Source organism: Streptomyces sp. KL116D (assembly GCF_030766975.1).
Classification (GTDB): domain Bacteria; phylum Actinomycetota; class Actinomycetes; order Streptomycetales; family Streptomycetaceae; genus Streptomyces; species Streptomyces longispororuber_A.
In genome coordinates this window covers 1-115,343 of the sequence record NZ_JASERH010000142.1, presented here as the reverse complement: position 1 = coordinate 115,343, position 115,343 = coordinate 1, and the positions used below count along the sequence as shown (strand labels likewise).

Genomic DNA, 115,343 nt, shown 5'->3' with positions numbered 1-115,343 from the left:
GGCGGCGCCGCCGCGCCCGAGAAGAAGGTGAGCGTCTCGACCGGCGGCGGCACCGTCACCGTCGACACCGGCGTCATCGTCGCCAAGCTCGGCACGAACGGATCGAGCCTGGTCAAGACCGTCCGCCGCGGCTCCACCGAGATCGCCAAGAACGGCCGGCTCGTGCTGCTGCGCCAGGGCGAGATCGAGGACGGCGACCAGGGGACCGCGAAGTACGAGCGGTTCGAGAGCGTCGTCGAGGAGACGAAGGTCGAGCAGGACGGACCCGTGCGCGCCGTCGTCCGCATCGACGGCAAGCACCGCAAGGGGAACCGCAGCTGGCTCCCCTTCTCCATCCGGTTCTACTTCTACGCGGGCGCCGAGTCGTTCCGCATGGTGCACACCATCACCTACGACGGCACCCAGGAACCCGGCAAGGCGTCGGGCGACTTCATCCGCGGGCTCGGCGTGCGCTTCACCGTGCCGATGCGGGACGCCGCGTACGACCGGCACATCCGGATCGGCGGCGAGGACACCGGCATGATCCGGGAGGCCGTCAAGGGCATCACCGGGCTGCGCCGCGACCCCGGGGCGGCGGTGCAGGCCGCCCAGTTCGCGGGGGAGAAGCTGCCCGATCCGGCCACCTGGGACCAGCGCGTCACGACCCGCCTCCAGTACATCCCCGAGTGGGGCGACTACACGCTCTCCCAGCTGTCCGCCGACGGCTTCACGCTCCGCAAGCGGACCAAGGAGGGACACGGCTGGATCGGCGCGGGCGGCGGCCGGCGCGCGAGCGGCTTCGGCTACGTCGGCGGACCGAGCGGCGGACTCTCCTTCGGGCTCCGCGACTTCTGGGAGAAGCACCCCAGCGGCCTGGACATCCGCGACGCGCACACCGACGAGGCCGAGGTCACCCTGTGGCTCTGGTCCCCGGAGGCGCAGCCCATGGACCTGCGCTTCTACCACGACGGCATGGGCCAGGACACGTTCGCCGAACAGCTCGAAGGCCTCAACATCACGTACGAGGACTACGAGCCCGAGTTCGGCACCCCGTACGGGATCGCCCGCACCAGCGAGCTGATGTTCTGGGCGAACGACGCGACGCCGAAGCCGGAGACGCTCGCGCGGCAGGTCGAGGCCGTCCGCGTACTGCCGCAGCTGACCGCGCCGCCCAAGCAGCTCATCAAGGCCGGCGTCTTCGGCCCCGGCCTCTACTCCGAGCCGGACCGCTCCACGCCCGCCAAGGCCAAGATCGAGGACCACCTCGACTTCCTCTTCACCTATTACAAGGACCAGGTGGAGATGCGCCGGTGGTACGGCTTCTGGGACTACGGCGACGTCATGCACTCCTACGACCCGGTGCGCCACCAGTGGCGCTACGACGTCGGCGGCTACGCCTGGGACAACTCCGAGCTCTCGCCCGACCTGTGGCTGTGGTTCGCGTACCTGCGCTCGGGCCGCGCCGACGTCTTCCGGTTCGCCGAGGCCATGACCCGGCACACCGGCGAGGTCGACGTCTACCACCTCGGCAAGTGGGCCGGACTCGGCACCCGGCACGGCGTCCAGCACTACGCCGACTCCGCGAAGCAGCAGCGCATCGCCAACACCACGTACCGCCGCTACTACTACTTCCTCACCGGCGACGAACGCGTCGGCGACCTCATGCACGCCAACGTCGACTCCGACGAGACGTTCCTCGTGCTCGACCCGCTGCGCAAGGTCCGCACGGACACCGACTACGTGCCCGACCGCAACGCCCTGTCCATCGGCTTCGGCACCGACTGGAGCGGACTCGTCTCGGCCTGGCTCACCGAGTGGGAGCGGCGCGGCCCGAAGTGGGAGAAGGCCAGGGACAGGGTCCTGTCCACGATGGAGACCATCGCCGCGCAGCCCAACGGGTTCGTGCAGGGCAGCGGCCTCTACGACCTCGACACCGGCAAGTTCGCCATCGCCGACGAACCGGTCGTCGGCGTCTCGCACCTGTCGGCGGTCTTCGGCCTCAACGAACTGTGCGCCGAACTCATCGACCTCGTCGACATGCCGAAGTTCGAGGAGGCGTACTACGACTACTGCCGCTACTTCAACGCGACCAAGACGGAACAGGCGGCCCGCTACGGCTCCAACTTCGGCTCCCTGCTCCTCTTCCAGGGCCACTCGCGACTCGACGCGTACGCCGCGGTGCGGACCGGTGACGCGAAGCTCGCCGCGCGGGCCTGGGAGAAGTTCTACAGGAGCGACGGCTACACCGAGTCCTCGCCGTGGAAGACGGAGAAGGTCGGCGGCCCGGTCACCCTGGTCGCCGGCACCGAGGCGAACTGGGTCTACACGAACGACACCGCCCTGTACGGGCTCGCGGCCATCGAGAACCTGGCGTTGGTCGGCGACAAGATGCCCTGACCCGGTCAGACTCGGGTCATGAGGATGCGCGCCTGGAGCCACTACCGCTTCCGCAGCGTCTGGGACCTGCCCGCACCGCCGGCCGCCGTCTACGCGGCCCTGGAGCGGGCCGAGGAGTACCCGGCCTGGTGGCCCCAGGTGCGCTCGGTGACGCCGCTGGACGAGTTCAGCGGCGTCGCCGTGTTCCGGTCCTTCCTCCCGTACGCGCTCACGGTCACGGCGCGCGAGAAGCGCCGCGACCCGGCCGCCGGGGTCCTGGAGATCCTGATGACCGGGGACCTCGACGGGTGGGCGCGGTGGACGGTGGGCGTGCTCCCCGGCGGCGGCACGCACGCCGTCTACGACCAGGAGGTCGAGGTCCGCAAACCGCTGATGCGGCTGCTCGCGCTGCCCGGCAGGCCCGTCTTCGTCGCCAACCACGCGTGGATGATGCGCGGCGGCCGACGGGGCCTGGCGGCCTTCCTCCAACCGGTTTGAACACACCCCGTCGCGACCTGTATTGTTCAACCCGTTCCCGGGCGATTAGCTCAGTGGGAGAGCGCTTCGTTCACACCGAAGAGGTCACTGGTTCGAACCCAGTATCGCCCACCCGGAAACAACCGGTCCGCCGTCACGGCGGGCCGGTTTTTCGTTAGGCGGCCGCCGGGAGTTCCGGGCGCAGCGGCCAGGCCGGGTCCACGTGCTCCGGGGTGCCGGAGCGGGCGAACCAGGCCTGCAGACCACGGGCCTGGGCCGCGTGCCAGACCGCCTGGAGCGTGTGCAGTTCGGCCGCCGAGAGCCGGTCGAGCCGGGTCGCGAAACGGCGGCCCACCGCGCGGACCACGTCGAGCGCCGCCTGCGCGTCGGCCGCTGCGTCGTGCGCCTCCGCCAGCTCCACCTCGTAGTGCGCGCAGAGGTCCGTCAGCGTGCGACGGCCCTTGCGATAGCGGTCCAGGTGCTTGTCCAGGACCCGCGGGTCGAGGACGCACAGCGAGTAACTCTCCAGGTAGCGCGTGAGTGACGACGCCCGATGGCGCTTCAACTCGCGGTCCAGGAGCGTCAGGTCGAAGGGGGCGTTCATCACCACCAGCGGCCGGCCCGCCGCGGCCTGCTCCGCCAGCTCGCGGCCTATCTCCTCCATCACCGGCGCCGGCCACCGGCCGTTGCGCTGCAGATGGTCGTCCGTCAGACCGTGCACCTCGGTCGCACCGGCCGGCACCGGCACCCCGGGGTTCACCAGCCAGCGCGTCACCCGGGGCCGGGAACCCGCCGCGTCCTGCACGACGATCGCGGCCGAAACAATCCGGTCCGACTCCACGTCCACGCCCGTCGTCTCTGTGTCGAAGGCGGCCAGGGGGCCTTCGTACCAGCACGTCATGTCAATGCAACTCCTCGTTCACGCACGGCAGATGACGTCCCGTCGACCCGTTGTCCCCTGCCCGAAACGGTGATACCCGGGCTGTTTGCGTCGTACGCCGAACGGTGACAACACAGGTACGAGTCATGGCAGTTCAGCGGGGTGCCGTTGACCCGTGCTCGACCAATCTCTTGATCTCCGCGGGGATCGCGGCGGGGATCCACTTTTCCGAAAGGCCAGTTGGACCATGGCGCTCGCGCAGCCCGAACAGGGTGGGCTGCTGCCCGGGAGGATCGCACCGCCGCGCGGCACACTCGCCACCACCGCCTGTATGGAGACGCTCCAGGTGGGCTATCTGCACGCCGTGGCGGCGGCCGCCGGCTGCTCGCTCTCGCAGCCCTTCCCCGACAACGGAATCGACTGGCACGTCAGCCACAGCGCCCCCGGGCACACGGTCGACGACGAGGTCACCATCAAGGTGCAGCTGAAGGCGACCTACCAGATTCCGCCGAATCCACGGGGCCCGTCCTTCTCCTTCACGCTCGACAACCCCCATCTGGAGAAGCTCGCCAGGACCCCGGTGTCCGTGCACAAGATCCTCGTCGTGATGCTCGTGCCGCGCTCCCAGGACGACTGGCTGCGCGCCAGCCACGACCGGCTCGACCTGCGGCACTGCTGTTACTGGACCAATCTCGCCGGCCACCCGGTCACCGGCCGGCGCCGGACCACCGTGCGCATCCCGACGTCGCGGATCTTCGACGACCGCGCACTCTGCGAGATCATGACCCGCGTCGGGACGGGTGGGCGGCCCTGACCGGTGACCCGGTCGACTCGGCTGGCCCGGAAGGGAGTTCCGTGATGCAGCACCGCCCGATCGAAGACCCCGTGCGAGCCCTCGGTGCGGGCCGCGCCCATCCCGTCGAGCTCGCGGGCCCCGAGCCGGCCGAGGTCGATCCCGCCGTGCTGAGCGCGCTGCTCGACCGGCACGGCTGGCAGCGCCGCGGCGGCGCCGCCGGACGGTACGCGCGCTGGACGCTGCCGGGCGGCGGGGCCCGGACGAGTCTGCTCGTACCGGAGTCCCGGGCCTTCCCGGACAGCGAGGACCTGCTCGGCGAGGCGCTGGTCGCCCTCGAACGCAGCGGCATGGCGTCCGCCCGGGAGGTGCTCGTCTCCCTGGCCGTGCCGAGCGACGAGGTGCGCTGGTGGCGCGACGTCCCGCCCGGCCCGGCCGGCACCGCCACCTGGGTCGCCGAGGAGCAACTCCGGTCCGCGGCCCGGCGGATGCTGCTCGCCGCGGCCCTCGCGGCCCGCAGCCGCGCCGGGTACTACGGGGCCCGGCACCGGCGCCCCGCCGCCGCGGCCCTGGAACCCGTCCTCGTCCAGGCGGCACCCGGCGGCAGCAGGCTCACCGCGTTCGTCCCCGTCGCCGCGGGACGCTCGCTCGCCGTCCGCCTCCACCAGGCGCTCTACGCCGTCCGCGAGGCCATCGACTACCGGCGGGCCACCGGCGGCATGGACGCCTTCGACGGGGCGGTCGAGGCGGGCGTCAGCCACGAACTGACCGAGGCGCTGGTCGCGTTGGTGCGCGGCACGGAGGGCGCCCGGGTCGGCGTCGCCTGGGCACCCGCCGCCGGAGTGCCCGAGGAGTGCACGGACGGGGACGCCCCCGTCGAGTTCTCACCCGGCGACCTGGACGTGCTGCGCGAGGCGGGCGCCCGCTATCTGCACGCCGAGCCGGCCGTCTCCGTCCGGATCACCGGCACCGTCGTGCGGATGCGCAGGACCGGACCGCGCGGCGAGGGCACGGTGCGGCTGCACGTCATCGCGGGGGCCGAGGTGCCGCACGTACGGCTGACGCTGGACGAGGAGGCGTACCGGATCGCGGGCCACGCGCACCTCGTGGGCCTGCCGATCCGGGTGCACGGGCGGCTGGAGAGCCGGGGCGGCTTCCGGCGGCTCACCGGCGCCACCGGCGTCGTGCCCGTCCAGGTGGAGGAGGCCGAGCGGGACCGGCTGATGAAGTCGCTCCAGGAGAACCTGGACTTCTTCGAGGAGGCCTGCGCGGGCGACGACCAGGGCGTCTAGGGCCTGTCGTCGGAGCGGTGTGCGTACAGGTCCCTGAGCAGGGCGATCTCCGCTCCGTGGTGCAGCATCTCGCGGTTGATGTGCAGAACCAGCGTCGCCATCGGTTCCTTCGCGTACGGGCCCTCCGCGGGGCCGCACGGGCGGGCGAGGCCGTCCTCGTCCAGGCCGCGCACCCCGGCGATCCACCGGGCGTACGCGGCGTCCAGCCGGTCGAGGGCCTCGGCGGCCGTGCCCGGATACGCGTAGGACATGTAGTCCACCGGCTCCGCCCCGAAGTGCGACGCGTTCCTGGCGCCCAGGACGCCCACCAGGACGTGGCCAAGACGCCAGGCGATCGTCGTGACCGGCGCGGGCACCGGCTCCGGGTGGGCGAAGTCGATGGTGAGCCCGCCCGCGCCCGCCTGCACGGGGGCGGTGCCGGTGCCGCGCGGCCGGACGTTCCAGGAGCCCGGGACCGGCTCCCAGAAGTACTCGTCGTCGGTGAGACCGGCCAGGCGCCGGCGCAGCTGGTGGTGCCAGTGCCAGTCGAGCTGGTCGGCCAGCAGCGTGTTCCACTCGAGTGCCATGGACCCACGCTAGGCCGGGCGCGGGGCGGGCGCCCGGTAACCGTTTCGCGAGCGGTCCCTGTGACTCGGTACGATCGGCTTGCGCGCGTCACAGGTAATGGCGCGGCGTTCCATCTTCAGGTAGGAGAGACCGGTGTCTGACGTCCGTGTGATCATCCAACGCGATTCCGAGCGGGAAGAACGCGTGGTGACGACGGGCACTACGGCCGCCGAGCTCTTCGCCGGTGAGCGCAGCATCGTCGCCGCCCGCGTGGCCGGAGAGCTGAAGGACCTCGCGTACGAGGTCGCCGACGGCGAGACCGTCGAGCCCGTCGAGATCTCCTCCAAGGACGGTCTCGACATCCTGCGGCACTCCACCGCCCACGTCATGGCGCAGGCGGTCCAGGAGCTCTTCCCGGAGGCCAAGCTCGGCATCGGCCCGCCCATCAAGGACGGCTTCTACTACGACTTCGACGTCAAGGAGCCGTTCACCCCCGAGGACATCAAGCGCATCGAGAAGAAGATGCAGGAGATCCAGAAGCGGGGGCAGCGCTTCTCGCGCCGCGTCACCACCGACGACGACGCGCGCGTCGAGCTGGCCGACGAGCCGTACAAGCTGGAGCTCATCGGCCTCAAGGGCAATGCGGCCCAGGCCGCCGACGGCGCCGACGCCGAGGTGGGCAGCGGCGAGCTGACCATCTACGACAACCTCGACGCCAAGACCGGCGAGCTGTGCTGGAAGGACCTCTGCCGGGGCCCGCACCTGCCGACCACCCGCGTCATCCCCGCGTTCAAGCTGATGCGCTCGGCCGCCGCGTACTGGCGCGGCAGCGAGAAGAACCCGCAGCTCCAGCGGATCTACGGCACCGCCTGGCCGTCGAAGGACGAACTGAAGGCGTACCTGGACTTCCTCGTCGAGGCCGAGAAGCGCGACCACCGCAAGCTGGGCGCCGAGCTCGACCTGTTCTCCTTCCCGGAGGAGCTGGGCCCGGGCCTCGCCGTGTTCCACCCCAAGGGCGGCGTGGTCCGCAAGGTCATGGAGGACTACTCGCGGCGCCGCCACGAGGTCTCCGGCTACGAGTTCGTCAACACCCCGCACATCTCGAAGGAGCACCTCTTCGAGACCTCGGGGCACCTGCCGCACTACGCGGAGGGCATGTTCCCGCCCATCCAGTTCGACGAGCAGAACTACCGCCTCAAGGCGATGAACTGCCCGATGCACAACCTGATCTTCAAGTCGCGCGGCCGTTCCTACCGTGAACTCCCGCTGCGCCTCTTCGAATTCGGCACCGTGTACCGCTACGAGAAGTCGGGCGTCGTGCACGGCCTGACCCGCTCGCGCGGCTTCACGCAGGACGACTCGCACATCTACTGCACCAAGGAGCAGATGCCGCAGGAGCTCGACACGCTCCTGACCTTCGTGCTCGACCTGCTGCGCGACTACGGCCTGACCGAGTTCGAGCTGGAGCTGTCCACCCGCGACGACTCCGACAAGTTCATCGGCACCGACGAGGACTGGGCCGAGGCCACCGAGGCGCTGCGCCAGGCCGCCGAGAAGCAGAACCTGCCGCTCGTGCCCGACCCGGGCGGCGCCGCGTACTACGGCCCGAAGATCTCCGTGCAGGCCAAGGACGCGATCGGCCGCTCCTGGCAGATGTCGACCCTCCAGGTCGACTTCAACCAGCCCAAGCGGTTCGGCCTGGAGTACACGGCGGCGGACGGCTCGCGCCAGCAGCCCGTCATGCTGCACCGCGCCCTGTTCGGCTCGATCGAGCGGTTCTTCGGCGTGCTCCTGGAGCACTACGCGGGCGCCTTCCCGGCGTGGCTGGCCCCCGTCCAGGCCGTCGGCATCCCGATCGGCGACGGGCACATCCCGTACCTGGAGGAGTTCGCCGAGAAGGCGCGCGCCCAGGGCCTGCGGGTCGAGGTCGACGCGTCCTCCGACCGCATGCAGAAGAAGATCCGCAACCAGCAGAAGGCCAAGGTGCCCTTCATGGTCATCGCGGGCGACGAGGACATGAACGCCGGTTCGGTGTCCTTCCGCTACCGCGACGGCTCGCAGGAGAACGGCATCCCGGTCGACGAGGCCATCGCGAAGATCGTGAAGGTCGTCGAGGAGCGCGCGCAGGTCTGACGCTCAGTCCCTGCCGTCCGAGGCCCCCGGGGAACTCCCCGGGGGCCTCGGCGCGTCCTGGTCGTCCTCCCGCGCGAACACCTGCAGCAGCCACGACGAGAACGTTCCGGTGACCGCGCCGAGCAGCGCCAGGCCGCAGGCCATCACGCCCACCGCCACGAGCCGGCCGAGCGGGGTCACCGGCGCCAGGTCGCCGTAGCCCACCGTCGACAGCGTCGTGCAGGTGAACCACACCGCGTCGCCGTAGGTGAGGATGTCCGCGCCCGGCGCGGTGCGCTCCTGCTGGTACAGCGCGAGCGACCCCGCGAAGCCGAGCAGCGTCACCGAGACGCCCGCATACGTGATCACCCGCGCGTGCAGCGCGAGCCGCGGCCGGTCGTGGTGGCGCTGCACCGTCTCGTAGGCCTGCACGATCCGCACCGGACGCAGCAGCGGCAGCAGCAGGACCACCGTGTCCAGCCAGTGGGTGCGCAGGAAACGGTGCAGGCGCTGCCCGCTCAGCCGCAGGCGCACCACGTAGTCCACGAGGAACACCAGCCACGTCACGAGCGTCACCGCCAGACACACGTCGCGGACCGGCCCCGGCAGCCCGTGCCCGAGGACCCTGATCGCGTACGAGGAGAGGTAGAGCAGGGAGGCCGCCGCGAGGACGACGCCGTTGTGCCGCTCCCAGCGGGCGAGGGGACTGTCGGTCATCCGGACAGCATCGCGCGCCGGGGACCGGGGCGGCACCCGCCGACACGCCCCGCCGAGGTGACGCCATATGCTGCACTTCATGACGAGTCAGCCGGAGCAGCAGATCGGTCCCGTGGGAGAGCCGGACGGATTCGGGCGTCTGTGGACCCCGCACCGCATCGCCTACATCCAGGGCGAGGGCAAACCGACCGGCCCCGGAGCCGACGACGGCTGTCCCTTCTGTGCCGCTCCGGCCAAGTCCGACGAGGACGCGCTGATCGTGGCGCGCGGCGAGCACGTCTTCGCGATCCTGAACCTGTACCCGTACAACGGCGGGCACATGATGGTGCTGCCCTACCGGCACGTCGCCGACTACACCGACCTCGACGAGGCCGAGACCGTCGAGGTCGCGGACTTCACCAAGCGCGCGATGACCGCGCTGCGCTCCGCGTCGGGCGCCCACGGCTTCAACATCGGGATGAACCAGGGAGCGGTGGCCGGCGCCGGCATCGCGGCCCATCTGCACCAGCACATCGTCCCGCGCTGGGGCGGCGACACGAACTTCATGCCGGTCACCGGCCACACGAAGGTGCTGCCGCAGCTGCTCGGCGACACCCGCACGGTGCTGGCGAAGGCGTGGCCGAGCGCCTGAGCGGGCTCAGGCGATCCAGTGGGTCCGCCGGTCGCCGACCGGCGGACCCGATGCGTCGGCGACCGCGCGGGCCATCCGGTGGACCGCCTCGGTGAGGGTCCGCGGCGGCAGCGTGTACGGGATGCGCAGCCGGTTCTCGAACAGGCCGGGGTCCGCGCCGAAGTAGCCGCCGCCCTCGATGCGGACCCCGTGGGCGAGCGCACGCTCGGCCAGTGACGTCGCGACCGGGGCGCCCAGGTCCACCCAGAGGGAGAGGCCGCCGGGCGGCGTCCGCCAGGTCCAGTGCGGCAGGTGCTGCCGCAGCGCCGCGGTGAGCGCGTCGCGTCCGGCGCGCAGTTCGGTCAGCCGGTCCCGCAGGAGGGCGTCGGTACCGGCCAGCAGATCCAGCGCCAGCAACTGGTCCACCACCGAGCCGCCCATGTCGGTGGCCACCCGCTGCGCCGCGAGCTCCGTGACGAGCCGGGCCGGGGCCCGCAGCCAGCCGACGCGCAGCCCCGCCCAGTGCGTCTTGCTCATCGAACCGACCGTGATCACCTGCCCGGACTCGCCGTGCGCGGCGAACGGCGGCGGGGCGGGCCCGTCCAGGGCGAGGTCGGCGAGGGTCTCGTCGATGACCAGCCAGGTGCCGGAGCGGCTCGCCGTGCGCAGCAGCCGGGACCGGTCCGCCGCGGGCAGCACACGGCCCGTCGGGTTCTGGAAGTCCGGGATGAGATAGCCGAGCCGGGGCACGGAACGGCGCAGCGTCGACTCGACGATCCCGATGTCCCAGCCCGGCCCGTCGTCCGTCACGGGCACGGACACCGTGCGCAGCCGGGCGCGGCGCATCGCCTCCAGCGCGTTCGGGTACGACGGGTTCTCGACCATGATCCGGTCGCCGGGGCGGGCGAGCAGCGCGAGGACCAGGCTCAGCGCGTGCTGGGCGCCGGCCGTCACCAGGATCTGCTCGGGCGTCGTGGCGAGGCCCCGCGCGGTGCACCGCTCGGCGACGGCGGCCCTCAACTCCGGGAGCCCGTACGGGTGGTAGCCGGTGGAGTGCGCGTGCCCGGCCACGTCCTCGGTGATCCGGACGAGGGCGTCGGTGAGCGTCCGCCCGGGCAGCACGGGCGCGGCCCTGGCCAGGTCGATCGCGGTGTCCGCCGGGCCGAGCAGCCGGCTGACGCCCTTGGCGGGGCGGCCCTCGGGCAGGGACGTCCAGGTGCCCGAGCCCTGGCGGCTGTGCGCGTAGCCGTTCGCGCGCAGCAGGTCGTAGAGCGCGGTCACCGTCGTCCTGCTGGTGCCGAGCGCGCCGGCCAGCTCCCGCTCGGCGGGCAGCCGTACGTGCAGCGCGAGCCGTCCGTCGAGGATCAACTCGCCGATGGCGCGCGCCAGATGCCGGTACGCGGGCCGGGCCCGCGCCGGGTCGGGCAGCATCGCGGCGAGCTGCCGGCCGCCCACGCTGCGCGGGGTCCTGTCGTGCCGGCCCGCGGCGGCCTCGACCACACCATTCTCCCGGGATTGGCTCTGCTTTCCAGGCCGGTCAATCTACAGAGTGGCGGCATTGGCCCTGAAGGCGCCCTTCCGAGGCGCCCTCCCAGGGCGTCGCCCGTCCCCGTGGAGAACCCGGAGAACCCCGGATGTCCCTCTCGTACGTCACCCTGCGCGAGCGTCCCGCCCGACGCCTGCCCCAACTCCTCGTCGGCCTCTTCCTGTACGGGGCCAGTCTCGCCCTGATGGTCCGCGCCGGTCTCGGCCTCAGCCCCTGGAACGTCCTGAACGAGGGGCTCGCCCGCCACACCTCGCTCAGCTTCGGCACGCTGACGACGCTGGTCGGGGCGGCCGTCCTGCTGCTGTGGATCCCGCTGCGCCAGCGGCCGACGCTCGGCACCCTCGCCAACATCCTCGTGGTGGGCTGGTCCTCCGACCTCGGACTGTGGCTGCTGCCGACCGGGCTCAGCTGGCCGGTGCGGGCCACGCTGCTCGGCGCGGGCGTCCTCCTCAACGGCCTCTCGATCGCCGTCTACGTCGGCGCCCGCTGCGGCCCGGGACCCCGCGACGGCCTGATGACCGGACTCACCGCCGCGACGGGCCGCTCGCTGCGCGCGGTCCGCACCGCGATCGAACTCGCCGTCCTCGCCGTCGGCTGGCTGCTCGGCGGGGGAGTGGGCGTCGGCACGGTGCTGTACGCCCTGACGGTGGGGTCGGTGACCCAGCTCTGCCTGCCGTGGTTCGGCTACCGCAGCGCATCCGATCCGCAGACCGCGCCTACGCGTCGTACACGTCCGCCTTCCTCGGCGTGGGGTCCTGGACCAGTCCGCTGAGCACGCCCGAGCGGTTGCCGAACTTCTCGGTGTCCACGCCGTGGTCCTTGAGGACCTTGATGGCCGCCGCGTGGACCACGCGCAGCACCGGCGTCGCCGTCCGCAGGGCGTCGTCCGCCATGAAGCGGTGCCGCCACGGCTGGTCGGCCCAGGCATGACGCAGTCCGAAGGGCTCGGGGAGCACCAGCTTGCCGCCCTTGGCGTCGAGGTACGACCGGCCCATGCCGAACATGGTCAGGGGCGCCCGCAACGCCAGCCGGACCGCCTCGTCCGCATTGACCAGCGGCAGCGTCTTCGTGGTGGTCTCCCACGTCGCGAGGGGCTTGGAGACCTCCTTCGTGCGCGGCTCGGGCTTCGAGGTGAACAGCGAGTTCACCGGGCCCAGCGCATGCCCCGTCACCTCGATGCGCAGGGTCTCGTGCAGCACGGTCACCGTGATCAGCATGGTGATCACCAACTGGCCGTCCCAGAGGGTGAACTGGACGCCCAGATAGTGGCGGTCGCCGCTGCCGAACTGCTGCTCGTTGCAGATCCGCTCCACCTCGTGCGGCCTGATCCGGTACGCGTCGACGTCCTCGCCCGTCGGCCGCGCGACCGCCTTGGCGTTCTCCCCGATCGGCGTCACTATCCAGTGGTCCACCATCGGCTTGGGGAACCCGCCGGTGTGCAGGGGGCCGCGCTCCAGCATCCGCAACTGGTCCTGGATCGCCCGTATCACGGTCCAGCTGCGGAACGGGTGGATGTCCTTGCCCTCCTCGGCCGACACGAGGTCCTCGGCGAGCTGCCAGCTGCCCCACCGCGTGCCCAGGCCGAGGATGCCCTTGGGGCCCGCGTAGAACACCGAGTTCGACTGCTGCTCGGAGCTCAGCCTGGCCAGGTTCTGCCGCAGCTGCTCGGCCGCGGTCTCGCCGGGGCTGCCGGGGACCGCCTCGGGGATCTTCGCGCCGACCCCGCCGCCCGACAGCAGGGCCGACCAGCGGTCCCGCAGGTCGGCGGCCGTGCGCAGGCAGATCTGCCGCGCCCAGAAACCGCCGATCAGCGGAGCCACGAAGGCGGCCCGCAGGTACCAGGCCCAGCCGCCGGCGAGCGGCATCTTGATCAGGCCGACGGCGATGACCACCGCGACGACGCAGGTGATCGCCGTCGCCAGCGCGGCCGTCCTGCGGGCTTCGCGCTCCACCTTCCGTGCCGCGCTCTGCTCCGCGGCCGGCTTGTTCTTCGCGAGCGCCTCGGCCGCCACCTTCTCCGCGAGGGCCACCCTGTTGTTGTTCCTGCGGCGGACCTCGAACGCGGCCACCCAGAAGATGAACCCGGGCAGGAAGAGCACGCCGAACACCAGGGTGATGACCGAGAGCAGGCTGTCGCGCTGCCGGCGGATCCGGGTGGCCGCCAGGCAGTGCTCCACCACGACCTGCGGCTCGGTGCCGAAGGACTGGATCAGCGGCTTGCGCCCGGCGTCCAGCATGCGGTGCTGCACCGCCTGGGAGAACGCCTCACCCAGATTCGGCGCGAGGAGCGCCCACTTCGGCTCCTTGACCTCGGACTTGTGCCATTCGTTGTTGGCGTCCTGGATCTTGATCGCGGGGTCGTCCCGGTACGCGGCCGAGGCGATGGCGAACGTCGCCGCGGTCTGCCCCGCGGAACCCTGGAGCGGAACCTGGGCCCCGGGCCTGAAATCGAATCCGTCGTCCGCCACTGCCGCCCCCATCGCCGCGCGAAGTCGCTGCTGCGGCTCTTCCCGACTTCCCTGCCCCGCACACCTGTTGATCAGCGACACGTCCTGATCGCATTGATCGTCGACCAGCGTAACGGCCGCCACCGACATCCGTCCGGGCAAGCCGGATGTCGGTGGCCCCGGAACCCCGGGAACGCGTCAACTAGGCCGAATCCTGGGCCTGTTCGCGGATCCGCTCGCTGAGCTGGGCCGGCATCGGCTCGTGCCGCGCGTACCTGCGGCCGAACCGGGCCGTGCCGTGCGAGAGCGAGCGCAGGTCCACCGCGTACCGGCCGATCTCGATCTCCGGCACCTCGGCCCGCACCAGCGTCCGCCCGCCCGGCGCCTGCTCGGTGCCGACGACCCGGCCGCGCCGCCCCGACAGATCGCTCATCACGGCGCCCACGTAGTCGTCGCCGACGAGGATCTGCACCTCGGCGACCGGCTCCAGGAGGTGGATCCGCGCGTCGGCCGCGGCCTCCCGCAGCGCCAGCGCGCCCGCCGTCTGGAACGCGGCGTCCGAGGAGTCCACCGAGTGCGCCTTGCCGTCGAGCAGCGTCACCCGCACGTCGATGAGCGGATAGCCCGCCGCGACCCCCTTCGCCGCCTGCGCCCGCACGCCCTTCTCCACGGACGGGATGAACTGCCGGGGCACCGCGCCGCCGACGACCTTGTCCACGAACTCGATGCCCGAGCCGCCGGGCAGCGGCTCCACCTCGATCTCGCAGATCGCGTACTGCCCGTGTCCGCCGGACTGCTTCACGTGGCGGCCGCGCCCCGCCGACCTGTTCGCGAACGTCTCCCGGAGGGAGACCTTGTGCGTGACGACGTCGACCTGCACCCCGTAACGGCTGCGCAGCCGTTCGAGCGCCACGTCCGCGTGGGCCTCGCCCAGACACCACAGGACCAGCTGGTGCGTGTCCTGGTTCTGTTCGAGCCGCATGGTCGGGTCCTCCGCGACCAGGCGGGACAGGCCCTGCGACAGCTTGTCCTCGTCGGCCTTGCTGTGCGCCTGGATGGCCAGCGGCAGCAGCGGGTCCGGCATGTCCCACGGCGCCATGAGGAGCGGATCCTCCTTGGCCGAGAGCGTGTCGCCGGTCTCCGCCCGGTTCAGCTTCGCCACGCACGCCAGATCACCGGCGATGCAGTGCGTGAGGGTGCGCTGCTGCTTGCCGAACGGCGCCGACAGCGCGCCGATCCGCTCGTCCGACTCGTGCAGGGCGCGGTCCTCGTGCACGTGGTCCGCGAGCCCGTGCCCGGACACGTGCACCGTCTCGTCCGGGCGCAGGGTGCCGGAGAAGACCCGGACCAGGGAGACCCGGCCCACGTACGGGTCGGACGCCGTCTTCACGACCTCCGCCACCAGCGGCCCGGCGGGATCGCAGGCGCCGACCGCCCGCTCCCGCCCGTCGGGCGTGCGCACCGTCGGCGCCTCCCGCTCCAGCGGGGTCGGGAAGCCGCCCGTGACAAGCTCCAGGAGCTCCACGGTGCCGATGCCCTGGCGGGCGCCCTCCGCGGCGGGGGCCGCGGCGAGCACCGGATGGAAGACGCCGCGCGCGACGGCCCGCTCCAGGTCGTCGACGAGCGTCTTGAAGTCGATGTCCTCGCCGCCCAGATAGCGGTCCATGAGGGTCTCGTCCTCGCTCTCGGCGATGATCCCCTCGATCAGCCGGTTCCGTGCCTCCTCGATCAGGGGCCGCTGCTCGGTGCCCGGCTCGGACTCCTTGCGTTCGCCCGACGCGTAGTCGAACAGGCGCTGCGAGAGCAGCCCGATCAGCCCGGTCACGGGCGCGTGCCCGTCGGGCGCCTGCGCGCCGTGCAGCGGCAGGTACAGCGGGAGCACGGCGTCGGGGTCGTCGCCGCCGAAGACCTCCGCGCAGCTGCGCGTCATCTCCTCGAAGTCGGCCCGCGCCGCCTCCAGGTGCGTGATCACGATGGCGCGCGGCATGCCGACCGCCGCGCACTCCTCCCAGACCATGCGGGTCGCGCCGGTCAGGGTCTCCGGTCCGTCCGCCGCCGAGACGACGAAGAGGGCCGCGTCCGCGGCACGCAGACCGGCCCTCAACTCCCCGACGAAATCCGCGTAGCCGGGGGTGTCCAGAAGATTGATCTTGAACCCGCCCCATTCCACGGGGACGAGCGAGAGCTGGACCGAGCGTTGCTGGCGATGCTCGATCTCGTCGTAGTCGGAGACGCTCGTGCCGTCCTCGACCCGACCCGCCCTGTTCACCGCCCCCGCGGTCAGTGCGAGGGCCTCCACCAGAGTCGTCTTGCCCGATCCGCTGTGGCCGACCAGCACCACATTCCGTACGGACGCGGGATGGTCGGCCGCTGCTGCCCTGCCGGCGGCCCCGGGGTGTCCGTTGGCCTTGTCGCCCATGCCTTGCCTCCCGGTTGTTCCACGGTGAGGTGGTCCTTGAGGCGCGGACACGCGAACCCGCGTGCGGAGGCGGCTTCGGCGACGCCCGCGGTGCCTTCGAGCTTTCCACTCGGGTCACTGTGCGTCCATACGTCGTACGCGATCGCACGCGCGCGTGGTGGCCCGGCGGCCGATCCCGTGCGCGCGTGGCTACGATGGGCCAGCCGGTGGCCAGAGGGGCCGCCAGGCACCGACCCTCGGGAAGGCCATGCTGAACAAGTACGCGCGTGCATTCTTCACGCGTGTCCTCACACCGTTCGCCGCGTTTCTCATCCGTCGCGGGGTCAGCCCCGACACGGTCACGCTCCTCGGCACCGCCGGAGTCGTGGCGGGAGCGCTGGTCTTCTTCCCGCGCGGAGAGTTCTTCTGGGGCACCGTCGTCATCACGCTGTTCGTCTTCTCGGACCTCGTGGACGGCAACATGGCGCGCCAGCTCGGCCGCTCCAGCCGCTGGGGCGCGTTCCTGGACTCCACGCTCGACCGGGTCGCCGACAGCGCGATCTTCGGCGGCCTGGCGCTCTGGTACGCGGGCGGCGGCGACGACAACGTGCTGTGCGCCGTGTCGATCTTCTGCCTCGCCAGCGGCCAGGTCGTGTCGTACACGAAGGCACGTGGAGAATCGATCGGCCTGCCCGTCGCGGTGAACGGCCTGGTGGAGCGCGCCGAACGGCTGGTGATCACGCTCGTCGCCGCCGGCTTCGCCGGTCTGCACAAGTTCGGCGTGCCCGGCATCCAGTACCTGCTGCCGGTCGCGCTGTGGATCGTCGCCGTCGGCAGCCTCGTCACGCTGATCCAGCGCGTGGTGACGGTGCGCCGGGAGTCCGCGGAGGCGGAGGCCGCCGTGGCCCGGGAGGAGGCCGCCTCGTGAGCGGAGCGCAGGACCGGGTGACGGACGCGCTCTACGGGCTCGGCTGGGCCACCGTCAAGAAGCTCCCCGAACCGGTCGCGACCCGCCTGGGACGCGCCATCGCGGACGCCGCCTGGAAGAAGCGCGGCAAGGGCGTCCTGCGCCTGGAGTCGAACCTCGCGCGCGTGGTGCCCGACGCCACGCCCGAGCGCCTCAAGGAGCTGTCCCGGGCGGGCATGCGCTCGTACCTGCGCTACTGGATGGAGTCCTTCCGGCTCCCCGCCTGGAGCAAGGAGCGCATCAGGGAGGGCTTCACGCCCAAGGACCTGCACCACCTGACCGACGCCCTGGACTCCGGCAGGGGCGTCGTCCTCGCCCTGCCGCACATGGGCAACTACGACCTCGCGGGCGCCTGGGTCACCACCAAACTGGAGACCCCGTTCACGACCGTCGCGGAGCGGCTCAAGCCCGAGACCCTGTACGACCGCTTCGTCGCCTACCGCGAGGGCCTCGGCATGGAGGTGCTGCCGCACACGGGCGGCTCCGCCTTCGGGACGCTGGCCAGACGGCTGCGGGCCGGGGGCCTGGTGTGCCTGGTGGCGGACCGGGACCTGTCCTCGTCGGGCGTCGAGGTGAAGTTCTTCGGCGAGACGACCCGGATGCCCGCGGGACCCTCGATGCTCGCCCAGCAGACCGGCGCGCTGCTGCTGCCGGTCACCCTCTGGTACGACTCGTCCTCGATCATGCGGGGCCGCGTGCACCCGCCCGTCGACGTACCGGAGACAGGTACCCGGGCCGAAAAGACGTCTGTGATGACGCAGGCGCTGGCCGATGCCTTCGCCACGGGAATCGCCGACCATCCGGAGGACTGGCACATGCTGCAGCGCTTGTGGCTCTCCGACCTGGAGAACTTTGAGGAGCGGCCGGCGTGAGGATCGGAATCGTCTGCCCGTACTCCTGGGACGTGCCGGGCGGCGTCCAGTTCCACATCCGCGATCTGGCGGAGCACCTCGTCGCCCTGGGGCACGAGGTCTCCGTCCTCGCCCCTGCGGACGACGAGACCCCCCTGCCGCCGTACGTCGTGTCGGCGGGCCGGGCCGTTCCCGTTCCCTACAACGGCTCGGTGGCACGGCTCAACTTCGGGTTCCTGAGCGCCGCCCGGGTGCGCCGCTGGCTGCACGACGGCACCTTCGACGTGATCCACATCCACGAGCCGGCCTCGCCGTCGCTCGGTCTGCTGGCGTGCTGGGCGGCGCAGGGCCCGATCGTCGCCACGTTCCACACGTCGAACCCGCGCTCCCGGGCCATGATCGCCGCGTACCCGATCCTGCAGCCCGCCCTGGAGAAGATCAGCGCGCGCATCGCGGTGAGCGAGTACGCCCGCCGCACGCTGGTCGAGCACCTCGGCGGCGACGCGGTCGTCATCCCGAACGGCGTCGACGTGGACTTCTTCGCCCGCGCCGAGCCCAAGCCCGAGTGGCAGGGCGACACCCTCGGCTTCATCGGGCGCATCGACGAGCCCCGCAAGGGCCTGCCGGTCCTCATGAAGGCGCTGCCGAAGATCCTCGCCGAGCGGCCGCAGACCCGGCTCCTGGTCGCGGGCCGCGGCGACGAGGAGGAGGCCGTCGAGTCGCTGCCGAAGGAGATGCGCGAGCGCGTCGAGTTCCTCGGCATGGTCAGCGACGAGGACAAGGCGCGCCTGCTGGCCAGCGTCGACGTGTACGTCGCGCCGAACACGGGCGGCGAGAGCTTCGGCATCATCCTGGTCGAGGCGATGTCGGCGGGCGCCCCGGTGCTCGCCTCCGACCTCGACGCGTTCGCCCAGGTCCTGGACCAGGGCGCGGCGGGCGAACTCTTCACGAACGAGGACGCGGACACCCTGGCCGTCGCCGCGCTGCGGCTGCTCGGCGACCCCGAGCGCCGCGCGGAACTGCGCGAGCGCGGCAGCAAGCACGTCCGCCGCTTCGACTGGTCGACGGTGGGCGCGGACATCCTCTCCGTCTACGAGACGGTGACGCAGGGCGCGGCCGCGGTCGCGGCGGACGAGCGGACGGGGCTCAGGGCCCGGTTCGGGCTGGCCAGGGACTGATCCGGCGGGGCGGGCGCGGCCGGTGGGCGGCGCCGGAAAGTGACCGGCCCGCCCGACGGTAACGTTGCGGCCCGTGACCGTCACCCTGATCTGGATCGCCGTAGCCCTCTTCGCGATCGGCCTCTACCTGAGCTGGACCGCGGGCCGTCTCGACCGCCTGCACGCCCGTATCGACGCGGCCCGCGCCGCCCTCGACGCCCAGCTCCTGCGGCGCGCCTCCGTGGCGCAGGAACTGGCCACGTCGGGCGTCCTCGACCCGGCCGCGTCGATCGTCCTGTACGAGGCCGCGCACGCCGCGCGCCAGGCCGAGGAGGAGCAGCGCGAGGTCGCCGAGAGCGAGCTCAGCCAGGCGCTCAGGGCGATCTTCAGCGAGCCCGACCAGGTGGAGGCCGTCCGGGAGGCCCCCGGCGGCGAGGAGGCCGCGGAGGAACTCGCCCAGGCCGTCCGCCGCGTCCCCATGGCCCGCCGCTTCCACAACGACGCCGTCCGCGCGGCCCGCGCCCTGCGCCGGCACCGCAAGGTCCGCTGGTTCCGGCTCGCCGGTCACGCGCCGTTCCCGCTGGCCTTCGAGATGGACGACGAGCCGCCGACGGCGCTGGCCGACCGGGCCACCGCGTAGCGCACGGACCGAACCGCGTAGCGCGCGGGCCAAAAGGAGCCACCGGCTGTCCATTGGCCCTTGTAGTGGCCTGGTCCACAGGAGTTTCCTCGGTGCTGCAAGAAGCCTTCTTCATCGAGTGAGGTCACCCGTGTCCACCAGCACCCCGCAGTCCACCGCGTCCGCCGAGGCTCCCGCCACCGGTACCGCCCGCGTCAAGCGCGGCATGGCCGAGCAGCTCAAGGGCGGCGTCATCATGGACGTCGTCAACGCCGAGCAGGCGAAGATCGCCGAGGACGCCGGAGCCGTCGCCGTCATGGCCCTGGAGCGGGTGCCCGCCGACATCCGCAAGGACGGCGGCGTGGCCCGGATGTCGGACCCGAACATGATCGAAGAGATCATCGAGGCCGTCTCCATCCCGGTCATGGCCAAGTCCCGCATCGGCCACTTCGTCGAGGCCCAGGTGCTCCAGTCCCTCGGCGTCGACTACATCGACGAGTCCGAGGTCCTCACCCCGGCCGACGAGGTCAACCACAGCGACAAGTTCGCGTTCACGACCCCGTTCGTCTGCGGCGCCACCAACCTGGGCGAGGCCCTGCGCCGCATCGCCGAGGGCGCCGCGATGATCCGCTCCAAGGGCGAGGCCGGCACCGGCAACGTCGTGGAGGCGGTCCGCCACCTGCGCCAGATCAAGAACGAGATCGCCAAGCTGCGCGGCTTCGACAACAACGAGCTGTACGCCGCCGCCAAGGAGCTGCGCGCCCCGTACGAGCTGGTCAAGGAGGTCTCCGAGCTGGGCAAGCTGCCGGTGGTCCTCTTCTCCGCGGGCGGCGTCGCCACCCCGGCCGACGCCGCGCTGATGCGCCAGCTCGGCGCCGAGGGCGTCTTCGTCGGCTCCGGCATCTTCAAGTCCGGCGACCCGGCCAAGCGCGCCGCCGCCATCGTGAAGGCCACCACCTTCTACGACGACCCCAAGATCATCGCGGACGCGTCCCGCAACCTCGGCGAGGCCATGGTCGGCATCAACTGCGACACCCTGCCCGAGACCGAGCGCTACGCGAACCGGGGCTGGTAGTCCCCATGACCACCCCCGTCATCGGAGTCCTGGCACTCCAGGGCGACGTACGGGAGCACCTCATCGCCCTGGCCACGGCCGACGCCGTGGCCAGGCCGGTGCGGCGCCCCGAAGAACTGGCCGAGGTCGACGGCCTGGTCGTCCCCGGCGGCGAGTCGACCACCATCTCCAAACTCGCCCACCTCTTCGGCCTGATGGAGCCTCTCCGCGCGCGCGTGCGCGACGGCATGCCCGTCTACGGGACGTGCGCCGGCCTGATCCTGCTCGCCGACAAGATCCTCGACCCGCGCTCGGGCCAGGAGACCATCGGCGGCATCGACATGATCGTGCGCCGCAACGCCTTCGGACGGCAGAACGAATCCTTCGAAGCGGCGGTCGACGTGCGGGGCGTCGAGGGCGATCCTGTAGAGGGCGTCTTCATCCGCGCCCCCTGGGTGGAGTCCGTGGGCGCGTCCGTGGAGGTGCTCGCCGAGCACGAGGGGCACATCGTCGCCGTACGTCAGGGCCACGTCCTCGCGACGTCCTTCCACCCCGAGCTCACCGGCGACCACCGGCTCCACGGGCTGTTCGTGGACATGGTGCGGGCGAAGGACGCGCCGGGTTCCTTGTAGGATCTCTGGCGTTCGTTAAAGAGGTTGTTTACGCGAAGGAGACAGGCAGATGTCCGGCCACTCTAAATGGGCTACGACGAAGCACAAGAAGGCCGTGATCGACGCCAAGCGCGGCAAGCTCTTCGCGAAGATGATCAAGAACATCGAGGTCGCGGCCCGCACGGGCGGCGCCGACGTGTCCGGCAACCCGACCCTCTTCGACGCCATCCAGAAGGCCAAGAAGAGCTCGGTCCCGAACAAGAACATCGACTCCGCCGTCAAGCGCGGTGCCGGTCTCGAGGCCGGTGGCGCCGACTACGAGACGATCATGTACGAGGGCTACGGTCCGAACGGTGTCGCGGTGCTCATCGAGTGCCTCACCGACAACCGCAACCGCGCCGCCTCCGACGTGCGCGTCGCCATGACCCGCAACGGCGGCAACATGGCGGACCCGGGCTCCGTCTCGTACCTGTTCAACCGCAAGGGCGTCGTCGTGCTCCCCAAGGGCGAGCTCTCCGAGGACGACGTCCTGGAGACGGTCCTCGAAGCGGGCGCCGAGGAGGTCAACGACCTCGGTGAGTCCTTCGAGATCATCTCCGAGGCCACCGACATGGTCGCGGTCCGCACCGCGCTCCAGGAGGCCGGCATCGACTACGACTCGGCCGAGTCCAACTTCGTCCCGACCATGCAGGTCGAGCTGGACGAGGAGGGCGCGCGCAAGATCTTCAAGCTGATCGACGCCCTCGAGGACAGCGACGACGTGCAGAACGTCTTCGCGAACTTCGACGTCTCCGACGAGGTCATGGAGAAGGTCGACGCCTGACCCGGCATCAGCGGCGGGCCGACGGGACACACCCCGTCGGCCCGCCGCTTTGTCAGTGGCACCCGATAGCCTGCACAAACAGGCGATCGATATGGGGGTCAGGCGTGCGCGTTCTCGGGGTGGACCCGGGTCTCACCCGGTGCGGTGTCGGCGTGGTGGAGGGAGTCGCGGGGCGGCCTCTGACCATGCGCGGCGTCGGGGTCGTACGGACCCCGCCGGACGCGGAGTTGGGCCTGCGCCTCGTCGCCATCGAGCAGGGCATCGAGCAGTGGCTCGACGAGCACGAGCCCGAAGTCCTCGCCGTGGAGCGGGTGTTCAGCCAGCACAATGTGCGTACGGTGATGGGCACCGCCCAGGCGAGCGCCGTCGCCATGCTGTGCGCGTCGCGCCGCGGCATCCCCGTCGCGCTGCACACGCCCAGCGAGGTCAAGGCCGCCGTCACCGGCAGCGGCCGCGCCGACAAGGCACAGGTGGGCGCCATGGTGACCCGGCTGCTGCGGCTCGACGCGCCGCCCAAGCCGGCCGACGCCGCCGACGCGCTCGCCCTCGCCATCTGCCACATCTGGCGAGCCCCCGCGAAGAACAGACTCCAGCAAGCCGTGGCGCTGCACACAGCCAAAGCAGCGACCGCGTCGAACGCACTGAAAGGCCGTACCGCATGATCGCCTTCGTCAGCGGCTCCGTCGCCGCCCTCGCCCCCGACGCCGCGGTGGTCGAGGTCGGCGGCATCGGCATGGCCGTCCAGTGCACACCGAACACGCTGTCCACGCTCCGCCTCGGCCAGCAGGCCAAGCTCGCCACCTCCCTCGTCGTCCGGGAGGACTCGCTCACCCTGTACGGCTTCGCCGACGACGACGAGCGGCAGACCTTCGAGCTGCTGCAGACCGCGAGCGGCGTCGGACCGCGCCTCGCCCAGGCCATGCTCGCCGTGCACAGCCCCGACGGACTGCGCAGGGCCGTCGCCACCGCCGACGAGAAGGCGCTCACCGCCGTCCCCGGCATCGGCAAGAAGGGCGCCCAGAAGCTGCTCCTGGAGCTCAAGGACCGGCTCGGCGAGCCGCTCGGCACGGGCGGCCCCGCCATCGGCACCCCCGTCACCACCGGCTGGCGCGAGCAGCTGCACGCCGCGCTCATCGGACTCGGCTACGCGACCCGCGAGGCCGACGAGGCGGTCGGCGCGGTCGCCCCGCAGGCCGAGGCCATGGAGGGCACCCCGCAGGTCGGCCAGCTCCTCAAGGCGGCGCTGCAGACCCTGAACCGCACGCGCTAGCCGATCCGCCCGCCCCCTGATCCCGTAGATCCCCGTAACGCGAGGCACACCACATGAACTGGGACGAGACCACCGACGACGCGGCCGACCCGCAGGCCGACCGGCTCGTCGGTGCGTCCGCCGACCGGGAGGACCAGGCCGTCGAGGCGGCGCTGCGCCCCAAGGACCTGGGCGAGTTCATCGGCCAGGAGAAGGTCAGGGAGCAGCTCGACCTGGTGCTGCGCGCCGCCCGCGCGCGCGGCGCCACCGCCGACCACGTCCTGCTCTCCGGCGCCCCCGGCCTCGGCAAGACGACGCTCTCCATGATCATCGCGGCGGAGATGGGCGCCCCCATCCGCATCACCTCCGGGCCCGCCATCCAGCACGCCGGCGACCTGGCCGCGATCCTCTCCTCCCTCCAGGAGGGCGAGGTCCTCTTCCTCGACGAGATCCACCGGATGTCCCGGCCCGCCGAGGAGATGCTCTACATGGCGATGGAGGACTTCCGCGTCGACGTCATCGTCGGCAAGGGCCCCGGCGCCACCGCCATCCCGCTCGAACTGCCGCCGTTCACCCTCGTCGGCGCGACCACGCGCGCGGGCCTGCTGCCGCCGCCGCTGCGCGACCGCTTCGGCTTCACCGCGCACATGGAGTTCTACGAGCCGGTCGAGCTGGAGCGGGTGATCCACCGCTCGGCGAGCCTGCTCGACGTGGAGATCGACACCGCCGGAGCCGCCGAGATCTCCGGCCGCTCCCGCGGCACCCCGCGCATCGCGAACCGCCTGCTGCGCCGCGTGCGTGACTACGCCCAGGTCAAGGCCGACGGCCACATCACCCGGGACATCGCCGCGGCCGCGCTCGGCGTGTACGAGGTGGACGGCCGCGGCCTGGACCGCCTGGACCGGGCGGTCCTCGAGGCCCTGCTCAAGCTGTTCGGCGGCGGCCCCGTCGGTCTGTCCACCCTCGCGGTGGCGGTGGGGGAGGAGCGCGAGACGGTGGAGGAGGTGGCCGAGCCCTTCCTCGTCAGGGAGGGACTGCTGGCGCGTACTCCCCGTGGTCGCGTCGCCACTCCGGCCGCCTGGGCCCACCTCGGACTCACGCCGCCCCAGGGGAGAACGGGCGCAAGCGGACAACAGGACCTGTTCGGGGCGTGACGGCGAGGGGACTCGCGGGCCGTGGAACCCCGGTGCCATGCTGAGCGTTGTTCCCAGATGGCGGACTCGCTTAGACTCCGCCGACGTCGTCCATAGCTTTTCCCGGACGACGGTCGACCCCCGAACCCAACAAGGCCGCTCTTTTGTGCGGTCGTATGAAGGAAGTTCCCACCCGTGAGTCTCGTGACCCTCCTCCCGTTCATCGTGCTCATCGGGGCCATGTTCCTGATGACCCGGTCTGCCAAGAAGAAGCAGCAGCAGGCCGCCACGATGCGTAATGAAATGCAGCCCGGTTCCGGCGTCCGGACGATCGGGGGCATGTACGCCACGGTCAAGGAGGTCCACGACGACGCCGTCCTCCTCGACGCGGGCCCCGGCGTCCACCTGATGTTCGCGAAGAACGCGATCGGCGCCGTGCTCTCCGACGACGAGTACAACCGCATCGTCCACGGCGAGGAGTCCGGCGACGACGAGCTGACGGACGGCGCCATCGTGCCGGACGACGCGTCCTCCCTCACCGAGACCGACGAGACCGCCGCCGACGACTCGCGCATCGACCTCGGCAAGAAGGACGAGGCCGATGAGGCCGCCGCGGCCGCCGAGGCCCCCAAGGCCGATGACGCGGAGCCGAAGAAGACCGACGGCGAGTCCGACGCGAAGTAGTCACGACCACCGCCGCGGGGCGTGCCGCTTGCGCCCCGCGGTCCTGGTTCGTGCGTGACCCGCGCGGATTCTCGACCATTTCATGGCCGCCCGAGCACGAACCCCGATGCCGGGCGGATGGAGAGGGAGTACGAGAAGGTGGCCACACCTAAAAAGAGCCGAGGGGCAGGTGCCCAGAGCAAGCCGGGCCGTGCTCTGAGCCTCATCGTGATCATCATGGTGGCGCTCGTCGGTGGGATGTTCATCTCCGGGACGTTCACGCCCCGACTCGGCATCGATCTCGCGGGAGGCACCAGCATCACGCTGGAGGCCAAGAACGAGCCGGGCAAGCCCAACGCGATCAACAAGACCAACATGGACACGGCGGCGGACATCATCAACCGCCGTGTCAACGGCATGGGTGTCTCCGAGGCCGAGGTCCAGACGCAGGGCAACAACAACATCATCGTCAACATCCCCCGGGGTACGAACGAGAAGCAGGCCCGCGAGCAGGTCGGTACGACCGCGCAGCTCTACTTCCGCCCCGTCCTGACGGTGGCCGCCGGCGCTCCGACCGGGGACTCCACCGCGAGCCCGTCGCCGAGCGCCTCCTCCAGCGGCAAGGCCACGGACAAGGCGACCGACGGCTCCAGCGAGAAGGCGACCGACAAGTCGTCCGCGACCCCGTCCGCCACCGCCACCTCCCAGGGCCGCGCCGTCACCGACGCCCTGAAGGCCGACTCCACGCCGAGCGCCTCCGCCTCGGCGAGCGACAAGGCCGACGACAAGGCGTCCCCCTCGGCGAGCGCCTCGGCCGACCCGGCGACGACCGCGCTGCAGAAGAAGTTCACCGAACTCGACTGCACCGACAAGGCTGCCCGCACGAACGTCAACGAGGGCGCCAAGCCGACCGACACCATCGTCGCCTGCGGCAAGAACTCGGCCGACCAGTGGGAGAAGTACATCCTCGGCCCGTCCGAGGTGAACGGCAAGGACGTCAAGAAGTCCCAGGCGGTCATCAACCAGCAGTCCGGCCAGTGGGTCGTCAACATGGAGTTCACGGGCTCCGGCTCGAAGAAGTTCGCGTCGACGACCAGCAAGCTCAAGGACCAGCAGTCCCCGATGAACCAGTTCGCCATCGTGCTCGACGGCGACGTGGTCTCCGCCCCCAGCGTCAGCTCCACCCTGAGCTCGAACGCCGAGATCTCCGGCAGCTTCACCCAGCAGTCCGCCCAGGACCTGGCCAACGTGCTGTCGTACGGCGCCCTGCCGCTGACCTTCCACGAGCAGAGCGTCACCTCGGTGACCGCCGCGCTCGGCGGTGAGCAGCTGCACGCCGGTCTGATCGCCGGCGCCATCGGCCTCGCGCTGGTCGTCATCTACCTGGTGGTCTACTACCGGGGCCTGTCGCTCGTCGCCCTCGCCTCGCTGCTCGCCTCCGGCATCCTCACGTACACGCTGATGACGCTCCTCGGCCCGGCCATCGGCTTCGCGCTGAACCTGCCGGCGGTCTGTGGTGCGATCGTGGCCATCGGCATCACAGCGGACTCGTTCATCGTGTTCTTCGAGCGGATCCGGGACGAGATCCGCGAGGGCCGCTCGGTGCGGCCCGCCGTGGAGCGCGCCTGGCCGCGCGCCCGGCGCACCATCCTGGTCTCCGACTTCGTGTCGTTCCTCGCGGCCGCGGTGCTCTACATCGTGACCGTCGGCAAGGTGCAGGGCTTCGCGTTCACGCTCGGCCTGACCACCCTGCTCGACGTGGTCGTCGTCTTCCTCTTCACGAAGCCGCTGATGACGATCCTGGCCCGCCGGAAGTTCTTCGCGAGCGGCCACAAGTGGTCCGGCCTCGACCCGAAGCGCCTCGGCGTGCAGCCCCCGCTGCGCCGCTCCCGCCGTGCCACCGCCGCCGGCTCCGTCGACCCGAAGGAGGCGTGAGATGTCGAAGCTCGGCAGTCTCGGCGCCAAGCTGTATCGCGGTGAGGTCGGCTACGACTTCATCGGCAAGCGCAAGATCTGGTACGGCGTCTCGATCCTGATCACCATCACGGCCATCGTCGGCCTCGTGGTGCGCGGCCTGAACATGGGCATCGAGTTCGAGGGCGGCGCCGTCTTCACGACGCCCAAGACCACCGTCTCGGCCGCGAAGGCGGAGGAGTACGCGGAGAAGGCGTCGGGCCACGACGCGATCGTGCAGGAGCTCGGCACGGGCGGCCTGCGCATCCAGATCGCGGGCATCGACACCGGCAAGTCGGACCAGATCAAGGAGGAGCTGTCCAAGGACCTGGACATCTCCGCCGACAAGATCAACGCCGACCTGGTGGGCCCCAGCTGGGGTGAGACGATCGCCAACAAGGCATGGCAGGGCCTGGCCATCTTCATGGTCCTCGTCGTGATCTACCTGGCGATCGCCTTCGAGTGGCGCATGGCCATCGCGGCTCTCATCGCGCTCGTCCACGACATCACCATCACCGTCGGGATCTACGCCCTGGTGGGCTTCGAGGTCACGCCGGGCACGGTGATCGGTCTGCTCACGATCCTCGGTTACTCGCTCTACGACACGGTCGTCGTCTTCGACTCGCTCAAGGAGCAGACGAAGGGCATCGAGAAGCAGACCCGCTGGACCTACAGCGACATCGCCAACCGCTCGATCAACAGCACCCTGGTCCGCTCGATCAACACCACGGTCGTGGCGCTCCTGCCGGTCGCCGGCCTGCTGTTCATCGGCGGCGGCTTCCTCGGCGCCGGCATGCTGAACGACATCTCCCTGTCGCTCTTCGTCGGTCTCGCCGCCGGTGCGTACTCCTCGATCTTCATCGCCACTCCGCTGGTCGCCGACCTCAAGGAGCGCGAGCCGAAGATGAAGGCCCTCAAGAAGCGGGTGCTCGCCAAGCGGGCCGCCGCCGCGGCCCAGGCCGACGGCCCCGCCACCGAGGGCTTCCAGGCCGAGGTGCCGCAGCAGGACGAACCGGAGGACGCCGCCCCGGCGGGCGCGGGTCCGCGCAACCAGCCGGCCCGCAACCGCGGCCGCGGCCGCCCCTCGGGCAAGCGCCGCTGATCCGGCAGACCCCGTACACGGGCGCCAGGAGCCGTCGAGGCCCTGGCGCCCGCGTCGTTTCCCGGCAGGGGCGACTGCTAGGGTTTCGTCGGTGCGAGACCCCACGTCCCGCCCCCCCACATCTCGATACACACACTCGCTGAGGTGCAGAAATGACCGACATCAAGGAGCTGCTCCTCAGCCGCATCCGTGACGTGCAGGACTACCCGGAGCCCGGCGTCCTCTTCAAGGACATCACCCCGCTCCTGGCGGACCCGGCGGCCTTCACCGCCCTCACCGACACCCTCGCCGAGCTCTGTGTCCGGCACGGCGCCACCAAGGTCGTCGGCCTGGAGGCGCGCGGCTTCATCCTGGGCGCCCCGGTCGCGATCCGCGCGGGCCTCGGGTTCATCCCTGTGCGCAAGGCCGGCAAGCTCCCCGGAGCGACGCTCTCGCAGTCGTACGACCTGGAGTACGGGTCCGCCGAGATCGAGGTGCACGCCGAGGACCTGTGCGCCGACGACCGCGTCATGGTCATCGACGACGTGCTGGCCACCGGCGGCACCGCCGAGGCCGCGCTGCACCTGATCCGTCGCGCGGGCGCCGAGGTCGCGGGCGTCGCGGTCCTCATGGAACTGGGTTTCCTGCCCGGCCGTGCCCGGCTGGAACCCGCCCTTCACGGCGCCCCGCTCGACGCGCTGCTGGTCGTGTAAAACCCCAGTTCACAGCAGTCACGGCGGGCCCGGAGGAATCCGGCGCCCGCCTCTGGTGTTTCTCGGGTACGAAGCGGTCCCACCGGCCGAATACGTTCGGTGGCCGCCGGATCGATACCATGGGCTCTCCGGGACCTGAACGGGGGACCCGTGCACGAGGAGCGCCGTTGCCAGACGAGGCCAAGCCACTCACCGCCGCCAAGCCCGACCAGCAGGCCGACCGGGCCTCGGCTCCTTCCGGCACGCCCGCGAAGAGCGCCGAGCCGGCCAAGCCCGCGCAGAACGGCAAGGGCTCCACCAGCACGCCCGGCGCCGAGGCGGCCGAGCAGCCACGGCCCAAGCCCGCCGCCGAGCAGCCGCGCCCCACGCCGCCACCGGCGACCGCCCCCGCCCGGCCCGCCCCGAACCAGCCGGCCGCCCGCTCCGGCTCCTCCAACCGCGTCCGCGCCCGCCTGGCCCGCCTCGGCGTGCAGCGCTCGAACCCGTACAACCCGGTCCTGGAGCCCCTGCTGCGGATAGTGCGCAGCAACGATCCCAAGATCGAGACGTCCACGCTCCGCCAGATCGAGCGCGCCTACCAGGTCGCCGAGCGCTGGCACCGCGGCCAGAAGCGCAAGAGCGGCGACCCGTACATCACGCACCCGCTGGCCGTGACGACGATCCTCGCCGAGCTGGGCATGGATCCGGCCACGCTCATGGCGGGTCTGCTGCACGACACCGTCGAGGACACCGAGTACGGCCTGGACACCCTCAAGCGGGACTTCGGCGACCAGGTCGCCCTGCTCGTCGACGGTGTCACCAAGCTGGACAAGGTCAAGTTCGGCGAGGCCGCGCAGGCCGAGACCGTGCGCAAGATGGTCGTCGCGATGGCCAAGGACCCGCGTGTCCTGGTCATCAAGCTCGCCGACCGTCTGCACAACATGCGCACGATGCGGTACCTGAAGCGCGAGAAGCAGGAGAAGAAGGCGCGCGAGACCCTGGAGATCTACGCGCCGCTCGCCCACCGCCTGGGCATGAACACCATCAAGTGGGAGCTGGAGGACCTCGCGTTCGCGATCCTCTACCCCAAGATGTACGACGAGATCGTGCGGCTCGTGGCCGAGCGCGCCCCCAAGCGCGACGAGTACCTGGCCATAGTGACCGACGAGGTGCAGTCCGACCTGCGCGCGGCCCGCATCAAGGCCACCGTCACCGGCCGCCCGAAGCACTACTACAGCGTCTACCAGAAGATGATCGTCCGCGGCCGTGACTTCGCGGAGATCTACGACCTGGTGGGCATCCGCGTCCTCGTCGACACGGTCCGCGACTGCTACGCGGCACTGGGCACCGTCCACGCCCGCTGGAACCCGGTTCCGGGGCGGTTCAAGGACTACATTGCGATGCCCAAGTTCAACATGTACCAGTCGCTGCACACGACGGTGATCGGCCCCAACGGCAAGCCCGTCGAGCTGCAGATCCGCACGTTCGACATGCACCGCCGCGCCGAGTACGGCATCGCCGCGCACTGGAAGTACAAGCAGGAGGCCGTCGCCGGCGCCTCCAAGGTGCGCTCCGACCAGCCGCGGGCCACCGGCAAGGACGACCACCTCAACGACATGGCGTGGCTGCGCCAGCTGCTCGACTGGCAGAAGGAGACCGAGGACCCGGGCGAGTTCCTGGAGTCCCTGCGCTTCGACCTGTCGCGCAACGAGGTCTTCGTGTTCACCCCGAAGGGCGACGTCATAGCGCTCCCGGCGGGGGCGACACCGGTGGACTTCTCGTACGCCGTGCACACGGAGGTCGGCCACCGGACCATAGGAGCACGCGTCAACGGACGCCTCGTGCCCCTGGAATCGACCCTGGACAACGGCGACCTGGTGGAGGTCTTCACCTCCAAGGCCGACGGCGCGGGCCCGTCCCGCGACTGGCTCGGCTTCGTCAAGTCGCCGCGCGCCCGGAACAAGATCCGCGCGTGGTTCTCCAAGGAGCGCCGCGACGAGGCGATCGAGCAGGGCAAGGACGCCATCGCGCGCGCGATGCGCAAGCAGAACCTGCCGATCCAGCGGATCCTCACCGGGGACTCGCTCGTCACGCTCGCGCACGAGATGCGCTACCCGGACATCTCGTCCCTGTACGCCGCCATCGGCGAGGGCCACGTCACGGCGCAGTCCGTCGTGCAGAAGCTCGTCCAGGCGATGGGCGGCGAGGAAGCGGCCAACGAGGACATCGCCGAGAGCGCACCGCCGTCGCGCGGCCGCTCCAAGCGCCGGTCGAACGCGGACCCGGGCGTGGTGGTCAAGGGCGTCGACGACGTCTGGGTGAAGCTGGCGCGCTGCTGCACGCCGGTGCCCGGCGACCCCATCATCGGCTTCGTGACGCGCGGCAGCGGAGTGTCCGTGCACCGCAGCGACTGCGTGAACGTCGACTCGCTGTCCCGCGAGCCCGAGCGGATCCTGGAGGTCGAATGGGCGCCCACCCAGTCGTCCGTCTTCCTGGTCGCCATCCAGGTCGAGGCGCTGGACCGCTCCCGCCTGCTGTCAGACGTGACCCGCGTCCTGTCGGACCAGCACGTGAACATCCTGTCCGCGGCCGTCCAGACGTCGCGCGACCGGGTGGCCACCTCCCGCTTCACGTTCGAGATGGGCGACCCGAAGCACCTCGGCCATGTGCTCAAGGCCGTCAGGGGTGTTGAGGGTGTGTACGACGTGTATCGCGTGACGTCGGCGCGCAGGCCGTGAACTAGCCTGTCCCGAGGGACGGTTCACGGGGAGTCGACATGACGCGGGGCGAACGGGTCGGCGGGCGCTACCGGTTGGTGGCGCTCCTCGGCCGCGGTGGCATGGGCGAGGTCCACGAGGCCGAGGACCTGGAGCTCGGGCGCCGCGTCGCGGTGAAACTGCTGAACGCCGTCGGGGGGATGGAACCCGACGGCGAGGCGATGGAGCGCTTCCGGCGCGAGGCCCGCGCCATGGCGCGGATCGAGCACCCCGGCGTCGTCACGCTGTACGACTCCGGGCTGCACAAGGGCACCGCCTACCTGGTGATGCAGGTCCTCGACGGACGCAACCTCGCCCACCTCGTGGCCGGCAGCGGCGCGTTACCCGTCGCCGCGGCGTCCTGGATCGCCCACGGCATGGCCAGGGCCCTCGCCGTCGCGCACCAGTCGGGCGTGCTGCACCGCGACATCAAGCCCTCGAACGTCATCCTCACCCGCGACGGCCGCGTCGTCCTGCACGACTTCGGTCTGGCCCGGCTGGCGGGGGAGCGCGCCATCACGGCCGCCGGCGTGGTGCTCGGCTCCCCGCAGTTCATGGCGCCGGAGGCGATCAAGGGCGGCCTCGCGAAGGCGTCGGCCGATCTGTACGGCCTCGGCGCCTGCCTGTACTTCATGCTCACGGGTGAGAGCCCGCTCGGCTCCGTGGTGGACGTCGGAGCCGTCGTCGAGCGGGCCCTGGGGCCCGGTGTGCCCCGCCTGTCGGGACGGGCGGACGGACCGCCCGGCGAACTGGCCGCGCTGGTCGACCGGTTGTGCGCGCAGGACCCCGCGGAGCGGCCCCAGGAGGCGGCCGAGGTGGCGGAGGCGCTGGAGGCGTTCGCCGCCGGGGGGCAGGAGTACGTGACCGACCGGCTCACCGCCCTCCAGCGCGACCACGCCGTCCGGGCCGCGCAGGGCGTACGGCTGACCAAGGGACCCGAGTACGCCTGGGACGAGGTCGCCGTGCCAGGACCGCGCGGCGAGGACCCCGCACCGGTCAAGCGGCGCCCCGCGCACGCACGCGGCGGCGAGACCCCGACGCTCAGCGACCACACCCGGCGCATGGTGCTCGGCAGCATGTCCCGGGAGACCGCCCTGTCCCGGCAGCGCGAGGCCGTCAACCTCGTCCAGCGCGGTGAACTGGAGGCGGCCGCACGGATGTTGGCGGCCGTCGTGCCGGTGTGCGTCGCCCGCCTCGGACCCGACCATCCGACCACATTGACGAGCCAGTACTGGCAAGCTGTCTGTCTGGCCAGGCTGGACGCGGGGCGCGAGGCCCTCGAACTGCTGGCCCGGGTGAACAGGTACGTCGACCGGCGCAGAGGAGCGGCAAGTGACTGACGTCTTCGTGCAGGTGACCCCGGACGGCCGGGACGCGGACAGCGAGGACGCGCTGCGGTCCCTGCGGCGCTGGCTGCACGAGGACGAGACGCTCACCGGAGCGGTCCGCGCCGAGGTCGCCGCCACCGAGCCGCCGGTCGCCGGGCACATGGGGGCGTCCGGCTTCGACATCCTCCAACTCGCCCTCGGCAGCGGCCTGTCCACGGCCGCGCTCGCCGTCTCCGTGCTCCAGTGGCAGCTCGCCCGGCACCGCCCGCCCGCGCTCGTCCTAAGCAAGGGCGCGCTCAAGGTGGAGGTCACCCCGGAGGGAGCCAGGGACGCGGAGACGCTGCGCCGGGTCGTGGAACTGCTCGACCGGCAGCCGGCGCCGACCGGGCCCGGAGGCAGAGCGGCGGACGGGGAGAGCGATGGCGGCGCTGCCTGACCCGGGCCAGTCGCGCGCCGTCCTCATCGGCACCGCCTCGTACCGGCACCTGGACCAGCTGCCCGCGGTCGGCACGAACCTGGTGGACCTCGCCGCCGAACTCGGCGACGCGACCGTCTGGGGCCTGCCGGACCGGCACTGCACCGTCGTCGCCGACCCGCTGAGCGCGCCCGCGATGCTCGACCCCGTGCACCAAGCGGGCAACGAGGCCACCGACACCCTGATCGTCTACTACTCGGGGCACGGCATGCGGGACGCCGAGTCGAGCGACCTGTACCTGGCCCTGGGCGACTCCCGCGACAACCGCGGCTACACCGCCGTCGCCTACCAGCACCTGCGCGCGAGCCTGCGCGCCGCCCGGGCCCGCCGCAAGATCGTCATCCTCGACTGCTGCTTCAGCGGCCGGGCCGCCCGGGCCCTCGGCGGCGACGAGGTGCTCGCCGCGCAGGCCGCGGTCGACGGCGCGTACGTCCTGACGTCGTCACCGCGCGACCGTGTGGCCCTCGCCCCGGACGGCGAGCGGCACACCGCGTTCACCGGCGAACTGCTCGGCATCCTGCGCGACGGCATCCCCGGCGGACCCGAGCTCATCGACCTGGAGACCCTCTACCGCGCCCTCGACGAGCGGCTGCGCGCCAAGAACCGGCCGCTGCCGCAGCGCTCCCAGGAGAACGGCGTCGGCCGGCTCGCGGTGGCCCGCAACCGCGCCAGGGCCGCCCCCAGCGCCCTCGCCGGACCGGTCCTCGCCGCCGACGTGCAGGCCGCCATGGTCGCCACCGGACTCAACCTCGCCCGGCTGCTGCGCGCCGAGGGCACCATCAAGGACGCCCTGCCCGTGCTGCGCCTCGCCCTGGAGGAGCAGAGCACCGAAGGTCCCGGCGAACTCCTCGCCGTACAGCTGGAGTTGTCCGAACTCCTCGCCGAGACCGGACAGAACAAGGAAGCCATCGAGGTGCTGGAGTCCGCCTTCCAGCGGGTCCACAAGGTGTACGGGCCCGAGGCGGTCCTCGTCTGCCGTCGGCTCGCCGAGCTGCTGCAGGAGTCCGGCAACCACATCGAGGCCTGCGAGGTCCTCAAGCACGCCCTGGACATCGCCGAACGCGACGCGACGCCCGCCGTCTGACCGGACCGGGGCACCGACGCACGACGGGTGCGACTCAGCCGCCGAACTCCTCCAGGCCCTTCAGCGCCGAGTCGAGCAGCGCCTGCCGGCCGTCGAGCTCCTTCTGGAGCTTGTCCGCCTTCGCGTTGTTGCCCTGCGCACGGGCCTGCTCGATCTGGCCCCTGAGCTTGTCGACCGCGGCCTGCAGCTGACCGGTCAGACCCGCGGCACGCGCGCGTGCCTCCGGGTTCGTCCGGCGCCACTCGGCCTCCTCGGACTCCTGGATGGCACGCTCCACCGCGTGCATCCGGCCCTCGACCTTCGGACGGGCGTCGCGCGGGACGTGGCCGATGGCCTCCCACCGCTCGTTGATCGAACGGAACGCGGCGCGCGCCGACTTCAGGTCACCGACCGGCAGGAGCTTCTCCGCCTCGGCGGCCAGCTCCTCCTTGAGCTTGAGGTTCTCGCCCTGCTCGGCGTCACGCTCCGCGAAGACCGAGCTGCGCGCCGCGAAGAACACGTCCTGGGCGCCGCGGAAGCGGTTCCACAGATCGTCCTCGTGCTCGCGCTGCGCCCGGCCCGCCGCCTTCCAGTCCGCCATCAGCTCGCGGTACCGGGCCGCCGTGGCACCCCAGTCCTGCGAGTTCGACAGCGCCTCGGCCTCGGAGACCAGCTTCTCCTTGGCCTTGCGGGCCTCCTCGCGCTGCGCGTCGAGCGACGCGAAGTGGGCCTTGCGGCGCTTCGAGAACGCCGAGCGGGCGTGCGAGAAGCGGTGCCACAGCTCGTCGTCCGACTTGCGGTCCAGACGCGGCAGGCCCTTCCAGGTGTCGACCAGGGCGCGCAGCCGCTCGCCGGCCGCCCGCCACTGCTCGGACTGGGCCAGCTCCTCGGCCTCGGTGACCAGCGCCTCCTTGGCGTGCCGCGCCTCGTCGGACTGCTTGGCCTTCTGGACCTTGCGCTCCTCGCGACGCGACTCGACGGACTCGACGAGCTTGTCGAGCCGCGCGCCGAGGGCGGCCAGGTCACCGATCGCGTGCGCGTCCGTGACCTGCTCCCGCAGGTGCTCGATCGCGGTCGTCGCGTCCTTGGCCGACAGGTCGGTCGTCTGCACCCGGCGCTCGAGGAGCCCGATCTCGACAACCAGACCGTCGTACTTGCGCTTGAAGTAGGCAAGGGCCTCGTCAGGGGATCCTGCCTGCCACGAACCGACCACTCGCTCGCTGCCGTCGGCCGAACGCACGTACACGGTCCCCGTCTCGTCGACGCGGCCCCACGGGTCGCTGCTCACAGCGCCTCCTCCACATGATGCCTGCGGCGGACTCGTGGGTCCCCGGGCATCGTCCACAGTTTCGTCACGGCCAACATAGGCGACCGGCGGGGATGCTGTCCGCATCCCGCGCGACCGAAATTTGGCAGCTGGCAGGTCAGTTCTTGGTCACCGTCGCGGTGGTGACGGTGACGCCCTTCTTGGGGGCGCCGTCGCTCGGGCTCTGGCCGCCCGCGGCGACACCGGACTTCGCGACGTCCTTGACGGCCTTGAGCCCGGCGTCGTCCATCGTGCCGAACGGCGTGTAGGACGGCGGCAGCTTGCTGTCCTTGTAGACCAGGAAGAACTGGCTGCCGCCGGTGTGCGGCTGTCCCGTGTTCGCCATCGCCACCGTGCCCGCAGGGTACGTGACCGCGCCGTCCTTGCCGGCCTTGCCGAGCCCCTTCAGGTTCTCGTCCGGGATCGTGTAGCCGGGGCCGCCCGCGCCGGTGCCCTCCGGGTCGCCGCACTGGAGGACGAAGATGCCCTCGGTGGTGAGCCGGTGGCACTTCGTCTTGTCGAAGAAGCCCTTGTCGGCGAGGTACTTGAACGAGTTGACGGTGTGCGGCGTCTTGGCCGCGTCCATGGCGATGCCCACGTCACCGCGGTTCGTCTTGAGCGTGAAGGTGTACTTCGCCTTCTTGTCCACGGCCATCTTCGGCTCGGACTTCTCGGTCGACGAAGGACTCGGGCTCGCCTCCGAGCCGGCCGTGTCCTTCTTGTCGTCGCTCTTGAAAGCGCCTGCGGCGTACGCGGCGCCCGAACCGAGGACGGCCACCGCGAGTACGGAGGCGATCACGATGTTGCGGGTACGCGCCTTGCGTCGGGCGGACTCGCGCCGCTGCTGCTGGCGCAGGAACTTCTCCCGGGCGAGCTGACGCTGCCGCTGATCCTTGCTGACCACCGGGTGTTCTCCTCGTACGTCTCGTGACCTTGTCGGGGCCTCCTGATTGTGCCCCGTACCGTATATGGGTTCGCTGTGGAATCGGCAGCGCCGGTAGGCTCTGATCTGCCGCATTCCGTTGTGACGACGACATACGAAGGACGATCGTGCTGATTGCCGGGTTCCCCGCCGGGGCCTGGGGCACCAACTGTTACCTGGTTGCCCCCGCCGCGGGTGAGGAGTGCGTGATCATCGACCCGGGCCACCAGGCCGCCCAGGGAGTCGAGGACGCGCTCAAGAAGCACCGGCTCAAGCCGGCCGCGGTCATCCTCACGCACGGGCACATCGACCACGTCGCCTCGGTCGTCCCGGTGTGCGGGGCGCACGACGTGCCGGCGTGGATCCACCCCTCCGACCGCTACATGATGAGCGACCCGGAGAAGGCGCTCGGCCGCTCCATCGGCATGCCGCTGATGGGCGAGCTGACCGTGGGGGAGCCCGACGACGTGCGGGAGCTGTCCGACGGCGCACGGCTGAAGCTGGCCGGGCTCGACTTCTCCGTCGCCCATGCGCCCGGCCATACCAAGGGGTCGGTGGCCTTCCAGATGCCCGAGACCGCGGAGGTCCCCTCCGTGTTCTTCGCGGGCGATCTGCTCTTCGCCGGCTCCATCGGACGCACCGACCTTCCCGGTGGCTCCATGGACGACATGCTCGAATCGCTGGCCCGCGTGTGCCTGCCGCTCGACGACTCGACCGTGGTGCTCTCCGGACACGGCTCCCAGACGACCATCGGCCAGGAGCGCGCCACCAATCCGTACCTGCGGCAGGTGGCCGCCGGCCAGGGACCCTCGACCGAGGCTCCCCGACGAGGAATGTGACGAGAAACTTCCCGTGAGTACCTTCCAGGCCCCCAAGGGCACCTACGACCTGCTGCCGCCGGACTCCGCGAAGTACCTCGCGGTGCGCGACGCGATCTCCACACCGCTGCGCAACTCCGGGTACGGCTACATCGAGACGCCCGGCTTCGAGAACGTCGAGCTGTTCGCCCGCGGTGTCGGCGAGTCCACCGACATCGTCACCAAGGAGATGTACGCCTTCGAGACGAAGGGCGGCGACAGGCTCGCTCTGCGCCCCGAGGGCACGGCGTCCGTGCTGCGCGCCGCACTGGAGGCCAACCTCCACAAGGCGGGCAACCTCCCGGTCAAGCTCTGGTACTCGGGCTCGTACTACCGCTACGAGCGCCCGCAGAAGGGCCGCTACCGCCACTTCTCCCAGGTCGGCGCCGAGGCGATCGGTGCCGAGGACCCGGCCCTGGACGCCGAGCTGATCATCCTGGCCGACCAGGCGTACCGCTCGCTCGGCCTGCGAGACTTCCGCATCCTGCTGAACTCGCTGGGCGACAAGGAGTGCCGTCCCGTCTACCGAGCCGCCCTCCAGGACTTCCTGCGCGGTCTCGACCTCGACGAGGAGACGCTGCGCCGCGCGGACATCAACCCGCTGCGCGTCCTCGACGACAAGCGGCCCGACGTCCAGAAGCAGCTCGTCGGCGCGCCCTCGCTGCGCGACTACCTGTGCGACGCGTGCAAGGCGTACCACGAGCAGGTGCGCGAGCTGCTCGTGGCCGAGGGCGTCGCCTTCGAGGACGACGAGAAGCTCGTCCGCGGCCTCGACTACTACACGCGCACGACGTTCGAGTTCGTCCACGACGGTCTCGGCTCGCAGTCCGCGGTGGGCGGCGGCGGCCGCTACGACGGGCTGTCCGAGATGATCGGCGGCCCCTCGCTGCCGTCCGTCGGCTGGGCGCTCGGCGTGGACCGCACGGTCCTGGCCCTGGAGGCGGAGGGCGTGGAGCTCCGACTCCCGTCCACCACCAGCGTGTTCGCGGTGCCGCTCGGGGACGAGGCGCGGCGCGTGCTGTTCTCCAAGGTGACCGAGCTGCGCCGGGCCGGGATCTCCGCGGACTTCTCGTTCGGCGGCAAGGGCCTCAAGGGCGCGATGAAGAACGCCAACCGCAGCGGGGCGCGCTTCACGCTCGTCGCGGGCGAGCGGGACCTCGCCGAGGGCGTCGTACAGCTCAAGGACATGGAGTCCGGCGAGCAGGAAGCCGTCGCGGTGGACGAGGTCGTCGCCACGCTGAAGGCCAAGCTGTCCTAGGCCACGGGACCCGGTGAGGGGCCGCATCGGCCGGCCCCTCACCGGGTCCGCGCACATCGAGCGTTCCGGGGCCCGCGCCCGTACATCCTTATGTGCATCGAACGGTGGACAGGCGCCCGTGTACGGCAGAATGGCCGTGCCCGCAGGCCACACCATTCACTCACTCACAGACGGATCGGCGTGATGAGCAGGACGACCACAGCAAGCGACAGCGTCTCCCACACGGCCGACGACGGGGACGCCCCGCGCTCCGTAGGAGGCAGCCGCGCCTTCGCGCTGCTCCTGGTGATCACCGGAGCGGCCGGGGTGCTCGCCTCCTGGGTCATCACGCTCGACAAGTTCAAGCTGCTCGAGGACCCGAACTTCACGCCGGGCTGCTCCATCAACCCGGTCATCTCCTGCGGCAGCATCATGAAGAGCGACCAGGCCGCGGTCTTCGGCTTCCCGAACCCGATGCTCGGCCTCGTCACCTACGGCATCGTGATCTGCGTCGGCATGAGCCTGCTGACGGGGGCCCGCTTCCCGCGCTGGTACTGGCTGACGTTCAACGCGGGCACGCTGTTCGGCGTCGGATTCGTCACCTGGCTGCAGTTCCAGTCCCTGTACCGGATCAACGCGCTGTGCCTGTGGTGCTGCCTGGCCTGGGTCGCCACGATCCTCATGTTCTGGTACGTCACGTCGTCGAACGTCCGCAGCGGCTTCCTGCCGGCGCCGCGCTGGCTCAAGACGTTCTTCGAGGACTTCACCTGGGCGCTGCCGGTCGTGCACGTCGGCATCATCGCCGTGCTGATCTTCACGCGCTGGGGCTCCCAGCTCTGGGCCTGACCGGCGGGCGCGGCGTTGGCACTGCCGTGACTTAGGGTTTTGACCGTGGAACCCGACCTCTTCACCGCCGCAGCCGAAGACCGCCAGGAGAAGGACCCCTCAGCGAGCCCCCTGGCCGTCCGGATGCGCCCCCGCACCCTCGACGAAGTCGTCGGCCAGCAGCACCTGCTCAAGCCGGGTTCGCCGCTGCGCCGCCTGGTCGGGGAGGGTGACGGGGGACCGGCGGGCGCCTCGTCCGTGATCCTGTGGGGACCGCCGGGCATCGGCAAGACGACCCTCGCGTACGTCGTCTCCAAGGCGACGAACAAGCGGTTCGTGGAGCTGTCCGCGATCACCGCGGGCGTCAAGGAGGTCCGGGCCGTCATCGAGGGCGCCCGGCGCGCGCTCGGCGGCCACGGCAAGGACACCGTCCTCTTCCTCGACGAGATCCACCGCTTCAGCAAGGCCCAGCAGGACTCGCTGCTGCCCGCCGTGGAGAACCGCTGGGTGACGCTGATCGCGGCGACCACGGAGAACCCGTACTTCTCGGTGATCTCCCCGCTCCTGTCCCGCTCCCTGCTCCTCACCCTGGAGCCGCTGACCGACGACGACCTGCGCGGACTGCTCCAGCGGGCCCTGACGGAGGAGCGCGGGCTCGGCGGCGCGGTGACGCTGGCCGAGGACGCGGAGGAGCACCTGCTGCGCGTGGCCGGTGGTGACGCCCGGCGCGCGCTCACCGCCCTGGAGGCCGCGGCCGGCGCCGCCCTGGCCAAGGACGAGAAGGCCATCACCCTCGAAAGCGTCGAGGAGACGGTCAACCGCGCGGCGGTGAAGTACGACCGGGACGGCGACCAGCACTACGACGTCGCCAGCGCCCTCATCAAGTCCATCCGCGGCTCCGACGTGGACGCGGCGCTGCACTATCTGGCCCGGATGATCGAGGCGGGCGAGGACCCGCGCTTCATCGCCCGGCGCCTGATGATCTCGGCCAGCGAGGACATCGGCCTCGCCGACCCCACGGCCCTGCCCACGGCGGTCGCCGCCGCCCAGGCCGTCGCCATGATCGGCTTCCCGGAGGCGGCCCTCACGCTGAGCCACGCCACGATCGCCCTGGCCCTGGCCCCGAAGTCGAACGCGGCGACGACGGCGATCGGCGCCGCCATGGAGGACGTGCGCAAGGGCCTGGCCGGCCCGGTGCCGCCGCACCTGCGCGACGGGCACTACAAGGGAGCGGCCAAGCTCGGGCACGCGCAGGGGTACGTGTACCCGCACGACGTGCCGGGCGGGATCGCCGCCCAGCAGTACGCGCCCGACGCCATCGCCGGCCGCGCGTACTACCAGCCCACGCGGTACGGGGCGGAGGCCCGGTACGCGGACGTGGTGGAGCGGGTCCGGGAGAGGCTGCGCGGCGAATCGGGCGGCTGAGCGGGAGCCCTCCGGGCGGGCGGGGCCGGGTGCGGGTGGTGGCCGGCCGGCCGCGCGGTTCCCCGCGCCCCTTCCGGGCGATCCGCTTAAGGTCGGCCGTATGCGCAGGTCAGTTCGGTGCGGGGCCATGGGGGCCTTGCTCGTCGTGTGTGCCGCCACCGCCTGTACGCCGCCGCAGCTGGACCGGGCCGAGCACCGGACGAGCCCCACGGCCACTCCCCGGACCCTGGCGAGCAAGGGCTTCCCGCCCGACGCCGCCCAGGCCCGCACCCAGCTCGCCGGACTCACCGTCGCCTGGGGCAAGAACTGGGAGACGTACGAACGGAGCGAGTTCGGCGACGGCTGGAGCGACGACGTCGACGCCCCGGGCGGGCGCAACGGCTGCGACACCCGCGACGACGTCCTGCGCCGCGATCTGAAGGACCTGCGCGAGGGCGACAGGAACCCGTGCGTCGTCCTCTCCGGCACCCTGCACGACCCGTACACCGGCAAGGACCTGCCGTACTCCTACCGTCGCGCCTCCCAGATCCAGACCGACCACGTCGTCGCGCTCGGCGCGGCCTGGCGGGCCGGGGCCTGGGCCTGGACGCCGAAGGAGCGGCTCACGTACGCCAACGACCTGGACGTGCTCCTCGCCACCGACAAGACGGCGAACTACGAGAAGAGCAGCAAGACCCCCGACAAGTGGAAACCGCCGGACCACGGATACTGGTGCGCGTACGGGCGCCGCTGGACCGGGATCAAGCACAAGTACCGGCTCACGGTCACCGCCCCCGAGAAACTGGCCCTGCAGGACCTGCTGGCGACCTGCCCCGCCGAGATCCGGTAGACTCCCTCGAAGTGCTGTGTCCCGTGCCCGGTGTTCCGAAAGGAAGACCGAGCGTCACCAGAGCGGAACATTCAGCCGGATCCCCCGAACCGCAAGGCACAGGGGGTCCAGGAGCGTCGCGCACCTTCGAAGGTGTCGCGGGCAGCCCACCACCCCGGGTACGGCGGTCGGTGGGCCACTCGCGTGCTGCACGTATGTGCCCAGATCTGGGAGCGGCTGCCTGCCCGTCCGTACGGACGACGTGGGTTTCCCGGACTGCGGATGCGACCTCCCAAACCCTGGTGAAGCCGTATTCGCATCAGAAACATGAGGTGTTTGGTTCATGGCGAACCAGTCCCGCCCCAAGGTCAAGAAGTCGCGTGCCCTCGGCATCGCGCTGACCCCGAAGGCCGTCAAGTACTTCGAGGCCCGCCCCTACCCGCCGGGCGAGCACGGCCGCGGCCGCAAGCAGAACTCGGACTACAAGGTCCGTCTGCTCGAGAAGCAGCGTCTGCGCGCGCAGTACGACATCAGCGAGAAGCAGATGGCTCGTGCCTACGACCGCGCCAAGAAGGCCGAAGGCAAGACCGGCGAGGCCCTGGTCATCGAGCTGGAGCGTCGTCTCGACGCGCTGCTGCTGCGTTCGGGCATCGCCCGCACGATCTACCAGTCGCGCCAGATGGTCGTCCACGGCCACATCGAGGTCAACGGCCAGAAGGTCGACAAGCCCTCGTTCCGCGTCCGTCCCGACGACGTCGTGATGGTCCGCGAGCGCAGCCGCGAGAAGCCGCTGTTCCAGGTCGCGCGTGAGGGTGGCTTCGCCCCCGAGGGCGAGACCCCGCGTTACCTCCAGGTGAACCTGAAGGCCCTGGCCTTCCGCCTGGACCGGGACCCGAACCGCAAGGAGATCCCCGTGATCTGCGACGAGCAGCTCGTCGTCGAGTACTACGCCCGCTGACCGACCAGCGGACGTAGTCTCACCTGCGTTTCAGCCCGTCGTCTCCCCGCCCTTGCGGGTGGGGGAGGCGGCGGGTTCTCGCATGTCACGGCCCGGATCCGCGGGCCTGGCCGGGCGCGGCACCAACGGCGTCGTGCGCTTGCGGGAACTCCCGCCGAGCGCCCGGGCCACCGCCTCGTCGTGCCCCAACCGCTCGCCCGCACGCGCCAGTTCACCGAAGCGGGCATCGCCCAGATCCGACCTGGCCCGTGACTCGCACAGCTCGTGCGGCCCGTTGTAGTGGCTGGAGCCGAACAGCGGCAGACCGACCGACGGCCAGATCCGGGTCGCCGCGCCCTGCAGCACCGCCGCCTCCGGCGCGTCCCCCTCCACCGCCGTGACCAGGGCCAGCAGCTCCACCGCGAGCACCGTGCCGAGCAGGTCGTGGAACTCGTGACCGATGGCCAGGCACTCCTCCAGAAGCGCCCGCGCCCGCACCAGATCGCCCTGGTGCCACTCCGCGTAGGCCAGCACGTAGAGGGCGTACGCCCGCGTCCAGCGCTCCCCGTGGTCCTCGCACACCTGCCGGACGTCCTCGCACAGCGCCACGGCCTCCGTCAGATCGCCCTGGAACGCCACCGCCATCGCCAGCTCGACCTGCCCCATCAGGACGTTGCTGTTCAGCTCGCCGATCTCCCGGTAGCTCGACAGCGCCGCCCGCAGCAGCTGCTCCGCCCGCGCCAGGTCGTCCGTGACCAGGGCCAGACAACCCGTGCGGTGCACCGCGTACGCGCGGGCCGTCGCGCTGCCCGTGCGCTCCGCCTCGTCGTGGCACTCGTGCAGCGCCGCCAGGGCGGGCACCGTGTCGCCCTGCAGGATCGCCACGTAGCCGAGCACCCACAGCGCCTTCAGCCGGGACTCGCCGTACTCGGTGTGACCGGTGTGCTCCGTGTGTTCAGTGTGTTGAGTGGGCTCGGCGTGCTCGGCCGGGTGCGCCGGATCGCTGTCCAGCTCGACCGCCCGCTCCAGCCAGTGCCGTCCCTCGGTGAGCCGGCCGCAGCCCGCCCAGTAGAACCACAGCGTGCCCGCCAGATACTGGCCCAGGTGCGTCTCGCCGGGCTCGGTGAGGCAGAACTCCAGGGCCGCCCGCAGATTCGGCAGCTCCGCCTCGATCCGGGCCGCCACCTCGGACTGCCGCGGCGAGAACCAGTCCAGCTCGCACCAGGTCGCCAGGCCCATGTACCAGTCGCGGTGCCTGCGCCGCATCCGCGCGCCGTCCCCGATGCCGTCCAGCCACTCGGCGCCGTACGCCCGGACTGTGTCCAGCATCCGGTAGCGCACCCCGGTCGCCGACTCCTCGCGGGTCACCACCGACTGGGCCAGCAGTTCGTGCAGCACGTCAAGGACCGCGTCCGCGTGCACCCCGTCACCGCTGCAGATGTACTCGGCCGCCTCCAGGTCGAACGGACCGGAGAACACCGAGAGCCGCGCCCACAGCAGCCGCTCCTGCGCCGTGCACAGCTCGTGGCTCCAGCCGATCGCCGTCCGCAGGGTCTGGTGCCGCGGCAGGGCGTCCCGGCCACCGCCCGTCAGCAGCCGGAACCGGTCGTCGAGGCGCTCCGTCAGCTGCGCGGGCGACAGGGCCCGCAGCCGCCCCGCCGCCAGCTCCACCGCCAGCGGCAGACAGTCCAGGCGCCGGCACACCTCCAGCACGTCGACGAGGTGGCCGTGCAGGCTGAACCCGGGCAGCAGCGCCGACGCGCGGTCCGCGAAGAGCTCCGCCGCGTCCGCCGCCGCCAGCGGCGAGAGCGGGAACAGCCGCTCGCCGTCCAGCGCCAGCGGCCGGCGCCCCACCGCGATCACCCGCAGACCCGGCGCCGCGCGCAGCAGGTCCCGGACCAGCGAGGCGCAGGCGTCGACGAGGTGCTCGAACCCGTCTACCACGAGCACGAGTTGGCGCTCCGCGAGATGCTCGACCAGCACCTGGCGGGGCGGCCGGGTCGTGTGATCGGTCAGGCCCAGCGACTCGGCCAGCGCGTACTCGACGAGCTCCGCCCGGCGGACCGCGGCGAGCTCCACCCGCCACACCCCGTCCCGGCGCACCGCCTTGGGGGCGCGGGCCGCGGCGTGCGCGGCGAACCGGGACTTGCCGACGCCGCCGACGCCGGTCACCGTGACCAGCCGCGCGGTCACCAGATCCCGGTGCAGCGCCGCCAGTTCGGCGGCCCGGCCGACGAAGCGGTTCAGCTCGTGAGGGAGGTTCCCCGGGCGCGGGGGAGCGGTCGGGAGGTCGTCGGGGCGCGGAGAGCGTCGCATGGGATACGGAGCGTACTCATCCGTACGCAGTCCGTACAATCGCTCCGGTCGAACCGCTCCCGCGCACGGTCGGAATGCGGTAAGAAGCGCGGGGCCGGGCGCGATAGGCTCGGGGGACGACTTTTCGATGTTTCAGCGGTGACTCGTACCACGCAGCAAACACGCAGCGAACGCGCAACAAACAGGGAGCGGTGCCAAGTGTCCGGTGGAGAGGTGGCCGGGATCCTGGTGGCTGTCTTCTGGGCGATTCTGGTCTCCTTCCTCGCGGTGGCACTCGTGAGGCTGGCCCAGACGCTCAGGGCGACCACCAAGCTGGTCGCGGACGTGACCGAGCAGGCCGTCCCGTTGCTGGCCGACGCCTCCGCCGCGGTGCGCTCGGCGCAGACCCAGATCGACCGGGTCGACGCCATCGCCTCCGACGTGCAGGAAGTCACGTCGAACGCGTCGGCGCTCTCCTCCACCGTGGCCTCCACCTTCGGCGGCCCGCTGGTCAAGGTGGCCGCGTTCGGCTACGGGGTGCGCCGGGCCATCGGCGGCCGCGGCAAGGACGTGCCCGCCAAGCAGACCCGTCGTACCGTGATCGTGGGCCGCACGGTCCCGGAATCGCGCCGCGCCAAGCGGGCCAACCGGAATAAGAGGGACTGACCGAGCGATGTTCCGCCGTACGTTCTGGTTCACCGCGGGCGCCGCCGCCGGCGTGTGGGCCACCACCAAGGTCAACCGCAAGCTCAAGCAGCTGACTCCGGAGAGCCTCGCCGCGCAGGCCGCCAACAAGGCGGTCGAAGCGGGCCACCGACTCAAGGACTTCGCCCTCGACGTCCGCGACAACATGGCCGAGCGCGAGGCCCAACTCGGCGACGCGCTGGGTCTCAACGAACCGGTGGACGCCGAACTGCCCGCGCAGCGCCGCTTCGCGGTCATCGAGAACGCCTTCGAAGCCAAGCAACCCAAGTACCTCGAGAACACGCAGTACTCGATCGACAACCGGAATGAGGACCACTGATGGAGTCGGCTGAAATCCGCCGCCGCTGGCTGAGCTTCTTCGAGGAGCGTGGCCACAAGGTCGTGCCCTCGGCGTCGCTCATCGCGGACGACCCGACTCTGCTGCTCGTCCCCGCCGGCATGGTCCCCTTCAAGCCCTACTTCCTGGGCGAGGTCAAGCCGCCCGCGCCGCGCGCCACCTCCGTGCAGAAGTGCGTGCGCACGCCGGACATCGAAGAGGTCGGCAAGACCACCCGCCACGGCACGTTCTTCCAGATGTGCGGCAACTTCTCCTTCGGCGACTACTTCAAGGAAGGCGCCATCAAGTACGCCTGGGAGCTGCTCACCAGCCCCCAGGACAAGGGCGGTTACGGCCTGGAGCCGGAGAAGCTCTGGATCACCGTCTACCTCGACGACGACGAGGCCGAGCGCATCTGGCACGAGGTCGTCGGCGTGCCGAAGGAGCGCATCCAGCGCCTGGGCAAGAAGGACAACTTCTGGTCCATGGGCGTCCCGGGACCGTGCGGCCCGTGCTCCGAGATCAACTACGACCGTGGTCCCGAGTTCGGCGAAGAGGGCGGCCCGGCGGTCAACGACGAGCGCTACGTGGAGATCTGGAACCTGGTCTTCATGCAGTACGAGCGGGGCGCCGGCACCGGCAAGGACGACTTCGAGATCCTCGGCGACCTGCCCTCGCAGAACATCGACACGGGCCTCGGCCTCGAGCGCCTCGCGATGATCCTGCAGGGCGTGCAGAACATGTACGAGACGGACACCCTCCGTGTCGTCATCGACAAGGCCACCGAGCTGACCGGTGTCGCCTACGGCGCCAAGCACGAGTCGGACGTCTCGCTGCGCGTCGTCGCCGACCACATGCGCACCTCCACGATGCTCATCGGCGACGGCGTCACGCCGGGCAACGAGGGCCGTGGCTACGTGCTGCGCCGCATCATGCGCCGCGCCATCCGCAACATGCGCATCCTCGGCGCCACCGGCCCGGTCGTGCAGGACCTGCTGGACGTCGTCATCAACACGATGGGCGAGCAGTACCCGGAGCTGATCACCGACCGCAAGCGCATCGAGCAGGTCGCGCTCGCCGAGGAGGCCGCGTTCCTCAAGGCCCTCAAGGGCGGCACGAACATCCTGGACACCGCCGTCACCGAGACCAAGGCCGCCGGCAAGACGGTCCTGGCCGGCGACAAGGCGTTCCTGCTCCACGACACGTGGGGCTTCCCGATCGACCTCACCCTCGAGATGGCCGCCGAGCAGGGCCTGTCCGTGGACGAGGACGGCTTCCGCCGCCTGATGAAGGAGCAGCGGGAGCGCGCCAAGGCGGACGCCCAGGCCAAGAAGACCGGCCACGCCAACGTCGGCGCCTACCGCGAGATCGCGGACGCCGCCGGTGCGACCGACTTCATCGGCTACTCGTCGACCGAGGGCGAGTCGACCGTCGTCGGCCTGCTGGTGAACGGCGTCTCGTCGCCGGCCGCCACCGAGGGCGACGAGGTCGAGGTCGTCCTCGACCGCACCCCCTTCTACGCGGAGGGCGGCGGCCAGATCGGCGACACCGGCCGCATCAAGCTGGACAACGGCGCGATCGTCGAGGTCCGCGACTGCCAGAAGCCCGTCCCCGGCGTGTACGTCCACAAGGGCGTCGTGCAGGTCGGCGAGGTGACCGTCGGCGCCCCGGCGCAGGCGATCATCGACGTGACGCGCCGCCGGGCCATCGCCCGCGCGCACTCCGCCACGCACCTCACGCACCAGGCGCTGCGCGACGCGCTCGGCCCGACCGCCGCGCAGGCCGGTTCGGAGAACCAGCCGGGCCGCTTCCGCTTCGACTTCGGTTCGCCGTCCGCCGTGCCCACGGCCGTGATGACGGACGTCGAGCAGAAGATCAACGAGGTCCTGGCGCGCGAGCTCGACGTGCAGGCAGAGGTCATGTCGATCGACGACGCCAAGAAGCAGGGCGCCATCGCCGAGTTCGGCGAGAAGTACGGCGAGCGCGTCCGCGTCGTCACGATCGGCGACTTCTCCAAGGAGCTGTGCGGCGGCACGCACGTGCACAACACCGCGCAGCTCGGCCTGGTGAAGCTGCTCGGCGAATCGTCGATCGGCTCCGGCGTGCGCCGCATCGAGGCCCTCGTCGGAGTCGACGCGTACAACTTCCTCGCCAAGGAGCACACCGTCGTCGCCCAGCTCCAGGAGTTGGTCAAGGGCCGTGCCGACGAGCTGCCGGAGAAGATCTCGGCGATGCTCGGCAAGCTCAAGGACGCCGAGAAGGAGATCGAGAAGTTCCGCGCGGAGAAGGTCCTCCAGGCCGCCGCCGGTCTCGCCGCCGGCGCCAAGGACGTCCGCGGTGTCGCCCTGGTCACCGGCCAGGTCCCGGACGGCACCTCCGCCGACGACCTGCGCAAGCTCGTCCTCGACGTCCGCGGCCGCATCCAGGGCGGCCGCCCCGCCGTGGTCGCGCTGTTCACGACGGTCAACGGCAAGCCGCTCACGGTCATCGCCACGAACGACGTCGCCCGCGACCGCGGCCTCAAGGCCGGCGACCTGGTCCGCACGGCCGCCAAGACCCTCGGCGGCGGTGGCGGCGGCAAGCCCGACGTCGCGCAGGGCGGCGGCCAGAACCCGGCCGCCATCGGCGACGCCGTCGAGGCCGTCGAGCGCCTGGTCTCGGAGACGGCCAACTGATGCGCAGAGGCCGCCGGCTGGCGATCGACGTGGGGGACGCCCGGATCGGGGTCGCGTCCTGCGACCCCGACGGGATCCTCGCCACCCCGGTGGAGACGGTCCCGGGACGCGACGTCCCGGCCGCCCACCGGCGGTTGAAGCAGCTCGTCGAGGAGTACGAGCCGATCGAAGTGGTCGTCGGACTCCCTCGCTCCCTCAAGGGGGGCGAGGGCCCGGCGGCCGTCAAGGTCCGCGGCTTCGCCCAGGAACTGGCACGCGGCATCGCACCCGTTCCGGTGAGGCTCCTCGACGAGAGGATGACCACAGTGACGGCCAGTCAGGGCCTGCGCGCGTCGGGCGTGAAGTCCAAAAAGGGCCGGTCTGTCATCGATCAGGCGGCGGCCGTCATCATCCTCCAGCAGGCCCTGGAGTCCGAACGGGCGTCAGGCGAAGCTCCCGGCGAGGGCGTCGAAGTGGTCATCTGATCGCGATACGGTAACGTTCCGCGCGATCGGTGGCGTTCGAACAGCTGCCGCACAGCATCAAGAGGCGGAACGGTTGCCCTGCCTGATCGACAGTGGCTCCTCCCCGCCTCGCGGCTTGTAGGGGACCGATGACTGAGTATGGCCGGGGCCAAGGCTCCGAACCGTGGCATCCCGCGGACCCGCTGTACGGGGACCAGGGGTGGGGGCAGCAGGCCGAGCACGGCCAGCCTGCCTACGGCGGCCAGGGGCAGTACGACCCGCAGCAGCAGCCGCAGCAGAACTACGGCGGTGACTGGGGCACAGGACAGCAGCCCGGGTACGGGCAGGATCCCGGGTACGGGCACCAGTCGTACGGCGGACAGCAGGGGCAGGGCCAGGGCGGCTGGGACAACACCGGTGCGCACGGCCAGGTCCCGTACGGCTCCGACCCCATGGACCCGTACAACACCGGGCAGAACGCCGCGTACCACCCCGAACAGCCGGACTACTACAACACCCCCGGCGCCTACCCGCCGCCCGAGCCGCCGGGCCGCCGTCGTGCGCCCGAGCCGGAGCAGACGGAGTGGGACGCGGGCCCCGACCAGGGCGAGCACGCGTTCTTCAGCGGCGGCGGTGACGACGAGGACGACTACGAGGACGAGGGCCGCGGTGGCCGGCGCGGACGCGGCGGCAAGAAGCCGAAGAAGCGGCGCAGCGGCTGCGCGTGCCTCGTCCTGACCGTGGTCTTCGCGGCCGGCGTGGGCGGTGTCGGCTACTTCGGCTACCAGTTCTACCAGGACCGGTTCGGCTCGGCGCCGGACTATGCGGGGGAGGGCAACGGCGAGCAGGTGACCGTGGTCATCCCGAAGGGCGCCGGCGGCTACGCCATCGGGCAGGTGCTCAAGGAGGCCGGTGTCGTCCAGAGCGTCGACGCCTTCGTCGCCGCGCAGTCGGCGGACTCCCGCGGCAAGAGCATCCAGGACGGCGCGTACGTCCTGCAGAAGCAGATGTCGGCGGCCAGTGCGGTCGATCTCCTGCTGAGCCCGAAGAGCCAGGCCAACCTCACGATCCCCGAGGGCACGCGCAACGCCGCGGTCTACGAAATGATCGACGAGAAGCTCAAGGTCTCCAAGGGCACGACGGCGGGCGTCGCGAAGAAGGAGTACAAGAGCCTCGGGCTGCCCGACTGGGCGCTGAACCACCGCAACGTGAAGGACCCGCTCGAGGGCTTCCTCTACCCGTCCCGGTACGCGGCCGCCAAGGGCATGAAGCCCGAGGACGTCCTGAAGGACATGGTGTCGCGGGCCAACGACAAGTACGAGGACCTCGACCTGGAGGCCAAGGCCAAGAGCCTCGACCTCGACGGTCCGTGGCAGCTGCTGACCGTCGCCAGCCTCGCGCAGGCCGAGGGCACCAGCCACGACGACTTCCGGAAGATGGCCGAGGTCGTCTACAACCGCCTCAAGCCGGGCAACCCGCAGACCTACGGCAGGCTCGAGTTCGACTCCACGTACAACTACGTGAAGGGGCAGAGCAAGATCGACCTGTCCCTGGCGGAGCTGCGCAAGTACGACAACCCGTACAACACGTACCACGACACGGGTCTGCCGCCCGGTCCCATCGACAACCCGGGCGAGGAGGCCCTCAAGGGCGCGCTCTCCCCGACGAGCGACGGCTGGTACTACTTCATCTCCATGGACGGCAAGACCAGTAAGTTCACCAAGACCAACGCCGAGCACCAGAAGCTGGTCGACGAGTGGAACGCGTCGAGGAACAACGACTGATGGCAGTACAGCGCAGGGCGGCGGTTCTCGGTTCGCCCATCGCCCACTCCCTGTCGCCGCAGCTGCACAACGCCGCGTACGCGGCGCTGGGCATGGACGGCGACTGGTCGTACGACCGGTTCGACGTCGACGAGGCGGCGCTGCCCGGGTTCCTCGCGGGGCTCGGGCCGGAGTGGGCCGGGCTGTCGCTGACGATGCCGCTGAAGCGGGCGGTGATCCCGCTGCTCGACGAGATCACGGACACCGCCGCGTCCGTCGAGGCCGTGAACACCGTGGTGTTCCACGCCGACGGACGGAAGACCGGCGACAACACCGACATCCCCGGACTCGTGGCCGCCCTGCACGAACAGGGCGTCGAGAAGGTCGACTCGGCCGCCATCCTCGGCGCCGGCGCCACCGCGTCCTCCGCGCTCGCCGCCCTCTCCCGGATCTGCTCGGGCGAGGTCGTCGCGTACGTGCGCAGCGAGCGGCGCGCCGAGGAGATGCGGGGCTGGGGCGACCGGCTCGGGGTGCGGGTCCGCACCGCGGACTGGGCGGACGCGGCCGGCGCGTTCGAGGCGCCGCTGGTGATCTCCACGACGCCCAAGGGCGGCACGGACCACCTGGTCGGCGAGGTGCCCGCGCGCGTGGGCACGCTGTTCGACGTCGTCTACGACCCGTGGCCGACGCGCCTCGCCGCGGCCTGGCAGGACCGGGGCGCCCCGGTGCTCAGCGGGCTCGACCTGCTCGTGCACCAGGCCGTGTCCCAGTTCGAGCAGTTCACCGGGGACACCCGGCCGGTGCTCGCCGCGATGCGGGCGGCGGGACTGAAGGCGCTGGGCTGACCCGCGCACCTCCGCACGACGGGGCCGCACGGATCTCCTCCGTGCGGCCCCACGTGCGTGTTCCCCGTCTCACCGGCCGTCCGCAAGGCGGACACTGCACCGGCCCGTCAGCGCGGCATGGGAGGATCAGGGGATACACGGTGGGCCGGGTCCGCGCACCCGTAGCCGCCCGCCGAGCCGTACCGAGCGCGAGCATGAGGAGCACCGTTGAGCAGGTTGCGCTGGCTGACCGCGGGGGAGTCGCACGGACCCGCACTTGTCGCGACGCTGGAGGGACTTCCCGCCGGCGTTCCGATCACCACGGAGATGGTGGCGGACCACCTGGCACGACGGCGCCTCGGCTATGGCCGCGGGGCGCGGATGAAGTTCGAGCGGGACGAGGTCACCTTCCTGGGCGGCGTCCGGCACGGGCTCAGCCTCGGTTCCCCGGTCGCGGTCATGGTGGGCAACACCGAGTGGCCGAAGTGGGAGCAGGTCATGGCGGCCGACCCGGTCGACCCCGAGATCCTCAAGGACCTGGCGCGGAACGCTCCGCTGACCCGGCCGCGGCCCGGCCACGCCGACCTCGCGGGCATGCAGAAGTACGGCTTCGACGAGGCCCGGCCGATCCTGGAGCGCGCCTCGGCCCGTGAGACGGCCGCGCGCGTGGCCCTCGGTGCGATCGCCCGGTCGTACCTGAAGGAGACGGCCGGGATCGAGATCGTCTCGCACGTCGTCGAGCTCTGCTCCGTGAAGGCGCCGCAGGGCGTGTACCCGACGCCGGCCGACGTCGACAAGCTGGACGCCGACCCGCTGCGCTGCCTGGACGCGGACGCGTCGAAGGCGATGGTGGCCGAGGTCGACCAGGCCCACAAGGACGGCGACACCCTCGGTGGCGTCGTCGAGGTCCTCGCCTACGGCGTGCCGGTGGGCCTCGGCTCGCACGTGCACTGGGACCGCAAGCTGGACGCCCGCCTGGCCGGAGCCCTCATGGGCATCCAGGCCATCAAGGGCGTCGAGATCGGCGACGGCTTCGAGCTGGCCCGGGTGCCGGGCTCGAAGGCCCACGACGAGATCGTGAACACCCCCGAGGGCATCCGCCGCGTCTCCGGTCACGCGGGCGGCACCGAGGGCGGCCTGTCCACCGGTGAGCTGCTGCGCGTGCGCGCCGCGATGAAGCCGATCGCGACCGTGCCGCGCGCCCTGAAGACCGTCGACGTCACGACCGGTGAGGCCACGCAGGCCCACCACCAGCGCTCCGACGTCTCCGCGGTGCCCGCCGCCGGGATCGTCGCCGAGGCCATGGTCGCCCTGGTGCTCGCGGACGCGGTCGCCGAGAAGTTCGGCGGCGACAGCGTGCCGGAGACCCGGCGCAACGTGACGTCGTACCTCGACAACCTCCAGATCCGGTGAGCGGCCCGAAGGTCGTCCTCGTCGGACCGATGGGGGTCGGCAAGTCGACGGTGGGCGAGCTGCTCGCCGAGCAGCTCGGCTGCGGCTACCGGGACACCGACGACGACATCGTGCGGGCGCAGGGCCGGGCCATCGCGGACATCTTCGTCGACGAGGGCGAGGAGGCGTTCCGGGCGCTGGAGAAGGCGGCCGTGGCCGACGCGCTCGCCGGGCACGAAGGCGTCCTCGCCCTCGGCGGCGGCGCGATCCTCGACGCCGGCACCCGCGAGCGGCTCGCCGGGCACACCGTCGTCTACCTCTCGATGGACGTCGAGGAGGCGGTCAAGCGGACCGGTCTGAACACGGCCAGGCCGCTGCTCGCCGTCAACCCCCGCAAGCAGTGGCGGGAGTTGATGGAGGCGCGCCGGCATCTGTACACCGAGGTCGCCCGGGTGGTCGTGGCCACCGACGGCCGTAGTCCCGACGAGGTCGCCCAAGCCGTCCTCGACGCACTGGAGTTGAAGCAGGCATGACGGATCAGATCACGCGCATTCAGGTCGGCGGCACGGCCGGTACCGACCCGTACGAGGTGCTCGTGGGTCGTCAACTCCTCGGTGAACTGGGCTCGTTGATCGGAGACCGGGCGAAGCGGGTCGCCGTCGTGCACCCCGAGGCGCTGGCCGAGACCGGGGACGCGCTCCGCGCCGACCTGGCCGACCAGGGCTACGAGGCGATCGCGATCCAGATCCCGAACGCCGAGGAGGCCAAGACCGCCGAGGTCGCCGCGTACTGCTGGAAGGCCCTCGGACAGTCCAACTTCACGCGCTCCGACGTCATCGTCGGCGTCGGCGGCGGCGCCAGCACGGACCTCGCCGGGTTCGTGGCCGCGACCTGGCTGCGCGGCGTGCGCTGGATCGCCGTGCCGACCACCGTGCTCGCCATGGTGGACGCGGCGGTCGGCGGCAAGACCGGGATCAACACCGCCGAGGGCAAGAACCTCGTCGGTTCCTTCCACCCGCCGGCCGGTGTGCTCTGCGACCTGGCGGCGCTCGACTCGCTGCCGGTCAACGACTACGTGTCGGGCCTCGCCGAGATCATCAAGGCCGGGTTCATCGCCGACGAGCGGATCCTGGAGCTCATCGAGGAGGACCCGCGCGCGGCCCGGAGTCCCGAGGGCCCGCACACCGCGGAGCTCATCGAGCGCTCCATCAAGGTCAAGGCCGAGGTGGTCTCCGGCGACCTCAAGGAGGCCGGACTGCGCGAGATCCTCAACTACGGGCACACCCTCGCGCACGCCATCGAGAAGAACGAGCGCTACAAGTGGCGGCACGGCGCCGCCGTCTCCGTCGGCATGCACTTCGCCGCCGAGCTCGGCCGCCTCGCGGGGCGCCTCGACGACGCGACCGCCGACCGGCACCGCACCGTCCTGGAGTCCGTCGGCCTCCCGCTGAGCTACCGCTACGACCAGTGGCCCAAGCTCCTGGAGACCATGAAGGTCGACAAGAAGTCCCGCGGCGACCTGCTGCGCTTCATCGTCCTCGACGGACTCGGCAAGCCCACCGTCCTGGAGGGCCCGGACCCGGCCGTGCTGCTCGCCGCCTACGGTGAAGTGGCCGAATAGCACCGGTCGTTCAGCTACGGGCACTTTGTGACCGCCCCGGCCGTTCACACAACGGCGGCCGGGGACGGTACCGTTCGGTAGCGCCCTGTTCGCCGGGCCCCCTTGACGGTTGTACGAGACGGAGTGGCACCGGATGCAGCACGCAGTGGGGTCTCCGCTGCCACCGCCCCATCGGCCCGGGCACGGATCCGCGCCGCAGTGGACGGCGCCCGCGGCGCACCAGGCGCAGCAGCCTCCGGGCGTGCCCGGATTCACCGGCGCCCCGCACCATCCGCCGGTTCCGCCGCACCCCCAGCCCGTACCGCCGGTGCGCGACACCACCGGCCACGTCCAGCTCCCGCCCGGCGGCCCCGTCGCCGTGCCGAGCCCGCCGCCCGCGCAGGCCCCGGTCGATCCGGCCGCGACCACGCTCGCGGTGCTGCTCATCGGACCGGCGGGCGCGGGCAAGACGAGCGTCGCCAAGCACTGGGCGGAGCGCCGCCGCGTCCCGACGGCCCACATCAGCCTGGACGACGTGCGCGAGTGGGTCCGCTCCGGCTTCGCCGACCCGCAGACCGGATGGAACGACAACAGCGAGGCGCAGTACCGGCTGGCCCGCCGCACCTGCGGCTTCGCCGCCCGGAACTTCCTGGCGAACGGGATCTCCTGCATCCTCGACGACGCCGTCTTCCCGGACCGGCCGGTCGTCGGGCTCGGCGGCTGGAAGCGGCACGTGGGCCCCGGCCTGCTGCCCGTCGTGCTGCTGCCTGGCCTCGAGATCGTCCTCGAGCGCAACGCACAGCGCAGCGGGAACCGCCGGCTGACCGACGAGGAAGTCGCCCGGATCCACGGCCGCATGGCGGGCTGGTACGGCTCGGGTCTGCCGATCATCGACAACTCGCAGCTGGACGTGCCCGGCACGGCGCAGGTCCTGGACGAGGTCCTCGCCCGGGCCATCGCCAGCCCGCCCCAGTGGTGACGCCGCCCCCGGGCCCGTAAGGCCCGACGCCCGTCCGGACGCGCTGAACCGGCCGCCCGCCGCCCGCGCTCGTACGCTCGGCCTCATGGCAGAGGTGTACGCGGCCCGACGGGACCGGCTGAGAGAGCGCGCGACGGCGGGCGGCAGCGCGGCTGCCCTCGTGTCGCGGCCCGCCAACATCCGCTATCTCGCGGGGGCGGCGCCGCACGGCGCGGTGCTCCTGCTGGGCGGGGAGACCGGCGGCAGCGGCGACGTCCTGCTCTGTGCGCGGCCGCCGAGCGGCCAGACCGGGGAGGGCCGGGCCGACGAGGAGCTGCGGGTGCAGATCCTGGCCGCGCCCGCCGGCGACCCGGCCGTCGCGGCCGCCGACGTGGCCGCCGCCCACGGCGCCGACTCCCTCGCGGTCGAGGAGCACCATCTGACCGTGGCCCGGCACCGCGCGCTCGGCTCGGTCGCCCCGCGGCTCCGGCTGACCGATCTGAACCGGGCCGTCGAGCAGCTCAGGTTCGTCAAGGACGAGGAGGAGATCTCCTGTCTGCGGATCGCGGCCGAGATCGCCGACCAGGCGCTCGGCGAGCTCCTGGAGTCGATCCTCGTCGGCCGCACCGAACGGCACCTGGCCCTGGAGCTGGAACGTCGACTTGTCGACCACGGCGCCGACGGCCCTGCCTTCCCCACCTCCGTGGGCACCGGCCCGAACTCGGGGCGCGGCGGCCACCGGCCCAGCGACCGCCGGGTCGAGGAAGGAGATTTCCTCTCCGTCTGCCTGGGCGCGACGTACCGCGGCTACCGCTGCGAGATCGGCCGCACCTTCGTCATCGGGACCTCTCCCGCGGACTGGCAGATCGAGCTCTACGACCTCGTCTTCGCCGCTCAGCGGGCCGGACGGGAGAGCCTGGTGCCCGGCGCCGAGTGCCGCGAAGTGGACCGGGCCGCCCGTCACGTCCTGGACGCGGCGGGGTATGGTGACGGGCTCGCACAGCTGACCGGACACGGAGTGGGACTCGAAATCGACGAGGACCCGCAGTTGGCCCCCGCCGCCATGGGTAAACTGGACGCTTGTGTGCCGGTCACCGTCGAACCGGGGGTCCACCTCCCGGGCCGGGGCGGCGTCCGGATCGATGACACGCTCGTCGTTCGCCCCGAGGCGGACGGCGGACCCGAGCTACTCACCATCACGACCAAGGAGCTGCTCGCGCTGTAGCCGTCGGCTACGCGCTGTGCCCCGGGGTCGTCCACGTCAGTCCAGGAGATTCCGCAACCGTGGCTTCCACGAACGACCTCAAGAACGGCCTGGTGCTCAAGCTCGACGGGGGCCAGCTCTGGTCCGTCGTCGAGTTCCAGCACGTCAAGCCCGGCAAGGGCCCGGCCTTCGTGCGCACCAAGCTGAAGAACGTGCTCTCCGGCAAGGTCGTCGACAAGACGTTCAACGCCGGCGTCAAGGTCGAGACGGCCACGATCGACAAGCGCGACATGCAGTTCTCTTACATGGACGGCGACTACTTCGTCTTCATGGACATGGAGACCTACGACCAGCTGCACGTCGACCGCAAGGCCGTCGGCGACGCCGCCAACTTCCTCATCGAGGGCTTCACCGCCACCGTGGCGCAGCACGAGGGCGAGGTGCTCTTCGTCGAGCTGCCGGCCGCCGTCGAGCTCGTCGTCAAGGAGACCGAGCCGGGCGTCCAGGGTGACCGCTCGACCGGTGGCACCAAGCCCGCCACGCTGGAGACCGACCACCAGATCCAGGTCCCGCTCTTCATCACCACCGGTGAGAAGATCAAGGTCGACACCCGTGACAGCAGCTACCTCGGCCGGGTGAACAGCTAACCGTGGCCGCCCGTAACACGGCCCGCAAGCGAGCCTTCCAGATCCTCTTCGAGGCGGACCAGCGCGGCGCAGACGTCGTGACGGTCCTCGCGGACTGGGTCAAGAACTCGCACAGCGACCCGCAGCAGCCGCCCGTCAGCGAGTACACGATGGAGCTGGTCGAGGGGTACGCCCCCAAGGCCCGCCGCATCGACGAGCTGATCGCGCAGTACGCCGTCGACTGGACCCTCGACCGGATGCCCGTCGTCGACCGCAACATCCTGCGGCTCGGCGCCTACGAGCTGATCTGGGTCGACGGAACTCCGGACGCCGTCGTCCTCGACGAGGCCGTCTCGCTGGCCAAGGAGTTCTCCACGGACGACTCCCCGGCGTTCATCAACGGTCTTCTGGCCCGCTTCAAGGACCTGAAGCCGTCGCTCCGCCGCGACGAGGCGTAACGCAGGGCGCGCACAGCACCTCCGCAGGCCCGAAGCAGAACTTGAACAATGTTCTGCTTCGGGCCTGGTGCGTTCCCGGGGATCATCACTAAGTTCTGGCCATGTCCCCAACAGGTCTTCCGGTCAAGGTGCGCGTCGGCTACGGCCTCGGCTCCTTCGCCACCGGCACCTTCGGCACCGTCCCCGGCCTGCTCCTGCTCTACTACCTCACCGACGTGCTCGGGGTCGGCGCGGGCCTCGCCGGCCTCCTCGTCTTCCTGCCCAAGGCGTGGGACGTACTGCTCAACCCCTGGATAGGCAGCCTCTCCGACCGCAGCACGGGCGGACGGTGGGGGCCCCGGCGCTCCTGGATGCTGCTCGGCGGCGTCACCATGCCGGTCTGCTTCGCGGCCATGTTCGCCGCGCCCGCGGGCCTCGACGGCGGGGCCGCCGCCGGCTACGTCGCCGTCCTCTTCCTGCTCACCGCGTCCGCGTACGCCTGCTTCCAGGTGCCCTACGTCGCGCTGCCCGCGGAACTCACCGCCGATCCGGACGAGCGGGCCCGCGTCATGTCCTGGCGGGTGGCGTTCCTCGCCGTCGCCATCCTGCTGTCCGGGGCCGTCGCGCCGCTGCTCGCGGGCGCCTCCGGCGAGGACCGGGGGAGCGCCGGCGGCTACCGGCTGATGGGCGTGGTGATCGGCGCCCTGCTCGCCGCCGGGATGCTCGCCGCCGTCGCCGCGACGGCGGGGACCCGCAGCGTCGTCCGGACGACGAGCGAGCCGAGCCTGCGCGCCCAGCTGCGCGCCGCCCGCGGCAACGCGCCCTTCGCCTGGCTGCTCGGCGCCTTCGTCGTGCAGGCCGCCGCGACCGGCCTGATGCTCGCGGGCACCCAGTACTTCGCGACGTACATCCTCGACCGCCCGAGCGCCACGACCCTGCTCTTCGTGTGCCTGATCGTCCCGTCGCTGCTCGCCATGCCGCTCTGGCTCGCGGTCGGACGGCGCACGGGCAAGCGGAACGCGGCGGTCGGGGCTTCCCTGTGCTTCCTGCTGGGGGCGCTGGGCGCGGCCGCCGGGCGCGAGCTGCCGGCCGTGCTGGTCTACGGTGCCGTGGCCCTGGCCGGCATCGGGTACGCGGGCATGCAGATGCTGCCGATGGCGATGCTCGGCGACGCCGTCGCGGCCGACGCCTACACCAGCGGACGGCGCAGGGCAGGCGTCTTCACCGGCCTGTGGACCGCGGGCGAGACGCTCGGACTCGCCCTGGGGCCCGGCCTGTTCGGTCTCGTGCTCGCGCTCGGTGACTTCGTCTCTTCCGACGCGGACCACCGGGTCGCTCAGCCAGACTCGGCACTGACCGCGATCGTGGTCGGCTTCGGCGCGCTGCCCGCCCTGCTGTTGCTGATCAGCCTGCCGCTGCTGGCCCGCTACCGCCTCACCGAGGCCGAACTGACCCGGTTGCGCGACGAGTCCATCGCCCGCACCGCTCCGCGAGACGAGGAGTCCGTATGACGACCGACGACCCGATCCTGGCGCGGCTCGCCGCGCTGCGCGCCGGTGACCTGCCCGTGCACGGCGGCCGCACCATGGCCTACGTGTACGACTCGGGTCTCGAGGGCCTCGACGAGCTGGCGAACGCCGCGCAGGCCGCCTTCGGCGGGGTCAACGGGCTCGACATGACGGCGTTCCCGAGCGTCGTCGAGCTGGAGAACGACCTGGTGCGCCGGGCGACCGCGCTGCTGGGCGGAACCGCGGGCACCTTCACCAGCGGCGGCACCGAGAGCTGCCTCCTCGCCGTGCTGACGGCGCGTCAGCACGCCCGGCGGACCCGCGGGGTGACCGCGCCCGAACTGGTGCTGCCGCAGACCGCCCACGCCGCCTTCCACAAGGCCGCCGAGCTCTTCGGCCTCACCGTGGTGAATGTCCCCGTCGACCCGGAGACCTTCAAGGTGCGCCCGGCCGACATGGCCGCCGCGCTCACCGACCGCACCGCCCTGGTCGTCGTCTCCGCCCCCTCGTACGCCCACGGCGTCATCGACCCGGTCGCCGAGGTGGCGGCGGAGGCGGCGCGGCGCGGGATCCTCTGCCACGTCGACGCGTGCATCGGCGGCTGGTACCTGGGACACCTGCGCAGGGCGGACGCCCAGGACGCGCCGCGCATCCCGGAGTTCGATCTCGCCGTCCCGGGCGTGACGTCCCTCTCCGTGGACCTCCACAAATACGCGTACACCCCGAAGGGGGCCTCACTGCTGCTCTTCCGGGACGCGGACCTGCGCCGCCACGGCTGGTTCGCGCACGCCTCCTGGCCCGGTTACCCCGTCGTCAACTCCACGCTCCAGGGCACCAAACCGGCCGGACCGCTCGCGGCGGCGTGGGCGGTGACCGAGCGCGTCGGGACCGAGGGTTACACCGCGTTGTCGACGCGCGTCCACCGGACGACCCGGGCCCTCGCCCACGGCATCGACCGGATCGAGGGGCTCCGGCTGCTCGCGCGGCCCGAGGCGTCCCTGCTGGCCGTCGCGTCCGACGACCCCGAGCTCGACGTGTTCGTGGTCGCCGACGAGATCCGGGAGAGCGGCTGGTACCTGCAGCCGCAGCCCGCCTTCGGCCCGTCGCCGGCCAATCTGCACCTCACGGTGACCGCGGCCGTGGCGGGCGAGGAGTCCGTTCGGCAGCTGCTGGCCGAACTGGAGAAGGCGGTGGGGCGGGCGCGGGCGGCCGGACCCGTGGTCGTCGACCCGGAGGTGGTGGGGGCCGCGGCCTCGCTCGACCCGGACGGGCTGAGCCCCGAGGAGATCGAGGTGGCCCTCACCCTCGCCGGCGTGGGGGAGGGCGGCCGGCTGCCGGATCGGATGGCGCCGGTGCTCGCCGTGCTGCAGGTGCTGCCGCCGAAGCTGAGCGAGCGGCTGCTGCCCGAGGTCATCGGCCGGCTCTACCGGTCCCGCTGAACGCCCGAGGGGCGGAGCCGTGACGGCTCCGCCCCTCGGATGTGACGTTTCTGCTGTACCAGCCCTGATCAGGCCTCGTCGTGCGCCACCGCACGCCGCGCGTCCGCGTCGAGAACGCCCCAGCTGATCAGCTGCTCGGTCAGGACCGAGGGCGACTGGTCGTAGATGACGGCGAGCGTGCGCAGGTCGTCCTGGCGGATCGACAGCACCTTGCCGTTGTAGTCACCGCGCTGCGACTGGATCGTGGCGGCATAGCGCTGCAGCGGGCCCGCCTTCTCCGGCGGCACGTGGGCCAGGCGCTCCAGGTCCAGGACCAGCTTCGGCGGGGGCTCGGCGGCGCCGCCCGGGGTCGTCCCCGGCAGCAGCTCCTGCACCGGCACGCCGTAGAAGTCCGCCAGCTCGGCAAGGCGCTGCACGGTCACGGCACGGTCACCGCGCTCGTACGACCCGACCACGACCGCCTTCCAGCGTCCCTGGGACTTCTCCTCGACACCGTGGAGGGAAAGGCCCTGCTGGGTACGGATCGCACGGAGCTTGGCCCCGAGCTGTTTGGCGTATTCGCTGGACATATAGCTCCCCGGACACTGCATCAATGTGCGGCTCCGCCGCGTGGCTGGTAACTCACTGTGAGGTTACGCAGCGTTACTTGGCCGCGTCAAGCCGAATGGTCCGTACCGACCTTCTCGTGAATCCGGCGTTCTCGCACCTCCAGGGTGGTGATCAGCGATGTTGTGGGGCTGGTAGTCTGGTTGGCGCAATTCCGACGTCCTTTAAGGTCCGTCCCGTGAGGCGGAGAAGGAGGTCCGTTTCATATGGACACGCAGCAGTCCGATGCCAGGCCCGTACTCGAGGGCCCGGACATCGAGCGGGTACTGACCCGCATCGCCCACGAGATCGTCGAGCGCGCCAAGGGCGCCGAGGACGTGGTCCTCCTGGGCATTCCCACGCGGGGCGTCTTCCTCGCCCGCCGCCTGGCCGAGAAGCTCGAGGACGTCACGGGACGCAAGATCCCCTGCGGTTCCCTCGACATCACGATGTACCGCGACGACCTGCGGATGCACCCGCCGCGCGCGCTCGCCCGCACCGAGATCCCCGGCGACGGCATCGACGGCCGCCTGGTCGTCCTCGTCGACGACGTGCTCTTCTCCGGTCGCACCATCCGTGCCGCGCTGGACGCCCTGAACGACATCGGGCGCCCGCGCGCCGTGCAGCTCGCGGTCCTCGTCGACCGCGGCCACCGCGAACTTCCCATCCGTGCCGACTACGTCGGCAAGAACCTCCCCACGTCGCTGCGGGAGACGGTCAAGGTCCAGCTCGCCGAGGAGGACGGCCGCGACGCCGTGCTGCTCGGTGCCAAGCCGGACGCCACGGCGGCCGAGCAGTAGCACCCCTCCAGCCGTACGCGTACGTCCGTACGGCCGCGTAGGTGTGCCCTCGCGCGCCCGTATGTCCTGAATCTCCTGAACTTTTCTACGGAGCTCCCCAGATGATGCGACACCTCATCTCGGCCGCCGACCTCACCCGCGACGACGCCGTGCTCATCCTCGACACCGCCGAGGAGATGGCCCGCGTCGCGGACCGGCCCATCAAGAAGCTGCCCGCCCTGCGCGGCCGGACCATCTGCAACCTCTTCTTCGAGGACTCGACCCGGACCCGGATCTCCTTCGAGGCCGCCGAGAAGCGCCTCTCCGCCGACGTCATCAACTTCGCCGCCAAGGGCTCCAGCGTCTCCAAGGGCGAGTCCCTGAAGGACACCGCGCAGACCCTGGAGGCGATGGGCGTCGACGCCGTCGTCATCCGGCACAGCGCGTCCGGCGCGCCGTACCGGCTCGCCACGTCCGGCTGGATCGACGCCCCGGTGATCAACGCGGGCGACGGCACCCACCAGCACCCCACCCAGGCGCTGCTCGACGCGTTCACGATGCGCCGCCGCCTCGTCGGCCGGGACGCCGGGATCGGCCAGGGCCTCGACGGCAAGCGCGTCACGCTCGTCGGCGACATCCTGCACAGCCGCGTCGCCCGGTCGAACGTGGACCTGCTGCACACCCTCGGCGCCGAGGTCACCCTCGTCGCGCCGCCCACCCTGCTGCCGGTCGGCGTCGAGAGCTGGCCGTGCGACGTCTCGTACGACCTGGACTCCACGCTCCCCAAGACCGAGGCCGTGATGATGCTGCGCGTCCAGCGCGAGCGCATGAGCGCCGCGTTCTTCCCGACCGAGCGCGAGTACTCCCGCCGCTACGGCCTCGACGGCGAGCGCATGGCGAAGATGCCCGAGCACGCCATCGTGATGCACCCCGGCCCGATGGTCCGCGGCATGGAGATCACCGCCGAGGTCGCCGACTCCGACCGCTGCACCGTCATCGAGCAGGTCGCCAACGGCGTCCACACGCGGATGGCCGTCCTCTACCTGCTTCTGGGCGGCAACGAGCCCGCCGTCACGCACACCCGTACCGAGGGGAACTAAGAACATGAGCAAGATCCTGATCCGTGGTGCGAAGGTGCTCGGCGGCGAGGCGCAGGACGTCCTGATCGACGGCGCCGTGATCGCCGAGGTCGGGGCCGGACTCTCCGCCGACGGCGTCGACGAGGTCGTCGAGGCCGACGGCAAGGTGCTCCTGCCGGGCCTCGTGGACCTGCACACCCACCTGCGCGAGCCGGGCCGCGAGGACTCCGAGACCGTCCTGACCGGCACGCAGGCCGCCGCCTCCGGTGGCTACACCGCCGTGTTCGCCATGGCCAACACGTTCCCCGTCGCCGACACCGCGGGCGTCGTCGAGCAGGTCTACCGGCTCGGCCAGGAGCACGGCTACTGCGACGTGCAGCCCATCGGTGCCGTCACCGTCGGCCTGGAGGGCAGCAAGCTCGCCGAGCTCGGCGCCATGCACGAGTCCGCCGCCGGCGTCACCGTCTTCTCCGACGACGGCAAGTGCGTCCACGACGCCGTGATCATGCGCCGCGCCCTGGAGTACGTGAAGGCCTTCGGCGGCGTCGTCGCCCAGCACGCGCAGGAGCCCCGCCTCACCGAGGGCGCCCAGATGAACGAGGGCACCGTCTCGGCCGAGCTGGGTCTGGGCGGCTGGCCGGCCGTCGCCGAGGAGTCGATCATCGCCCGCGACGTGCTCCTCGCCGAGCACGTCGGCTCCCGCGTGCACATCTGCCACCTGTCCACGGCGGGCTCGGTGGAGATCGTGCGCTGGGCCAAGTCCCGCGGCATCGACGTGACCGCCGAGGTCACCCCGCACCACCTGCTCCTCACCGACGAGCTGGTCCGCTCGTACAACCCGGTCTACAAGGTGAACCCGCCGCTGCGCACCGAGAAGGACGTCATGGCGCTGCGCGAGGCGCTCGCCGACGGCACCATCGACATCGTCGCCACCGACCACGCGCCGCACCCGCACGAGGACAAGGACTGCGAGTGGGCCGCCGCCGCCATGGGCATGGTCGGCCTGGAGACCGCGCTCTCGGTGGTGCAGCAGACGATGGTCGAGACCGGACTGCTCGACTGGGCCGGCGTCGCCGACCGGATGTCCGTCAAGCCCGCGGAGATCGGACAGGCCACGGGCCACGGACGTCCCGTCTCGGCAGGTGAGCCCGCGAACCTCGTCCTGGTCGACGCCGACTACCGTGGAGACGTTGACCCCGCGGGCTTCGCCTCCCGCAGCCGCAACACCCCGTACGAGGGCCGTGAGCTGCCGGGGCGCGTCACCCACACCTGGCTGCGGGGCAAGGCCACCCTCGCCGACGGGAAGCTCGCGTGACTCCACTGCTCCACCTCGCTGCCGAACAGAAGTCGGCGGACGTGACCGACTGGCCCGACCGGATCGGCTGGATCGTCGGTCTGCTGCTCTTCATCGCGCTCGTGTACTGGCTGATGCGCCAGGGCTGGAAGTGGCGCGGCACGCTGCAGGGCGACCTGCCGCCGCTGCCCAGCGCGCCGAGCGAGCCGGGCCCGGCGAAACTTGAGCTGAGCGGCCGGTACCACGGCTCCACCACCGCGGGGCAGTGGCTCGACCGCATCGTGGCGCACGGCCTCGGCACCCGCAGCCGAGTCGAGCTGACCCTGACCGATGCCGGTCTGGACGTCGTACGCCCCGGGGCGACGGACTTCTTCGTCCCCGTGGACGCGCTGCGCGAGGCCCGGCTCGACAAGGGCATCGCCGGCAAGGTCCTCACGGAGGGCGGTCTGCTGATCGTCACCTGGGCGCACGGCGACAAGCTGATCGACTCCGGGTTCCGGTCCGACCACGCCGCCGAGCAGGCCGAGTGGGTCACCGCACTGAACGACATGATCAACACGACCATCACGACGGAAGGCACCGCACGATGACCACCTCCACCAGGGGAGCCAGCAAGGTTCCCGCCGTTCTCGTCCTGGAGGACGGCCGGGTGTTCCGCGGCCGCGCCTACGGGGCCGTGGGGGAGACCTTCGGCGAGGCCGTGTTCTCCACCGGCATGACCGGCTACCAGGAGACCCTCACCGACCCGTCGTACGACCGCCAGATCGTGGTCGCCACCGCCCCGCAGATCGGCAACACGGGCTGGAACGACGAGGACGACGAGTCGAGCCGCATCTGGGTCTCGGGCTACGTGGTCCGCGACCCCGCCCGCATCCCCTCGAACTGGCGCGCCGCCCGCTCGCTCGACGACGAGCTGGTCGCCCAGAACATCGTGGGCATCTCCGGGATCGACACCCGCGCCCTCACCCGCCACCTGCGCGAGCGCGGCTCCATGCGCTCCGGCATCTTCTCCGGCGAGACCCTCCCGGCCGACGCCGACCTGGTCTCCCGGGTCCAGGCGCAGCCGGCCATGAAGGGCCTGAGCCTGTACGAGGAGGTCGCCACCAAGGAGACCTACGTCGTCCCGGCGGTCGGCACCAAGCGGTTCACCGTCGCCGCGATCGACCTCGGCATCAAGGGCATGACCCCGCACCGGATGGCCGAGCGCGGCATCGAGGTGCACGTGCTCCCGGCGACCGCCACCGAGGACGACGTCTACGCCGTGAACCCCGACGGCGTGTTCTTCTCCAACGGCCCGGGCGACCCGGCCACCGCCGAGGGGCCGGTCGCGCTGATGACCGCGGTCCTCGCCCGCAAGACGCCGCTGTTCGGCATCTGCTTCGGCAACCAGATCCTCGGCCGCGCCCTCGGCTTCGGCACGTACAAGCTGAAGTACGGCCACCGCGGCATCAACCAGCCGGTGCAGGACCGCACCACCGGCAAGGTCGAGGTCACCGCGCACAACCACGGCTTCGCCGTGGACGCGCCGCTCGACAAGGTCAGTGAGACGCCCTTCGGCCGCGCCGAGGTCTCCCACGTCTGCCTGAACGACCAGGTCGTCGAAGGCCTCCAGCTGCTCGACCAGCCGGCCTTCTCCGTCCAGTACCACCCCGAAGCGGCCGCCGGCCCGCACGACGCCGCGTACCTCTTCGACCGCTTCGTTTCCCTGATGGAGGGCCAGCGTGCCTAAGCGCACCGATATCCAGTCCGTCCTGGTCATCGGCTCCGGCCCGATCGTCATCGGCCAGGCCGCCGAGTTCGACTACTCCGGCACCCAGGCGTGCCGCATCCTGCGCGCCGAGGGCCTGCGGGTCATCCTCGTGAACTCCAACCCGGCGACGATCATGACCGACCCGGAGATCGCCGACGCCACGTACGTCGAGCCGATCACCCCCGAGTTCGTCGAGAAGATCATCGCCAAGGAGCGCCCCGACGCGCTGCTGCCGACCCTCGGTGGTCAGACGGCCCTCAACACGGCCATCTCCATGCACGAGCAGGGCGTCCTCGAGAAGTACGGCGTCGAGCTCATCGGCGCCAACGTCGAGGCGATCAACAAGGGCGAGGACCGCGACCTCTTCAAGGGCGTCGTGGAGGAGGTTCGCAAGAAGATCGGGCACGGCGAGTCCGCCCGCTCGGTCATCTGCCACTCCATGGACGACGTCCTCAAGGGCGTCGACACCCTCGGCGGTTACCCCGTCGTCGTCCGTCCCTCCTTCACCATGGGCGGCGCGGGTTCCGGCTTCGCGCACGACGAGGAGGAGCTGCGCCGCATCGCCGGCCAGGGCCTCACGCTCTCCCCGACCACCGAGGTGCTCCTGGAGGAGTCCATCCTCGGCTGGAAGGAGTACGAGCTGGAGCTGATGCGCGACAAGAACGACAACGTCGTGGTCGTCTGCTCCATCGAGAACTTCGACCCGATGGGCGTGCACACCGGTGACTCGATCACCGTCGCCCCGTCGATGACGCTCACCGACCGCGAGTACCAGCGGCTGCGCGACATCGGCATCGCGATCATCCGCGAGGTCGGCGTCGACACCGGCGGCTGCAACATCCAGTTCGCGGTGAACCCGGACGACGGCCGCATCATCGTCATCGAGATGAACCCGCGCGTCTCGCGCTCCTCCGCTCTGGCATCGAAGGCGACCGGCTTCCCGATCGCGAAGATCGCCGCCAAGCTGGCCGTCGGCTACACGCTGGACGAGATCCCGAACGACATCACCGAGAAGACGCCGGCGTCCTTCGAGCCGACGCTCGACTACGTGGTCGTGAAGGCCCCGCGCTTCGCGTTCGAGAAGTTCCCGCAGGCCGACTCCACCCTCACCACGACCATGAAGTCGGTCGGCGAGGCCATGGCGATCGGCCGCAACTTCACCGAGGCGTTCCAGAAGGCGCTGCGCTCGCTGGAGAAGAAGGGCTCGCAGTTCTCCTTCGTCGGTGCGACCGGCGACAAGAAGGAGCTGCTCGAAGCCGCCGTGCGCCCCACCGACGGACGCATCAACACCGTCATGGACGCGATCCGCGCCGGCGCCACCCCGGAAGAGGTCTTCGACTACACGAAGATCGACCCGTGGTTCGTCGACCAGCTGTTCCTGATCAAGGAGACGGCCGACGAGCTGGCGGAGGCCCCCGAGCTGACCCGCGACCTCATCGCGGAGGCCAAGCGCCACGGCTTCTCCGACCACCAGATCGCCGAGATCCGCGGTCTGCGCGAGGACGTCGTCCGCGAGGTCCGGCACGCGCTCGGCGTCCGCCCGGTCTACAAGACGGTCGACACCTGCGCCGCCGAGTTCGCCGCCAAGACGCCGTACTTCTACTCCTCGTACGACGAGGAGACCGAGGTCGCCGAGCGCACCAAGCCCGCGGTGATCATCCTGGGCTCGGGCCCGAACCGCATCGGCCAGGGCATCGAGTTCGACTACTCCTGCGTCCACGCCTCCTTCGCGCTCAGCGAAGCGGGCTACGAGACCGTGATGGTCAACTGCAACCCGGAGACCGTCTCCACGGACTACGACACCTCCGACCGCCTGTACTTCGAGCCGCTGACGCTGGAAGACGTACTGGAGATCGTGCACGCCGAGACGCTGGCCGGGCCCGTCGCGGGCGTTGTCGTCCAGCTCGGCGGCCAGACCCCGCTGGGCCTGTCGCAGGCGCTCAAGGACAACGGCGTGCCGGTCGTCGGCACCTCCCCGGAGGCGATCCACGCCGCCGAGGACCGCGGCGCCTTCGGCCGCGTGCTCGCCGAGGCCGGCCTGCCCGCGCCCAAGCACGGCACCGCGACGACCTTCGCCGAGGCCAAGGCCATCGCCGACGAGATCGGCTACCCGGTCCTGGTCCGCCCGTCGTACGTGCTCGGCGGCCGCGGCATGGAGATCGTCTACGACGAGACCCGGCTGTCCTCGTACATCGCGGAGTCGACCGAGATCAGCCCGTCCCGGCCGGTCCTGGTGGACCGCTTCCTGGACGACGCCATCGAGATCGACGTGGACGCGCTCTACGACGGCCAGGAGCTCTACCTCGGCGGCGTCATGGAGCACATCGAGGAGGCCGGCATCCACTCCGGCGACTCGGCGTGCGCCCTGCCCCCGATCACGCTCGGCGGCTTCGACATCAAGCGCCTGCGCGCCTCGACCGAGGCCATCGCCAAGGGCGTCGGCGTGCGCGGCCTGATCAACATCCAGTTCGCGATGGCGGGTGACATCCTCTACGTCCTGGAGGCCAACCCGCGCGCCTCGCGCACCGTCCCCTTCACCTCGAAGGCGACCGCGGTGCCGCTCGCGAAGGCCGCCGCCCGCATCTCGCTGGGCGCCACCGTCGCCGAGCTGCGCGCCGAGGGCCTGCTGCCGAAGACCGGTGACGGCGGCACGCTGCCGCTGGACGCGCCGATCTCCGTCAAGGAGGCCGTCATGCCGTGGTCGCGCTTCCGCGACATCCACGGCCGCGGCGTCGACACGGTCCTCGGCCCGGAGATGCGCTCCACCGGCGAGGTCATGGGCATCGACTCCGTCTTCGGCACGGCGTACGCCAAGTCGCAGGCCGGCGCCTACGGGCCGCTGCCCACCAAGGGCCGCGCCTTCATCTCGGTCGCCAACCGCGACAAGCGCTCGATGATCTTCCCGGCGCGCGAGCTGGTCGCCCACGGCTTCGAGCTGCTCGCCACGTCCGGCACGGCCGAGGTGCTCAAGCGCAACGGCATCAACGCCACGATCGTGCGCAAGCAGTCCGAGGGCGAGGGCCCGAACGGCGAGAAGACGATCGTCCAGCTCATCCACGACGGTGACGTCGACCTGATCGTCAACACCCCGTACGGCACCGGCGGCCGCCTCGACGGCTACGAGATCCGTACGGCGGCCGTGGCCCGCTCCGTGCCGTGCCTGACCACGGTCCAGGCGCTCGCCGCAGCCGTCCAGGGCATCGACGCGCTCAACCACGGAGACGTGGGCGTGCGTTCACTGCAGGAACACGCGGAACACCTGACCGCGGCCCGCGACTAGCAGCCCAAGAGGGGGACACCGAACGGTGTCCCCCTCTTCATGAGCCCACCGCCTCGCGCGCACCACTAGGACGTCAGTCATGTACAAGCTGTTCTTCAACCTCGTCTTCAAGCGCATGGACCCCGAGAAGGCCCACTACCTGGCCTTCCGCTGGATCCGCCTCGCGGCCCGCACGCCCGTCCTGCGCACCTTCGTGGCGGCCGCTCTCGCGCCGCGCTACAAGGAGCTGCGCACGGAAGCCCTCGGCCTCCGTATGCACGGCCCCTTCGGCCTCGCCGCCGGCTTCGACAAGAACGCCATCGCGATCGACGGCATGGCGATGCTCGGCTTCGACCACATCGAGATCGGCACGGTGACGGGCGAGGCCCAGCCGGGCAACCCCAAGAAGCGCCTCTTCCGGCTCGTCCCGGACCGCGCGCTCATCAACCGCATGGGCTTCAACAACGAGGGCTCCCTGGCCGTCGCCGCGCGACTGGCCTCCCGCAACCCGGTGATCAGGACCACCGTCGGCGTGAACATCGGCAAGACCAAGGTCGTCCCCGAGGCCGAGGCCGTCGGCGACTACGTGAAGTCCACCGAGCGCCTCGCCGCCTTCGCCGACTACCTCGTGGTGAACGTGTCGTCGCCGAACACGCCCGGTCTGCGCAACCTCCAGGCCACGGAGGCGCTGCGCCCGCTGCTGACCGCCGTGCGCGAGGCCGCCGACCGCACCGTGCGCTCCCGCCGCGTCCCCCTGCTGGTGAAGATCGCGCCCGATCTGGCCGACGAGGACGTCGACGCGGTCGCCGACCTGGCCGTCGAGCTCGGCCTCGACGGCATCATCGCCACGAACACGACGATCTCCCGCGAGGGCCTGAAGACCCGTGGTGACGTCGTGAGCGAGACGGGAGGCCTCTCCGGCGCTCCCCTCAAGGAACGCTCCCTGGAGGTCCTCAGGCGCCTCTACGCGCGCGTGGGGGACAAGATCACCCTCGTGGGCGTCGGCGGCATCGAGAACGCCGAGGACGCCTGGCAGCGCATCCTCGCCGGCGCCACCCTCATCCAGGGCTACTCGGCCTTCATCTACGAGGGCCCGTTCTACGCCCGCGCGATCCACAAGGGCCTCGCGGCCCGCCTGAACAACTCGCCGTACGCCACGCTCGCCGACGCGATCGGCGCCGATGTGAAGAAGGTCGCCGCATGACTGTCCTCGAACCCTTCGGTGCGCGCCTGCGTCGTGTCATGGACGAGCGCGGTCCGCTGTGCGTCGGCATCGACCCGCACGCCGCCCTGCTGTCCTCGTGGGGCCTGAACGACGACATCGCGGGCCTGGAGTCCTTCACGCGCACGTCCGTCGAGGCGCTGGCCGACACGGTCGCCGTGGTCAAGCCGCAGATGGCGTTCTTCGAGCGGTTCGGCTCGCGCGGCGTCGCCGTCCTGGAGAAGGCCGTGGCCGACCTGCGCGCGGCGGGCACCCTCGTCGTCATGGACGCCAAGCGCGGCGACATCGGCTCGACCATGGCCGCGTACGCGGAGACCTACCTGCACAAGGACTCCCCGCTGTTCGTGGACGCCCTGACGGTGTCCCCGTACCTCGGCTACGGCTCGCTGAAGCCGGCCGTCGACCTCGCCCGCGAGTCCGGCGCCGGCCTCTTCGTGCTCGCCCTCACCTCCAACCCGGAGGGCGGCGAGGTCCAGCACGCCGTGCGCGCCGACGGCCGCAACGTCGGGGCGACGATGCTCGCGCACCTCGCCGGGGAGAACGCGGGGGAGACGCCCATGGGCTCCTTCGGCGCGGTCGTCGGCGCCACGCTGGGCGATCTCTCCTCGTACGACCTCGACATCAACGGGCCGCTCCTCGCGCCCGGCATCGGCGCGCAGGGTGCCACCGCCGCCGATCTCCCGACGGTGTTCGGCGCGGCCGCGCGCAACGTGGTGCCGAACGTCAGCCGGGGGGTCCTGAAGGCCGGTCCGTCCGTGACCGCGCTGCGGGACGCGGCGGTCCGGTTCGCGGACGAGGTGCGAGAGGCGGTCGCGGGCGTCGCCTGACGCTCCTCGGAGGTCTGCCGGAGCACCCGCGGAAGGCCGTTCGACGCCTTCCGCGTGGTGGCACTCCGTGCCGACCTTGGGCTTCGCGTACGAATCCTGACCGATTTCACCGCCGTTTTGCCCTAAATGTCGGACTCGATGGAGGCTGACCAGGACTTTTCCGCTGTTCTCGCTGACTCGGACGGCCTTGGCCGCTAGTCTCCGACGAGAGCGAACGGGCAAGCGCATTGCACGTTGCTCCCCAGGTGTGGGGCGACTAGGTTCCTCACCGGTCCGTATCCGACAGTTCGACATCCGAGGTGACGTAGGCGTGGCTCTTCCGCCCCTTACCCCTGAACAGCGCGCAGCCGCGCTCGAAAAGGCCGCCGCGGCTCGCCGGGAGCGGGCCGAGGTCAAGAATCGACTCAAGCACTCCGGCGCCTCCCTTCACGAGGTCATCAAGCAGGGCCAGGAGAACGACGTCATCGGAAAGATGAAGGTCTCCGCCCTCCTCGAGTCCCTGCCGGGCGTGGGCAAGGTCCGCGCCAAGCAGATCATGGAGCGCCTCGGGATCTCCGAATCCCGCCGGGTGCGCGGTCTCGGTTCCAATCAGATCGCCTCCCTGGAGCGCGAGTTCGGCAGCACCGGCGCCTGAGTGACGGTCACCGGCCCCAGGGCTGGTCCCGGCACTCCGGAACAACTGGAATAATCGCTGCATGAGTGAACGTCCGCGGCTGACCGTGCTCTCCGGCCCCTCTGGAGTCGGCAAGAGCACGGTCGTCGCTCATATGCGCAAGGAACACCCCGAGGTCTGGCTCTCGGTGTCGGCGACGACCCGCAAGCCGCGCCCGGGCGAGAAGCACGGAGTCCAGTACTTCTTCGTCACCGACGAGGAGATGGACAAGCTGATCGCCAACGGCGAGCTCCTGGAGTGGGCCGAGTTCGCGGGCAACCGCTACGGCACGCCCCGGCGCGCCGTGCTCGACCGCCTCGAAGCGGGCGAGCCGGTCCTCCTCGAGATCGATCTCCAGGGCGCCCGCCTGGTCCGCGAGTCGATGCCCGAGGCGCAGCTGGTCTTCCTCGCACCGCCGAGCTGGGACGAGCTGGTCCGCCGGCTCACCGGGCGCGGCACCGAGGCGCCGGAGGTCATCGAGCGCAGGCTCGAGGCCGCGAAGGTGGAGCTGGCCGCCGAGGCGGAGTTCGACACGACCCTTGTCAATACCTCCGTCGAGGGCGTAGCGCGTGAGCTGCTAGCCTTGATGAAAGTTCTTTGATCTTTACCCCAGTCGGGACCCCTCCGGTTCCGGCCCCCATCGGAAGGCAGAGAGTGTCCTCTTCCATTACCGCGCCCGAGGGCATCATCAACCCGCCGATTGATGAGCTCCTCGAAGCAACCGACTCGAAGTACAGCCTGGTCATCTACGCCGCCAAGCGCGCGCGTCAGATCAACGCGTACTACTCGCAGCTCGGTGAGGGCCTGCTCGAGTACGTCGGCCCGCTGGTGGACACGCACGTCCACGAGAAGCCGCTCTCGATCGCCCTTCGCGAGATCAACGCGGGTCTGCTGACGTCCGAGGCCATCGAGGGCCCGGCGCAGTAACGCACGTCGTCTCGACAGTTTTCACGTCATCCCAGGCCCGGCAGCGCGACTGCCGGGCCTGTGGTGTGTCATGGAGTCGTACGTTTCCTCGTACGCAGCGGATTCAGGGGAGAGCCGGTGTCCAAGCCGAAGGTCGTTCTGGGAGTCAGTGGTGGGATCGCCGCCTACAAGGCGTGCGAACTGCTGCGTCGGCTGACGGAGTCCGGCCACGACGTGCGCGTCGTGCCCACCGAATCGGCACTGCACTTCGTCGGCGCCGCGACCTGGTCCGCGCTCTCCGGCAACCCGGTCTCCACCGAGGTCTGGGACTCCGTCCACGAGGTCCCGCACGTCCGGATCGGCCAGCACGCCGACCTCGTGGTCGTCGCCCCGGCCACCGCCGACATGCTCGCCAAGGCGGCCCACGGCCTGGCCGACGACCTCCTGACGAACACCCTGCTCACCGCCCGCTGTCCGGTCGTCTTCGCCCCCGCCATGCACACGGAGATGTGGGAGCACCCGGCCACCCAGGAGAACGTCGCCACGCTGCGCCGTCGCGGCGCCCTCGTCATCGAGCCGGCCGTCGGCCGGCTGACCGGCGTGGACACCGGCAAGGGCCGCTTCCCCGACCCGGCCGAGATCTTCGAGTACGTACGCCGCGTCCTGGCCCGCGGCGCCGCACCGCAGGACCTCGCCGGGCAGCACGTCGTCATCAGCGCCGGCGGCACCCGCGAGCCCCTCGACCCGGTCCGCTTCCTCGGCAACCGCTCCTCCGGCAAGCAGGGCTACGCGCTGGCCCGCACGGCCGCGGCCCGCGGCGCCCGCGTGACGTTGCTCTCGGCGAACGCGGCGCTCCCCGACCCGGCGGGCGTCGACGTCGTCCACGTGGGCACCGCCGTGCAGCTGCGCGAGGCCGTCCTCAAGGCGGCCGCCGACGCCGACGCGGTCGTGATGGCCGCGGCCGTGGCGGACTTCCGCCCGGAGACCTACGCCACCGGCAAGATCAAGAAGAAGGACGGCGAGGACCCGGCGCCGATCGCGCTGGTCCGCAACCCGGACATCCTCGCCGAGGTCTCCGGCGACCGGCCCCGTCCTGGCCAGCTGGTCGTCGGCTTCGCCGCCGAGACCGACGACGTCCTCGCCAACGGCCGCGCCAAGCTCGCCCGCAAGGGCTGCGACCTGCTCGTCGTCAACGAGGTCGGGGAGCGCAAGACCTTCGGCTCCGAGGAGAACGAAGCCGTGATCCTGGGCGCCGACGGCACCGAGACCCCCGTCCCGTACGGCCCGAAGGAAGCGCTCGCCGACCAGATCTGGGACGAGGTCGTGCGCCGCCTGCCGGCCCGGTAAAAATTTCGCGAACGTGGATCGAACCCCAGAGGGAACGGAAATCCACGTTCGCCCCTTCGGGTGCCTCGAACCCCCGGAAACGCGGGAATTTCGGGCGTCCCGCACCCTTCCGAAGACCGATCGTCGTATCGGAGAATGCGGTGTCGCAGGTCACAGCGCTCCCAAGTGGCGAGACGCGTGGTCCGGCGGCCGAGCACGACCGATAAACTGTTCTCGGACGATGCCAGGCGCAGCCCCCGGCCCGTCCTTCAATGATCAGCCAGCAGCCGCTGCAACCACAGGGAGCGTTGTGTCCCGTCGCCTGTTCACCTCGGAGTCCGTGACCGAGGGTCACCCCGACAAGATCGCTGACCAGATCAGCGACACCATTCTCGACGCACTGCTGCGTGAGGACCCCACGTCCCGCGTGGCCGTCGAGACGCTGATCACCACGGGCCTCGTGCACGTGGCCGGCGAGGTCACCACCAAGGCGTACGCGCCGATCGCGCAGCTCGTGCGCGAGAAGATCCTCGAGATCGGCTACGACTCGTCGAAGAAGGGCTTCGACGGCGCGTCCTGCGGCGTCTCGGTCTCCATCGGCTCGCAGTCCCCGGACATCGCGCAGGGCGTCGACACGGCGTACGAGAAGCGCGTCGAGGGCGACGACGACGAGCTCGACAAGCAGGGCGCCGGCGACCAGGGCCTGATGTTCGGCTACGCGTGCGACGAGACGCCGGAGCTCATGCCGCTCCCGATCCACCTCGCGCACCGCCTGTCGCGCCGCCTCTCCGAGGTCCGCAAGAACGGCACGATCCCCTACCTCCGCCCGGACGGGAAGACCCAGGTCACCATCGAGTACGACGGCGACAAGGCCGTCCGCCTCGACACCGTCGTCGTCTCCTCGCAGCACGCGTCGGACATCGACCTGGACTCGCTCCTCGCGCCCGACATCCGCGAGTTCGTGGTCGAGCCCGAGCTCAAGGCGCTCCTCGACGACGGCATCAAGCTGGAGACCGAGGGCTACCGCCTCCTGGTGAACCCGACCGGCCGCTTCGAGATCGGCGGCCCGATGGGCGACGCCGGCCTCACCGGCCGCAAGATCATCATCGACACGTACGGCGGCTACGCCCGCCACGGTGGCGGCGCCTTCTCCGGCAAGGACCCGTCGAAGGTCGACCGCTCCGCCGCGTACGCGATGCGCTGGGTCGCCAAGAACGTCGTCGCCGCCGGCCTCGCCGCCCGCTGCGAGGTCCAGGTCGCGTACGCGATCGGCAAGGCCGAGCCGGTCGGTCTCTTCGTCGAGACCTTCGGTACGGCGACGGTCGACACGGACAAGATCGAGGCCGCGATCACCGAGGTCTTCGACCTCCGCCCGGCCGCGATCATCCGCGACCTCGACCTGCTCCGCCCGATCTACTCCCAGACGGCCGCCTACGGCCACTTCGGGCGCGCGCTGCCCGACTTCACGTGGGAGAAGACGGACCGCGTGGACGCGCTGCGCAAGGCCGCGGGGCTGTAGTCCCCTCCGACCGCTGCCGGGCCCGGCTCTCCTTCGGGAGGGCCGGGCCCGACGCTTTTCCGCCCGCCCCCGGCGGCGGGCGGTCGTGCGCAGCCCGGCCCGATGTCAGCCCCCTCTGGTAGGAATGCAGGCGTGAGCAGCGAGAACGACACCCCCGATGAGCCTGCCGGAGGCGAGCCGGAGCAGTTGGCGTTGATTCGGGAGAGCGTGCGCAGGGCCAAGGCGCCGAAGGCCAAGCCGCGGACGTGGCGGGGGGCCGCGCTGGCCGGGGAGTTGCCGGTCGCGCGCGTGCTCGTGGACAAGGGTGTGCTGCACCTGGACCGGTACTTCGAGTACGCGGTGCCTCAGGAGCTGGATGCCGTGGCCCAGCCGGGGGTGCGGGTGCGGGTGCGGTTCGGGGCCGGGGCGCGGAACGTGCGGGACGGGCGGCGCGAGGGCGGCGGGCTGATCGACGGGTTCCTGGTCGAGCGGGTGGCCGAGGCCGAGTACCAGGGGCCGCTCGCCGCGCTGGCGCAGGTGCTGTCGCCGGAGCCGGTGCTCGACCCGGAGGTGCTGGGGCTGACGCGGGCCGTCGCCGACCGGTACGCGGGGAGCCTGGCCGATGTGCTGCAGCTGGCGATTCCGCCGCGGCACGCGAAGGCCGAGGCGCGTGAGTTCCCGGCGCCGCCGCCACGGCCCGTTGCGCCCGATCCCGGTTCGTGGCGGCGGTACGAGCGGGGCGCCGATCTGCTCGCCTCGCTCGCCTCGGGCGGGGCGCCGCGGGCCGTGTGGACCGCGCTGCCCGGGCCCGAGTGGGCCGAGGAGATCGCGCGGGCCGTGCAGGCGACGCTCGCGTCGGGGCGGGGCGCCCTGGTCGTCGTGCCGACGGTGCGGCTCGCCGCGCGGGTCGACCAGGCGTTGGGAGACGTGCTGGGGCCCGGGCAGCACGCCCTGCTGACCGCCGACGCGGGGCAGCAGCGCCGGTACTCGGAGTGGCTCGCCGTGCGGCGGGGAGCGGTGCGGGCCGTGGTGGGGACGCGGGCCGCCATGTTCGCGCCCGTACGCGATCTGGGGCTCGTCGTGGTGTGGGACGACGGCGACTCCCACCACAGCGACGACCACGCCCCCTTCCCGCACGTGCGGGAGGTGCTGGAGCTGCGCGCCTCCCGGGACAAGTGTGCCTTCCTGCTGGGGAGTTGGAGCTGCACCGTGGAAGCGGCGCAGCTGGTGCGCAGCGGCTGGGCCGCCGCCGTGGCCGCGCCGCGCGAGGTGGTGCGGCGCACCGCTCCGCTCGTCAGGACCGTGGGCGACCTGGACGTCGCGCGGGACGAGGCCGCGCGCGCCGCCCGCTTGCCCAGTCTCGCGTGGGAGGTCGCGCGGACGGCGCTGCGGGACGGTCCCGTCCTCGTACAGGTGCCGCGCAGGGGCTACGTGCCGCGGCTCGCCTGCCAGCAGTGCCGCGAGCCCGCCCGCTGCCGGCACTGCGCGGGACCGCTGGAGGCGCGGGAGTCGACCGGGACGCTGGCCTGCGGCTGGTGCGGGCGCGAGGAGGCGCACTGGCACTGCGCCGCGTGCGGCGGCACCCGGCTGCGGGCCCAGGTCGTCGGGGCGCGGCGGACCGCCGAGGAGCTGGGGCGGGCGTTTCCCGCGGTGCCGGTGCGGACGTCGGGGCGCGAGCAGGTGCTCGACACCGTGTCAGGGGCGCCCGCGCTCGTCGTGAGCACGCCGGGCGCCGAGCCCGTCGCCGAAGGCGGGTACGCCGCGGCCCTGTTGCTCGACGGCTGGGCGATGCTCGGGCGGCCCGACCTGCGGGCGGGCGAGGACGCGCTGCGGCGGTGGATCGGCGCGGCCGCGCTGGTCCGGCCCCAGGAGGCCGGCGGCACCGTGGTCGTCGTCGCCGAGCCGACGCTGCGCCCCGTGCAGGCCCTGGTGCGGTGGGACCCGGTGGGGCACGCCGTCCGGGAGCTGGCCGACCGGGCCGAGCTGGGGTTCCCGCCGGTGTCGCGGATGGCGGCGGTGGCCGGTGTCCCGGATGCGCTCGCCGACTTCCTCCGGGCGGTCGAACTGCCTCCGGACGCCGAGGTGTTGGGCCCCGTCCCGGTGCCCGACGCGGGGCCTGCCGGCACCCGCAGGCCGGGGGCGCCGCCGCCCGGTGAGCACTGGGAGCGCGTCCTGGTCCGGGTGCCGCCCGGCAGCGGCGCGGCCCTCGCCCGCGCCCTGAAGCAGGCGCAGGCCGCCCGGATGGCGCGGGGCGGCACCGAGCCGGTGCGGGTGCGGGTGGATCCGCTCGACATCGGCTGACCGGACGTCAAGGCGATCTGACGCCAGGGCGTCAACCGGGCGCGTGCACACCGCACTTCCGATGCCGGGCGGCTCCGTGCACACCGCACTTCCGATGCCGGGCGGCTCGCGCACACACCGTCGCCTCCCCGCGCCCGCGTGCGGCTCCGCACACACCACTGCCTCCCCGCGCCTGAGGGCGGGGAGGCAGTGGGCGGAGCGATCGGACTCAGCCGTTGCGCGGACCGGGGAAGGCGCCCGGACGGGCCTCTTCGCGCAGCACGGGGCTGCCCGCGGTCGGCTGGGTCGGCATGGAACGGGCGGCGGGGACCGACGGCAGCGGACCCGCGCCCATCGGCAGGGCGGGACGCGCGGGCGCCGGTGTCTCCGTGGCGCGCTCGGCGTCGGCGGCCGCCTGGGTGGCGGCCCTGCGGGCTCCGTAACGGCGGTGCACCGCCTGCTTGGTGACTCCGAGCGCGGAGCCCACCGCGTCCCACGAGAAGCCCAGCGAACGGTCGAAGTCCACGGCGGCGGTCACCAGGGTCTCGACGCTGTCGCGCAGCTCCTGGGCGAGACGGACGGTGGGGGCGGGGGCCCTCCCGTAGACGACGAACCCCGCGGAGGGGCCGGAGCGGCGCGGGCGGTAGACGTTCCCGAGCTGCGCGGTGAGGGTGCGCAGCGCGTCCACCTGCCGCCGGACCCGCTCGATGTCCCGCACCAGGAGGTGCAGGCTGGCCCGTGCCTGGGCGTCGTGGGTTGCGTGGTCGGCCATGAACAAGCCTCTCGAACCGGCGATGTAAAGGATGGGACCGCGCCCGCGTCAGGCGACCGGATGTGATGACGACTGAGCGATTGCGGCCCGTAGGTTGGTCAACTCTTTCTTGACCAACGCGCCATACGGTGAGGGGTCACGCTGTTCGGGCGTATCCGCATATGCGCGGGGCGCACGTCGTGGCGCGCGCCCCCACCCCGGCCGAGCCGGACGTGACTGGGTGCGCGGCGCGGAACCCCCATAGACTGGTGCGCTGCCCTTGACCCTGCCCCGAGAGGCCGTTAGCCACCGATGAAGCTCGTCTTCGCCGGCACCCCCGAGGTCGCCGTTCCCGCTCTGGACGCCCTGATCGCCTCCGACCGGCACGAGGTCGCCGCGGTCGTCACCCGGCCCGACGCCCCCGCCGGACGCGGCCGCCGCATGGTCGCGAGCCCGGTCGCCGAGCGGGCCGAGGAGGCCGGCATCGAGGTGCTCAAGCCCGCCAAGCCGCGGGACGAGGAGTTCCTCGCCCGGCTGCGCGAGATCGGCCCCGACTGCTGCCCGGTCGTCGCGTACGGGGCGCTGCTGCCGCGCGTCGCGCTCGACGTGCCGGCCCGCGGCTGGGTCAATCTGCACTTCTCGCTGCTGCCCGCCTGGCGCGGGGCGGCGCCCGTGCAGCACGCGGTCATGGCCGGGGACGAGATCACGGGCGCGTCGACCTTCCTCATCGAGGAGGGGCTCGACTCCGGGCCGGTGTACGGCACGGTGACCGAGGCGGTCCGGTCCACCGACACCAGCGGCGACCTGCTGACCCGGCTCGCGTTCGCGGGCGCGGGGCTGCTCGTCGCCACCATGGACGGCATCGAGGACGGCTCCCTGAAGGCGGTGCCGCAGCCCGCCGACGGGATCTCCCTCGCCCCGAAGATCACCGTCGAGGACGCCAGGATCGACTGGGCCGCACCCGCGCTCCGCGTCGACCGCGTGGTGCGCGGCTGCACCCCGGCGCCCGGCGCGTGGACCGAGTTCCGCGGCGAGCGGCTCAAGGTGCGCTCCGCCGTGCCGGTTCCCGACCGCACCGATCTGGCCCCGGGCGAGCTCGCCGTCGGCAAGAAGAACCTGTACGTGGGCACCGGCTCGTACGCCGTCGAGCTGCTCTGGGTGCAGGCCCAGGGGAAGAAGCCGATGGCCGCCGCCGACTGGGCGCGCGGGGTGCGGATCACCACCGGGGAGCGCCTGGGCTGACGCCGTCGGCCCGGTGCCCCCTCGGGGGTCCGCCGGGCGGCCGGGACGTACGCTGGGAGGGTTCACCCCGGCGTACCGCCCCTGCGCGTCGCCCGTACGATCCCACCAGCGGAGCACCTTTGAACGACCAGACGACCCCGTCGAACCGCGGCCCCCGCACGTCCGGGAAGCCCGGCAAGCCGCACCGCCGCCCGCAGAAGGACCCCGTGCGCATCCTCGCCTTCGAGGCGCTGCGCGCGGTCGACGAGCGGGACGCGTACGCGAACCTCGTGCTGCCGCCGCTGCTGCGCAAGGCCCGCGACAAGGGCGGCTTCGACGGCCGGGACGCGGCACTCGCGACCGAGCTCGTCTACGGGACGCTGCGCCGGCAGGGGACGTACGACGCGATCGTGGCGGCCTGCATCGACCGGCCGCTGCGCGAGGTCGACCCGCCCGTCCTGGACGTGCTCAACCTCGGCGTGCACCAGCTCCTCGGGACGCGGATCCCGACGCACGCCGCCGTCTCCGCCTCCGTCGAGCTGGCCCGCGTCGTGCTCGGCGACGGCCGGGCCAAGTTCGTCAACGCCGTGCTGCGCAAGGTGTCCCAGCACGATCTCGACGCCTGGCTGGAGCGGGTCGCGCCCCCGTACGACGACGACCCCGAGGACCATCTGGCCGTCGTGCATTCGCATCCGCGATGGGTCGTGTCGGCACTGTGGGACTCCCTGGGCGGCGGTCGCGCGGGCATCGAGGACCTGCTGGAGGCCGACAACGAGCGGCCCGAGGTCACCCTCGTCGCACGGCCGGGACGGACCACGGCCGAGGCCGTGCTCGACGAGGTCGGCGAGGAGTCCGGGCTGCCCGGGCGCTGGTCGCCGTACGCGGTGCGGCTGGCGGAGGGCGGCGAGCCGGGCGCGTTCGACGTCGTGCGGTCCGGCCGGGCCGGCGTGCAGGACGAGGGCAGCCAGCTGGTCGCCATCGCGCTCGCGAACGCTCCGGTCGAGGGCAGGGACGAGAAGTGGCTGGACGGCTGCGCGGGTCCCGGCGGCAAGGCCGCGATGCTGGCCGGGCTCGCCGCCCAGCGCGGGGCGACGCTGCTCGCCTCCGAGAAGCAGCCGCACCGCGCCGGGCTCGTGGCGAAGGCGCTCGCCGGGAACCCGGGCCCCTACCAGGTGATCGCCGCGGACGGGACGCGGCCGCCGTGGGGCCCCGGCACGTTCGACCGGGTCCTGATGGACGTGCCCTGCACCGGGCTCGGCGCCCTGCGGCGGCGCCCCGAGGCCCGGTGGCGGCGGCGGCCGGAGGACCTCGACGGATTCGGTCCGCTGCAACGCTCCTTGCTGCGCACGGCACTTGAGTCCGTCCGCGTGGGCGGCGTCGTCGGCTACGCCACGTGCTCGCCGCACCTCGCCGAGACGCGGGCCGTCGTCGACGACGTGCTGAAGGGCTTCGACAGGGCCGAACTCATCGACGCGCGGCCCCTGCTGGCGGGCGTACCGGCGCTGGGCGACGGTCCCGACGTGCAGCTGTGGCCGCACCTGCACGGGACCGACGCGATGTACCTAGCGCTGATCCGGCGTACCGTCTGACGTCTTCGCCAGGGAGTGGGGCCACCACACGCGTGGCCCCACGTCCAGGAACAGCGACGTCACCAGGACCGACCGCACCACGAACGTGTCCAGGAGCACGCCGAGCGCCACCGCGAAGCCGATCTCCGCGAAGGCCACCATCGGCAGGGTGCCGAGCGCCGCGAACGTGCCCGCCAGGACCAGGCCCGCCGAGGTGATCACGGCACCGGTGGCAGCCAGGCCGGTGACGACGCCGGGGCGGGTGCCCTGACGGGCGGCCTCCTCGCGGATGCGGGTCGTGAGGAAGATGTTGTAGTCGATGCCGAGCGCCACCAGGAACACGAAGACGAAGAGCGGGAAGTCCGTCGACTCGCCCGCGTAGTCGAAGAGGTGGCGGAAGGCGAGCGCGCTGATGCCGAGCGCCGCCGCGAAGGACAGCACGACCGTCCCGATCAGCAGCAGGGGCGCCACCAGCGCCCGCAGCAGCAGCCCGAGGATCAGCAGGACGACCACCAGGACCAGCGGGATCACCAGTTTGTTGTCGTGCGCGGTCGCCCGGTCCATGTCGAGCAGCGCCGCCGTGCCGCCGCCCACCTTCGCGTCCGCCCCGGGCACGGCGTGCACCGCGTCGCGCACCCGGTCCACCGTGTCCTTGGCGGCCTGGCTGTCGGACGGCGCGGTCGTCGTCGCCTCGAAGAGGACCCGGCCGCCGTGCTCGGGTTCGGTGTTCGGGGGCACGCCGATGCTCCGCGGCACCACGCCTTCGGTGGCGGCCACGGCCCGGCCGACCCGCTCGCCCTGCGCCCGGTTCGCGACGATGACGAGCGGGTCGCCGGTGCCCCCGGGGAAGTGCTTCGCGGAGATCTCCTGGCCCACGATCGAGTCCGGCTTGTCGGTGAACGAGTCGGCGTTGCTGATGCCCTCCGCCCTGAGCTGGATCAGCCCGAGGGAGAGCAGCGCCAGGGCCACCGCCGTCGCCGCCCAGACCACGCGCGGCCGACGGGCGATGCGGCGCCCGATGCGCGCCCACACGCCCCGCTCGGTGGGCTCGGGGCTGCCCATGTGGGGGATCGCCGGCCAGAAGATCCACCGGCCGAAGATCACCAGCAGGGCCGGGAAGAGCGTGAGCATCGCCGACAGCCCGACCGCGACGCCGATCGCCGCCACCGGACCCAGGCCCCGCGTCGAGTTCATGTCGGCCGTGAGCAGGACGAGCATGCTCAGCACCACGGTCGCGCCGGACGCGAGCACGGCGGGGCCCGCCCGGTGCAGGGCCAGCGCCATCGCCTCGTGCCGGTCGTCGTGCCGGCGCAGCTCCTCCCGGTAGCGGGCGACCAGGAGCAGCGCGTAGTCCGTCCCGGCGCCGAACACGAGCACCGTGAGGATGCCCGCGCTCTGCCCGTTCACGGTCAGCCCCGCGTGCTGGGCCAGGAGGTAGATGAGGGCCTGCGCCGTGAACAGCGCCGCCACCACGCTCACCACCGGCACCAGGAGCAGGGACGGGCTGCGATAGGTGAACAGCAGGATGACGATCACGATGCCCAGGGCCGAGAGCAGCAGCGTCGAGTCGATGCCCTCGAAGGCCTCGGAGAAGTCCGCGGAGGTGCCGCCGGGGCCGGTGATGTGGATCTGCAGCCCGTCGACGGACTTCCCGGTCCGGTCACGGATGGAGTCCACGGCGGGCGCGATCCGTTCCCAGCCCTTCTCGTCCATCGTCACCGGCACGTAGACCTGGGCCGCCGACGGTCCCGCCTTCTTGTCGAAGACCGGGCCGCGGGTCTCCGGGCCGCGCAGCCCGTGGTCACTGAGCTGCTTGAGCTGCCGGACGTCCGCGGCGATCCGGGCCCGGTCGGCCACGGTCAGCCCGCCGTCCCGGGCGTAGATCACGACGGCCGGGATCGTCTCGGGCCTGAAGTCCTTGGACAGGTCGAGGACTTGGGTCGACTCGGCCGAACCGGGCAGCCAGGACTGCGCGTCGTTGTCCTGCGCGTCGGTGAGCTTCTGGGCGAGCGGCGCGGTGCCCACGATGACGATCAGCCACAGCAGCAGCACCAGCCACTTGCTGCGCCGCCCGCACACCAGCCAGGCGACGCCGCGTCGCCGTTCGGGTTCCGTGCTCCGTACGCCGTCACTGTGTCCGTCCGCCATGGCGCCCCCCGCTGCGTCGTGCGCGGTGTGATTCCCGTCGGTCCGTCGTGGGCCGCCCACCATGGCACGCAAGGGCACGGCTCGGCATCGGTATCGCGCCCTGGTCTGGACCGAGGCGGGCAACGGGCGCCGGGCATGGCAGGCTTGGGTCATGGCCGTGCAGATCAACCCCAGCATCCTGTCCGCGGACTTCGCCCGCCTTGCCGACGAGGCAAAGGCCGTCGAAGGCGCCGACTGGCTCCATGTCGACGTCATGGACAACCACTTCGTCCCGAACCTCACGCTCGGGGTGCCGGTCGTAGAGTCCCTGGCGCGGGCGACGGACACCCCGCTGGACTGCCATCTGATGATCGAGGACCCCGATCGCTGGGCGCCGCAGTACGTCGAAGCGGGGGCCGGGTCCGTCACCTTCCACGCGGAGGCCGCCGCCGCCCCCGTCCGGCTGGCCCGTGAGATCCGCGCCAAGGGTGCCCGCGCCTCCATGGCCCTCAAGCCGGCGACGCCCGTCGAGCCGTACGAGGACCTCCTCCCCGAGCTCGACATGCTGCTGATCATGACGGTTGAACCCGGCTTCGGCGGGCAGGCGTTCCTGGACATCATGCTGCCGAAGATCCGTCGCACCCGGGAGCTGATCTCGAAGCACGGTCTGGAACTGTGGCTCCAGGTCGACGGTGGCGTCTCCGCGGCGACGATCGAGCGCTGCGCCGAGGCCGGAGCGGACGTCTTCGTCGCCGGATCGGCGGTATACGGGGCGAACGACCCGGCAGAAGCGGTACGTGCACTGCGCACCCAAGCGGCGGGCGCCACGGCATCCGCCTCCTGGGCGTGCGACCACTGAGCCACGGATACGTGAACGCCGTCCTTCAGGGCTGATCAAGCCCTTCGGATCTGCAAGGATGAACGGCGTATCCAGGTTGTGAACGCAGTGAGTCGTGCAGAAGAGCAGTGAGGAGATCGCCGTGTCCGCATCATCGGCGGGACGGGCAGCCCTGCGGATGGGACCCGCGGAGCTGGTGCAGGCGGCGGCCATGGCCCGCCGCTTCTACCTCGAGGGCAAGTCCAAGATCCAGATCGCCGAGGAGTTCGGCGTGAGCCGCTTCAAGGTGGCCAGGGTCCTGGAGACCGCTCTCGAGCGGGATCTCGTACGCATCGAGATCCGGGTCCCGGCCGAGCTGGACGCCGAGCGCTCCGACGCGTTGCGCGCCCGCTACGGCCTGCGGCACGCCGTGGTCGTCGAATCGCCCGCCGAGGCGGAGGAGTCGCCCGATCCCGAGAACCTCGGAGAGGTCGCCGCGGATCTGCTCGGCGAACTGGTGACCGAGGGCGACGTCCTCGGGCTCGCCTGGGGGCGCTCCACCATCCACATGGCCGCGGCCCTCGACCGGCTGCCGCCGTGCACCGTCGTGCAGCTCACCGGCGTGTACGACGCCGGGACCGCGGAGCGCGGCTCCGTGGAGGCCGTGCGGCGTGCCGCGCAGGTCTCCGGCGGCGACGCCCACCCGATCTACGCGCCGATGCTGCTGCCCGACGCGGCGACGGCGGCGGCGCTGCGCAACCAGACCGGGATCGCCCGCGCCTTCGAGTACTTCGACAAGGTCACCGTCGCGTGCGTGTCCATCGGCTCGTGGGAGCCGGGCATCTCGACCGTGCACGACATGCTGAGCGACGAGGAGCGGGCGCACTACGCCTCCCTGGGGGTCGCCGCGGAGATGTCCGCGCACCTCTTCGACGCGCAGGGGCGCCGGGTCGGGCGGGACCTGGGGGAGCGGTGCATCACGGTCGAGGCCGACCGGCTGCGGCGGATACCTGAGGTCGTGGCGATCGCGGGTGGGCAGCGGAAGGCTGCCGCCATTGACGCGGTGTTGCGGTCGGGGCTGGTGACCAGTCTCGTCACCGATACGGCCGCGGCCGATTTCCTGCTGACGGCCGGGGCTGCTCCTCGGCCTGCTCTGCAGCGGGCCGATCCCGATGAGTGAGCCGCGCCGGGGGTGACGTCTCGGGGCTCTGCCCCGGGCCCCGCTCCTCAATCGCCGGAGGGGCTTGATTGGCCGGAGGCGGTTGATGGCCGGAGGGGCTTGATTGGCCGGAGGGGCTTGATTGGCCTGAGGCGGTTGATCGGGCCTGAGGCCGTGGAGCGTGGCAGCATCTGAGCATGGTCGTGCGGCTGGGTTCCCGGATTTCTGTCCTTCTGGTCGGGCTGCTGCTCGGCTGTCTGGGGCTGCTCGCCGGTGGGTGTTCGTCCGGCGACGACAGTGCGGCGGGCATGGCCACCGTGCGCGAGTCGGAGCTGCCCGCCGAGGCGCGGCAGACCCTCGCGCTCATCGACGCGGGCGGCCCCTTCCCGTACGACAAGGACGGCAGCGTCTTCGGGAACTTCGAGGGGGAGCTGCCGAAGGAGAAGCGCGGGTACTACCGCGAGTACACCGTGCGGACCCCGGGGGAGCGCGACCGCGGGGCGCGGCGCATCGTCGTCGGGCGCGGTGGGGAGACGTACTACACCGATGACCACTACGAGTCGTTCAAGGCGGTGCTGAGATGACCGGCCCCACCCCGTCCCCCACCCGAGCCCTCGTCGAGGCGGGCTGGGCCGTGCGGGTCCTGGACCTGGGCGGCGCCGAGGACAAGGCCGCCCTCCTGGACCGCTGCGCCCGGGTCCTGGAGCTGCCGGACTGGTTCGGGCGGAACTGGGACGCCCTCGCCGACTCCCTGGGCGATCCGGGCGTCGGGCCGAAGGCGGCGCACGGACTGGTGCTCGTGGTGACCGGGTGGCAGGAGTTCGCCGAGCGGCGCCCCGGTGACTGGGCGACGGCCCGCGAGGTGTTCGCCGAGGCGGTCGAGCGGCGCCGCGGTGACGACGCCGCCCTCACCGTGGTGCTCGGCCTCAGTTGAGCTTGGCCCAGCTGCCCGGTGTGCCGGCCTTGCGGCACAGATAGAGATCCGCCTTGGCGTCCAGCACGATTTCCCCCACGTCGTGGTAGTCCGCCTTGGGCGACCCTGCGTAGGGCGCACGGGCGAGCTGTACGGCGGCCCGCTCGCCGGAGGCGTAGAGGCCGATCCCCTTCGCCTGGCCCAGCGCGACCACGGCGATGCCGCCTTCGGGGCTCGCGTTGTCGGCCACCAGACCCGTCCCGTTGCCGGAGACGGCGGCGCCGATGCCCCGGTTGCTCAGCGCCTCCAGGGCGGTCGAGCCCTCACTGGTCGCCCGGACGCCCGGCCCGTTCGCCGAGTCGCCGTGCACACCGGTCTGGTTCGGGCTGTACCCGTACACGCCCGCCTTCTGCAGCCCGACGGCGTGCAGGCCGCGCCGCTGGCCGTGCAGCTGCAGCGTGGCGGGGTCGGCCTGGTCGCCGGCCAGATAGGTCACGGCCGTCGCGAAGTTGTACGAGCCCGCCAGGACCGCCTGGCCGTTGGCGCGCGTCTCGGCCTCCGACGGGGTCGGGGCCGCTTCCGTGGCGTGCCGGAGGTCTTCGAGTTCCTTGAGGAGCGCCTCCGTCTCACTGCGCAGCTCGGTCAGGCGGCGCTCGCAGTCGGCCAGGCGGCTCGGCATACGGTCGGACATGGTGGACCCCCGTCCCGGGTTCGAATGGTGCGCGGACCGTAGGCCCGTGACGGCCGCTCGCCAAGGCTTGGGTGATCCTCCAAGGAAGGTCCCGTGACCTTGGGACGTTCGGCCCGGAGACGCTCCTGGAGCACGCGTGGGAAAATGAAGTACGTGCTTTGTGCCCCGGCGGCATCCTTCCGGGGCTCCCTTCTAGCGACCGGGATGTCCGCACGTGCGTTTCCTCAATGACATCAAGCCCGCGTACGACCTGACGTACGACGACGTCTTCATGGTGCCGAGCCGGAGCGCCGTCGGCTCCCGGCAGGCCGTGGACCTCGCCTCGCCGGACGGCACGGGCACCACGATCCCGCTGGTCGTCGCCAACATGACCGCGATCGCCGGGCGCCGGATGGCCGAGACCCTGGCCCGTCGCGGCGGTCTCGTGGTCATCCCCCAGGACATCCCGATCGAGGTCGTCACCGAGGTCATCTCCTGGGTCAAGACGCGCCACCTGGTGCTCGACACCCCGATCGTCCTGGCCCCGTCGCAGACCGTCGCCGACGCGCTGGCGCTGCTGCCCAAGCGCGCGCACAACGCGGGCGTGGTCGTGGACGACGAGCAGCGCCCCGTCGGCGTCGTCACCGACCAGGACCTGACCGGCGTCGACCGCTTCACGCAGCTCTCCGAGGTCATGGCGAAGGACCTGCTGCTGCTCGACGCGGACATCGACCCGCGCGACGCGTTCAACAAGCTGGACGGCGCCAACCGCCGCTACGCCCCCGCGGTCGACAAGGACGGCAGGCTGGCCGGCATCCTCACCCGTACGGGCGCCCTGCGCGCGACCCTGTACACCCCGGCCACCGACGCGGACGGCAAGCTGCGCATCGCCGCCGCCGTCGGCATCAACGGCGACGTGGCGGGCAAGGCCAAGCAGCTGCTCGACGCGGGCGTCGACACCCTCGTCATCGACACGGCCCACGGCCACCAGGAGTCGATGATCAGCGCCATCAGGACCGTGCGCGCGCTGGACCCGCAGGTGCCGATCGTGGCGGGCAACATCGTGGCCGCCGAAGGCGTCAAGGACCTCATCGAGGCCGGCGCGGACATCATCAAGGTCGGTGTCGGCCCCGGCGCCATGTGCACCACGCGCATGATGACCGGCGTCGGCCGGCCGCAGTTCTCCGCCGTCCTCGAGTGCGCCGCCGAGGCGAAGAAGTACGGCAAGCACGTGTGGGCCGACGGTGGCGTTCGGCACCCGCGCGACGTCGCCATGGCCCTCGCGGCCGGCGCGTCGAACGTGATGATCGGCTCCTGGTTCGCCGGCACGTACGAGTCCCCCGGCGACCTCCAGCACGACGCCAAGGGCCGTGCGTACAAGGAGTCCTTCGGCATGGCCTCGGCCCGCGCCGTGAAGAACCGGACGTCGGACGAGTCCGCGTACGACCGCGCCCGCAAGGCGCTCTTCGAGGAGGGCATCTCCACCTCGCGGATGTTCCTCGACCCGCAGCGTCCGGGCGTCGAGGACCTGATCGACTCGATCATCGCGGGCGTCCGCTCGTCCTGCACCTACGCGGGTGCCAACTCCCTCGCCGAGTTCGAGGAGAAGGCCGTCGTCGGCATCCAGTCCGCCGCCGGTTACGCGGAGGGCAAGCCGCTGCACGCCAGCTGGAGCTAGTCGCCCGTCGCTAGTCGGGGACGGCGTGGGTCAGGGCCGGTGGCGCGGCCCACGCCGCCTCGATGCACTTGCCGCCCGGCGCCGGTCTGACCGCGAGCCGTTCCGCGAGCCGCTCCACCACGTGCCAGCCGAAGCCGCCCCCGCCGTCCAGGTCGGGGGCGCGCGGCTCCGGCAGCTTCGGGTCGTCGTCCTCCACCGACACCGCGAGCCCGACCGGATCGGCGCGCAGCCGCAGCCGGGCCAGGGCCCCGGTGTGCCGGGCCGCGTTGGCGACCAGCTCCGAGACGACGAGCAGTACGGCGTCCTTGTCGGCCCACGGGCAGTGTTCCGCCAGGAAGCGAGCGGCGGTGTGCCGGGCCTGAGTCCCCGTCAGGGGACCGTCCACCACGATCTCCATGCGTACCGGCTACCCGCCCGTCGGATCTTCACCGTCCCCGGATGCGCCGGGAGTGAGAACCGTGTCGAGACCGGTGATCCGGAATATCCGCTCGACGACCGGGGAGAGGCGGCGCACCGTGAGGTCGGCGCCCCCGCTCCGCAGCGACGTCCTGGCCCGCAGCAGCGCGTTGATGCCGCCCGAGTCGAAGAATCCCACGCCCGACAGGTCGAGCGTCACGGTGGTGCCCGCCGGGGCGTCCAGCGCCGCCACGGACTCCAGGAGCCGCGGCGCCGTCTCGTAGTCGAGGTCGCCGGTGAGCGTGACGAGCGGGCCGTCCGGGCCCGCCGACGTGGCCAGGGCGAGCACGGTGTGCGGCCCGTCCGGACCGTCCGGCCCGTCCGATGTGGTCGGGTCGTCGGGCACGGCTCCGGGGTCCGTGGGTGTCATCGGGTTCTCCGTACGGTCAGGGCGAGGGTGTCGTCCGGGTGCAGGATCACGGTGTGCATCTCCTTGGCGAGGGCGCCGGGGATCTCTTCGGTGGGACGGTGCCGGTGGCGGACGGCCGCCGCCGTGAGCCGGCGCTCGCCCTCGTAGGGGTCGCGGCGGCTCTCGGTGAGACCGTCCGTGTACAGCACGAGCAGATCGCCGAGCGCGAGCTCCTCGTGCCACAGTCCTTCGCTGCCCGCCAGCGGGTACCCGATGCCCCGGCCGCGCACTTCGAGGAACCGGGCGCTGCCGTCCTCGCGCACCAGCAGGGGCGGCGGATGGCTGCCGTTGGCGAGGGTGAGGCGGCCCGCGACCGGGTCGATCCGGGCGAGCTGGACGGTGGCCATCAGCTCCCGGTCGTAGGGCAGCAGGATCTCGTCGGTGCGCGCGACGACCGTCTCCAGCGGGTGGCCCTCCAAAGTGAGGGTGCGCACGGCGTGGGTCACGTTCAGGGCGCTGCGGGTACTGGTGAGGCCGTGGCCGAGGGCGTCGACGACGGTGATGTGCACGGTGCCGTCCGGCAGTTGGAACCAGTCGTACAGATCGCCGCCGGTGGGGGCGTCCGTGCCGGCCGGGGCGTAGTGGATGGCCAGTTCCAGGCCGCCGACCTTCAGGGGGCCGGGGCGCAGCGCGTCCTCCAGCTCGCGCAGCATCTGGCCGTGGGCGCGGCGCAGTTGCTCGTCGCGCTCCTCCAACTGCACATACAGGGCGAGGACCCCGCTGTTGGTCTCGTCCAGTTCGTGGGTGAGGTTGCGCCGGTCGGCCTCCAGCGCCTCGGCCCGGGCCACGGCGGCCCGCAGCTCCTCCTCCAGGAGTTCCACGGAGGTCTGCCCGCCGGGGTGGCCCCGGCCCGGGGTCTCGGGCAGCGGCACCCGCCACACCGTCGCGTCCGCCTCGCGCTGCGCGGGCAGCGGCAGCCCTTCCACGGGAGCGGGCCACGGGGCGTAAGGGGCCCGCAGCAGCACCGTCAACTCCCGCCGTACGAAGTCCTGTTCCGGCCGCGTCTCCAGGGTGACGAGACGCCCGGCCCGCAGCTCGGGCTCGGCGACCCGGGCCACGGACAGGGTCAGCCTGGTGCGCAGCTCGGCGGGCAGCCGCAGCCCGGCCGCCAGGGTGCGCACCGCGGACCGCAGTTCGGGCAGGGACCGGTGGGTCGTACTGCGTGACGCTGCCGCCTCCTGATCGGTCATGTGTTCCTCCTTGCCGCCCCGGAGACCAGGACGGTCGCGTCGTCGCGGGCGCTGCGATGGCCGTGCCCCAGGGCGGCGGCGAGCAGCCGGGGCGGCAGCCCCAGCAGGAACGGGGTCGCGGAGTCCGCCCAGCGGGACCGGATGCCGTCGGTGTGCACGACCACCGCGCACCCCTCCGGCACCGGTACCGAACGGGCCTGCGGGCGCGGCATGTTCCAGCCGACCACGCCCGGCCGGCCCACGTCCCGTGAGTGCACGCCGTCGTGCGCGGTGAGCAGGACGCGGACGTTCCCGATCCCGCAGTGCTCCAGCGTGCCGGGCCGCAGCCGCACCAGGCCCACCGCCGCCCCGCGTCCGCCGCGCAGCGCCCGGTCCATCGCGGACAGCAGCTCGGGCAGCGGCCGCTCGACCTCCTCGCGGAACACGGCGACGGCGGAGGCGCTCGCCTCCGCGGCCTCCGCGCCGTGGCCGAGGCCGTCGACGACCACCACGGTGCGGCCGCCCGGCGCGTCCACCACGGCCGCGCTGTCCCCGCACTCCTGCTCGCCCCGCAGCGGCAGACACAGCAGGCCGACGTCGGAGCGGGCAGGACCCGCGCCAGGCGCGTGGAACCGGGCGCAGATCAGCGTGCCGACGCCGGGCAGCGTGCGCAGCGTCAGCTCGTCCGCCAGCCGTCGCGCCGCGCCCATGCCGGAGCCGAGCGATCCGGACCCGGTGGTGCTGAACCCGTCGACCATGGCCCGGTCGGGCTGCGCCATCCCGGGCCCCCGGTCGATCGCGACCACGTCGATGCCGCGCCCCTGGGGGTGCCGCTGCACGTAGACGGCGCCGCCGACCGCGTGCCGCAGCAGGTTCTCCGCGAGCTCGCTGGTGAGCACCGCGGCCCGCTCGGCCGCGGTGCCGTCGAGCCCGCCGGCCACCGCCGCGGCGCGGGCCAGCCCGGCCGCGTGGTGCACCGCGCTGGGGTGGTCGACGAGCACCTGGGCGGTGACCGCGGGATCGGGGGACCCGGTCACCGGTTCGTCCAGCGCACGGCGGTCACCGTCGTCCCGGCGCCGGGACGGGTCTCGACGTGGAACTCGTCCATCAGGCGCCGGGCACCGCCCAGGCCGTGGCCGAGGCCGTTGCCGGTCGTCCAGCCGTCCGTCAGGGCCGCGCCGAGGTCCGGGATGCCGGGGCCGTCGTCCTGGATCACCAGCCGGATGCCGCTGCCTCCTCTCCTGGTGAGCAGTTCGACGATGAGGGTGCCGCCCTTGCCGTGCACATAGGCGTTGCGCGCGAGTTCGCTGGCCGCGGTCACCACGCGGGTCTGGTCGACCAGGCCGAAGGCGCACTCGACGGTGGCGGCGCGCACGGCGTGCCGGACCGTCAGCAGGTCGTCGTCCGACCGCACGTCGTAGGTGCGGCGCACGTTCACCCGGGCGTCGTCGGCGTGCGTCGCGCTCGGGCTGCGCTCATCCGACATGGTCATGGTCACGGCTCTCCAGGGTCCGCTGCCAGCCGAGTGCCGTCAGGCCCTGCTCGGCGTTGAGCGCGGTCTCCACACCGGTCAGCTGGATCCCCAGCTCGACCAGGGTGATGGCCACGGCCGGCCGCATCCCGGCGACGATCACCCGGGCCCCCAACAGCCGTGCCATGTTGGTCAGTTCCATGAGCGTGCGGGCGACGAAGGAGTCGATGACCTCCAGCCGCGAGATGTCGATGAGGACACCGCGCGCGTGGTCGGCCGTGATCCGCTCGGTCAGTTCGTCCGTGAAGGCCAGCGCGGACCGGTCGTCGAGCTCGGCGAGGAGTCCCGTCACCAGGACGTCGCCGAACCGCAGGATGGGAACGCCCATCGGGCGCGGAGGATTCACCGCGGTGCCGAGCCGGTGACGGCGAACCCGACGGCGGGCTGGTCCGTGAGCTTGACCGCCGTGGCCAGGGCGTCGGCCAGGGTGGCACGGGTCAGGATGGTGGACAGGTCGATCCCCAACTGGGCGATGGTCTGGGCGATGGGCGGACGGATGCCGCTGATGACACAGTCCGCGCCCATCAGCCGGACCGCGTTGACGGTGTGCATCAGGTGCTGCGCGACCGCCGTGTCGACGGTCAGCACACCGGTGATGTCGATGATGGCGACCTTGGCCTCGTTGTCCTGGATCGCCTGGAGCAGCGACTCCATGACGATCTGGGTGCGTGCCGTGTCCAGGGTGCCGATGAGCGGGACGGCCAGGACGTGCTTCCACAACCGCACGACGGGCGTGGACAGTTCCATCAGCTGGCGGCTCTGCCGCTGGATGATCTCCTCGCGCCCCTCGACGTACGTCTCGAAGGAGAGGGCGCCCGCCGCGTCCAGCATCCGGTTCACGAAGTTCGCCGCGGCGAACAGCTCACCCATGTCGCGGGTGGTGTGCTGCACGGCCGCGAGCAGCGCCTCCTTGAGGGAGAGCACCGCCAGCGAGGTGTCGGTGGGGGTGGCACCCGCCCGCACCCGGCGCAGCGACAGTTCGGTGACCGTCGTGCGCAGGTTGTGGTGCGAGGTCACCAGACGCCCCACCGGGGTGTCGCTGGCCAGCGCCTCGGTGAGCGCGTCGACGAGCAGCACCGCCTCCTCGCGCAGCTCGCTCTCGCTCATGTCGGTGCCCAGTGCCGCCTGTTCCAGTTGGAGCGCCGTCCACCGGGCGGCGATCTGCTCCTCCTGGTCCCGCAGTGCCTCCAGCAGCAGACCGCGGATGTCGCTCTCGCTGATACTCACAAGCCCCTCTCACACAGATTCGCGTACGTGTGCGTCCTGCACATGATGCACACCTTCAACTGCCCCGGCCGTCGCCAGGGTTGATGACCGATCATCACCCGGGACCGACGGCGGGGGCAGCCCTTGCGAATACCCCGCTCCACCGGATTCACTCCCGCGAGCGAGCCGTGACCTCCGCCACATGCGACGCAACAGACGAAACGGGCACCGCAATGAACATGCGCCTCGTGCGGATACGCGCAACGATCGTGCGACGGTGCGCAAGGTTGCTGCATTACAGCTGGGAAGCCGCGTCCCTTAGAGTCATCCGCTGTACGTGGCGTGGCGGGGGACGGCCTGCTCGGCGGTCCCCCGGTCAGGGCGTGGGCCGCCGCGTTCCCCGCAGCCTCAACTGGCAGCGATGAAGGAGCCGGCCCGTGCTCGATCACGGCGCACCCCCGCGCACCCCCCGGACCGACCCCGCACCCGTGGGACTCGGTACCCGTCTCATGCGGCGCAAGCCGGTGGAACGCCTGGTCGCGGAGGGCGGCCAGGGTGAGGGCGGCTCGCTGCGGCGCTCCCTCGGCCTCTGGCAGCTGACCATGATCAGCATCGGTGCCACGCTCGGCACCGGCATCTTCGTGGTGCTCGGCGAGGCCGTCCCGAAGGCCGGTCCCGCCGTCACCCTGTCCTTCGTGATCGCGGGTCTCACGGCACTCTTCTCGGCGCTCTCGTACGCCGAACTGGCCGGCACGATCCCGGTCGCCGGATCCTCCTACTCGTACGCATACGCAACGATGGGCGAGCTCGTCGCCTGGGTGTGCGGCTGGTGCCTGGTGCTGGAGTACGGCGTCTCGGTCGCCGCCGTCGCCGTCGGCTGGGGCGAGTACCTCAACGAACTGCTCGACGGCACCATCGGCGTCACCATCCCCGACGCGCTGTCCGCGCCGCCCGGTGACGGCGGCATCTTCAACCTGCCCGCGCTCATCGTGGTGCTGCTCGCCATGGCGTTCCTGCTGGGCGGCGCCAAGGAGTCCGCGCGCGCCAACACGATCATGGTGTGCGTGAAGATAGCCGCGCTCGTCCTCTTCTGCGCCATCGGCCTCAAGGGCTTCCAGTCCGGCAACTACGAGCACTTCATGCCGCTCGGCATGGCCGGCGTCAGCGCCGCCGGCGCCACGCTGTTCTTCTCCTACATCGGCTTCGACGCCGCCTCCACCGCCGGCGAGGAGGCGAAGAACGCCCAGCGCGACCTGCCGCGCGCCATCATGCTGTCGCTCGTCATCGTCACCGCGCTGTACGTGCTCGTCGCCGCGGTCGCCGTCGGCGCCCGCCCGTGGCAGCACTTCAGCGACTCCGAGGCCGCGCTCGCCGGGATCATGAAGGACGTCACCGGCCAGTCGTTCTGGGCCACGCTGCTCGCCGCCGGGGCCGTCATCGCCATCGCGTCCGTCGTGCTGACCGTGCTGTACGGCCAGACCCGCATCCTCTTCGCGATGTCCCGCGACGGCCTGGTGCCCAAGGTGTTCGCCAAGGTCCACCCGAAGACGGGCGCGCCGCGCGCCAACACCGTCATCGTCTCCCTGTTCTGCGGTGTGCTCGCCGCGGCCATCCCGCTGGGCCAGCTGGCCGACGCCACCAGCATCGGCACGCTCTTCGCGTTCGCCCTGGTCAACATTGCCGTGATCGTGCTGCGCCGGACCCGCCCCGACATGCCGCGCACCTTCCGGGTGCCGCTGTCGCCGGTGCTGCCCGTCCTCGGTTTCGCGTTCTGCGTCTGGATGATGGGCAGTCTGTCCGCCATCACCTGGATCGTCTTCGGTGTCTGGATGGTCGTCGGGCTCGTGTTCTACTTCTGCTACGGGATGCGCCGCTCGCGCCTCTCGCAGGACCCCGCCCCCGCAGCCCAGAAGTGAACCGCCTGCCTTGCTGAACGATCTCGACGAACGCATCGTGCACGCCCTCGCCGAGGACGCCCGTCGCTCCTACGCCGACATCGGGCAGCTCGTCGGCCTCTCCGCGCCCGCCGTGAAGCGGCGCGTGGACCGGCTGCGGGCCACCGGGGCGATCACCGGCTTCACCGTGCGGGTCGACCCGGCCGCGCTCGGCTGGGAGACCGAGGGGTTCATCGAGATCTACTGCCGCCGCAACACCTCGCCGGACGCGATCCGGCGAGGTCTGGAGCGGTATCCCGAGGTCGCGGCCGCCTCCACCGTCACCGGTGAGGCGGACGCCCTCGTCCAGGTCTTCGCCTCCGACATGCGCCACTTCGAGCGGGTCCTGGAGCGGATCGCGGGGGAGCCGTTCGTCGAGCGGACCAAGTCCGTGCTCGTGCTCTCCCCGCTGATGCGCCGCTTCACCTCCGGCTCGCCCGCCTGACCCATGGGGCCGACAGGCCCTATGGCCGGGTCGGGTACTCCGGGTACCACTGGAGCACCTGGAAGTCGCCGCTGCCCTTCTCGATCGTCTCGAAGGGCGGCAGGCTCGTGCAGCGCGGCACCGTCAGCTCGTCCGCGTCCGCGCTCATCCAGCTGTAGCCGACCCGGTCGTGCCGGCCGTCGTCCGTGACGCTGATGCCGACCCGCTTCCCCTTGTGCGGGGTGTCCGAGTCCGTGACGATCCCCGTCATCACCGCCGTCTTCCCGCCGGTCACCAGGCAGTCGATCCGGCCCTTCGCCCAGCCGCCCCCGCCGTCCACGTAGTGGCTGAAGGAGAAGGTGCCGAACGCCTTCTCCGGCCGCATGTTGTCCTTCGCGGCCAGGTGGGCGTCGAACGTGAACGTGATGTCGTCGCCGTACGGCCGGTACAGCTTGGCCGAACCGGTCAGCGCCGCCGCCTCGCGGGCGGCCGCCTGGTGCCGCGCGGTGTGCGGGCCGTCGAGGTCGACGCCGGCCGCCGCCGTGCCGGTCGCCGCCACCAGCAGCGCCATCGCCGCCGCCACCAGGATCCGCGTGCGTGCCATGGGAAACCCCCTGTGATCACCGTGCCCGCCCGGTCCTTCCGGGTGTGAGAACGATCTCCCGGGGGCGGGCCCCGGCACGTCCGGCCACGGTCGGGACCCGGCTCCGCCGCGCGGGGGAGACGCTCTGCTACCGAGGGCTCACCGGAGCGCGCAACGAATCGCCGCCGCGCGGGCCGGAGGCGCAACGGATCGCATCCTCAGACGCAACGGTCCCGTCTTGTCCCGCCGACCAGCGGAAACGTACCGTCTTTCCGATCCCCCCGGCTTGTCCCCCACGCCCGTGACGGCGGCGATCCGCCCTGCCCCCAACCGCTCCGTATCCGCGAGGAGTCCGCACCCCATGACGTCCACGGTGCCCACCGCCGTCCAGCACACCGACGCGCAGCCGCCGATCACCATGTTCGGCCCGGACTTCCCCTACGCGTACGACGACTTCCTCGCCCACCCGGCGGGCCTCGGCCAGATACCCGCGACCGAGCACGGCACCGAGATCGCCGTCATCGGCGGCGGCCTGTCCGGCGTCGTCGCCGCGTACGAGCTGATGAAGATGGGCCTCAAGCCCGTCGTGTACGAGGCGGACCGGATCGGCGGGCGGCTGCGCACGGTCGGCTTCGACGGGACCCCGCCGGACGCGGCCGGGCTGACCGCCGAGATGGGCGCCATGCGCTTCCCTCCGTCGTCGACGGCGCTGCAGCACTACATCGACCTGGTGGGCCTGGAGACCAGCCCGTTCCCGAACCCGCTCTCGGCCGCCACGCCGTCGACCGTCGTCGACCTCAAGGGCGAGTCCCACTACGCCGAGACGATCGACGACCTGCCGCAGGTCTACCGCGACGTCGCCGCCGCCTGGAACAAGTGCCTCGACGAGGGCGCCGACTTCTCCGACATGAACCAGGCGATGCGCGAGCGCGACGTGCCGCGGATCCGGGAGATCTGGGCGAAGCTCGTCGAGAAGCTCGACAACCAGACGTTCTACGGGTTCCTCTGCGAGTCCGAGGCGTTCAAGTCGTTCCGCCACCGCGAGATCTTCGGGCAGGTCGGCTTCGGCACGGGCGGCTGGGACACCGACTTCCCGAACTCCATCCTGGAGATCCTGCGCGTCGTCTACACCGAGGCCGACGACCACCACCGCGGCATCGTCGGCGGCTCGCAGCAGCTGCCGCTGCGGCTGTGGGAGCGGACGCCCGAGAAGATCGTGAACTGGGCGTACGGGACCTCCCTCGCCACGCTGCACGCCGACGGCAGGCCGCGGCCCGCCGTGACCCGGCTCGCCCGGACCGCCGGGAACCACATCACCGTGACGGACGCCGACGGCGACATCCGCACGTACAAGGCGGCGATCTTCACCGCGCAGTCGTGGATGCTGCTGTCGAAGGTGGCGTGCGACGACGAGCTGTTCCCGATCGACCACTGGACGGCGATCGAGCGCACCCACTACATGGAGTCCAGCAAGCTGTTCGTGCCGGTCGACCGGCCGTTCTGGCTCGACAAGGACGAGACCACCGGGCGCGACGTCATGTCGATGACGCTCACCGACCGGATGACCCGCGGCACCTACCTCCTCGACGACGGGCCGGACAGGCCCGCCGTCATCTGCCTCTCCTACACGTGGTGCGACGACAGCCTGAAGTGGCTGCCGCTGTCCGCGAACGAGCGCCTCGAAGTGATGCTGAAGTCGCTCGGCGAGATCTATCCCAAGGTCGACATCCGCAAGCACATCATCGGCAACCCGGTGACCGTGTCCTGGGAGAACGAGCCGTACTTCATGGGCGCGTTCAAGGCGAACCTGCCCGGGCACTACCGCTACCAGCGGCGCCTGTTCACGCACTTCATGCAGGACGGCCTGCCCGAGGACCGGCGGGGCATCTTCCTCGCCGGCGACGACATCTCGTGGACGGCCGGCTGGGCCGAGGGCGCGGTGCAGACGGCGCTGAACGCGGTGTGGGGCGTCATGCACCACCTCGGCGGGACGACCGACGCGACCAACCCGGGCCCGGGCGACCTGTACGAGTCGATCGCCCCGGTCGAACTCCCGGAGGACTGACCGGCCGGGCCGGGCTCACACTCCGGCGGCCCGCGCCTTCTCGTAGACCTCCGCCGCGACGTCCTGGAGCTCCTGGGCGTCGCGGACCCGGCCCTGCACGTCGATCAGGATCTCGTCGAGCCCGACCTCGTCGTGCGCGACCAGGTCTTGGACGATCTGGTCCACGCTGCCCTGGAACGGGCGGCGGTCGTCGCCCGTGTACGCCTCGCGCGTGTACGTCGTGTTCACCCGCAGCACGGTCTGCAGCGGAGCCGTGCGACCCCGCTGCTCCGCCACGGCCTGGAGGTCCGCCCACTGCTGCTTGAGCTGCTCGGCGCCCATCGCGACGGGCATCCAGCCGTCCGCCCGGTCCACCAGGCGGTGCAGCGCCTTCGGTGCGTTCGCCGGCAGCAGGATCGGGATCGGGCGGGCCGGCTTGGGGCCGACCTCGGACGGGGCGACGGTCGTCAGCTCGCCCTCGTACGCGACCGGGTCGGGCCCCCACACCGCGTGGCACACGTCGATCAGCTCGTCCAGGACCTTGCCGCGCTGCTCGAACGGTGCCACCGCCGCCGCCGCGTACTCGTCGTGCGACCAGCCCGTACCGAGCCCGGCGACGACCCGGCCGCCGCTCGCCGCGTCCAACGAGGCCAGGGAACGGGCGAGTTGGAAGGGGATGTGCAGCGGTGCCACCAGGACGCTGGTGCCGAGCCTGGCCCGGGACGTCGCCGACGCCGCCAGGGCGAGCGTGATCAGCGGGTCGGCCACCGAGCGGTACTGGTCGGGCCAGGGCAGGCCCGGGATGCCGTAAAGACCCTGGGTGGCGGGCTCGGGGAACAGGATCCGCTCGAACACCCACAGGCTCTCGTACCCGATGTCCTCCGCCGTGCGCGCCACCTCGGCGACGTCACGGCCGATGTCGTAGTGCTTCATCTGCGGGAGGCTGAGGCCGAGTCGGGTCGTCATGCCGGGCTCCTTCGTGATGCGTGCGTCAGCCGTGTCGTCGTCCGTCGTCGCGGGCGCGGCCGGGCTCGAACGCTTCAACGTACAGACATCTCGGGGGAGTTCCGGGAGGGACGTCAGGGACGGCCGGATTCAGTCGGGGAGTGGCGTGAGCAGCATCCGTCCCACCAGGCCCACCGTGGTGTCGAGGCGATGGGTGAACTCGGCCGCCACGGACGGCAGTTCCCGCAGGGCGTACAGGGCCCGGGCCGCCGCCCACGCGCCGTCCCTGGCCCGCTCCAGACTCCACGAGCCGAGCAGATGGGTGAGCGGATCGGCGACCTGGAGGAGGTCGGGACCCGGCATCAGCTCTTCGCGGATGCGCTCCTCCAGCGAGACGAGGAGATCGCCCACGCGCTCGAACTCGTCCTCCAGGCATCCGGGTTCGCAGTCGAGCGTACGACAGGTGTCCACCACGGCGAGCGCCAGATCGTGGCCGATGTGCGCGTTGATGCCCGCGAGCGCGAACTGCAGCGGGCGTACCCCGGGATGGCGCCGGAACTGGAACAGCGGCCGCCAGCAGGCGGGCGCGCGCACCCCGCACACCGCCGCGTCGACGGCCGTGAGATAGCGCTCGGCGAAGCGGACGTCCAGCGTGATCGCCGCGGCCCGGTCGGGAAAGCCGCCCGCCGCACCCGTGTCGATGGCCCGGTCGATCGCCTCCGTGACCGAGAGGTAGACCCGGTTGAAGACGGCGATCCCGTCGCCCGGCGGCAGATCCGCGCCGAGCGCGCGCATCCTCGCGAGCACCGAGTCGACCCCTTGGGCCGGGATCCGGGCCCCTGTGATCCGTTCCAACTGCGCCATGCAGGCAGCGTCCCAGCCGTAGCCTTACGCGGGTGTCGGCTGGCCGGGGGCTTCCCCAGAACGAGGGAACGGCGGGCCGGATCGAGCCGGATCGAGGGGGGAGTGCACGGTGTCAGGGTTACGTGCGCGGCGGCTCGCCGAGCGGCGCGCCGCCCGACGGCGGGCGGCGGCACGGGGCGCGATGGTCGCGGCGGCCTCGGTCGTGGCGACCGTCGGGACGGTCGCGGGCCTGGTGTCCGCGCTCGACAGTGGCCCGGACGGCGGCGACGAGGCGCGCCCCACCGTGAGCGCGTCGCCGAGCCTGCTGCCGATGCCCGCGGTGACGAACCCACCGCCCACCAGCAACTCGCCCTCCCCGTCGCGGAGTTCGAAGAAGCCGAAACCGAAGGCGTCGCCGTCCGCCCGGCCCCGCAGGGCGACCAGGGCCCCCGCGCCGCCGCCCGCCACCGGCCTGTACCGGCACGGCGACTCGCAGGTCCTCGACTGGGTGCGGGCCAACCGCTCCGACCCGCGCCGCCCCCTCATCGAGTCCCGGATCGCGGACCGGCCGGCCGCCGTCTGGTTCGCCGACTTCACCCCGGCCACGATCACCTCCCGGGTGCGCGCGGTGACGTCGGGCGCGGCGGCCGCGGGACAGGTGCCGGTGGTGGTGCCGTACGCGATCCCCCAGCGGGACTGCGGCGGGGCCTCCGACGGCGGGGCGCCGGACGTCGGCGCGTACGACGACTGGATCGACCGGTTCGCGGCCGGGCTCGGCTCCCGCGAGGTCATCGTGGTCCTGGAGCCGGACGCGCTGTCCCAGACGGAGTGCCTCGACGCGGGGCAGCGGGCCGACCGGTACGCGGCGCTGGCCCGGGCCGGCCGGGTCATGAAGGCGGCGAACCCGCGGGCCCGGGTCTACTACGACGCGGGCCACTCCGACTGGAACCCGGCCGGCACGCAGGCCGCGCGGCTGCGGGCGGCGGGCGCCGCGTCGGCCGCCTCGTCCGACGGGATCTTCACCAACGTCTCGAACTTCAACCGCACCGCGGACGAGGCCGCCTACGCGCGCCGGGTGCTCGCCGCGCTGGGCGGGCCGAGCGGTCTGGGCGCCGTCATCGACACCAGCCGCAACGGGAACGGGGCCCCGGCGGGCGGCGAGTGGTGCGATCCCGACGGCCGGAAACTGGGGCAGGCGCCGACCCTGCGGACCGGTGAGTCCGGGATCGACGCCTACCTGTGGGTCAAGCTGCCGGGCGAGTCCGACGGCTGCAAGGGCGAGCCGGGGACGTTCACGCCCGACTACGCCTACGAGCTGGCCGACTGATCCTTCGCGGCCGCCGCGCCCTTGTCGTCGTACGACGACGTGCCCGAGTCCAGCAGCGGTTCCTGCGACTTGAGGTGGGCGGGGGCCAGCGCGCGCAGCACGTGGTAGCCGGTGATGACGACGATGGTGCCGAGCGCGATGCCGCTGAGCGAGAAGTTGTCGGTGAACTTCAGGGACACGTTGCCGACGCCGATGATGATGCCCGCGGCGGCCGGCACCAGGTTCAGCGGGTTGCGCAGATCCACCTTGGCGTTGATCCAGATCTGGGCGCCGAGCAGGCCGATCATGCCGTAGAGGATGACGGTGATGCCGCCGAGCACGCCGCCGGGGATCGCGGCCACGATCGCGCCGAACTTGGGGCACAGACCGAAGAGCAGCGCGAATCCGGCCGCGGCCCAGTACGCCGCCGTCGAGTAGACGCGGGTGGCCGCCATGACGCCGATGTTCTCGGAGTACGTGGTGTTGGGCGGACCGCCCACCGCGGTGGAGAGCATCGACGCGGCGCCGTCCGCGGAGATCGCGGTGCCGAGCTTGCCGTCGAGGTTGTCGCCGGTCATCTCGCCGACGGCCTTGACGTGTCCGGCGTTCTCGGCGATCAGGGCGATCACGACGGGCAGCGCCACGAGGATCGCGGACCACTCGAACGACGGGGCGTGGAAGGACGGCAGGCCGATCCAGTCCGCCTTGCCGACCGCGGACAGGTCGAGCCGCCAGTGGTCGACGGCCTCCGTGCCGCCGCTCACCGAGTGGATCTTGCCGAAGACCCGGTCGAGGACCCAGGAGATGCCATAACCGAAGAGCAGACCGAGGAAGATCGCGATCCGCGACCAGAAACCGCGCAGGCAGACCACGGCCAAACCGGTGAACAGCATGACGAGCAGCGCCGTCCACTGGTCGGCCGGCCAGTACGTGGAGGCCGTGACCGGAGCCAGGTTGAAGCCGATCAGCATGACCACGGCACCGGTGACGATCGGCGGCATCGCCGCGTGGATGATCCGCGCCCCGAACTTCTGCACCGCGAGACCGACCAGGAACAGCACCACACCGACCACGAACACGGCACCGGTGACCGTGGCGCTGGTCCCGCCCGACGCCCGGATCACCGCCGCGACGCCCACGAAGGAGAGCGAACAGCCCAGATAGCTGGGCACCCGGCCCTTGGTGGCGAGCAGGAAGATGACCGTGGCGACACCGGACATCATGATCGCGAGGTTCGGGTCGAGGCCCATCAGCACCGGGGCGACGAATGTTGCTCCGAGCGTACATGGCTGGGTCTGGGCCTGTCCGTCGGCCCTGGCGGAGCCGGTTGAGGGCGGCGGCCACCCGAATACCCCGGTCGACTCGGTTTGCCATTGCAAGGGTGGTCGACTAAGGATCACGTCGGCTCTGCGGTGCGCGGGGCGTAGCGGAGTAGTGAGGTGTGGTTGTGGCGAGATTCGGGTGGACCCTGCATGGAGACGGCAAGGACCTGCGGCCGGGGGAGGTGGTCAAGCCGTCTGAGCGGCTGAGCTGGCCGCGCACGATCGGTCTCGGCGCACAGCATGTGGTGTCGATGATCGGCGCCTGTTTTGTGGCTCCGGTCTTGATGGGCCTGGACCCGAGCCTGGCCCTGATGGCTTCGGGTGTGGCGACGATCCTGTTCCTGGTGGTGACGAAGGGACGCATCCCGTCGTACCTGGGATCGTCACTGTCGTTCGTGGGAGTGTCCGCGGTCATCTCCTCGCAAGGTGGTGACGCGGGGACGCTGACGGGCGCGCTTCTGGTGGTCGGCCTGTGCCTGGTCGGCTGCGGTCTGGCCATCCACATCCTGGGTGCCCGGGTGATTCACGCGGTGCTGCCGCCCGCGGTGACCGGGGCGGTGGTGATGCTGATCGGCTTCAACCTGGCGCCGGTGACAGCCTCCACTTACTGGCCGCAGGACCAGTGGACGGCCTTGGCGGTAATGCTGTTCACCGGGCTCGCGCTGGTGGTGCTGCGGGGCTTCTGGTCGCGTATCGCGATCTTCCTGGGACTGCTGTTCGGCTACGTGCTGTCGTGGGTGCTGGACCGTACGGCGGGGAAGATCCACTCGGCCAACGGGGCGGGGAAGGTCACCGACCATTGGCGGATCGACTTCTCCGCTGTCACCTCCGCCGACTGGATCGGTTTCCCGACCCTGCACGCCCCCAACTTCTCCGCCTCGGCGATCCTGGTCGCGCTGCCGGTCCTGGTGGCGTTGGTCGCGGAGAACGCCGGTCACGTCAAGGCCGTGGGTGAGATGACGGGCGACCCGTTGGACGACCAGATGGGCAAGGCGATCATGGCGGACGGCGCGGCGACCGTGCTGTCGACCGCGGCGGGCGGTCCTGCCACCACCACGTACGCGGAGAACATCGGCGTGATGGCCGCGACCCGCGTGTACTCCACGGCCGCGTACACGGCGGCGGCCGGCTTCGCCCTGCTCTTCGGCCTGTGCCCGAAGTTCGGCGCACTGGTGGCCGCGATCCCGGGCGGCGTGCTCGGAGGGATCACGGTCATCCTCTACGGCATGATCGGCCTGCTGGGTGCGCAGATCTGGATCCGCAACCAAGTCGACTTCGCGCAGCCCCTCAACCTCGTCCCGGCGGCGGCCGGCGTCATCGTCGGCATCGGGGGCGTCTCGCTGAAGTTCACCGACAACTTCGAGCTCTCCGGCATCGCGCTCGGGACATTGATCGTGCTGACCGGGTATCACGCGCTGCGGTGGCTTTCGAAGGCGGCCGGGACTGCGCAGCCGCCCCTCTTGGACGCGGGGACCACCGACTACGACGATGGGCCTGTCAGCGACAGGTAGCCAGGGGAGCCTCTGCCCTGACGAAGCGCCTGGAGGCACGTACCCCTGGCCAGAATGGCGCCTTCCACCGTCCGGATGACTGACGCCCGCCTACGCGCCCTTGCGAAACTTGTTGAGTTTCAAAAATCTCACCTCATATGAGGTACGGTTTTTGAAACGTACGGTTGTGGTGGGAGGGATCGTGCACCAGCTGAACCCTGAGCAGTGTCGACGGCGATTAGCGCAGCTCGACCTCACGGTGGACATGTTCCGTGACGCACTCGACCTTTCGGCTGCGGATGTGCGCACCTGCACGGACTTCGACGCGCCGGCGATGCGCGGGTTCATGTTCTGGAGTCGGTGCAACCGGTACGTGGCCGAAGCGCTCGATCCGGAGGGGTGGGCGCGCACCTCTCGTTCCAGCATCCTGCGGATGATCCACCCCAGCATGAGCCATGCCGTCACGGCGATCAGCGCGTTTGGCGGGGTGGGCGACCTCAACGCGAAGGTGCGCTCGAAGAACCCCAAGGGCCCGGAGATGGCTCGACTCGTCGAGCGCAACGGGCAGTTCGCCTTCATGAGCCACGACCAGGTGCTCTACGGCCGGGAGCTCGACGACATCCCGATGTGGTGCCTGCTGTACAAGTGGGACAAGGGCAAGATCACTGCCGAGTTGTCCCTGCCGATCAAGATGAACGGCAAGTTCGTCGACGAGTGGCAGGAGCGCATTCCGCTCGATCTTCCGGACCTCGGTGACCCGGGGGCCGACATCGCCCTCCTAGACGATCCAGGTGACGGAGACGGCCCGGACGTCGTCGTGGAGTTGTTGGGGGGATGACCGAGCTATAGGTAGTCCGAACGTGGGAGTTGAGGAACGTGTTCACCCCGGAGCGGCTGGTTCTGGCGCGCAAGCGTCGACGCATGACCCTCGCGGAACTGGCCCGACGATCAGGGTTTTCGGCGCAGAGCATCACGGCCTTCGAGAATCATCGCAAGGTTCCGTCGAAGGAGACGCTGTCCTCGTTGGCGGCGGCGCTGCACTACCCGCTGGCCTTCTTCGAAGCGCCCCGCCCTGCAGAACTGCAGCTCGATGCCGTCAGCTTCAGGGCGCCTTCGAAGATGACAGCAATGGAGCGGGATAGCGCCCTGACCTCAGGGACTGCTGCCATGTCACTAAATGCATGGCTGGAAGGGCTGTTCAAGCTGCCACGCCCCAACCTGCCCACCTGCCCCCACCTCAACCCGGAGGAGGCAGCAGAACGGGTTCGGGCGTTTTGGGGGGTCGGGGAAGAACCGCTGCCGAACACCGTGCACTTGCTTGAGGCCAACGGTGTGCGCGTGTTCTCCCTACCCTCGGACTGCCTGGACATCGACGCGTTCTCGACCATCGAGTCGGGGACGCCGTATGTCTTTTTGAACACCCGCAAGACGGGGGAGCGAGGACGCTTCGATGCCGCGCATGAGCTGGGGCATCTGATCATGCACTGCGAACACCGCATCCCTCACGGCCGGAACTCCGAGGGCGAGGCGAACGACTTCGCCTCGGCCTTTCTCATGCCCCGAGCCGGCATTCTCGCCCAGCAACTGCACGGAGCGTCGGTGGAACGAATCCTGAGCGCAAAGCGACGTTGGGGCGTGTCGGCCATGGCGCTGGCCTACCGCTTGAGGAAGCTGGGGCTGCTTAGTGAATGGCGCTACAACCAGGCCGCCAAGGAACTGGCCCGACGCGGGTATCGCCGCAGCGAACCTGACTCGGCATTGAGCCGCGAGAGCAGCCAGCTGCTTTCGAAGGTCTTCGAAGCGCTCAGGGGCCCGCTGAAGATGTCTCCTGCCGATGTGGCTGCCGAGCTGACCATCTTTCCTGAAGAACTCAACGAGTACGTCTTCGGCCTGGTGCCCGCCGCAGTCCAAGGTGGCGGCGAACAGGGGCCGCCAGTGCGGCCTGAGCTTCGACTGGTCACGGGATAGCGGGCGCGGCCGGCCACCGCGCACTAAGCTTGATCTTTAACCTGTGCGGCCGTAGTGCTGGTCGAGTGTCTCGGCGCGTTTGGCGGTCTTTCCCGGTGTGTGACGGGATGCCCTCGTTCGGTTCCTCGAGCCGCTGGGGCGTCCCGGGCCGGGACGGGAGGGTTTTGGTGCAGCGGCGGGGCGGGCCGTCTTCGCGCGGATGTTGCGAATCCCTCGCCGTACCCGGGCGGGTGTCAACTTGCGGGCGGGTAGAGGTCGTTCCCAGGGGCGGCGCAGGTCTTCGGCGGCCGGCCGGGCGAGCCACAGCTGGGTGTGTGCGGCGATGATCAGTGCCGTCCACAGGTCTGCGCTGGCGGGGTCCCGGAGCTTGGGCACGGTCCAGCCCAGTGTCTGCTTCAGTAGACGGAAGGTGTGTTCCAGGTCGAATCTGCGCAGGTAGGCCCGCCACAGCTGGTCGATGTGGGCGGGGTGGGCTCCGGGGTGTGAGGACCACAGCCATACCGGGTCGGGATTCCGGCCGCCGGGCAGGCGCTCGACGCTCAGGCGGATCACCAGGCCGTGCAGGATGGGGAGTTCGGCGTTCTGGTCGGTGATCCAGGCCGAGCGGCGGGTGAGGCGGGGGTGGAGCCGGTCCCATGCCCGGGCGATGGCGATGCCGTAGCGGGTGGTGTCGGTTCGGGTCTCGGTCTGCGGTTCGCCCCAGGTGTCGGGCCTGGCCAGGGCGAACGGGGCGCCGTGCATGCGTGGGCGGCCCGAGCGTGGCCGGGCGTTGTGCGGCGCCGGATCGCGGGCCATCACGCGGTCCGAGCGCAGCCGGCCGCAGATCTCCACGGGCAGGTCGGCGAGCAGATGGGCCAGGCGGGCCAGGTCGTAGCCGGCGTCGGCGACGAACAGCAGATCGGGGGCGCCGTCGCTCCAGTGGCCTGCGGCAATCAACTGTGTGACAACATCGTGGAGTTGGATGGCAGTGACGGCCGCGGCGTCGTCGGCCGGCCCCAGCCGGACGGCGTCCATCAGGCGGCACCAGGAGGTGCGGCCGGACTCCAGCACGGCGACGAAGGAGTAGGGCCAGCCGGGAATGAACTGGTCCTTGCTGCGGCCACGCCCGTAGACGTGGCAGAAGAGCCGGTCGGGACTGGTCTCGGCGTCCGGCCGCAGCCAGGTCGAGATGTCCACGGCCAGCACGATCCGTCCGTCGACCGCACGGGGAACGGGCAGCGTGGCCAACAGGCAGCGCAGCCGGGCCGGTTCGGCCCAGCCGGTGTTCAGCGCCTGGTAGAGAGCGCCGTGCCCGCGCCGGTGCTCGGCCTCCAGACTGAGGTCGACCAAGGTCTGGACGGGGCCGTCCTTGCACAGGACCGCGTCGGTGAGCTCGAAGAGGACATCGGCGCGGGCGTACAGACAGTCGTAGAACTCGACCCGAAAGCGGGACAAGACCTCCAACGCATCGCCGGCAGGCCCAGAGACAGAGACACTCATACGCAGCGGCCGTTCTCTCGCACTTCGTTACTCGACATCTCGAAGCGTGGAGAACGGCCGTCTCGACTGTCCCGGGAAGAACCGCAGATCAGCAGGTCGGGTGACACTCGAGGTTAAAGATCAAGCTAAGAAGGTGTCGTCTTTCCGTACTTGAGCGACCCATAAGTGCTGGTCAGGCATAGTGTCGTGGCTTCCGTGGCAGGCAGGACTCGTCGTGTCGTGTCGGGGCGGTCGTGGAGGTACGGGATGTCGTCGGTGGTCGGGCTGTTGGAGGAACGTGAACGGGTTGCTGCCCAGCGGGTGGAGGTCCTGCGGGGCCAGGCGGACCTGGTGCTCGCCGAGTTGCGGGAGGCCGAGCTCGACTGGGAGCGATTCGTTGTCGCGCGAGAGACCGTGGCCGAGGTCCTCGCCGGCCCGGACGTCGTGAAGATGGAAGAGGCGGCACCGGAGGAGGCAGCGGGTGTGGTCCCGTCCTTGCGGGAGGCGGTGCCCCGGTCGGTGGTTCCGTCGTGGCGGCGCGGGTTGTCGGTGTCGGTGCTGTCGCCGGAGTATCAGCGGCTCACGGCGGTTCTGGGTGGTGCGTCCGGGCCGTTGACCTGTAAGGAGCTGGGGGTGGAGGTGACCGCGAGGACGAGGGTGGAAGGCATTCGCTGCCGGGCCAGGCGGCTGGTGAACCGGGGCTGGCTGGTGAGGGAGCCCTCGGGTCGGTTCACCCTCGCGCCGGGACTGCGAGACGGCGGGTCATGAGCCGGGTCATCGACCACAGGATCATCGTCTCGCTGGAATCCGGGCGCCGTTCGTAGTCCCGGGCCAGCCGGCGGGAGCGGAGCAGCCAGGCGAGCGACCGTTCCATCGCCCAAGCACACTGCACCTATGGATGGTCAGGGGAGCGGGCGGGGGCCGATAGTCGGCCGTGAGGGGCTGCGGCGGCTGGCCACGGTGGCCGAGCGGCTTCAGGCCCGTGAGGGGGACGTGTCCTCATGCGCGAGGAACGTGACGCTGGCCCCAGAGGAGAGTTCGGACGTCGCCGGACGATCGGGTGTGGGCGAGCCTGCCGGAGACGAACCGGCAGGTAGTGGTCCGGCAGTTGACGAGACTGGCCGGTCGTGTGATGACCGCGGCCGCGAGTGAGCCGGCCCGGCCGTGACCGCGGCACTGCCCTGGGAGCGGGCGAACGGCAAGGTGGGCGACCGGCTTTGGCAGCGCCTGGCGGCCGTCTGTGTCCGCCAGCCCACACGACAGCAGCTCCTGAATCACCAGGAGCCGACGCGGCTGCAGTACGCGCTGAAGCACCGGGCCGTCGCGCTGGGCTGGGAGGCGGACCGGGTCCTGGTCATCGACGACGACCTCGGGATGTCCGCGACAACGGCGCTGGCCCGCACCGGGTTTCAGCGGCTGGTCACCGAGATCGGCCTGGACCACGTCGGACTCGTGCTCGGACTCGAGATGTCACGTCTCGTAGGCGATGACCTGCTGGGTGCGCAGCGCGAGACGAGCCGCCTTCTGCGTGGGCAGGGCGATGGCCTCGTCATAGGAGTTGGTGTGCAGGGATTGGGTCCCGCCTAAAACCGCGCCCAGGCCCTGCAGGGCGACCCGAACCAGGTTGACCTCGGGTTGCTGAGCCGTGAGCTGCACGCCGGCGGTCTGGGTGTGGAAGCGCAGCATCTGCGACTTGGGGTTCTTGGCGCCGAACTCGTCGTGCATGATGCGCGCCCAGATGCGGCGGGCTGCACGGAACTTAGCGACTTCCTCCAGCATCGTGGTCCGGGCGACGAAGAAGAACGACAGGCGTGGCGCGAAGTCGTCGACGTCCAGCCCCGCGCTGATGGCGGCGCGTACGTATTCCTTGGCGTTGGCCAGGGTGAACGCGATCTCCTGCGCCGGCGTGGCCCCGGCCATGTGGTAGCCGGAGATGGAGATGGTGTTCCAGCGCGGCAGTTTCTTGTGGCAGTAGGCGAAAATGTTGCTGATCAGGCGCAGGGACTACTGGGGCGGGAAGATGTAGGTGCCGCGGGCGATGTACTCCTTGAGTGCGTCGTTCTGGATCGTACCGGTCAACTGGTCACCGGAGACGCCCTGTTCGGCCGCTACCAGCTGATACAGCAGGAGAAGTGTTGAGGTCGGCGAGTTGATCGTCATCGACGTGGACACCTTGGCCAGCGGCAGGCCCTGGAACAGGGTGCACATGTCGTCGATGGAGTCGATCGTCACACCGACTTTTCCCACCTCGCCACGGGCGATGGCCTCGTCGGAGTCGTACCCCATCTGTGTCGGCAGGTCGAAGGCCACGCTCAAACCGCCCGAACCCGCACCGACCAGTTCGTGATAGCGCTCGTTGGACTCCTTTGCCGTACCCCCCCCGGCGTACTGCCGCATGGTCCAAGGACGGCCTGTGTACATCGATGGATACACGCCGCGGGTGAACGGGAACTCTTCCGGGTTGCCGAGCTTGGTGTCCGGATCGAAGTCTTTGAGGGACCAGCGGTCGTAGACCGGCTGGACGGGCAGGCCGGATTCGCTGCGTGCCACGGGATCCACGCAAATCACCTTCGGTACTGAATCTCGCAATTACGGTACTGAGCTCCACCGAGGAGAGCAAGTGGCCTCCGGGGAGTGGGGCAGGGGAGGATGGGCCCTCATGAGCAAGCCATCCGTGCGGGCCCGACTCGCCGACGCCGCCTTCGCCCTCTTCGACGAACGCGGATACGAGCAGACCACCGTCGACGAGATCGCCGAGCGGGCAGGGGTCGGGCGCACGACATTCTTCCGGCACTACCGCTCCAAGGAAGACGTCATCTTCCCCGACCATGACCGCCTTCGGGAGCTGATCGGGGACAGGCTGAAGACGTCGAGCAACAGCACCGCTCTGGTTGCGGTCTCGGATGCGGTGCGGCTCGTGCTGCTTCACTACCTGGAGGAGGGGGACCTCGCGAGGAGGCGGTACCGGCTAACGAGCAAGGTGGCGGTTCTCCGCGACCGGGAGATCGCCAGTGTGGCCCCGTACCAGCGCCTGTTCAGGGAGTTCATCGCGGACTGGATGGGTGGCTCGGCCGGCTCAGTCAAGTCGGTGTCGCTCAAGGCCGAACTCATGGCCGCGGCAGTGGTGGCCGCCCACAATCATGTGCTGCGCCGGTGGCTCAGAGGTGAGTCCTCCGATCCGATCGCCGAGGTGGGTGAGGCGATGGGCGAGGTGCTTGCCCTCTTCCCTGCACCGGGCTCCGCGCCGGAGACCGGTGGTACGACCGTCGTCGCGTTCCGGACCGGGCGGGATATCGATGCCCTGCTGCCTTCGCTGCGGCGTCTTGTCGAGGGGGATGCAGGGCAGTAAGAGGTGGTCTCGATGCATCCCGGCCCGTGCCGGGCGGGCATCTGGCATGGCCCCGCATTCGTTGTCGACCGTCGCTGCCTACGATGCGCCGGCGGCTGGGCGTGTGACCGATCGCATGGCCAGTCTATGAAACTCAGTCTGCACAATGTGGTACTCAGTACCGTAGCTGATCGGGTGGTTGGAACGGTGCCAGTACCAACTCGGCTCGGCTGAGGGCGTATTGAACACTGCAAGGGGCAGATGTGGGTTTCAGGATCGTTGTCACCGTGAAGTACGTGTCGGACGCCACGGGCGATCGGGGTTTCGCCGATGACCTGACCATTGACCGTGATGATGTGGACGGGCTGCTGTCGGAGCTGGACGAGTACGCGGTCGAGCAGGCTTTGCAGATCTCGGAGAACTCCGACGATGACGTGGAGATCACCGTGTTGACGGTGGGTCCGGAGGACGCGAAGGACGCGTTGCGCAAGGCGCTGTCGATGGGTGCGGACAAGGCGATCCATGTCGAGGACGACGATCTGCACGGCACGGACGCGATCGGTACGTCGCTGGTGTTGGCGAAGGCGATCGAGAAGGCCGGCTCCGACCTGATTCTCTCCGGCATGGCGTCGACGGATGGCGCGAAAGTCACCGCACGCACGCCGCGTGAGTCGACGGGTCGTCTGGAGCTGACCGAGGCCGCGATCGTGCTCTCCGGCGGCCGTGGTGTGAACGGCGCGGAGAACTTCGGACTCATCGAGGCCCTCGCCGACTCCCTGGGGGGCGGCCGTGGGCGCCTCCCAGGCCGCGGTGGACGCGGGCTGGTACCCGCACTCCAACCAGGTCGGCAAGATGGCAAGAGTGTGTCGCCGCAGTTGTACATCGCCAACGGCATCTCCGGCGCGATCCAGCACTGGGCCGGCATGCAGACCTCGAAGACCATCGTCGCGGTCAACAAGGACGCCGAAGCCCCGATCTTCGACCTGGTCGACTACGGCGACCTCTTCGACGTCGCCCCGGCCCTGACCGAAGAGATCAACGCAGTCAAGAACTGACTGACTCTATGCCGCCAGGCCGTTGACCGACATGGCGGCGCAAGGGCGTGAGTGAAGGAAGGTTTCCTGTGCAACTTGCCGCGATCATTGTGTCGCTGGCCCTGATCGTGGTCGGCGTGGCTCTGTTCGTCCGAGCCATCGCGCAGATCTACCGCCACATGCGGCTCGGCCAGAACGTCCCCGCCGGGACGCGTACCGACGAACCCGTGCAGCGCACCGTCACCGTGGCCAAGGAGTTCCTCGGCCACACCCGCATGAACAAGTGGGGCATCGTCGGCGTCGCGCACTGGTTCGTGGCGGTGGGCTTCTTCTCGCTGCTGCTGACGATCGTCAACGCCATCGGCCAGCTGTTCAAGGCCGACTGGCTGCTGCCGATCATCGGCGAATGGGCGCCGTACAACATCTTCGTCGAGTTCATCGGCACGATGACGGTCCTCGGCATCGCCGTCCTCATCGTGATCCGCCAGCTCAGCAGGCCCAACAAGCCGGGCCGCAAGTCCCGCTTCGCGGGCTCGAACTTCGGCCAGGCGTACTTCGTCGAGGCCGTCATCCTCATCGTCGGCGTGTGCATCTTCATGCTGCACGCCCTCGAAGGCGCCCAGCACCACGTCGACAGCTACGAGGCGTCCTTCTTCATCTCGTACCCCGTGGTGAACGCGCTGTCGGGCCTGGACGTCGCCACGCTCCAGAACCTCACCTACTTCTTCGCCGGGCTGAAGATCGCGACCTCGTTCATCTGGATGATCACGGTCGCCCTGAAGACCGACATGGGTGTCGCCTGGCACCGCTTCCTGGCCTTCCCGAACATCTGGTTCAAGCGCAACGCGGCCGGCGACGTCTCCCTCGGCGCGCTGCTGCCGATGACCTCGGGCGGCAAGGAGATCGACTTCGAGGACCCGGGCGAGGACGACACCTTCGGCGTCTCCCAGGTCGAGCAGTTCTCCTGGAAGGGCCTGCTCGACTTCTCCACCTGCACCGAGTGCGGCCGCTGCCAGTCGCAGTGCCCCGCCTGGAACACCGGCAAGCCGCTCTCCCCGAAGCTGCTGATCATGTCGCTGCGCGACCACGCGCACGCCAAGGCGCCCTACCTGCTCGCCGGTGGCGGCAAGGACATGGAGGGCGAGGAGCAGGCGACCGAGGAGCAGCTGGGGGACGTGTCCGCGGCCGCTCTCGCGGAGGCCGAGCGCCCGCTGATCGGCACGGTCGAGGAGAACGGCGTCATCGACCCGGACGTCCTGTGGTCCTGCACCACCTGCGGCGCCTGCGTCGAGCAGTGCCCGGTCGACATCGAGCACATCGACCACATCGTCGACATGCGCCGCTACCAGGTGATGATCGAGTCCGCGTTCCCGTCCGAGGCGGGCACGATGCTCAAGAACCTGGAGAAGAAGGGCAACCCCTGGGGCCTGGCGAAGAAGCAGCGCCTGGAGTGGCTCAAGGAGCTCGACTTCGAGGTGCCGGTCGTCGGCAAGGACATCGAGGACCTCACCGAGGTCGAATACCTCTACTGGGTCGGCTGCGCCGGCGCCCTGGAGGACCGCGCGAAGAAGACCACCAAGGCCTTCGCCGAGCTCCTCAACATCGCGGGCGTCAAGTTCGCGATCATGGGCGGCGACGAGAAGTGCACCGGTGACTCCGCCCGCCGCCTGGGCAACGAGCCGCTGTTCCAGCAGCTCGGCCAGGAGAACGTCATGTCCCTGAACATGGCCTTCGGCGAGGAGTACGACGAGGACGGCAAGGTCACCGAGGAGTCCAAAAAGCCCCGGACCGCCAAGAAGATCGTCGCGACCTGCCCGCACTGCCTCAACACGATCGGCAAGGAGTACCCGCAGATCGGCGGGGACTACGAGGTCATCCACCACACGCAGCTGCTCCAGCACCTCGTCGACGAGGGCAAGCTGACCCCGGTCACCCCGGTCGAGGGCATCATCACCTACCACGACCCCTGCTACCTGGGCCGCCACAACAAGATCTACTCCCCGCCGCGCGAGATCATCGCCAGCGTCCCCGGCATCCGCAACGAGGAGATGCACCGCCACAAGGAGCGCGGCTTCTGCTGCGGCGCCGGTGGTGCCCGGATGTGGATGGAGGAGCGGATCGGCAAGCGCATCAACAACGAGCGCGTCGATGAGGCGCTCAGCCTCAACCCCGACATCGTCTCCACGGCCTGCCCCTTCTGCCTCGTCATGCTGACCGACTCCGTCAACGGCAAGAAGAACGACGGCAAGGCCAAGGAGTCCGTCACGGTCGTCGACGTCGCCCAGCTGCTGCTCGACTCCGTCAAGACGCCGGTCGACCCGGCGGGCGAGGCGGAGACCGAGGACGCACCGGAGCCCGAGCCGATCAAGTAGCCCCTACTAC

Annotated in this window: 102 protein-coding genes, 1 tRNA gene and 3 pseudogenes (1 of these 106 running past the window's edge); 80 read left to right on the top strand and 26 right to left on the bottom strand. The window is 71.1% G+C overall.

Annotated elements, in window-relative coordinates:
- From RBJ77_RS55375 to RBJ77_RS55365, 3 genes are all read left to right on the top strand, one after another.
- A protein-coding gene (locus tag RBJ77_RS55375; protein WP_372351945.1) for a Tat pathway signal sequence domain protein crosses the window boundary here: on the top strand, positions 1 to 2,376 show its 3' portion. Its footprint begins 381 nt before the window's first position; only the last 2,376 of its 2,757 coding nucleotides appear in the window; its start codon lies beyond the left edge, outside the window; the stop codon is at positions 2,374 to 2,376.
- Positions 2,377 to 2,394: 18 nt separating this feature from the next.
- Positions 2,395 to 2,853 carry an SRPBCC family protein gene (locus RBJ77_RS55370; protein WP_372351944.1) on the top strand — a complete coding sequence of 153 codons (459 nt, stop codon included), beginning with the start codon at positions 2,395 to 2,397 and terminating at the stop codon, positions 2,851 to 2,853.
- A 39-nt stretch (positions 2,854 to 2,892) separates the two neighbouring features.
- Positions 2,893 to 2,964: transfer RNA gene (locus RBJ77_RS55365), tRNA-Val, on the top strand.
- Between the two features lie 43 nt (positions 2,965 to 3,007).
- On the opposite strand, the gene RBJ77_RS55360 is transcribed toward RBJ77_RS55365, so the two are convergent.
- Complete coding sequence (locus RBJ77_RS55360; protein ID WP_372351943.1) at positions 3,008 to 3,733, bottom strand: 3'-5' exonuclease; 726 nt, start codon at positions 3,731 to 3,733, stop codon at positions 3,008 to 3,010.
- Between the two features lie 226 nt (positions 3,734 to 3,959).
- Between RBJ77_RS55360 and RBJ77_RS55355 the strand changes: the two genes are divergently transcribed.
- Positions 3,960 to 4,526 (top strand): DUF4365 domain-containing protein, encoded by a 567-nt coding sequence (locus tag RBJ77_RS55355; RefSeq protein ID WP_255973943.1) that lies wholly within the window; start codon positions 3,960 to 3,962, stop codon positions 4,524 to 4,526.
- A gap of 44 nt (positions 4,527 to 4,570) precedes the next feature.
- Positions 4,571 to 5,797 (top strand): hypothetical protein, encoded by a 1,227-nt coding sequence (locus RBJ77_RS55350; RefSeq protein ID WP_372351942.1) that lies wholly within the window; start codon positions 4,571 to 4,573, stop codon positions 5,795 to 5,797.
- On the opposite strand, the gene RBJ77_RS55345 is transcribed toward RBJ77_RS55350, so the two are convergent.
- Positions 5,794 to 6,363 (bottom strand): DinB family protein, encoded by a 570-nt coding sequence (locus RBJ77_RS55345; RefSeq protein WP_372351941.1) that lies wholly within the window; start codon positions 6,361 to 6,363, stop codon positions 5,794 to 5,796. The two genes, RBJ77_RS55350 and RBJ77_RS55345, sit on opposite strands and share 4 nt — an antisense overlap.
- A gap of 133 nt (positions 6,364 to 6,496) precedes the next feature.
- Here RBJ77_RS55345 and thrS point away from each other — a divergent pair, with 133 nt between their 5' ends.
- On the top strand, positions 6,497 to 8,476 hold the full coding sequence (gene thrS / locus RBJ77_RS55340) for a threonine--tRNA ligase (RefSeq protein ID WP_255973937.1): 1,980 nt from the start codon (positions 6,497 to 6,499) through the stop codon (positions 8,474 to 8,476).
- Between the two features lie 3 nt (positions 8,477 to 8,479).
- Here thrS and RBJ77_RS55335 read toward each other — a convergent pair whose 3' ends face one another.
- Positions 8,480 to 9,172 carry a potassium channel family protein gene (locus RBJ77_RS55335; RefSeq protein ID WP_372351940.1) on the bottom strand — a complete coding sequence of 231 codons (693 nt, stop codon included), beginning with the start codon at positions 9,170 to 9,172 and terminating at the stop codon, positions 8,480 to 8,482.
- 67 nt (positions 9,173 to 9,239) lie between these two features.
- Between RBJ77_RS55335 and RBJ77_RS55330 the strand changes: the two genes are divergently transcribed.
- Positions 9,240 to 9,803: an HIT domain-containing protein gene (locus RBJ77_RS55330; protein ID WP_372351939.1), complete on the top strand. Its 564-nt coding sequence runs from the start codon at positions 9,240 to 9,242 to the stop codon at positions 9,801 to 9,803.
- A 6-nt stretch (positions 9,804 to 9,809) separates the two neighbouring features.
- Here RBJ77_RS55330 and RBJ77_RS55325 read toward each other — a convergent pair whose 3' ends face one another.
- Positions 9,810 to 11,282, bottom strand: coding sequence for a PLP-dependent aminotransferase family protein (locus RBJ77_RS55325; protein ID WP_372351938.1), 1,473 nt, complete (start codon positions 11,280 to 11,282; stop codon positions 9,810 to 9,812).
- 134 nt (positions 11,283 to 11,416) lie between these two features.
- On the opposite strand from RBJ77_RS55325, the gene RBJ77_RS55320 reads away from it, so the two are divergent.
- On the top strand, positions 11,417 to 12,100 hold the full coding sequence (locus RBJ77_RS55320; RefSeq protein ID WP_372351937.1) for a YitT family protein: 684 nt from the start codon (positions 11,417 to 11,419) through the stop codon (positions 12,098 to 12,100).
- Here RBJ77_RS55320 and RBJ77_RS55315 read toward each other — a convergent pair.
- Positions 12,045 to 13,808, bottom strand: a complete 1,764-nt coding sequence (locus RBJ77_RS55315) for a hypothetical protein (protein ID WP_372351936.1) — start codon at positions 13,806 to 13,808, stop codon at positions 12,045 to 12,047. The two genes, RBJ77_RS55320 and RBJ77_RS55315, sit on opposite strands and share 56 nt — an antisense overlap.
- A gap of 169 nt (positions 13,809 to 13,977) precedes the next feature.
- Positions 13,978 to 16,194, bottom strand: coding sequence for an elongation factor G-like protein EF-G2 (locus RBJ77_RS55310; RefSeq protein WP_372351935.1), 2,217 nt, complete (start codon positions 16,192 to 16,194; stop codon positions 13,978 to 13,980).
- Between the two features lie 247 nt (positions 16,195 to 16,441).
- On the opposite strand from RBJ77_RS55310, the gene pgsA reads away from it, so the two are divergent.
- From pgsA to RBJ77_RS55220, 18 genes are all read left to right on the top strand, one after another.
- Positions 16,442 to 17,101, top strand: a complete 660-nt coding sequence (gene pgsA, locus RBJ77_RS55305; protein WP_255973924.1) for a phosphatidylinositol phosphate synthase — start codon at positions 16,442 to 16,444, stop codon at positions 17,099 to 17,101.
- Positions 17,098 to 18,012, top strand: coding sequence for a phosphatidylinositol mannoside acyltransferase (locus tag RBJ77_RS55300; protein WP_372351934.1), 915 nt, complete (start codon positions 17,098 to 17,100; stop codon positions 18,010 to 18,012). The genes pgsA and RBJ77_RS55300 overlap by 4 nt, the downstream gene beginning before the upstream one ends.
- Positions 18,009 to 19,169, top strand: coding sequence for a glycosyltransferase family 4 protein (locus RBJ77_RS55295; RefSeq protein WP_372351933.1), 1,161 nt, complete (start codon positions 18,009 to 18,011; stop codon positions 19,167 to 19,169). Before RBJ77_RS55300 ends, RBJ77_RS55295 begins: the two co-directional genes overlap by 4 nt.
- Positions 19,170 to 19,242: 73 nt before the next feature.
- Entirely contained in the window at positions 19,243 to 19,788 is a 546-nt protein-coding gene (locus RBJ77_RS55290) for a hypothetical protein (protein WP_372351932.1), read from the top strand.
- 130 nt (positions 19,789 to 19,918) lie between these two features.
- Positions 19,919 to 20,842 carry a pyridoxal 5'-phosphate synthase lyase subunit PdxS gene (gene pdxS / locus RBJ77_RS55285; protein WP_308284759.1) on the top strand — a complete coding sequence of 308 codons (924 nt, stop codon included), beginning with the start codon at positions 19,919 to 19,921 and terminating at the stop codon, positions 20,840 to 20,842.
- A gap of 5 nt (positions 20,843 to 20,847) precedes the next feature.
- On the top strand, positions 20,848 to 21,453 hold the full coding sequence (gene pdxT, locus RBJ77_RS55280) for a pyridoxal 5'-phosphate synthase glutaminase subunit PdxT (RefSeq protein ID WP_372351931.1): 606 nt from the start codon (positions 20,848 to 20,850) through the stop codon (positions 21,451 to 21,453).
- Positions 21,454 to 21,502: 49 nt separating this feature from the next.
- Entirely contained in the window at positions 21,503 to 22,255 is a 753-nt protein-coding gene (locus RBJ77_RS55275) for a YebC/PmpR family DNA-binding transcriptional regulator (RefSeq protein WP_372351930.1), read from the top strand.
- Between the two features lie 104 nt (positions 22,256 to 22,359).
- On the top strand, positions 22,360 to 22,917 hold the full coding sequence (gene ruvC, locus RBJ77_RS55270) for a crossover junction endodeoxyribonuclease RuvC (protein WP_255973914.1): 558 nt from the start codon (positions 22,360 to 22,362) through the stop codon (positions 22,915 to 22,917).
- Positions 22,914 to 23,525, top strand: a complete 612-nt coding sequence (gene ruvA, locus RBJ77_RS55265) for a Holliday junction branch migration protein RuvA (RefSeq protein ID WP_255973913.1) — start codon at positions 22,914 to 22,916, stop codon at positions 23,523 to 23,525. Before ruvC ends, ruvA begins: the two co-directional genes overlap by 4 nt.
- 53 nt (positions 23,526 to 23,578) lie before the next feature.
- Positions 23,579 to 24,658, top strand: coding sequence for a Holliday junction branch migration DNA helicase RuvB (ruvB, locus tag RBJ77_RS55260; protein ID WP_372351929.1), 1,080 nt, complete (start codon positions 23,579 to 23,581; stop codon positions 24,656 to 24,658).
- A 174-nt stretch (positions 24,659 to 24,832) separates the two neighbouring features.
- Entirely contained in the window at positions 24,833 to 25,321 is a 489-nt protein-coding gene (gene yajC / locus RBJ77_RS55255; protein ID WP_255973909.1) for a preprotein translocase subunit YajC, read from the top strand.
- A gap of 138 nt (positions 25,322 to 25,459) precedes the next feature.
- Entirely contained in the window at positions 25,460 to 27,235 is a 1,776-nt protein-coding gene (secD, locus tag RBJ77_RS55250; RefSeq protein WP_372352154.1) for a protein translocase subunit SecD, read from the top strand.
- A 1-nt stretch (position 27,236) separates the two neighbouring features.
- Entirely contained in the window at positions 27,237 to 28,355 is a 1,119-nt protein-coding gene (secF, locus tag RBJ77_RS55245) for a protein translocase subunit SecF (RefSeq protein ID WP_372351928.1), read from the top strand.
- A 152-nt stretch (positions 28,356 to 28,507) separates the two neighbouring features.
- Positions 28,508 to 29,047: an adenine phosphoribosyltransferase gene (locus RBJ77_RS55240; RefSeq protein ID WP_255973906.1), complete on the top strand. Its 540-nt coding sequence runs from the start codon at positions 28,508 to 28,510 to the stop codon at positions 29,045 to 29,047.
- Between the two features lie 167 nt (positions 29,048 to 29,214).
- A complete protein-coding gene (locus RBJ77_RS55235) occupies positions 29,215 to 31,764 on the top strand; it encodes a bifunctional (p)ppGpp synthetase/guanosine-3',5'-bis(diphosphate) 3'-pyrophosphohydrolase (protein ID WP_372351927.1) in 2,550 nt (849 codons plus the stop codon).
- Between the two features lie 38 nt (positions 31,765 to 31,802).
- Entirely contained in the window at positions 31,803 to 33,122 is a 1,320-nt protein-coding gene (locus tag RBJ77_RS55230; protein WP_372351926.1) for a protein kinase, read from the top strand.
- Entirely contained in the window at positions 33,115 to 33,546 is a 432-nt protein-coding gene (locus tag RBJ77_RS55225; RefSeq protein ID WP_372351925.1) for a hypothetical protein, read from the top strand. The genes RBJ77_RS55230 and RBJ77_RS55225 overlap by 8 nt, the downstream gene beginning before the upstream one ends.
- Complete coding sequence (locus RBJ77_RS55220) at positions 33,530 to 34,669, top strand: caspase family protein (RefSeq protein ID WP_372351924.1); 1,140 nt, start codon at positions 33,530 to 33,532, stop codon at positions 34,667 to 34,669. The genes RBJ77_RS55225 and RBJ77_RS55220 overlap by 17 nt, the downstream gene beginning before the upstream one ends.
- A gap of 34 nt (positions 34,670 to 34,703) precedes the next feature.
- Here RBJ77_RS55220 and RBJ77_RS55215 read toward each other — a convergent pair whose 3' ends face one another.
- Both RBJ77_RS55215 and RBJ77_RS55210 read right to left on the bottom strand, forming a co-directional pair.
- Positions 34,704 to 35,936 (bottom strand): DUF349 domain-containing protein, encoded by a 1,233-nt coding sequence (locus RBJ77_RS55215; RefSeq protein WP_372351923.1) that lies wholly within the window; start codon positions 35,934 to 35,936, stop codon positions 34,704 to 34,706.
- Between the two features lie 136 nt (positions 35,937 to 36,072).
- Positions 36,073 to 36,858, bottom strand: coding sequence for a peptidylprolyl isomerase (locus tag RBJ77_RS55210; protein WP_372351922.1), 786 nt, complete (start codon positions 36,856 to 36,858; stop codon positions 36,073 to 36,075).
- A gap of 146 nt (positions 36,859 to 37,004) precedes the next feature.
- Between RBJ77_RS55210 and RBJ77_RS55205 the strand changes: the two genes are divergently transcribed.
- The 6 genes from RBJ77_RS55205 (at position 37,005) to rpsD (ending at position 42,986) form a co-directional block, all read left to right on the top strand.
- Positions 37,005 to 37,715 carry an MBL fold metallo-hydrolase gene (locus tag RBJ77_RS55205; protein WP_372351921.1) on the top strand — a complete coding sequence of 237 codons (711 nt, stop codon included), beginning with the start codon at positions 37,005 to 37,007 and terminating at the stop codon, positions 37,713 to 37,715.
- Between the two features lie 13 nt (positions 37,716 to 37,728).
- On the top strand, positions 37,729 to 38,991 hold the full coding sequence (gene hisS, locus RBJ77_RS55200) for a histidine--tRNA ligase (protein ID WP_372351920.1): 1,263 nt from the start codon (positions 37,729 to 37,731) through the stop codon (positions 38,989 to 38,991).
- A 183-nt stretch (positions 38,992 to 39,174) separates the two neighbouring features.
- The gene (locus RBJ77_RS55195) at positions 39,175 to 39,816 is read left to right on the top strand and encodes a vitamin K epoxide reductase family protein (RefSeq protein ID WP_255968387.1); all 642 of its coding nucleotides are present in this window, start codon (positions 39,175 to 39,177) and stop codon (positions 39,814 to 39,816) included.
- Between the two features lie 45 nt (positions 39,817 to 39,861).
- Entirely contained in the window at positions 39,862 to 41,220 is a 1,359-nt protein-coding gene (locus RBJ77_RS55190) for a replication-associated recombination protein A (RefSeq protein ID WP_372351919.1), read from the top strand.
- Between the two features lie 127 nt (positions 41,221 to 41,347).
- The gene (locus RBJ77_RS55185; RefSeq protein ID WP_372351918.1) at positions 41,348 to 42,049 is read left to right on the top strand and encodes an HNH endonuclease family protein; all 702 of its coding nucleotides are present in this window, start codon (positions 41,348 to 41,350) and stop codon (positions 42,047 to 42,049) included.
- Positions 42,050 to 42,371: 322 nt separating this feature from the next.
- The gene (gene rpsD / locus RBJ77_RS55180) at positions 42,372 to 42,986 is read left to right on the top strand and encodes a 30S ribosomal protein S4 (protein WP_018534860.1); all 615 of its coding nucleotides are present in this window, start codon (positions 42,372 to 42,374) and stop codon (positions 42,984 to 42,986) included.
- A gap of 30 nt (positions 42,987 to 43,016) precedes the next feature.
- Here rpsD and RBJ77_RS55175 read toward each other — a convergent pair whose 3' ends face one another.
- On the bottom strand, positions 43,017 to 45,281 hold the full coding sequence (locus RBJ77_RS55175; protein WP_372351917.1) for a tetratricopeptide repeat protein: 2,265 nt from the start codon (positions 45,279 to 45,281) through the stop codon (positions 43,017 to 43,019).
- 198 nt (positions 45,282 to 45,479) lie between these two features.
- Between RBJ77_RS55175 and RBJ77_RS55170 the strand changes: the two genes are divergently transcribed.
- From RBJ77_RS55170 to RBJ77_RS55100, 15 genes are all read left to right on the top strand, one after another.
- Complete coding sequence (locus RBJ77_RS55170) at positions 45,480 to 45,926, top strand: DUF948 domain-containing protein (protein ID WP_255968377.1); 447 nt, start codon at positions 45,480 to 45,482, stop codon at positions 45,924 to 45,926.
- A 7-nt stretch (positions 45,927 to 45,933) separates the two neighbouring features.
- Positions 45,934 to 46,284 (top strand): DUF6167 family protein, encoded by a 351-nt coding sequence (locus RBJ77_RS55165; protein ID WP_372351916.1) that lies wholly within the window; start codon positions 45,934 to 45,936, stop codon positions 46,282 to 46,284.
- The gene (alaS, locus tag RBJ77_RS55160) at positions 46,284 to 48,956 is read left to right on the top strand and encodes an alanine--tRNA ligase (protein ID WP_372351915.1); all 2,673 of its coding nucleotides are present in this window, start codon (positions 46,284 to 46,286) and stop codon (positions 48,954 to 48,956) included. Before RBJ77_RS55165 ends, alaS begins: the two co-directional genes overlap by 1 nt.
- Positions 48,956 to 49,420, top strand: coding sequence for a Holliday junction resolvase RuvX (gene ruvX / locus RBJ77_RS55155; protein WP_255968371.1), 465 nt, complete (start codon positions 48,956 to 48,958; stop codon positions 49,418 to 49,420). The genes alaS and ruvX overlap by 1 nt, the downstream gene beginning before the upstream one ends.
- A gap of 128 nt (positions 49,421 to 49,548) precedes the next feature.
- Entirely contained in the window at positions 49,549 to 51,183 is a 1,635-nt protein-coding gene (mltG, locus tag RBJ77_RS55150) for an endolytic transglycosylase MltG (RefSeq protein ID WP_372351914.1), read from the top strand.
- Positions 51,183 to 52,007, top strand: coding sequence for a shikimate dehydrogenase (locus RBJ77_RS55145; protein WP_372351913.1), 825 nt, complete (start codon positions 51,183 to 51,185; stop codon positions 52,005 to 52,007). Before mltG ends, RBJ77_RS55145 begins: the two co-directional genes overlap by 1 nt.
- Before the next feature lie 207 nt (positions 52,008 to 52,214).
- The gene (gene aroC, locus RBJ77_RS55140) at positions 52,215 to 53,399 is read left to right on the top strand and encodes a chorismate synthase (protein ID WP_372351912.1); all 1,185 of its coding nucleotides are present in this window, start codon (positions 52,215 to 52,217) and stop codon (positions 53,397 to 53,399) included.
- Entirely contained in the window at positions 53,396 to 53,911 is a 516-nt protein-coding gene (locus RBJ77_RS55135) for a shikimate kinase (RefSeq protein WP_372351911.1), read from the top strand. The genes aroC and RBJ77_RS55135 overlap by 4 nt, the downstream gene beginning before the upstream one ends.
- The gene (gene aroB, locus RBJ77_RS55130; protein ID WP_255968363.1) at positions 53,908 to 54,999 is read left to right on the top strand and encodes a 3-dehydroquinate synthase; all 1,092 of its coding nucleotides are present in this window, start codon (positions 53,908 to 53,910) and stop codon (positions 54,997 to 54,999) included. Before RBJ77_RS55135 ends, aroB begins: the two co-directional genes overlap by 4 nt.
- 133 nt (positions 55,000 to 55,132) lie before the next feature.
- Positions 55,133 to 55,957 (top strand): Pro-rich N-terminal domain-containing protein, encoded by an 825-nt coding sequence (locus RBJ77_RS55125; RefSeq protein ID WP_372351910.1) that lies wholly within the window; start codon positions 55,133 to 55,135, stop codon positions 55,955 to 55,957.
- An 85-nt stretch (positions 55,958 to 56,042) separates the two neighbouring features.
- Positions 56,043 to 57,161, top strand: a complete 1,119-nt coding sequence (locus RBJ77_RS55120) for an aminopeptidase P family protein (protein ID WP_372351909.1) — start codon at positions 56,043 to 56,045, stop codon at positions 57,159 to 57,161.
- A 59-nt stretch (positions 57,162 to 57,220) separates the two neighbouring features.
- A complete protein-coding gene (gene efp, locus RBJ77_RS55115; RefSeq protein WP_018534847.1) occupies positions 57,221 to 57,787 on the top strand; it encodes an elongation factor P in 567 nt (188 codons plus the stop codon).
- A 2-nt stretch (positions 57,788 to 57,789) separates the two neighbouring features.
- Positions 57,790 to 58,224, top strand: coding sequence for a transcription antitermination factor NusB (gene nusB, locus RBJ77_RS55110; protein WP_255968354.1), 435 nt, complete (start codon positions 57,790 to 57,792; stop codon positions 58,222 to 58,224).
- 101 nt (positions 58,225 to 58,325) lie between these two features.
- Positions 58,326 to 59,714: an MFS transporter gene (locus RBJ77_RS55105; RefSeq protein ID WP_372351908.1), complete on the top strand. Its 1,389-nt coding sequence runs from the start codon at positions 58,326 to 58,328 to the stop codon at positions 59,712 to 59,714.
- A complete protein-coding gene (locus RBJ77_RS55100; protein WP_372351907.1) occupies positions 59,711 to 61,150 on the top strand; it encodes an aspartate aminotransferase family protein in 1,440 nt (479 codons plus the stop codon). Before RBJ77_RS55105 ends, RBJ77_RS55100 begins: the two co-directional genes overlap by 4 nt.
- 68 nt (positions 61,151 to 61,218) lie before the next feature.
- On the opposite strand, the gene bldD is transcribed toward RBJ77_RS55100, so the two are convergent.
- Entirely contained in the window at positions 61,219 to 61,719 is a 501-nt protein-coding gene (bldD, locus tag RBJ77_RS55095) for a transcriptional regulator BldD (RefSeq protein WP_018534843.1), read from the bottom strand.
- A gap of 243 nt (positions 61,720 to 61,962) precedes the next feature.
- Here bldD and pyrR point away from each other — a divergent pair, with 243 nt between their 5' ends.
- The 14 genes from pyrR (at position 61,963) to RBJ77_RS55025 (ending at position 78,628) form a co-directional block, all read left to right on the top strand.
- The gene (gene pyrR, locus RBJ77_RS55090) at positions 61,963 to 62,535 is read left to right on the top strand and encodes a bifunctional pyr operon transcriptional regulator/uracil phosphoribosyltransferase PyrR (protein WP_255968347.1); all 573 of its coding nucleotides are present in this window, start codon (positions 61,963 to 61,965) and stop codon (positions 62,533 to 62,535) included.
- A gap of 101 nt (positions 62,536 to 62,636) precedes the next feature.
- Positions 62,637 to 63,614: an aspartate carbamoyltransferase catalytic subunit gene (locus RBJ77_RS55085; protein ID WP_372351906.1), complete on the top strand. Its 978-nt coding sequence runs from the start codon at positions 62,637 to 62,639 to the stop codon at positions 63,612 to 63,614.
- Positions 63,615 to 63,618: 4 nt separating this feature from the next.
- Entirely contained in the window at positions 63,619 to 64,908 is a 1,290-nt protein-coding gene (locus RBJ77_RS55080; protein WP_372351905.1) for a dihydroorotase, read from the top strand.
- Positions 64,905 to 65,477: a hypothetical protein gene (locus RBJ77_RS55075; RefSeq protein WP_372351904.1), complete on the top strand. Its 573-nt coding sequence runs from the start codon at positions 64,905 to 64,907 to the stop codon at positions 65,475 to 65,477. Before RBJ77_RS55080 ends, RBJ77_RS55075 begins: the two co-directional genes overlap by 4 nt.
- The gene (gene carA / locus RBJ77_RS55070; protein WP_372351903.1) at positions 65,474 to 66,616 is read left to right on the top strand and encodes a glutamine-hydrolyzing carbamoyl-phosphate synthase small subunit; all 1,143 of its coding nucleotides are present in this window, start codon (positions 65,474 to 65,476) and stop codon (positions 66,614 to 66,616) included. Before RBJ77_RS55075 ends, carA begins: the two co-directional genes overlap by 4 nt.
- Positions 66,609 to 69,917 (top strand): carbamoyl-phosphate synthase large subunit, encoded by a 3,309-nt coding sequence (gene carB, locus RBJ77_RS55065; protein WP_372351902.1) that lies wholly within the window; start codon positions 66,609 to 66,611, stop codon positions 69,915 to 69,917. Before carA ends, carB begins: the two co-directional genes overlap by 8 nt.
- A 79-nt stretch (positions 69,918 to 69,996) precedes the next feature.
- On the top strand, positions 69,997 to 71,100 hold the full coding sequence (locus RBJ77_RS55060; protein WP_372351901.1) for a quinone-dependent dihydroorotate dehydrogenase: 1,104 nt from the start codon (positions 69,997 to 69,999) through the stop codon (positions 71,098 to 71,100).
- Positions 71,097 to 71,945 (top strand): orotidine-5'-phosphate decarboxylase, encoded by an 849-nt coding sequence (pyrF, locus tag RBJ77_RS55055; RefSeq protein WP_372351900.1) that lies wholly within the window; start codon positions 71,097 to 71,099, stop codon positions 71,943 to 71,945. The genes RBJ77_RS55060 and pyrF overlap by 4 nt, the downstream gene beginning before the upstream one ends.
- A 310-nt stretch (positions 71,946 to 72,255) precedes the next feature.
- Entirely contained in the window at positions 72,256 to 72,579 is a 324-nt protein-coding gene (locus RBJ77_RS55050; RefSeq protein ID WP_026246651.1) for an integration host factor, read from the top strand.
- A 61-nt stretch (positions 72,580 to 72,640) separates the two neighbouring features.
- On the top strand, positions 72,641 to 73,198 hold the full coding sequence (gene gmk, locus RBJ77_RS55045; RefSeq protein ID WP_255968321.1) for a guanylate kinase: 558 nt from the start codon (positions 72,641 to 72,643) through the stop codon (positions 73,196 to 73,198).
- A gap of 53 nt (positions 73,199 to 73,251) precedes the next feature.
- Complete coding sequence (gene rpoZ, locus RBJ77_RS55040; RefSeq protein ID WP_005319902.1) at positions 73,252 to 73,524, top strand: DNA-directed RNA polymerase subunit omega; 273 nt, start codon at positions 73,252 to 73,254, stop codon at positions 73,522 to 73,524.
- 117 nt (positions 73,525 to 73,641) lie between these two features.
- Positions 73,642 to 74,850 (top strand): bifunctional phosphopantothenoylcysteine decarboxylase/phosphopantothenate--cysteine ligase CoaBC, encoded by a 1,209-nt coding sequence (coaBC, locus tag RBJ77_RS55035; protein ID WP_372351899.1) that lies wholly within the window; start codon positions 73,642 to 73,644, stop codon positions 74,848 to 74,850.
- Between the two features lie 289 nt (positions 74,851 to 75,139).
- Positions 75,140 to 76,348 (top strand): methionine adenosyltransferase, encoded by a 1,209-nt coding sequence (gene metK / locus RBJ77_RS55030; protein WP_255968298.1) that lies wholly within the window; start codon positions 75,140 to 75,142, stop codon positions 76,346 to 76,348.
- 132 nt (positions 76,349 to 76,480) lie between these two features.
- Positions 76,481 to 78,628, top strand: coding sequence for a primosomal protein N' (locus tag RBJ77_RS55025; RefSeq protein WP_372351898.1), 2,148 nt, complete (start codon positions 76,481 to 76,483; stop codon positions 78,626 to 78,628).
- A 208-nt stretch (positions 78,629 to 78,836) separates the two neighbouring features.
- On the opposite strand, the gene RBJ77_RS55020 is transcribed toward RBJ77_RS55025, so the two are convergent.
- Complete coding sequence (locus tag RBJ77_RS55020; RefSeq protein WP_255968294.1) at positions 78,837 to 79,379, bottom strand: hypothetical protein; 543 nt, start codon at positions 79,377 to 79,379, stop codon at positions 78,837 to 78,839.
- Between the two features lie 291 nt (positions 79,380 to 79,670).
- On the opposite strand from RBJ77_RS55020, the gene fmt reads away from it, so the two are divergent.
- Positions 79,671 to 80,600, top strand: coding sequence for a methionyl-tRNA formyltransferase (gene fmt, locus RBJ77_RS55015; RefSeq protein ID WP_372351897.1), 930 nt, complete (start codon positions 79,671 to 79,673; stop codon positions 80,598 to 80,600).
- 119 nt (positions 80,601 to 80,719) lie between these two features.
- Entirely contained in the window at positions 80,720 to 82,168 is a 1,449-nt protein-coding gene (locus tag RBJ77_RS55010; RefSeq protein ID WP_372351896.1) for an RsmB/NOP family class I SAM-dependent RNA methyltransferase, read from the top strand.
- On the opposite strand, the gene RBJ77_RS55005 is transcribed toward RBJ77_RS55010, so the two are convergent.
- Positions 82,142 to 84,295 carry an MMPL family transporter gene (locus RBJ77_RS55005; protein WP_372351895.1) on the bottom strand — a complete coding sequence of 718 codons (2,154 nt, stop codon included), beginning with the start codon at positions 84,293 to 84,295 and terminating at the stop codon, positions 82,142 to 82,144. The genes RBJ77_RS55010 and RBJ77_RS55005 overlap by 27 nt on opposite strands.
- Positions 84,296 to 84,446: 151 nt before the next feature.
- Between RBJ77_RS55005 and rpe the strand changes: the two genes are divergently transcribed.
- The 4 genes from rpe to RBJ77_RS54985 all read left to right on the top strand — a co-directional run bounded on the left by rpe (position 84,447) and on the right by RBJ77_RS54985 (position 87,184).
- Entirely contained in the window at positions 84,447 to 85,133 is a 687-nt protein-coding gene (gene rpe, locus RBJ77_RS55000; protein ID WP_372351894.1) for a ribulose-phosphate 3-epimerase, read from the top strand.
- Between the two features lie 157 nt (positions 85,134 to 85,290).
- Entirely contained in the window at positions 85,291 to 86,271 is a 981-nt protein-coding gene (locus tag RBJ77_RS54995) for a sugar-binding transcriptional regulator (RefSeq protein WP_372352153.1), read from the top strand.
- A 176-nt stretch (positions 86,272 to 86,447) separates the two neighbouring features.
- Positions 86,448 to 86,834: a ribonuclease domain-containing protein gene (locus RBJ77_RS54990; protein ID WP_372351893.1), complete on the top strand. Its 387-nt coding sequence runs from the start codon at positions 86,448 to 86,450 to the stop codon at positions 86,832 to 86,834.
- Positions 86,831 to 87,184, top strand: a complete 354-nt coding sequence (locus RBJ77_RS54985) for a barstar family protein (protein WP_372351892.1) — start codon at positions 86,831 to 86,833, stop codon at positions 87,182 to 87,184. Before RBJ77_RS54990 ends, RBJ77_RS54985 begins: the two co-directional genes overlap by 4 nt.
- On the opposite strand, the gene RBJ77_RS54980 is transcribed toward RBJ77_RS54985, so the two are convergent.
- Positions 87,177 to 87,854, bottom strand: coding sequence for a hypothetical protein (locus tag RBJ77_RS54980; protein WP_372351891.1), 678 nt, complete (start codon positions 87,852 to 87,854; stop codon positions 87,177 to 87,179). The two genes, RBJ77_RS54985 and RBJ77_RS54980, sit on opposite strands and share 8 nt — an antisense overlap.
- A 214-nt stretch (positions 87,855 to 88,068) precedes the next feature.
- Here RBJ77_RS54980 and RBJ77_RS54975 point away from each other — a divergent pair, with 214 nt between their 5' ends.
- Positions 88,069 to 89,511 carry a GuaB1 family IMP dehydrogenase-related protein gene (locus tag RBJ77_RS54975; protein WP_372351890.1) on the top strand — a complete coding sequence of 481 codons (1,443 nt, stop codon included), beginning with the start codon at positions 88,069 to 88,071 and terminating at the stop codon, positions 89,509 to 89,511.
- Positions 89,512 to 89,521: 10 nt separating this feature from the next.
- Here RBJ77_RS54975 and RBJ77_RS54970 read toward each other — a convergent pair whose 3' ends face one another.
- The 7 genes from RBJ77_RS54970 to RBJ77_RS54940 are packed head-to-tail and all read right to left on the bottom strand — an operon-like array spanning position 89,522 to position 94,303.
- Entirely contained in the window at positions 89,522 to 89,896 is a 375-nt protein-coding gene (locus tag RBJ77_RS54970) for an ATP-binding protein (protein WP_372351889.1), read from the bottom strand.
- Between the two features lie 21 nt (positions 89,897 to 89,917).
- The gene (locus RBJ77_RS54965) at positions 89,918 to 90,337 is read right to left on the bottom strand and encodes an STAS domain-containing protein (protein WP_372351888.1); all 420 of its coding nucleotides are present in this window, start codon (positions 90,335 to 90,337) and stop codon (positions 89,918 to 89,920) included.
- Positions 90,334 to 91,566: a PP2C family protein-serine/threonine phosphatase gene (locus RBJ77_RS54960; protein ID WP_372351887.1), complete on the bottom strand. Its 1,233-nt coding sequence runs from the start codon at positions 91,564 to 91,566 to the stop codon at positions 90,334 to 90,336. The genes RBJ77_RS54965 and RBJ77_RS54960 overlap by 4 nt, the downstream gene beginning before the upstream one ends.
- Entirely contained in the window at positions 91,563 to 92,582 is a 1,020-nt protein-coding gene (locus RBJ77_RS54955; protein WP_372351886.1) for a SpoIIE family protein phosphatase, read from the bottom strand. Before RBJ77_RS54955 ends, RBJ77_RS54960 begins: the two co-directional genes overlap by 4 nt.
- Positions 92,579 to 93,037, bottom strand: coding sequence for an ATP-binding protein (locus tag RBJ77_RS54950; protein WP_372351885.1), 459 nt, complete (start codon positions 93,035 to 93,037; stop codon positions 92,579 to 92,581). The genes RBJ77_RS54955 and RBJ77_RS54950 overlap by 4 nt, the downstream gene beginning before the upstream one ends.
- Positions 93,021 to 93,404 carry an STAS domain-containing protein gene (locus RBJ77_RS54945; RefSeq protein WP_255968266.1) on the bottom strand — a complete coding sequence of 128 codons (384 nt, stop codon included), beginning with the start codon at positions 93,402 to 93,404 and terminating at the stop codon, positions 93,021 to 93,023. The genes RBJ77_RS54950 and RBJ77_RS54945 overlap by 17 nt, the downstream gene beginning before the upstream one ends.
- A 14-nt stretch (positions 93,405 to 93,418) precedes the next feature.
- A complete protein-coding gene (locus RBJ77_RS54940) occupies positions 93,419 to 94,303 on the bottom strand; it encodes an STAS domain-containing protein (protein WP_372351884.1) in 885 nt (294 codons plus the stop codon).
- Positions 94,304 to 94,719: 416 nt separating this feature from the next.
- On the opposite strand from RBJ77_RS54940, the gene RBJ77_RS54935 reads away from it, so the two are divergent.
- Together RBJ77_RS54935 and RBJ77_RS54930 are read left to right on the top strand one after the other, a co-directional pair.
- A complete protein-coding gene (locus RBJ77_RS54935; protein ID WP_372351883.1) occupies positions 94,720 to 96,198 on the top strand; it encodes an amino acid permease in 1,479 nt (492 codons plus the stop codon).
- Between the two features lie 10 nt (positions 96,199 to 96,208).
- Positions 96,209 to 96,661: an Lrp/AsnC family transcriptional regulator gene (locus RBJ77_RS54930; RefSeq protein ID WP_255968260.1), complete on the top strand. Its 453-nt coding sequence runs from the start codon at positions 96,209 to 96,211 to the stop codon at positions 96,659 to 96,661.
- Between the two features lie 19 nt (positions 96,662 to 96,680).
- On the opposite strand, the gene RBJ77_RS54925 is transcribed toward RBJ77_RS54930, so the two are convergent.
- Positions 96,681 to 97,244 carry a hypothetical protein gene (locus tag RBJ77_RS54925; RefSeq protein ID WP_372351882.1) on the bottom strand — a complete coding sequence of 188 codons (564 nt, stop codon included), beginning with the start codon at positions 97,242 to 97,244 and terminating at the stop codon, positions 96,681 to 96,683.
- 340 nt (positions 97,245 to 97,584) lie between these two features.
- Here RBJ77_RS54925 and RBJ77_RS54920 point away from each other — a divergent pair, with 340 nt between their 5' ends.
- A complete protein-coding gene (locus RBJ77_RS54920) occupies positions 97,585 to 99,288 on the top strand; it encodes a flavin monoamine oxidase family protein (protein ID WP_372351881.1) in 1,704 nt (567 codons plus the stop codon).
- A 15-nt stretch (positions 99,289 to 99,303) separates the two neighbouring features.
- Here RBJ77_RS54920 and RBJ77_RS54915 read toward each other — a convergent pair whose 3' ends face one another.
- Positions 99,304 to 100,233, bottom strand: a complete 930-nt coding sequence (locus RBJ77_RS54915; RefSeq protein ID WP_372351880.1) for an LLM class F420-dependent oxidoreductase — start codon at positions 100,231 to 100,233, stop codon at positions 99,304 to 99,306.
- A gap of 129 nt (positions 100,234 to 100,362) precedes the next feature.
- Entirely contained in the window at positions 100,363 to 101,076 is a 714-nt protein-coding gene (locus RBJ77_RS54910; RefSeq protein WP_372351879.1) for a DUF5995 family protein, read from the bottom strand.
- Positions 101,077 to 101,257: 181 nt separating this feature from the next.
- On the opposite strand from RBJ77_RS54910, the gene RBJ77_RS54905 reads away from it, so the two are divergent.
- A complete protein-coding gene (locus RBJ77_RS54905; protein WP_372352152.1) occupies positions 101,258 to 102,382 on the top strand; it encodes a glycoside hydrolase family 6 protein in 1,125 nt (374 codons plus the stop codon).
- On the opposite strand, the pseudogene RBJ77_RS54900 reads toward RBJ77_RS54905, so the two are convergent.
- Positions 102,364 to 103,638 (bottom strand): annotated as a pseudogene (locus RBJ77_RS54900) (uracil-xanthine permease family protein); the annotation flags it as partial. The gene RBJ77_RS54905 and the pseudogene RBJ77_RS54900 overlap by 19 nt on opposite strands.
- 170 nt (positions 103,639 to 103,808) lie before the next feature.
- Here RBJ77_RS54900 and RBJ77_RS54895 point away from each other — a divergent pair.
- From RBJ77_RS54895 to RBJ77_RS54885, 3 genes are all read left to right on the top strand, one after another.
- Positions 103,809 to 105,194, top strand: coding sequence for a uracil-xanthine permease family protein (locus RBJ77_RS54895; RefSeq protein ID WP_372351878.1), 1,386 nt, complete (start codon positions 103,809 to 103,811; stop codon positions 105,192 to 105,194).
- Positions 105,195 to 105,375: 181 nt separating this feature from the next.
- Complete coding sequence (locus RBJ77_RS54890; RefSeq protein ID WP_372351877.1) at positions 105,376 to 106,011, top strand: hypothetical protein; 636 nt, start codon at positions 105,376 to 105,378, stop codon at positions 106,009 to 106,011.
- A gap of 38 nt (positions 106,012 to 106,049) precedes the next feature.
- Positions 106,050 to 107,141 (top strand): helix-turn-helix domain-containing protein, encoded by a 1,092-nt coding sequence (locus tag RBJ77_RS54885; protein ID WP_372351876.1) that lies wholly within the window; start codon positions 106,050 to 106,052, stop codon positions 107,139 to 107,141.
- 36 nt (positions 107,142 to 107,177) lie between these two features.
- Here the strand turns inward: RBJ77_RS54885 and RBJ77_RS54880 are convergent, their stop codons facing one another.
- Positions 107,178 to 108,620, bottom strand: a complete 1,443-nt coding sequence (locus RBJ77_RS54880; RefSeq protein WP_372351875.1) for an NF041680 family putative transposase — start codon at positions 108,618 to 108,620, stop codon at positions 107,178 to 107,180.
- Between the two features lie 246 nt (positions 108,621 to 108,866).
- On the opposite strand from RBJ77_RS54880, the gene RBJ77_RS54875 reads away from it, so the two are divergent.
- A complete protein-coding gene (locus RBJ77_RS54875) occupies positions 108,867 to 109,367 on the top strand; it encodes a hypothetical protein (RefSeq protein ID WP_372351874.1) in 501 nt (166 codons plus the stop codon).
- Positions 109,368 to 110,072: 705 nt separating this feature from the next.
- Here the strand turns inward: RBJ77_RS54875 and RBJ77_RS54870 are convergent.
- Positions 110,073 to 111,149 (bottom strand): annotated as a pseudogene (locus RBJ77_RS54870) (methylmalonyl-CoA mutase); the annotation flags it as partial.
- 109 nt (positions 111,150 to 111,258) lie between these two features.
- Between RBJ77_RS54870 and RBJ77_RS54865 the strand changes: the two are divergent.
- From RBJ77_RS54865 to RBJ77_RS54850, 4 genes and pseudogenes are all read left to right on the top strand, one after another.
- Positions 111,259 to 111,948: a TetR/AcrR family transcriptional regulator gene (locus tag RBJ77_RS54865; protein WP_372351873.1), complete on the top strand. Its 690-nt coding sequence runs from the start codon at positions 111,259 to 111,261 to the stop codon at positions 111,946 to 111,948.
- 242 nt (positions 111,949 to 112,190) lie between these two features.
- Positions 112,191 to 112,574: pseudogene (locus tag RBJ77_RS54860) on the top strand (electron transfer flavoprotein subunit beta); the annotation flags it as partial.
- Positions 112,551 to 112,982 carry an electron transfer flavoprotein subunit alpha/FixB family protein gene (locus RBJ77_RS54855; RefSeq protein ID WP_372352151.1) on the top strand — a complete coding sequence of 144 codons (432 nt, stop codon included), beginning with the start codon at positions 112,551 to 112,553 and terminating at the stop codon, positions 112,980 to 112,982. The pseudogene RBJ77_RS54860 and the gene RBJ77_RS54855, both read left to right, overlap by 24 nt.
- Before the next feature lie 68 nt (positions 112,983 to 113,050).
- Positions 113,051 to 115,333: a (Fe-S)-binding protein gene (locus tag RBJ77_RS54850; RefSeq protein ID WP_372351872.1), complete on the top strand. Its 2,283-nt coding sequence runs from the start codon at positions 113,051 to 113,053 to the stop codon at positions 115,331 to 115,333.
- Positions 115,334 to 115,343 lie beyond the last annotated feature (10 nt).

Coding starts and splice junctions, on each gene's coding strand:
- RBJ77_RS54910 (WP_372351879.1), bottom strand. CDS start 101,076: ATGGCGCAGTTGGAACGGATCACAGGGGCCCGGATCCCGGCCCAAGGG.
- RBJ77_RS55310 (WP_372351935.1), bottom strand. CDS start 16,194: ATGGGCGACAAGGCCAACGGACACCCCGGGGCCGCCGGCAGGGCAGCA.
- RBJ77_RS55060 (WP_372351901.1), top strand. CDS start 69,997: ATGTACAAGCTGTTCTTCAACCTCGTCTTCAAGCGCATGGACCCCGAG.
- RBJ77_RS55005 (WP_372351895.1), bottom strand. CDS start 84,295: ATGGCGGACGGACACAGTGACGGCGTACGGAGCACGGAACCCGAACGG.
- fmt (WP_372351897.1), top strand. CDS start 79,671: ATGAAGCTCGTCTTCGCCGGCACCCCCGAGGTCGCCGTTCCCGCTCTG.
- RBJ77_RS55165 (WP_372351916.1), top strand. CDS start 45,934: ATGTTCCGCCGTACGTTCTGGTTCACCGCGGGCGCCGCCGCCGGCGTG.
- RBJ77_RS55085 (WP_372351906.1), top strand. CDS start 62,637: ATGATGCGACACCTCATCTCGGCCGCCGACCTCACCCGCGACGACGCC.
- RBJ77_RS54875 (WP_372351874.1), top strand. CDS start 108,867: ATGTCGTCGGTGGTCGGGCTGTTGGAGGAACGTGAACGGGTTGCTGCC.
- carA (WP_372351903.1), top strand. CDS start 65,474: ATGACCACCTCCACCAGGGGAGCCAGCAAGGTTCCCGCCGTTCTCGTC.
- pyrR (WP_255968347.1), top strand. CDS start 61,963: ATGGACACGCAGCAGTCCGATGCCAGGCCCGTACTCGAGGGCCCGGAC.
- pdxT (WP_372351931.1), top strand. CDS start 20,848: ATGACCACCCCCGTCATCGGAGTCCTGGCACTCCAGGGCGACGTACGG.
- RBJ77_RS55315 (WP_372351936.1), bottom strand. CDS start 13,808: ATGGGGGCGGCAGTGGCGGACGACGGATTCGATTTCAGGCCCGGGGCC.
- RBJ77_RS54925 (WP_372351882.1), bottom strand. CDS start 97,244: ATGGCACGCACGCGGATCCTGGTGGCGGCGGCGATGGCGCTGCTGGTG.
- pyrF (WP_372351900.1), top strand. CDS start 71,097: ATGACTGTCCTCGAACCCTTCGGTGCGCGCCTGCGTCGTGTCATGGAC.
- RBJ77_RS55350 (WP_372351942.1), top strand. CDS start 4,571: ATGCAGCACCGCCCGATCGAAGACCCCGTGCGAGCCCTCGGTGCGGGC.
- RBJ77_RS55360 (WP_372351943.1), bottom strand. CDS start 3,733: ATGACGTGCTGGTACGAAGGCCCCCTGGCCGCCTTCGACACAGAGACG.
- RBJ77_RS55320 (WP_372351937.1), top strand. CDS start 11,417: ATGTCCCTCTCGTACGTCACCCTGCGCGAGCGTCCCGCCCGACGCCTG.
- RBJ77_RS55355 (WP_255973943.1), top strand. CDS start 3,960: ATGGCGCTCGCGCAGCCCGAACAGGGTGGGCTGCTGCCCGGGAGGATC.
- RBJ77_RS55185 (WP_372351918.1), top strand. CDS start 41,348: ATGGGGGCCTTGCTCGTCGTGTGTGCCGCCACCGCCTGTACGCCGCCG.
- RBJ77_RS55175 (WP_372351917.1), bottom strand. CDS start 45,281: ATGCGACGCTCTCCGCGCCCCGACGACCTCCCGACCGCTCCCCCGCGC.
- RBJ77_RS55220 (WP_372351924.1), top strand. CDS start 33,530: ATGGCGGCGCTGCCTGACCCGGGCCAGTCGCGCGCCGTCCTCATCGGC.
- RBJ77_RS54865 (WP_372351873.1), top strand. CDS start 111,259: ATGAGCAAGCCATCCGTGCGGGCCCGACTCGCCGACGCCGCCTTCGCC.
- RBJ77_RS54950 (WP_372351885.1), bottom strand. CDS start 93,037: ATGACCATGTCGGATGAGCGCAGCCCGAGCGCGACGCACGCCGACGAC.
- RBJ77_RS55370 (WP_372351944.1), top strand. CDS start 2,395: ATGAGGATGCGCGCCTGGAGCCACTACCGCTTCCGCAGCGTCTGGGAC.
- ruvB (WP_372351929.1), top strand. CDS start 23,579: ATGAACTGGGACGAGACCACCGACGACGCGGCCGACCCGCAGGCCGAC.
- mltG (WP_372351914.1), top strand. CDS start 49,549: ATGACTGAGTATGGCCGGGGCCAAGGCTCCGAACCGTGGCATCCCGCG.
- bldD (WP_018534843.1), bottom strand. CDS start 61,719: ATGTCCAGCGAATACGCCAAACAGCTCGGGGCCAAGCTCCGTGCGATC.
- aroB (WP_255968363.1), top strand. CDS start 53,908: ATGACGGATCAGATCACGCGCATTCAGGTCGGCGGCACGGCCGGTACC.
- secF (WP_372351928.1), top strand. CDS start 27,237: ATGTCGAAGCTCGGCAGTCTCGGCGCCAAGCTGTATCGCGGTGAGGTC.
- RBJ77_RS55105 (WP_372351908.1), top strand. CDS start 58,326: ATGTCCCCAACAGGTCTTCCGGTCAAGGTGCGCGTCGGCTACGGCCTC.
- RBJ77_RS55230 (WP_372351926.1), top strand. CDS start 31,803: ATGACGCGGGGCGAACGGGTCGGCGGGCGCTACCGGTTGGTGGCGCTC.
- ruvA (WP_255973913.1), top strand. CDS start 22,914: ATGATCGCCTTCGTCAGCGGCTCCGTCGCCGCCCTCGCCCCCGACGCC.
- RBJ77_RS54920 (WP_372351881.1), top strand. CDS start 97,585: ATGACGTCCACGGTGCCCACCGCCGTCCAGCACACCGACGCGCAGCCG.
- pgsA (WP_255973924.1), top strand. CDS start 16,442: ATGCTGAACAAGTACGCGCGTGCATTCTTCACGCGTGTCCTCACACCG.
- RBJ77_RS55240 (WP_255973906.1), top strand. CDS start 28,508: ATGACCGACATCAAGGAGCTGCTCCTCAGCCGCATCCGTGACGTGCAG.
- RBJ77_RS55080 (WP_372351905.1), top strand. CDS start 63,619: ATGAGCAAGATCCTGATCCGTGGTGCGAAGGTGCTCGGCGGCGAGGCG.
- RBJ77_RS55330 (WP_372351939.1), top strand. CDS start 9,240: ATGCTGCACTTCATGACGAGTCAGCCGGAGCAGCAGATCGGTCCCGTG.
- RBJ77_RS55120 (WP_372351909.1), top strand. CDS start 56,043: ATGGCAGAGGTGTACGCGGCCCGACGGGACCGGCTGAGAGAGCGCGCG.
- gmk (WP_255968321.1), top strand. CDS start 72,641: ATGAGTGAACGTCCGCGGCTGACCGTGCTCTCCGGCCCCTCTGGAGTC.
- RBJ77_RS54880 (WP_372351875.1), bottom strand. CDS start 108,620: ATGAGTGTCTCTGTCTCTGGGCCTGCCGGCGATGCGTTGGAGGTCTTG.
- RBJ77_RS55125 (WP_372351910.1), top strand. CDS start 55,133: ATGCAGCACGCAGTGGGGTCTCCGCTGCCACCGCCCCATCGGCCCGGG.
- RBJ77_RS54905 (WP_372352152.1), top strand. CDS start 101,258: ATGGTCGCGGCGGCCTCGGTCGTGGCGACCGTCGGGACGGTCGCGGGC.
- RBJ77_RS55145 (WP_372351913.1), top strand. CDS start 51,183: ATGGCAGTACAGCGCAGGGCGGCGGTTCTCGGTTCGCCCATCGCCCAC.
- rpe (WP_372351894.1), top strand. CDS start 84,447: ATGGCCGTGCAGATCAACCCCAGCATCCTGTCCGCGGACTTCGCCCGC.
- RBJ77_RS55335 (WP_372351940.1), bottom strand. CDS start 9,172: ATGACCGACAGTCCCCTCGCCCGCTGGGAGCGGCACAACGGCGTCGTC.
- RBJ77_RS54915 (WP_372351880.1), bottom strand. CDS start 100,233: ATGACGACCCGACTCGGCCTCAGCCTCCCGCAGATGAAGCACTACGAC.
- RBJ77_RS55275 (WP_372351930.1), top strand. CDS start 21,503: ATGTCCGGCCACTCTAAATGGGCTACGACGAAGCACAAGAAGGCCGTG.
- RBJ77_RS55195 (WP_255968387.1), top strand. CDS start 39,175: ATGAGCAGGACGACCACAGCAAGCGACAGCGTCTCCCACACGGCCGAC.
- RBJ77_RS54980 (WP_372351891.1), bottom strand. CDS start 87,854: ATGTCCGACCGTATGCCGAGCCGCCTGGCCGACTGCGAGCGCCGCCTG.
- rpsD (WP_018534860.1), top strand. CDS start 42,372: ATGGCGAACCAGTCCCGCCCCAAGGTCAAGAAGTCGCGTGCCCTCGGC.
- RBJ77_RS54945 (WP_255968266.1), bottom strand. CDS start 93,404: ATGGGCGTTCCCATCCTGCGGTTCGGCGACGTCCTGGTGACGGGACTC.
- RBJ77_RS54855 (WP_372352151.1), top strand. CDS start 112,551: ATGGCGTCGACGGATGGCGCGAAAGTCACCGCACGCACGCCGCGTGAG.
- ruvX (WP_255968371.1), top strand. CDS start 48,956: ATGCGCAGAGGCCGCCGGCTGGCGATCGACGTGGGGGACGCCCGGATC.
- RBJ77_RS54995 (WP_372352153.1), top strand. CDS start 85,291: ATGGGACCCGCGGAGCTGGTGCAGGCGGCGGCCATGGCCCGCCGCTTC.
- RBJ77_RS54985 (WP_372351892.1), top strand. CDS start 86,831: ATGACCGGCCCCACCCCGTCCCCCACCCGAGCCCTCGTCGAGGCGGGC.
- alaS (WP_372351915.1), top strand. CDS start 46,284: ATGGAGTCGGCTGAAATCCGCCGCCGCTGGCTGAGCTTCTTCGAGGAG.
- RBJ77_RS54990 (WP_372351893.1), top strand. CDS start 86,448: ATGGTCGTGCGGCTGGGTTCCCGGATTTCTGTCCTTCTGGTCGGGCTG.
- RBJ77_RS55020 (WP_255968294.1), bottom strand. CDS start 79,379: ATGGCCGACCACGCAACCCACGACGCCCAGGCACGGGCCAGCCTGCAC.
- RBJ77_RS55100 (WP_372351907.1), top strand. CDS start 59,711: ATGACGACCGACGACCCGATCCTGGCGCGGCTCGCCGCGCTGCGCGCC.
- RBJ77_RS54965 (WP_372351888.1), bottom strand. CDS start 90,337: ATGACACCCACGGACCCCGGAGCCGTGCCCGACGACCCGACCACATCG.
- RBJ77_RS55345 (WP_372351941.1), bottom strand. CDS start 6,363: ATGGCACTCGAGTGGAACACGCTGCTGGCCGACCAGCTCGACTGGCAC.
- RBJ77_RS54960 (WP_372351887.1), bottom strand. CDS start 91,566: ATGACCGATCAGGAGGCGGCAGCGTCACGCAGTACGACCCACCGGTCC.